This is a genomic window from Gordonia sp. NPDC003429 (genome assembly GCF_053588575.1).
The window spans coordinates 1-114,161 of record NZ_JBSFQF010000006.1; the positions used below are offsets into that span (position 1 = coordinate 1).

General features: G+C 67.6%; 108 protein-coding genes and 1 riboswitch (1 of these 109 running past the window's edge). Of the genes, 68 read left to right on the forward strand and 40 right to left on the reverse strand.

Annotated features, from left to right (window positions below):
- Positions 1–228: 228 nt before the first annotated feature.
- Positions 229–843: a DNA-3-methyladenine glycosylase I gene (locus ACWDSI_RS09160; protein WP_449756343.1), complete on the reverse strand. Its 615-nt coding sequence runs from the start codon at positions 841–843 to the stop codon at positions 229–231.
- A 94-nt stretch (positions 844–937) separates the two neighbouring features.
- Here ACWDSI_RS09160 and ACWDSI_RS09165 point away from each other — a divergent pair, with 94 nt between their 5' ends.
- Complete coding sequence (locus tag ACWDSI_RS09165) at positions 938–1,348, forward strand: PPOX class F420-dependent oxidoreductase (RefSeq protein ID WP_449756344.1); 411 nt, start codon at positions 938–940, stop codon at positions 1,346–1,348.
- Here the strand turns inward: ACWDSI_RS09165 and ACWDSI_RS09170 are convergent.
- The gene (locus tag ACWDSI_RS09170) at positions 1,345–1,869 is read right to left on the reverse strand and encodes a DUF6611 family protein (protein ID WP_449756345.1); all 525 of its coding nucleotides are present in this window, start codon (positions 1,867–1,869) and stop codon (positions 1,345–1,347) included. The genes ACWDSI_RS09165 and ACWDSI_RS09170 overlap by 4 nt on opposite strands.
- A gap of 235 nt (positions 1,870–2,104) precedes the next feature.
- On the opposite strand from ACWDSI_RS09170, the gene ACWDSI_RS09175 reads away from it, so the two are divergent.
- The 8 genes from ACWDSI_RS09175 (at position 2,105) to ACWDSI_RS09210 (ending at position 13,414) form a co-directional block, all read left to right on the forward strand.
- A complete protein-coding gene (locus ACWDSI_RS09175; RefSeq protein ID WP_449756346.1) occupies positions 2,105–3,373 on the forward strand; it encodes a DUF222 domain-containing protein in 1,269 nt (422 codons plus the stop codon).
- A 329-nt stretch (positions 3,374–3,702) separates the two neighbouring features.
- Positions 3,703–3,801: a K(+)-transporting ATPase subunit F gene (kdpF, locus tag ACWDSI_RS09180; protein WP_449746777.1), complete on the forward strand. Its 99-nt coding sequence runs from the start codon at positions 3,703–3,705 to the stop codon at positions 3,799–3,801.
- A 56-nt stretch (positions 3,802–3,857) separates the two neighbouring features.
- Complete coding sequence (gene kdpA / locus ACWDSI_RS09185; RefSeq protein WP_449756488.1) at positions 3,858–5,663, forward strand: potassium-transporting ATPase subunit KdpA; 1,806 nt, start codon at positions 3,858–3,860, stop codon at positions 5,661–5,663.
- Entirely contained in the window at positions 5,660–7,798 is a 2,139-nt protein-coding gene (gene kdpB, locus ACWDSI_RS09190; RefSeq protein ID WP_449756347.1) for a potassium-transporting ATPase subunit KdpB, read from the forward strand. Before kdpA ends, kdpB begins: the two co-directional genes overlap by 4 nt.
- 4 nt (positions 7,799–7,802) lie before the next feature.
- Positions 7,803–8,426, forward strand: a complete 624-nt coding sequence (locus ACWDSI_RS09195; RefSeq protein WP_449756348.1) for a potassium-transporting ATPase subunit C — start codon at positions 7,803–7,805, stop codon at positions 8,424–8,426.
- Positions 8,427–8,436: 10 nt separating this feature from the next.
- Entirely contained in the window at positions 8,437–11,013 is a 2,577-nt protein-coding gene (locus ACWDSI_RS09200) for a DUF4118 domain-containing protein (protein WP_449756349.1), read from the forward strand.
- Positions 11,010–11,705, forward strand: coding sequence for a response regulator (locus tag ACWDSI_RS09205; RefSeq protein ID WP_449756350.1), 696 nt, complete (start codon positions 11,010–11,012; stop codon positions 11,703–11,705). The genes ACWDSI_RS09200 and ACWDSI_RS09205 overlap by 4 nt, the downstream gene beginning before the upstream one ends.
- A gap of 371 nt (positions 11,706–12,076) precedes the next feature.
- Positions 12,077–13,414 (forward strand): MFS transporter, encoded by a 1,338-nt coding sequence (locus ACWDSI_RS09210; RefSeq protein WP_449756351.1) that lies wholly within the window; start codon positions 12,077–12,079, stop codon positions 13,412–13,414.
- A 98-nt stretch (positions 13,415–13,512) separates the two neighbouring features.
- On the opposite strand, the gene ACWDSI_RS09215 is transcribed toward ACWDSI_RS09210, so the two are convergent.
- The 3 genes from ACWDSI_RS09215 to ACWDSI_RS09225 are packed head-to-tail and all read right to left on the reverse strand — an operon-like array spanning position 13,513 to position 17,124.
- The gene (locus ACWDSI_RS09215; RefSeq protein ID WP_449756352.1) at positions 13,513–14,682 is read right to left on the reverse strand and encodes a M20 family metallopeptidase; all 1,170 of its coding nucleotides are present in this window, start codon (positions 14,680–14,682) and stop codon (positions 13,513–13,515) included.
- Positions 14,679–15,923 (reverse strand): aminotransferase-like domain-containing protein, encoded by a 1,245-nt coding sequence (locus tag ACWDSI_RS09220; RefSeq protein WP_449746783.1) that lies wholly within the window; start codon positions 15,921–15,923, stop codon positions 14,679–14,681. Before ACWDSI_RS09220 ends, ACWDSI_RS09215 begins: the two co-directional genes overlap by 4 nt.
- Positions 15,924–15,930: 7 nt before the next feature.
- Positions 15,931–17,124 (reverse strand): M24 family metallopeptidase, encoded by a 1,194-nt coding sequence (locus ACWDSI_RS09225; RefSeq protein ID WP_449756353.1) that lies wholly within the window; start codon positions 17,122–17,124, stop codon positions 15,931–15,933.
- Positions 17,125–17,364: 240 nt separating this feature from the next.
- Between ACWDSI_RS09225 and ACWDSI_RS09230 the strand changes: the two genes are divergently transcribed.
- The 5 genes from ACWDSI_RS09230 to ACWDSI_RS09250 all read left to right on the forward strand — a co-directional run bounded on the left by ACWDSI_RS09230 (position 17,365) and on the right by ACWDSI_RS09250 (position 20,935).
- Positions 17,365–18,384: a D-2-hydroxyacid dehydrogenase gene (locus ACWDSI_RS09230; protein WP_449756354.1), complete on the forward strand. Its 1,020-nt coding sequence runs from the start codon at positions 17,365–17,367 to the stop codon at positions 18,382–18,384.
- Positions 18,385–18,409: 25 nt separating this feature from the next.
- Entirely contained in the window at positions 18,410–19,276 is an 867-nt protein-coding gene (locus ACWDSI_RS09235; protein WP_449746786.1) for a hypothetical protein, read from the forward strand.
- A 39-nt stretch (positions 19,277–19,315) separates the two neighbouring features.
- A complete protein-coding gene (pyrE, locus tag ACWDSI_RS09240; protein WP_449746787.1) occupies positions 19,316–19,897 on the forward strand; it encodes an orotate phosphoribosyltransferase in 582 nt (193 codons plus the stop codon).
- Between the two features lie 3 nt (positions 19,898–19,900).
- Positions 19,901–20,581 carry a TrmH family RNA methyltransferase gene (locus ACWDSI_RS09245; protein ID WP_449756355.1) on the forward strand — a complete coding sequence of 227 codons (681 nt, stop codon included), beginning with the start codon at positions 19,901–19,903 and terminating at the stop codon, positions 20,579–20,581.
- Positions 20,582–20,707: 126 nt separating this feature from the next.
- Positions 20,708–20,935 carry a zinc ribbon domain-containing protein gene (locus ACWDSI_RS09250; RefSeq protein WP_449746789.1) on the forward strand — a complete coding sequence of 76 codons (228 nt, stop codon included), beginning with the start codon at positions 20,708–20,710 and terminating at the stop codon, positions 20,933–20,935.
- Between the two features lie 69 nt (positions 20,936–21,004).
- Here ACWDSI_RS09250 and ACWDSI_RS09255 read toward each other — a convergent pair whose 3' ends face one another.
- The 4 genes from ACWDSI_RS09255 to ACWDSI_RS09270 form a co-directional block, all read right to left on the reverse strand.
- A complete protein-coding gene (locus tag ACWDSI_RS09255; protein WP_449756356.1) occupies positions 21,005–21,724 on the reverse strand; it encodes a maleylpyruvate isomerase family mycothiol-dependent enzyme in 720 nt (239 codons plus the stop codon).
- A gap of 10 nt (positions 21,725–21,734) precedes the next feature.
- The gene (locus tag ACWDSI_RS09260) at positions 21,735–22,553 is read right to left on the reverse strand and encodes a fumarylacetoacetate hydrolase family protein (RefSeq protein ID WP_449756357.1); all 819 of its coding nucleotides are present in this window, start codon (positions 22,551–22,553) and stop codon (positions 21,735–21,737) included.
- Positions 22,554–22,556: 3 nt separating this feature from the next.
- Positions 22,557–23,594, reverse strand: a complete 1,038-nt coding sequence (locus ACWDSI_RS09265; protein ID WP_449746995.1) for a cupin domain-containing protein — start codon at positions 23,592–23,594, stop codon at positions 22,557–22,559.
- A 159-nt stretch (positions 23,595–23,753) separates the two neighbouring features.
- Positions 23,754–24,605, reverse strand: coding sequence for an IclR family transcriptional regulator (locus tag ACWDSI_RS09270; RefSeq protein ID WP_449746996.1), 852 nt, complete (start codon positions 24,603–24,605; stop codon positions 23,754–23,756).
- A 13-nt stretch (positions 24,606–24,618) separates the two neighbouring features.
- On the opposite strand from ACWDSI_RS09270, the gene ACWDSI_RS09275 reads away from it, so the two are divergent.
- Both ACWDSI_RS09275 and ACWDSI_RS09280 read left to right on the forward strand, forming a co-directional pair.
- A complete protein-coding gene (locus ACWDSI_RS09275) occupies positions 24,619–25,878 on the forward strand; it encodes an MFS transporter (RefSeq protein ID WP_449746791.1) in 1,260 nt (419 codons plus the stop codon).
- 49 nt (positions 25,879–25,927) lie between these two features.
- Positions 25,928–27,145 carry an FAD-dependent monooxygenase gene (locus ACWDSI_RS09280; protein ID WP_449746997.1) on the forward strand — a complete coding sequence of 406 codons (1,218 nt, stop codon included), beginning with the start codon at positions 25,928–25,930 and terminating at the stop codon, positions 27,143–27,145.
- Between the two features lie 22 nt (positions 27,146–27,167).
- Here ACWDSI_RS09280 and ACWDSI_RS09285 read toward each other — a convergent pair whose 3' ends face one another.
- Complete coding sequence (locus ACWDSI_RS09285; RefSeq protein WP_449746792.1) at positions 27,168–27,857, reverse strand: DedA family protein; 690 nt, start codon at positions 27,855–27,857, stop codon at positions 27,168–27,170.
- Positions 27,858–27,933: 76 nt separating this feature from the next.
- Positions 27,934–28,641, reverse strand: a complete 708-nt coding sequence (locus ACWDSI_RS09290; RefSeq protein ID WP_449746793.1) for a VTT domain-containing protein — start codon at positions 28,639–28,641, stop codon at positions 27,934–27,936.
- Positions 28,642–28,796: 155 nt separating this feature from the next.
- Between ACWDSI_RS09290 and fbaA the strand changes: the two genes are divergently transcribed.
- Complete coding sequence (gene fbaA / locus ACWDSI_RS09295) at positions 28,797–29,831, forward strand: class II fructose-bisphosphate aldolase (RefSeq protein ID WP_449746794.1); 1,035 nt, start codon at positions 28,797–28,799, stop codon at positions 29,829–29,831.
- Positions 29,832–29,886: 55 nt separating this feature from the next.
- Here the strand turns inward: fbaA and ACWDSI_RS09300 are convergent, their stop codons facing one another.
- Both ACWDSI_RS09300 and ACWDSI_RS09305 read right to left on the reverse strand, forming a co-directional pair.
- Entirely contained in the window at positions 29,887–30,294 is a 408-nt protein-coding gene (locus tag ACWDSI_RS09300; protein ID WP_449746795.1) for a hypothetical protein, read from the reverse strand.
- Positions 30,291–32,180, reverse strand: coding sequence for an Rv0361 family membrane protein (locus ACWDSI_RS09305; protein WP_449756358.1), 1,890 nt, complete (start codon positions 32,178–32,180; stop codon positions 30,291–30,293). The genes ACWDSI_RS09300 and ACWDSI_RS09305 overlap by 4 nt, the downstream gene beginning before the upstream one ends.
- Positions 32,181–32,220: 40 nt before the next feature.
- Here ACWDSI_RS09305 and ACWDSI_RS09310 point away from each other — a divergent pair, with 40 nt between their 5' ends.
- From ACWDSI_RS09310 to ACWDSI_RS09330, 5 genes are all read left to right on the forward strand, one after another.
- Positions 32,221–32,529, forward strand: coding sequence for a hypothetical protein (locus ACWDSI_RS09310; protein WP_449746797.1), 309 nt, complete (start codon positions 32,221–32,223; stop codon positions 32,527–32,529).
- 231 nt (positions 32,530–32,760) lie between these two features.
- Positions 32,761–33,210 carry a DUF3151 domain-containing protein gene (locus ACWDSI_RS09315; protein ID WP_449746798.1) on the forward strand — a complete coding sequence of 150 codons (450 nt, stop codon included), beginning with the start codon at positions 32,761–32,763 and terminating at the stop codon, positions 33,208–33,210.
- Entirely contained in the window at positions 33,207–34,322 is a 1,116-nt protein-coding gene (locus ACWDSI_RS09320; RefSeq protein WP_449746799.1) for an FUSC family protein, read from the forward strand. Before ACWDSI_RS09315 ends, ACWDSI_RS09320 begins: the two co-directional genes overlap by 4 nt.
- A gap of 182 nt (positions 34,323–34,504) precedes the next feature.
- Positions 34,505–35,419, forward strand: a complete 915-nt coding sequence (locus ACWDSI_RS09325) for a cation diffusion facilitator family transporter (protein WP_449746800.1) — start codon at positions 34,505–34,507, stop codon at positions 35,417–35,419.
- Between the two features lie 60 nt (positions 35,420–35,479).
- Positions 35,480–36,280 (forward strand): polysaccharide deacetylase family protein, encoded by an 801-nt coding sequence (locus ACWDSI_RS09330; RefSeq protein ID WP_449746801.1) that lies wholly within the window; start codon positions 35,480–35,482, stop codon positions 36,278–36,280.
- A gap of 15 nt (positions 36,281–36,295) precedes the next feature.
- On the opposite strand, the gene ACWDSI_RS09335 is transcribed toward ACWDSI_RS09330, so the two are convergent.
- Positions 36,296–37,150 (reverse strand): site-2 protease family protein, encoded by an 855-nt coding sequence (locus ACWDSI_RS09335; protein ID WP_449746802.1) that lies wholly within the window; start codon positions 37,148–37,150, stop codon positions 36,296–36,298.
- Positions 37,147–37,806 carry a hypothetical protein gene (locus ACWDSI_RS09340; RefSeq protein WP_449746803.1) on the reverse strand — a complete coding sequence of 220 codons (660 nt, stop codon included), beginning with the start codon at positions 37,804–37,806 and terminating at the stop codon, positions 37,147–37,149. Before ACWDSI_RS09340 ends, ACWDSI_RS09335 begins: the two co-directional genes overlap by 4 nt.
- A gap of 98 nt (positions 37,807–37,904) precedes the next feature.
- Here ACWDSI_RS09340 and ACWDSI_RS09345 point away from each other — a divergent pair, with 98 nt between their 5' ends.
- Together ACWDSI_RS09345 and ACWDSI_RS09350 are read left to right on the forward strand one after the other, a co-directional pair.
- Positions 37,905–39,191, forward strand: coding sequence for an adenylosuccinate synthase (locus ACWDSI_RS09345; protein ID WP_449746804.1), 1,287 nt, complete (start codon positions 37,905–37,907; stop codon positions 39,189–39,191).
- A 220-nt stretch (positions 39,192–39,411) separates the two neighbouring features.
- Complete coding sequence (locus ACWDSI_RS09350) at positions 39,412–40,755, forward strand: NAD-dependent succinate-semialdehyde dehydrogenase (protein ID WP_449746806.1); 1,344 nt, start codon at positions 39,412–39,414, stop codon at positions 40,753–40,755.
- Positions 40,756–40,786: 31 nt separating this feature from the next.
- On the opposite strand, the gene ACWDSI_RS09355 is transcribed toward ACWDSI_RS09350, so the two are convergent.
- From ACWDSI_RS09355 to ACWDSI_RS09365, 3 genes are read right to left on the reverse strand one after another with little or no spacing between them, the layout of a single operon-like run.
- Positions 40,787–41,170, reverse strand: a complete 384-nt coding sequence (locus ACWDSI_RS09355; protein ID WP_449756359.1) for a nuclear transport factor 2 family protein — start codon at positions 41,168–41,170, stop codon at positions 40,787–40,789.
- A gap of 11 nt (positions 41,171–41,181) precedes the next feature.
- Positions 41,182–42,168 (reverse strand): agmatinase, encoded by a 987-nt coding sequence (speB, locus tag ACWDSI_RS09360; protein ID WP_449756360.1) that lies wholly within the window; start codon positions 42,166–42,168, stop codon positions 41,182–41,184.
- A 1-nt stretch (position 42,169) separates the two neighbouring features.
- Entirely contained in the window at positions 42,170–43,735 is a 1,566-nt protein-coding gene (locus ACWDSI_RS09365) for a purine-cytosine permease family protein (RefSeq protein ID WP_449756361.1), read from the reverse strand.
- 111 nt (positions 43,736–43,846) lie between these two features.
- On the opposite strand from ACWDSI_RS09365, the gene ACWDSI_RS09370 reads away from it, so the two are divergent.
- Together ACWDSI_RS09370 and ACWDSI_RS09375 are read left to right on the forward strand one after the other, a co-directional pair.
- Positions 43,847–45,337, forward strand: coding sequence for a PucR family transcriptional regulator (locus ACWDSI_RS09370; RefSeq protein ID WP_449756362.1), 1,491 nt, complete (start codon positions 43,847–43,849; stop codon positions 45,335–45,337).
- A gap of 147 nt (positions 45,338–45,484) precedes the next feature.
- Complete coding sequence (locus ACWDSI_RS09375) at positions 45,485–47,029, forward strand: adenylate/guanylate cyclase domain-containing protein (RefSeq protein ID WP_449756363.1); 1,545 nt, start codon at positions 45,485–45,487, stop codon at positions 47,027–47,029.
- An 87-nt stretch (positions 47,030–47,116) separates the two neighbouring features.
- On the opposite strand, the gene ACWDSI_RS09380 is transcribed toward ACWDSI_RS09375, so the two are convergent.
- On the reverse strand, positions 47,117–48,709 hold the full coding sequence (locus ACWDSI_RS09380) for a Na+/H+ antiporter (protein ID WP_449756364.1): 1,593 nt from the start codon (positions 48,707–48,709) through the stop codon (positions 47,117–47,119).
- 117 nt (positions 48,710–48,826) lie between these two features.
- On the opposite strand from ACWDSI_RS09380, the gene ACWDSI_RS09385 reads away from it, so the two are divergent.
- From ACWDSI_RS09385 to ACWDSI_RS09395, 3 genes are all read left to right on the forward strand, one after another.
- Positions 48,827–49,195, forward strand: a complete 369-nt coding sequence (locus ACWDSI_RS09385; protein ID WP_449756365.1) for a UBP-type zinc finger domain-containing protein — start codon at positions 48,827–48,829, stop codon at positions 49,193–49,195.
- 90 nt (positions 49,196–49,285) lie between these two features.
- Entirely contained in the window at positions 49,286–50,914 is a 1,629-nt protein-coding gene (gene purT / locus ACWDSI_RS09390; RefSeq protein WP_449756366.1) for a formate-dependent phosphoribosylglycinamide formyltransferase, read from the forward strand.
- 12 nt (positions 50,915–50,926) lie between these two features.
- Positions 50,927–51,406 (forward strand): DUF456 domain-containing protein, encoded by a 480-nt coding sequence (locus ACWDSI_RS09395; RefSeq protein ID WP_449756367.1) that lies wholly within the window; start codon positions 50,927–50,929, stop codon positions 51,404–51,406.
- A gap of 9 nt (positions 51,407–51,415) precedes the next feature.
- Here the strand turns inward: ACWDSI_RS09395 and ACWDSI_RS09400 are convergent, their stop codons facing one another.
- From ACWDSI_RS09400 to ACWDSI_RS09410, 3 genes are read right to left on the reverse strand one after another with little or no spacing between them, the layout of a single operon-like run.
- On the reverse strand, positions 51,416–52,228 hold the full coding sequence (locus ACWDSI_RS09400) for an ABC transporter ATP-binding protein (protein WP_449756368.1): 813 nt from the start codon (positions 52,226–52,228) through the stop codon (positions 51,416–51,418).
- Positions 52,225–53,352: a FecCD family ABC transporter permease gene (locus ACWDSI_RS09405; protein ID WP_449756369.1), complete on the reverse strand. Its 1,128-nt coding sequence runs from the start codon at positions 53,350–53,352 to the stop codon at positions 52,225–52,227. The genes ACWDSI_RS09400 and ACWDSI_RS09405 overlap by 4 nt, the downstream gene beginning before the upstream one ends.
- On the reverse strand, positions 53,349–54,383 hold the full coding sequence (locus ACWDSI_RS09410; RefSeq protein ID WP_449756370.1) for a FecCD family ABC transporter permease: 1,035 nt from the start codon (positions 54,381–54,383) through the stop codon (positions 53,349–53,351). The genes ACWDSI_RS09405 and ACWDSI_RS09410 overlap by 4 nt, the downstream gene beginning before the upstream one ends.
- A gap of 202 nt (positions 54,384–54,585) precedes the next feature.
- On the opposite strand from ACWDSI_RS09410, the gene ACWDSI_RS09415 reads away from it, so the two are divergent.
- The gene (locus ACWDSI_RS09415) at positions 54,586–55,173 is read left to right on the forward strand and encodes a hypothetical protein (protein ID WP_449756371.1); all 588 of its coding nucleotides are present in this window, start codon (positions 54,586–54,588) and stop codon (positions 55,171–55,173) included.
- A 193-nt stretch (positions 55,174–55,366) separates the two neighbouring features.
- Here the strand turns inward: ACWDSI_RS09415 and ACWDSI_RS09420 are convergent, their stop codons facing one another.
- On the reverse strand, positions 55,367–56,758 hold the full coding sequence (locus tag ACWDSI_RS09420; RefSeq protein ID WP_449746820.1) for an FAD-dependent oxidoreductase: 1,392 nt from the start codon (positions 56,756–56,758) through the stop codon (positions 55,367–55,369).
- Positions 56,759–56,962: 204 nt separating this feature from the next.
- Here ACWDSI_RS09420 and ACWDSI_RS09425 point away from each other — a divergent pair, with 204 nt between their 5' ends.
- The 3 genes from ACWDSI_RS09425 to ACWDSI_RS09435 are packed head-to-tail and all read left to right on the forward strand — an operon-like array spanning position 56,963 to position 59,078.
- Positions 56,963–57,472: an Rv0361 family membrane protein gene (locus ACWDSI_RS09425; protein ID WP_449756372.1), complete on the forward strand. Its 510-nt coding sequence runs from the start codon at positions 56,963–56,965 to the stop codon at positions 57,470–57,472.
- Positions 57,469–57,882: a rhodanese-like domain-containing protein gene (locus ACWDSI_RS09430; RefSeq protein ID WP_449756373.1), complete on the forward strand. Its 414-nt coding sequence runs from the start codon at positions 57,469–57,471 to the stop codon at positions 57,880–57,882. Before ACWDSI_RS09425 ends, ACWDSI_RS09430 begins: the two co-directional genes overlap by 4 nt.
- Positions 57,879–59,078, forward strand: coding sequence for an O-succinylhomoserine sulfhydrylase (locus ACWDSI_RS09435; protein WP_449756489.1), 1,200 nt, complete (start codon positions 57,879–57,881; stop codon positions 59,076–59,078). Before ACWDSI_RS09430 ends, ACWDSI_RS09435 begins: the two co-directional genes overlap by 4 nt.
- Positions 59,079–59,129: 51 nt before the next feature.
- Here ACWDSI_RS09435 and ACWDSI_RS09440 read toward each other — a convergent pair whose 3' ends face one another.
- Together ACWDSI_RS09440 and ACWDSI_RS09445 are read right to left on the reverse strand one after the other, a co-directional pair.
- Complete coding sequence (locus tag ACWDSI_RS09440; RefSeq protein WP_449756374.1) at positions 59,130–61,541, reverse strand: serine/threonine-protein kinase; 2,412 nt, start codon at positions 61,539–61,541, stop codon at positions 59,130–59,132.
- A 32-nt stretch (positions 61,542–61,573) separates the two neighbouring features.
- Positions 61,574–62,722, reverse strand: coding sequence for an isochorismate synthase (locus ACWDSI_RS09445; protein WP_449756375.1), 1,149 nt, complete (start codon positions 62,720–62,722; stop codon positions 61,574–61,576).
- 91 nt (positions 62,723–62,813) lie between these two features.
- Positions 62,814–62,927, forward strand: a riboswitch (SAM riboswitch).
- Positions 62,928–62,943: 16 nt separating this feature from the next.
- Here ACWDSI_RS09445 and ACWDSI_RS09450 point away from each other — a divergent pair.
- Both ACWDSI_RS09450 and ACWDSI_RS09455 read left to right on the forward strand, forming a co-directional pair.
- The gene (locus ACWDSI_RS09450; RefSeq protein ID WP_449756376.1) at positions 62,944–64,254 is read left to right on the forward strand and encodes an aminotransferase class V-fold PLP-dependent enzyme; all 1,311 of its coding nucleotides are present in this window, start codon (positions 62,944–62,946) and stop codon (positions 64,252–64,254) included.
- Positions 64,251–64,688: a hypothetical protein gene (locus ACWDSI_RS09455; protein ID WP_449756377.1), complete on the forward strand. Its 438-nt coding sequence runs from the start codon at positions 64,251–64,253 to the stop codon at positions 64,686–64,688. Before ACWDSI_RS09450 ends, ACWDSI_RS09455 begins: the two co-directional genes overlap by 4 nt.
- A gap of 40 nt (positions 64,689–64,728) precedes the next feature.
- Here ACWDSI_RS09455 and ACWDSI_RS09460 read toward each other — a convergent pair whose 3' ends face one another.
- From ACWDSI_RS09460 to alc, 4 genes are all read right to left on the reverse strand, one after another.
- A complete protein-coding gene (locus ACWDSI_RS09460; RefSeq protein ID WP_449756378.1) occupies positions 64,729–65,940 on the reverse strand; it encodes a phosphatase PAP2 family protein in 1,212 nt (403 codons plus the stop codon).
- A 37-nt stretch (positions 65,941–65,977) separates the two neighbouring features.
- Positions 65,978–67,255, reverse strand: a complete 1,278-nt coding sequence (locus tag ACWDSI_RS09465; protein ID WP_449756379.1) for a hypothetical protein — start codon at positions 67,253–67,255, stop codon at positions 65,978–65,980.
- Between the two features lie 71 nt (positions 67,256–67,326).
- Entirely contained in the window at positions 67,327–68,949 is a 1,623-nt protein-coding gene (locus tag ACWDSI_RS09470) for an alkaline phosphatase D family protein (RefSeq protein WP_449756380.1), read from the reverse strand.
- A gap of 230 nt (positions 68,950–69,179) precedes the next feature.
- Positions 69,180–70,163: an allantoicase gene (gene alc, locus ACWDSI_RS09475; protein WP_449746829.1), complete on the reverse strand. Its 984-nt coding sequence runs from the start codon at positions 70,161–70,163 to the stop codon at positions 69,180–69,182.
- Positions 70,164–70,398: 235 nt separating this feature from the next.
- On the opposite strand from alc, the gene ACWDSI_RS09480 reads away from it, so the two are divergent.
- Together ACWDSI_RS09480 and ACWDSI_RS09485 are read left to right on the forward strand one after the other, a co-directional pair.
- Positions 70,399–70,857: a MarR family winged helix-turn-helix transcriptional regulator gene (locus ACWDSI_RS09480; RefSeq protein ID WP_449756490.1), complete on the forward strand. Its 459-nt coding sequence runs from the start codon at positions 70,399–70,401 to the stop codon at positions 70,855–70,857.
- Entirely contained in the window at positions 70,854–72,548 is a 1,695-nt protein-coding gene (locus ACWDSI_RS09485) for an MDR family MFS transporter (protein ID WP_449756381.1), read from the forward strand. Before ACWDSI_RS09480 ends, ACWDSI_RS09485 begins: the two co-directional genes overlap by 4 nt.
- Before the next feature lie 131 nt (positions 72,549–72,679).
- On the opposite strand, the gene ACWDSI_RS09490 is transcribed toward ACWDSI_RS09485, so the two are convergent.
- Positions 72,680–73,192, reverse strand: coding sequence for an inorganic diphosphatase (locus tag ACWDSI_RS09490; protein ID WP_449746831.1), 513 nt, complete (start codon positions 73,190–73,192; stop codon positions 72,680–72,682).
- A gap of 118 nt (positions 73,193–73,310) precedes the next feature.
- Here ACWDSI_RS09490 and dacB point away from each other — a divergent pair, with 118 nt between their 5' ends.
- From dacB to tilS, 3 genes are all read left to right on the forward strand, one after another.
- A complete protein-coding gene (gene dacB / locus ACWDSI_RS09495) occupies positions 73,311–74,717 on the forward strand; it encodes a D-alanyl-D-alanine carboxypeptidase/D-alanyl-D-alanine endopeptidase (protein WP_449756382.1) in 1,407 nt (468 codons plus the stop codon).
- An 89-nt stretch (positions 74,718–74,806) separates the two neighbouring features.
- A complete protein-coding gene (locus ACWDSI_RS09500) occupies positions 74,807–75,892 on the forward strand; it encodes a zinc-dependent metalloprotease (RefSeq protein WP_449756491.1) in 1,086 nt (361 codons plus the stop codon).
- A complete protein-coding gene (gene tilS / locus ACWDSI_RS09505; RefSeq protein WP_449756383.1) occupies positions 75,871–76,824 on the forward strand; it encodes a tRNA lysidine(34) synthetase TilS in 954 nt (317 codons plus the stop codon). Before ACWDSI_RS09500 ends, tilS begins: the two co-directional genes overlap by 22 nt.
- Positions 76,825–76,846: 22 nt before the next feature.
- Here tilS and ACWDSI_RS09510 read toward each other — a convergent pair whose 3' ends face one another.
- Entirely contained in the window at positions 76,847–77,473 is a 627-nt protein-coding gene (locus ACWDSI_RS09510; protein WP_449756384.1) for a glycine zipper family protein, read from the reverse strand.
- A 489-nt stretch (positions 77,474–77,962) separates the two neighbouring features.
- On the opposite strand from ACWDSI_RS09510, the gene hpt reads away from it, so the two are divergent.
- From hpt to lysS, 15 genes are all read left to right on the forward strand, one after another.
- Complete coding sequence (gene hpt, locus ACWDSI_RS09515) at positions 77,963–78,535, forward strand: hypoxanthine phosphoribosyltransferase (protein ID WP_449746835.1); 573 nt, start codon at positions 77,963–77,965, stop codon at positions 78,533–78,535.
- 184 nt (positions 78,536–78,719) lie between these two features.
- Positions 78,720–81,161, forward strand: coding sequence for an ATP-dependent zinc metalloprotease FtsH (gene ftsH, locus ACWDSI_RS09520; RefSeq protein WP_449756385.1), 2,442 nt, complete (start codon positions 78,720–78,722; stop codon positions 81,159–81,161).
- Between the two features lie 6 nt (positions 81,162–81,167).
- Positions 81,168–81,806, forward strand: coding sequence for a GTP cyclohydrolase I FolE (folE, locus tag ACWDSI_RS09525; protein WP_449746837.1), 639 nt, complete (start codon positions 81,168–81,170; stop codon positions 81,804–81,806).
- A gap of 35 nt (positions 81,807–81,841) precedes the next feature.
- Complete coding sequence (gene folP / locus ACWDSI_RS09530; protein ID WP_449756492.1) at positions 81,842–82,738, forward strand: dihydropteroate synthase; 897 nt, start codon at positions 81,842–81,844, stop codon at positions 82,736–82,738.
- Positions 82,731–83,147, forward strand: a complete 417-nt coding sequence (gene folB / locus ACWDSI_RS09535) for a dihydroneopterin aldolase (RefSeq protein WP_449746838.1) — start codon at positions 82,731–82,733, stop codon at positions 83,145–83,147. Before folP ends, folB begins: the two co-directional genes overlap by 8 nt.
- 8 nt (positions 83,148–83,155) lie before the next feature.
- The gene (gene folK / locus ACWDSI_RS09540; protein ID WP_449747001.1) at positions 83,156–83,695 is read left to right on the forward strand and encodes a 2-amino-4-hydroxy-6-hydroxymethyldihydropteridine diphosphokinase; all 540 of its coding nucleotides are present in this window, start codon (positions 83,156–83,158) and stop codon (positions 83,693–83,695) included.
- A gap of 2 nt (positions 83,696–83,697) precedes the next feature.
- Positions 83,698–84,234 (forward strand): DUF3180 domain-containing protein, encoded by a 537-nt coding sequence (locus ACWDSI_RS09545; protein ID WP_449747002.1) that lies wholly within the window; start codon positions 83,698–83,700, stop codon positions 84,232–84,234.
- A 93-nt stretch (positions 84,235–84,327) separates the two neighbouring features.
- On the forward strand, positions 84,328–85,647 hold the full coding sequence (locus tag ACWDSI_RS09550) for a DUF6779 domain-containing protein (RefSeq protein ID WP_449746839.1): 1,320 nt from the start codon (positions 84,328–84,330) through the stop codon (positions 85,645–85,647).
- Positions 85,648–85,864: 217 nt separating this feature from the next.
- Positions 85,865–86,896 carry a Rossmann-like and DUF2520 domain-containing protein gene (locus ACWDSI_RS09555; protein WP_449746840.1) on the forward strand — a complete coding sequence of 344 codons (1,032 nt, stop codon included), beginning with the start codon at positions 85,865–85,867 and terminating at the stop codon, positions 86,894–86,896.
- Entirely contained in the window at positions 86,893–87,804 is a 912-nt protein-coding gene (gene panC, locus ACWDSI_RS09560; RefSeq protein ID WP_449756386.1) for a pantoate--beta-alanine ligase, read from the forward strand. The genes ACWDSI_RS09555 and panC overlap by 4 nt, the downstream gene beginning before the upstream one ends.
- A 44-nt stretch (positions 87,805–87,848) precedes the next feature.
- Complete coding sequence (panD, locus tag ACWDSI_RS09565) at positions 87,849–88,265, forward strand: aspartate 1-decarboxylase (protein WP_449756387.1); 417 nt, start codon at positions 87,849–87,851, stop codon at positions 88,263–88,265.
- Between the two features lie 11 nt (positions 88,266–88,276).
- The gene (locus tag ACWDSI_RS09570) at positions 88,277–89,086 is read left to right on the forward strand and encodes a type III pantothenate kinase (protein ID WP_449746843.1); all 810 of its coding nucleotides are present in this window, start codon (positions 88,277–88,279) and stop codon (positions 89,084–89,086) included.
- Between the two features lie 12 nt (positions 89,087–89,098).
- A complete protein-coding gene (locus ACWDSI_RS09575; RefSeq protein ID WP_449756388.1) occupies positions 89,099–89,500 on the forward strand; it encodes a hypothetical protein in 402 nt (133 codons plus the stop codon).
- A gap of 370 nt (positions 89,501–89,870) precedes the next feature.
- Positions 89,871–90,305 carry a rhodanese-like domain-containing protein gene (locus tag ACWDSI_RS09580; protein WP_449756389.1) on the forward strand — a complete coding sequence of 145 codons (435 nt, stop codon included), beginning with the start codon at positions 89,871–89,873 and terminating at the stop codon, positions 90,303–90,305.
- A 75-nt stretch (positions 90,306–90,380) separates the two neighbouring features.
- Positions 90,381–91,925: a lysine--tRNA ligase gene (gene lysS / locus ACWDSI_RS09585; protein ID WP_449756390.1), complete on the forward strand. Its 1,545-nt coding sequence runs from the start codon at positions 90,381–90,383 to the stop codon at positions 91,923–91,925.
- Here the strand turns inward: lysS and ACWDSI_RS09590 are convergent.
- On the reverse strand, positions 91,909–93,420 hold the full coding sequence (locus ACWDSI_RS09590; protein ID WP_449756391.1) for a bifunctional aminoglycoside phosphotransferase/ATP-binding protein: 1,512 nt from the start codon (positions 93,418–93,420) through the stop codon (positions 91,909–91,911). The two genes, lysS and ACWDSI_RS09590, sit on opposite strands and share 17 nt — an antisense overlap.
- Positions 93,421–93,561: 141 nt before the next feature.
- Here ACWDSI_RS09590 and ACWDSI_RS09595 point away from each other — a divergent pair, with 141 nt between their 5' ends.
- Together ACWDSI_RS09595 and ACWDSI_RS09600 are read left to right on the forward strand one after the other, a co-directional pair.
- A complete protein-coding gene (locus ACWDSI_RS09595) occupies positions 93,562–94,191 on the forward strand; it encodes a TetR/AcrR family transcriptional regulator (protein ID WP_449756392.1) in 630 nt (209 codons plus the stop codon).
- The gene (locus ACWDSI_RS09600) at positions 94,188–95,006 is read left to right on the forward strand and encodes a mycofactocin-coupled SDR family oxidoreductase (protein ID WP_449756393.1); all 819 of its coding nucleotides are present in this window, start codon (positions 94,188–94,190) and stop codon (positions 95,004–95,006) included. Before ACWDSI_RS09595 ends, ACWDSI_RS09600 begins: the two co-directional genes overlap by 4 nt.
- Before the next feature lie 22 nt (positions 95,007–95,028).
- Here ACWDSI_RS09600 and ACWDSI_RS09605 read toward each other — a convergent pair whose 3' ends face one another.
- Positions 95,029–96,603 (reverse strand): FadD3 family acyl-CoA ligase, encoded by a 1,575-nt coding sequence (locus tag ACWDSI_RS09605; RefSeq protein ID WP_449756394.1) that lies wholly within the window; start codon positions 96,601–96,603, stop codon positions 95,029–95,031.
- Between the two features lie 42 nt (positions 96,604–96,645).
- Here ACWDSI_RS09605 and ACWDSI_RS09610 point away from each other — a divergent pair, with 42 nt between their 5' ends.
- From ACWDSI_RS09610 to ACWDSI_RS09635, 6 genes are all read left to right on the forward strand, one after another.
- Positions 96,646–97,917: an acyl-CoA dehydrogenase family protein gene (locus ACWDSI_RS09610; RefSeq protein ID WP_449756395.1), complete on the forward strand. Its 1,272-nt coding sequence runs from the start codon at positions 96,646–96,648 to the stop codon at positions 97,915–97,917.
- On the forward strand, positions 97,914–98,756 hold the full coding sequence (locus ACWDSI_RS09615; RefSeq protein WP_449756396.1) for an SDR family oxidoreductase: 843 nt from the start codon (positions 97,914–97,916) through the stop codon (positions 98,754–98,756). Before ACWDSI_RS09610 ends, ACWDSI_RS09615 begins: the two co-directional genes overlap by 4 nt.
- A gap of 60 nt (positions 98,757–98,816) precedes the next feature.
- Complete coding sequence (locus tag ACWDSI_RS09620) at positions 98,817–99,974, forward strand: acetyl-CoA C-acetyltransferase (RefSeq protein WP_449756397.1); 1,158 nt, start codon at positions 98,817–98,819, stop codon at positions 99,972–99,974.
- A gap of 96 nt (positions 99,975–100,070) precedes the next feature.
- Complete coding sequence (locus ACWDSI_RS09625; protein ID WP_449756398.1) at positions 100,071–101,576, forward strand: aldehyde dehydrogenase family protein; 1,506 nt, start codon at positions 100,071–100,073, stop codon at positions 101,574–101,576.
- A gap of 45 nt (positions 101,577–101,621) precedes the next feature.
- Positions 101,622–102,212, forward strand: a complete 591-nt coding sequence (locus ACWDSI_RS09630; protein WP_449746854.1) for a TetR/AcrR family transcriptional regulator — start codon at positions 101,622–101,624, stop codon at positions 102,210–102,212.
- 133 nt (positions 102,213–102,345) lie between these two features.
- Positions 102,346–102,876: a hypothetical protein gene (locus ACWDSI_RS09635; protein WP_449746855.1), complete on the forward strand. Its 531-nt coding sequence runs from the start codon at positions 102,346–102,348 to the stop codon at positions 102,874–102,876.
- A gap of 20 nt (positions 102,877–102,896) precedes the next feature.
- On the opposite strand, the gene ACWDSI_RS09640 is transcribed toward ACWDSI_RS09635, so the two are convergent.
- The 4 genes from ACWDSI_RS09640 to ACWDSI_RS09655 form a co-directional block, all read right to left on the reverse strand.
- Positions 102,897–103,991 carry an NAD(P)H-dependent flavin oxidoreductase gene (locus tag ACWDSI_RS09640; protein WP_449746856.1) on the reverse strand — a complete coding sequence of 365 codons (1,095 nt, stop codon included), beginning with the start codon at positions 103,989–103,991 and terminating at the stop codon, positions 102,897–102,899.
- Complete coding sequence (locus ACWDSI_RS09645; protein ID WP_449746857.1) at positions 103,988–104,782, reverse strand: CoA-transferase subunit beta; 795 nt, start codon at positions 104,780–104,782, stop codon at positions 103,988–103,990. Before ACWDSI_RS09645 ends, ACWDSI_RS09640 begins: the two co-directional genes overlap by 4 nt.
- Before the next feature lie 68 nt (positions 104,783–104,850).
- Positions 104,851–105,789, reverse strand: coding sequence for a CoA transferase subunit A (locus ACWDSI_RS09650; protein ID WP_449756399.1), 939 nt, complete (start codon positions 105,787–105,789; stop codon positions 104,851–104,853).
- A gap of 1 nt (position 105,790) precedes the next feature.
- On the reverse strand, positions 105,791–106,561 hold the full coding sequence (locus ACWDSI_RS09655) for an enoyl-CoA hydratase family protein (protein ID WP_449746859.1): 771 nt from the start codon (positions 106,559–106,561) through the stop codon (positions 105,791–105,793).
- Positions 106,562–106,648: 87 nt separating this feature from the next.
- Between ACWDSI_RS09655 and ACWDSI_RS09660 the strand changes: the two genes are divergently transcribed.
- The 3 genes from ACWDSI_RS09660 to ACWDSI_RS09670 all read left to right on the forward strand — a co-directional run bounded on the left by ACWDSI_RS09660 (position 106,649) and on the right by ACWDSI_RS09670 (position 108,859).
- On the forward strand, positions 106,649–107,440 hold the full coding sequence (locus ACWDSI_RS09660; RefSeq protein ID WP_449756400.1) for an SDR family oxidoreductase: 792 nt from the start codon (positions 106,649–106,651) through the stop codon (positions 107,438–107,440).
- Between the two features lie 93 nt (positions 107,441–107,533).
- Positions 107,534–108,439: an SDR family oxidoreductase gene (locus tag ACWDSI_RS09665; RefSeq protein ID WP_449756493.1), complete on the forward strand. Its 906-nt coding sequence runs from the start codon at positions 107,534–107,536 to the stop codon at positions 108,437–108,439.
- A gap of 42 nt (positions 108,440–108,481) precedes the next feature.
- A complete protein-coding gene (locus ACWDSI_RS09670; protein WP_449756401.1) occupies positions 108,482–108,859 on the forward strand; it encodes a hypothetical protein in 378 nt (125 codons plus the stop codon).
- 13 nt (positions 108,860–108,872) lie between these two features.
- On the opposite strand, the gene ACWDSI_RS09675 is transcribed toward ACWDSI_RS09670, so the two are convergent.
- Positions 108,873–109,529, reverse strand: a complete 657-nt coding sequence (locus ACWDSI_RS09675; protein WP_449746862.1) for a GNAT family N-acetyltransferase — start codon at positions 109,527–109,529, stop codon at positions 108,873–108,875.
- A 149-nt stretch (positions 109,530–109,678) separates the two neighbouring features.
- Between ACWDSI_RS09675 and fadD8 the strand changes: the two genes are divergently transcribed.
- Positions 109,679–111,316: a fatty-acid--CoA ligase FadD8 gene (gene fadD8 / locus ACWDSI_RS09680; RefSeq protein WP_449756402.1), complete on the forward strand. Its 1,638-nt coding sequence runs from the start codon at positions 109,679–109,681 to the stop codon at positions 111,314–111,316.
- On the opposite strand, the gene ACWDSI_RS09685 is transcribed toward fadD8, so the two are convergent.
- On the reverse strand, positions 111,272–112,483 hold the full coding sequence (locus ACWDSI_RS09685; RefSeq protein ID WP_449756403.1) for an MFS transporter: 1,212 nt from the start codon (positions 112,481–112,483) through the stop codon (positions 111,272–111,274). The genes fadD8 and ACWDSI_RS09685 overlap by 45 nt on opposite strands.
- A gap of 116 nt (positions 112,484–112,599) precedes the next feature.
- Positions 112,600–113,856, reverse strand: a complete 1,257-nt coding sequence (locus ACWDSI_RS09690) for a cytochrome P450 (protein ID WP_449756404.1) — start codon at positions 113,854–113,856, stop codon at positions 112,600–112,602.
- A 146-nt stretch (positions 113,857–114,002) separates the two neighbouring features.
- Between ACWDSI_RS09690 and ACWDSI_RS09695 the strand changes: the two genes are divergently transcribed.
- Positions 114,003–114,161, forward strand: partial view of a TetR/AcrR family transcriptional regulator gene (locus tag ACWDSI_RS09695; RefSeq protein ID WP_449756405.1) — the beginning only. Its footprint extends 456 nt past the window's final position; the window shows 159 of its 615 coding nt (coding positions 1–159); the start codon lies at positions 114,003–114,005; its stop codon lies off the right edge, out of view.

Sequence of the window (114,161 nt, forward strand, 5' to 3'; positions counted from 1 at the left end):
CCCGCTCACGGGTCTCCTGGTCGAACTTCCGTGGTGCTCCCATATCCGTATTCTCCTGGTGAGATCACGGTCTCCACCAGACCCAGGACGGTTCACAACCAGCGGGCGGTGGTTTCGACAGGCTTAACCAGCGGGGGTGGTTTCGACAAGCTCAACCAGCGGGGCGCTCAACCAGCGGGTGGGGGTTTCGACAGGCTCAACCAGCGGGGAACCGGCGGGTGGGGGCGCTCAACCGGCGGGGGTCGCTCGGGCGGCGTGGTACTCGTCGATCGCCGCGGCGACCTGTGGGCGGATCGCACAGTCGGGGGCGTGATCGTTCACCAAACCGGCCGCCTGCATCATGGCGAACATCGTCGTGGGACCGACGAAACGCCAGCCGCGCTTCTTCAGATCTTTGGACAGTGCAACCGATTCCGGTGATGTCGTCATACTTCCCGGCACATGGTCGGGTGCGGGCGCGTAACGCCAGAAGTAGTCTTCCAGCGAACCCTCGGCGTCGACGAGGTCGACGGCTCGGCGGGCGTTGTTGATGGTGGCCTCGATCTTCCCGCGATGCCGGATGATCCCGGCGTCGCCGAGCAGTCGTTCGACGTCACGCTCACTGAAGCGAGCCACCTTCTCGATGTCGAAGCCGTGGAACGCAGCGCGGAAGTTGTCGCGCTTGTTCAAAATGGTCCGCCAACTGAGTCCGGACTGAAACCCTTCCAGACACACACGTTCGAACAGAGCGATGTCGCCGGTGAGGGGGAATCCCCATTCCGTGTCGTGGTAGGTGGTTTCCGGTTCCACTGCGGCCCACCGACAACGCCTGACGCCGTCGTCGCCGACAACCACGTCCGACATTGCACCCTCCTCGATCTGTGCTTGCACGGTATCGCGCGAGTCCGACACCCGAGACCGCGGCATACCCGACGACGGTGATCGACCACTCCGTAGGATGAGTGCCGTGACCTCCGAGAAGCCGTTCGACGCCGCCACCGACGCGAAGTATGTGCAACTCACCACCTTCCGCAAAGACGGTACGCCGGTGGCATCGCCGCTGTGGGCGGCCGTCGACGGCAACCGACTGCTCATGTGGACCGTCACCGACTCGTGGAAGGTCAAACGCATCCGCCGCAACCCGCGCGTGATCGTGCAGGCGTGCGATGCACGAGGCACCAAGGTCGACGGCGCGGCAGTGGACGGCACTGCGGAGATACTCGACGCCGACGGCACCGCGCATGTGCGCGATGTGATCGCCAAGAAATACGGCGTCCTCGGTTGGGTGGCGATCAAGGGCAGCCTGCTGCGGCGCGGTAAATCCGGCACCGTGGGCATCGCCATCAGCCCCGCTGCCGATCAGGATTAGAGGCTGGCGCGTCGACGCGTCGGTATGCTCGCTGGGATCTGCGCGTAACACTGCGACCAGATCATTTCATGCTCGACGGGTGTGATCTGACCGGCGTCGAGCGCTTTGTCAGCGTCGCGAAGACGTTGGGCGAGAACACAGATGAGGCGGCGCCTGGTTATCGCAGTGGTGTCGGCGCCATGTCCGGTCCACGATTCGAGCACGTGTATTCGGGTGCGGCAGGCATGCGTTCGACGGCCCACCCCGAACACCGCGACGGCCCCCGCTATGGCCCCGACGGCCACCCCGGCGGCGGCATGGACATCGCACACACTCGTCGCGTACAGCGATGCACACACCGCTATCAGCACGACGGCCGGCAGCCATCGCCACAGTCGTAGCCACCTGCGCTGCTGCGAGTTGGTGCCGGGTGGGTAGATCGCGATGCGGTGGCACACCCAATGCCGCGCATACCCCACCTGCACATAACCCCATCGAGCCTCGCCTGACACCGCCTGTTGAGGCTGCACTGCATCATCCATGCATATCGGTCTAAGCGCGCCGGTCGTCGGCAACAAGAATGCTGACGGCTTCTGAACGCCGCGACGGTGAATCTTGACGCCTTGTTGACGTCGGAGGCCGGAGATTGGCACTCGTTGTGTGACGTCTGTTCACCACAGTTCACTTCGGTTCACCTGTGGGACGAGTTATCCACAGGAATCCTGACCTGCAAGAACACCCTTGTCATCGAACACGTGTGCGAGTACCGTGATCGGTATGACCGAGTTGAGGGACCACCTTTCACTGACCGCCGTGGCCGAGGTGCTTCGCGCACTGACCGTCGCCGACGATGCGACCGGACGCCAGGTGTACGACGCCGTTGAGGTGTTGATCGCGCTCCGTAACCTTGTCGATCACCAGCTGGCGGTACACGTGGCCTCCCTCGACCGGCTCGGCGTGGCCAAGGCGCATGGCCGCTGCACCCGCGAACTGTTGATCGTGATGGGATTGGCACCGGTGGTGGCCCAGCGACTGCTGCGCATCGCTGCTGTACAGGACTCGGCCGGTGCCCTGATGGGGCATGCCGCCGACGGCGCGATTTCGGCCGAACACGTCGACGCCATTGTGCGCGGGGTTCGTCATGTCGACCAACGCATACCGCAAACCCTCGATGCGGAGGCGCGTAAGGGCGTAGTGAATGATCTTCTCGCCCAACATTTCTCCGGTGCCACCCCCGCAGAGATCGCCGACCGCGCCCATACGCTGGGCAATGAGCTCGCCGCCGACTCCGACGACGGGCTACCTGCGGCCGAGAACAGGGCCATCAACACGCTCACCTTGACCAGGCAGGAGGGTCGGGTGCAGATCCGCGGCGACCTCGACACCGTCGTCGGCGAGAAATTGTGGACCGCGGTCGACGCCCACGCCACGCCTCGCCCGCAGCCCGACGGGTCCCGCGACCCGCGCTCGCCCGACCGGCGTCGCGCCGACGCACTGGAAACGATCCTGGATCTCGCCGCTACAGGTGGTTCGGGTGGAGTGATGGTGGCGGGCGCGCCGCGCACCCAGATCGCGTTGACGCTGCCCGCCGATACCCCCGCCCTGTCGTCGTTGCAGTTCCTCGGGTCGGTCACCGAGAGCACCGCCAAGAAACTCGGCTGCGATGCCTCGATCACCGTGATGATCGTCGACGGTGAACAAGTACCGCTGGCGGTCGGTCGGGAGAAACGCCTGTTCACCGCGTCGCAGCGGAAAGCGTTGGTGTGCCGGGACAAGGGCTGCATCAAATGTGGCGCACCGGCGTCGTGGACGCAGGCCCACCACATCGTGCATTGGGCCGACGGCGGTGACACAGACGTCGACAACGGATGCCTTTTGTGCCCGTCGTGCCACGACGACATCCACCACGGCGGCTGGGAGATCGTCATGGGATTCGACCACCACCCCTGGTTGCGCCCGCCGGCCGCCGTGGATCCCCGCCGCGACCTCATTCCCGCCTACCACCGACGCCGCATGCACATCGCCGACCTACCCGCCGCCGCCTGACCCCACACAGCTTTCGCGGAGCACCTTCGTGCACCCGACCGCTCGGGACCGCACACGTTGTTTGACAACTCCATAGTGTGAGCGCGCCCGTGCGGTCCACCGCCAAGGCGCCGTCAACAATCCGAGTGGCCACGTATGGATCTCGTTAAGAGGTCTTCTCGCGGCTCTCCGGTGGGTCGCATGATGTGGTGCGCCGATCGCGATCCCTGCTGATCGGCCTTGACGACGAGGAGTTGAGAAGTGGGCGACGTCCTGTACGTGCTCGCCGTGATCATCGGCTTCGCGGTGTGCGTCCTGGTGGTCCGGGGCGTGGACGCGAGGTGTGGTCGATGAGTGCTGACGCAGTGGTGAACGTGATCCTGCTTGTGCTCGCGGCCGGGGTCGCGGTGTACCTCATGGTTGCGCTGATCCGTCCGGAGAAGTTCTGATGTTGGAGAGGATGTCCTGAGTGACTTCATCATTGGCGGCCACCGCGCAAGTGGCGATGGTGGTGGTGGTTCTGGCGGTGGCCTACGTCCCGTTGGGGGACTACATGGCCAGGGTGTACCGCAGCGATCGTGATCTCGCTGCAGAACGGGTGCTGTACCGGTTCGCGCGGATCGATCCGCGTCGAGAACAGACGTGGCTCGGCTATGCACTGGCGGTACTTGCCTTTTCGTTCGTGTCGGTCATGGTGCTGTACCTGCTGCAGCGGATTCAGGGAGTCCTGCCGTGGTCGGACGGCAGGCCGGGTGTCAATCCGGCCACCGCGTTCAACACCGCGGTGTCGTTCGTCACCAACACCAATTGGCAGTCGTATTCGCCCGAGATGGTGATGAGCAACCTCACTCAGATGATGGGGTTGGCGGTGCAGAACTTTGTCTCGGCGGCGGTGGGCATGGCAGTGGCCGTGGCCCTCATCCGTGGAATCGTTAATCGGCGAGGCAACGGCCAGATAGGGAACTTCTGGGTCGATCTGACACGCGGCTGTGTGCGAATCCTGTTGCCGCTGAGCCTGTTGGCAGCGCTCATTCTGCTCACGCAGGGCGTTGTGCAGTCGTGGCACAGCGGGTTCGGCTTCTCGACCTTGAATGGCGATCAAGCGCGCAGCGTGGTGGGACCCTTCGCGTCCCAAGAGGCGATCAAGGAGCTCGGCACCAATGGTGGCGGCACCTTGTCGGCGAACTCCGCTCATCCCTTCTCCAATCCGACGCCGCTGAGCAACATCGTGGAGATCACTGCGCTGCTGCTGATTCCGGTGTGCCTCACCCGTACCTACGGCACCCTCGTGGGAGATCGTCGGCAAGGAGTGACACTGCTCGGTGTCATGGCCGCGATCTGGGGCTCGGTGCTCGCCATCACCTGGTGGTTCGAGGCGCACACCAACGGGATCGCAGCGCAGGCAGCGGGCGCCATGATGGAGGGCAAAGAGCAGCGATTCGGCATTCCGGCCTCGGTGCTGTTCGCGGTGTCGACCACCGGAACATCCACGGGTGCGGTTGATTCCGCCCATGACAGTTTCTCCGCCGGCGGCGGTGGAGCACTGATCTGGAACATGCTGCTCGGTGAGATCGCGCCCGGTGGTGTGGGTTCCGGACTCTACGGCATCCTCATGCTCGCCGTCGTGACCGTGTTCGTCGGCGGACTGCTGGTGGGACGCTCACCGGAGTTTCTCGGCAAGAAGATCGGGCAGCAGGAGATCACCATGGCTGCGCTGTACGTGCTGGTGATGCCTGCCCTGGTTCTCATCGGTGCCGGCATCAGCGTTGCCCTCGGTTCCACTCTCGACGCCCAGGGCAACAGTGGCGCGCCGGGGACCCCGGGATCGATCCACGGCTTTTCCGAGGTGCTCTACGCGTACACCTCGGCCGCCAACAACAACGGCAGCGCCTTCGGCGGACTCACCGTCACCTCCGACTGGTTCCAGTTGTCGCTGGGAGTGGCGATGCTGCTCGGGCGTTTGCTCCCGATCGTGTTCGTGCTGGCACTCGCCGGACTGCTCGCGCGGCAACGACCACGTGGTGCCGGCCGTGTGGCGGTCGCAGGCAACGAGCCGGAACTCGTTGCGGCTGGGGTCTCGACAAGCTCGACCGGTGGGGAGGGCTCGACCGGTGGGGAGGGCTCGACCGGCGGGGAGGGCTCGACCGGCGCGGGCACCACGACGGTCGCCGTGTCCGAGGCCGACGCATCCACACTGCCCACCCACGGCGTCCTGTTCGGCACGCTTCTTCTCGGGACGATCCTGCTCGTCGCCGGGCTCACCTTCTTCCCGGCCATGGCGCTGGGACCCATCGCGGAGGCTCTTCTGTGAGTGTCAATACCATCGACCACCAACCCACACAGTCGGTTTCGCAGCCGGAACACGACGAGGCGCATGACCTGGTATCGCGTGGCTCCTTCGACCCGCGGCAACTGCTCACCGCGGTGCCGCAGGCAGTACGGAAGCTGACACCGCGTGCGCAAGCGCGCAACCCGGTCATGTTCGTCGTGTACCTGGGTTCGGTCGTCACCACCGTGCTGGCGATCTGGCAGCCGTCATGGTTCGCGTGGCTCATCGCGGCCTGGCTGTGGTTCACCGTACTTTTCGCCAACCTCGCCGAGGCCGTCGCCGAGGGCCGTGGCCGCGCACAGGCCGACAGCCTGCGAAAAGTGAAGCGCGACACCATGGCCCGTCGTCAAACGGACGGGGGTTCGGTCGAACAGGTGCCCGGTGCCGAACTGAAGGTCGGCGACCTCATCGTGGTGGAGGCAGGCGAAGTGATCGCGGGCGACGGCGACGTCGTCGACGGCATCGCCACCGTGGACGAGTCGGCCATCACCGGTGAATCCGCCCCGGTGGTACGCGAATCCGGGGGCGACCGCTGCGCGGTGACCGGCGGAACCGTCGTGCTCTCCGACCGGATCGTCGTCAAGATCACGGCGGCACCCGGGGAAACCTTCGTCGACCGGATGATCTCCCTCGTCGAAGGTGCGGCTCGCAAGAAGACTCCCAACGAGATCGCCCTCGACATCCTGCTGGCAAGCCTCACCGTGATCTTTCTGCTCGCCGTGGTGGCGGTGGGTCCGATGCAGCAGTACGCAGGCCAGTCACCGGACCCGATCAAGCTGATCGCACTTCTGGTCTGCCTGATCCCCACCACCATCGGCGCGCTGCTCAGTTCGATCGGCATCGCGGGAATGGATCGGCTGGTGCAGCGCAACGTGCTGGCCATGTCGGGGCGGGCGGTGGAGGCCGCCGGCGACATCGACACACTGCTGCTGGACAAGACGGGCACCATCACCTTCGGCAACCGGCGCGCCACCGAGATCTATCCGGCCCCCGGCACATCGACCGCGGAGCTCGCGGAGGTGGCCTACCGCTGCAGCCTGGCCGACGACACTCCCGAAGGTCGCAGCATCGTTGACCTGTGCCTCGGCGACCACGACGTGACGCCCGTCGCGGCCGCACGCGGAAATGGGCCGCAACCCGATCACGAGGTGGTGCCGTTCACCGCCGAGACACGGATGAGTGGAGTGGACCTGTATCCGTCCGGCGGGGGAGTGGTCCGTTACCGGAAGGGCGCGGCCGATGCGGTGGCCCGATGGGTGAACGGACTCGACGGAACCATCCCGCCGCAGGTGACCGATCGGGTGGCCGACATCTCGACGGCAGGTGCCACTCCTCTGGTCGTCGCCGTGTACGACGAGAGCGAGGGCGTAGCGCCACGAATCCTCGGGGTCATCCAGCTCTCCGACGTGGTGAAACCGGGGATGGCCGACCGGTTCGCACAGCTGCGGCAGATGGGTATCCGTACCGTCATGGTGACCGGGGACAACCCGCTGACGGCACGGGCGATCGCCGACGAGGCCGGCGTGGACGACTTCGTCGCCGAGGCGACGCCCGAGGACAAACTGACCCTGATCCGGGCCGAGCAGTCCGGCGGGCGGCTGGTGGCCATGACCGGCGACGGCACCAACGACGCTCCGGCCCTCGCGCAGGCCGACGTCGGGGTGGCGATGAACTCGGGGACCTCGGCGGCCAAGGAGGCCGGCAACATGGTGGACCTCGACTCGGATCCGACGAAACTGATCGACGTGGTGGCCATCGGCAAGCAACTGCTGATCACCCGCGGTGCGCTGACCACCTTCTCGCTGGCCAACGACCTCGCGAAGTACTTCGCGATCCTGCCCGCGATGTTCGTGTCCATCTACCCGCAACTCGACGCCCTGAACATCATGCGCCTGCATTCCGCGCAGTCGGCGATCGTCTCGGCGGTGGTGTTCAACGCCCTCATCATCATCGCGTTGATCCCGTTGTCGCTGCGCGGGGTGCGATACCGGCCGAGTTCGGCGTCACGCCTGCTGGGCCGCAACCTGCTCGTCTACGGCGTCGGCGGTGTGGTGACCCCGTTCATCGGTATCTGGCTCATCGACCTCGTCGTCCGCTTCATCCCGGGAATGGGGTAATCACATGAACACGATCGTCTCCGGATTCGCGCGGCAGTGCGCCGCAGCCTTGGCGGTCCTCGTCGCACTCACCGTCGTGCTCGGTGTCGCCTACCCCGCCGTGGTGTGGGCGGCGTCCCGATTCGACAGCCACTCCGCAGAAGGGTCGCAGGTCACCGACGCGCGCGGCTGCGGCGCGGGTTCCACGTTGATCGGCCTGGACCCGCACACTGCCGCAGGTGAGCCCGACTCGTTCCTGCATGCACGCGTGCTGGGGTCGGCCGACGATCCGATGGCGCCCGGCGACCCGTCCGCCTCGGCCGCCAGCAACCAGGGACCCAACAGCGAATTGCTGGCGCACAACGTCGAGGCACGTCGGGCCATCATCGCGGCCCGCGAGAACGTGGCTCCCGCCGCGGTGCCCGTGGACGCCGTCACCGGGTCCGGGTCGGGCCTGGACCCGCAGATCAGCCCCGCGTACGCGGCCATCCAGATCCCCCGGATCGCACGCAACAGTGGACGCACCGAAGCGCAGATCCGGGCCGTGATCGACGAGCACACCGAAGGCCGGCAATGGGGATTCCTCGGTCAGCCTCGGGTGGACGTGCTCGCCGTCAACCTGGCTCTGGGCCACACCGTGTGTCGATAGACTCGGCTGCATGGGCTCGGATACGGACACCCGGGGAAGGCTGGAGGTCTTCCTCGGGTGCGCGCCCGGAGTGGGTAAGACCTACGAAATGCTTTCGCAGGCAAGGGGTCTGATCGATGAGGGCGTCGATGTGGTGATTGCCGTCGTGGAATCGCACGGGCGTTCGGCCACTGCCGCGCTGACCGACGGAATCGAGCAGGTTCCCCGTCGACCCGTCGAGTACCGGGGCGCTGTGCTCGAAGAGATGGATCTCGACGCCGTCCTGGCGCGTCGGCCACGCGTCGCCCTGGTGGACGAGCTCGCGCACACCAACGCGCCCGGGTCGCGGAATGGCAAGCGCTGGCAGGACATCGAGGATCTGCGTGATGCCGGTATCGACGTGCTGACGACGGTGAACATCCAGCACCTCGAGAGCCTCAACGACGTCGTCGCACAGATCACCGGGGTGATCCAGCGCGAGACCGTGCCGGATTCGGTGGTCCGCGCAGCAGACCAGATCGAACTCGTGGACATCGATCCGCAGGCGCTGCGCCAACGTCTCAGTGCCGGCAAGGTGTACCCGACGGGGCGCATCGACGGCGCGCTGAGCAACTACTTCCGGCAAGGCAACCTCACCGCGCTTCGTGAGCTGGCTCTGCTCTGGCTCGCCGACCGCGTCGACGACACGCTGGCCGACTACCGCGCCACACACGCGATCACCGAGACGTGGGAAGCACGTGAACGGGTGGTGGTGGCGATCACCGGTGGACCGGAGTCGGCGACCCTGATGCGACGCGCGAGCCGGATAGCGTCGCGGTCGAGTGCCGAACTCGTGGTGGTGCACGTGGTCCGCGGCGACGGGCTGGCCGGCGACCCCGCAGCCGACATGCCCCGACTACATGACCTGGCAGCAGGATTCGGCGCTCGTATCCACACCGTGGTCGGCGACGACATCCCGTCGACGCTGCTCGATTTCGCCCGCGGCGTCAACGCCACCCAACTGGTGCTCGGAACATCCCGCCGCCCGAGATGGCAGCGACTCTTCGACGAAGGGGTCGGCGCCGCGGTGGTCAGCCGCAGCGGCAAGATCGACGTCCATATGGTGACGCACGAGGAGACGCGGCGACGCAACCGCCTCGACATCCGCGACACGCGTTTTCATCGGCCGCTGAGTTGGGTGGCGGCCGTCGTGGTGCCGGTGGTGATGACCAGTGTGTTGGCCCTGTTGGACCGGTGGCTCGGGTTCGCGTCGGAGACCGCGCTCTACTTCGTCACGGTGCTGGCGGTGTCGCTACTCGGTGGCGTGGGGCCCGCCGCGCTGTCGGCATTGGTGAGCGGACTGCTGCTCAACTACTTCTTCACCGACCCACGATTCACCTTCACGATCGCCGAACCCGACAACCTCATCACCCTCCTGGTGATGTTCGTCATCGCGATAGCGGTTGCCGCGCTGGTTGATTCGGCATCCAACCGGCGACGGCAGGCGCGGCTGGCCACCCGCGACGCAGAGCTGCTGGCGCTGTTCTCCGACACCGTGCTCGGCGGCGCCGACGTCGCCGGACTCCTCGACCGCGTGTGTGAGACCTACGACCAGACGGCGGTCTCGATTGTGCAGCGCGCCAAGGGTTCTGCTCCGCAGCTGGCGGCGTCGGTGGGCGACGATCCGCCGGTGCGAGCCGATGGTGCCGACACCGTCTGCCCGATACCGGGCGGAGAGTACGAACTGCTGTTGCGCGGACCGAAACTCGGCGGGCGTGACCGTCGCGTGCTGACGTCGGTGGCGATGCAGGCCGCGGGTGCGGTGCAGCGGCAACGGCTCGAACGTGAGGCGGCAGATGCGCGGGCGCTCGCGAAGACCGATGAGATGCGGCGAGCGTTGCTCTCGGCGGTGAGTCATGACCTGCGCACCCCGCTCGCCGGCGCCAAGGCCGCGGTGTCGAGTCTGCGCAGCGACGAGGTGACGTTTGGGCCCGAAGACACCGCGGAACTGCTCGCCACCATTGAGGAGTCGATCGATCAGCTCTCCGCGCTGGTCGGCAACCTCCTGGATTCGTCGCGGCTGGCCGCCGGTGCCGTGCGGCCGCGACTGGCGCGGACCTATCTGGTGGAGGTGGCGCACCGCGCCACCGCGGCGGTGACCCGGCTGGAGGCCACCGCACCCGAGGTCACATTCGTCTTCGACGAGATGTGGGCGTTCACCGACGGGGGGCTGCTCGAACGGGTGCTGGCCAACCTCATCGACAACGCGATCCACCACGGCGGCGGCCGCGTCGAGGTGCACGTGGCACGCGATGCGTCCGATGTCGAGGATCAACGTTGCGTGATCCGGGTGATCGATCACGGCGCGGGCATTCCCGTCGAGCGCCGGGCGGAGGTGTTCGGCGCCTTTGTCCAGGGTGGTGACCGCAACGGGTCCGATGGTGGTGTGGGCCTGGGGCTTTCGGTTGCGGCGGGCTTCGTGTCCGCGCTCGGCGGGGCCCTCGGCGTCGAGGAGACCTCGGGGGGTGGCACCACGATGGTGATCTCGCTGCCCATGGAGCCATCGCCGGACTCTGTGGCGCTGCTTGACTCGAGGTCGGAGACGGTGCACGGCGAGGTGGCACCGTGAGCGACAAAACGCGGGTACTGGTCGTCGACGACGAACCACAATTGTTACGTGCGTTGCGGATCAATCTCGCCGCCCGTGGTTTTGCGGTGACGACGGCGTCGACCGGAGCGGGCGCCCTGATGGCCGCCGCCAAGGAGAATCCGCAGGTGGTGGTGCTCGACCTGGGCCTGCCGGACATCGACGGTTTCACCGTGCTGGAGGGACTGCGCGGCTGGACGAACGTGCCGGTCATCGTGCTGTCGGCGCGTGGGGAGTCGGTGGACAAGGTGGCCGCCCTCGACGCGGGCGCCGACGACTACGTGACCAAACCCTTTGGCATGGACGAGTTCATCGCGCGCCTGCGGGCGGCGGTCCGACGAGGTGTGGCCGCGCCCGACGCGCTCGAGGCGCCGATGGTGGACGCCGGGGCGTTCCGCGTCGATCTGAGCACCAAGCAGGTCACTCGCCACGGCACACCGGTGCACCTGACACCCACCGAGTGGGGAATCCTTGAATTGCTGGTACGCAATGAGGGAAAGCTGGTGGCGCAGCGCGATATTCTCGCCGCGGTGTGGGGTCCCACGTACCTCAACCAAACCAATTATCTCCGTGTGTATCTGGCGAGTTTGCGGCGCAAACTCGAAGACGACCCGGCCCATCCGGAGCATCTGCTCACCGAGGCGGGTATGGGATATCGCTTCGTGCGTACCTGACCGCGGTCGAGCGGAGTCGCTCACCAGGAAAGTTGCCTACTGCAAGCAACAGCGGTAGTTTCGACCGTTGTTGACAAGTAAACCGAGGTCGGCGTCGGTGCCGACCTCGGAGTCAGTTACGGAACTGCGGTAGGCGGTATCGCCTGTCAGGTACGACACCGGTGTGTCGCGCCGCAGTGCCAGACGTCGAGCGAACGTCGAAGATCCCAAGGGTGGTTGAACACCGCAGGCGTATCCGGGTTCACCAGATTTCCCTGAACGAGGCATGAAGCACACGACTGTCGTGACCACGGCATGCAGTGCCTTCTTATCCGACCGTTCACTGAGAGGTAGACATGGGTGAAACTCCGGATTCCGGTACGCCGGACCGAATGCAGGACGACATTTCGACCACAGATGATTCGTTGCTGCGCAAGGCGATTGCGGCGTCCGCGATCGGCAATGCGACGGAGTGGTACGACTACGGCGTCTACGCTGCCACCGCCACATATCTCACCAACGCATTCTTTCCCGGTGAACTCGGCAGTCTGGGAACAATGCTGGGATTCGCCATCTCGTTCATCCTCCGCCCCGTCGGAGGCTTCATCTGGGGTCCGATCGGTGACCGGATCGGCCGCAGATCCGTGCTGGCTCTGACGATCGTGCTGATTGCGGGTGCAACCGCACTGATCGGCGTACTCCCCACCCACGCAGTGGCAGGGGCCTGGGCTCCGGTACTCCTGATCCTGTTGCGCGTTGTCCAGGGCTTCTCGACGGGTGGGGAGTACGGCGGCGCGGCCACCTTCATGGCCGAGCACGCCCCCGACAACAAGCGCGGAAAGTACGGCAGCTTCCTCGAATTCGGCACGCTGGCCGGATTCGTCATGGGATCTGCCATTGTTTTGGGCCTCGACCTGCTGCTTTCCGACGAAGCCATGCAGACGTGGGGTTGGCGATTGCCCTTCTTCGTCGCACTGCCCCTCGGCCTTGTGGGGTTGTACCTCAGGACGCAGGTCGGCGAGTCGCCGGTATTCGAGGAACTCGAGGACGAACACAAACTCGAGAAGTCGCCGGGACAGGAGATCATCGATCTGGTCCGCGAGTACTGGCAGCCGGTGCTGATCATGTTCGGCATGGTCATCGCACTCAACGTGGTGAATTACACGCTGCTGGCCTATCAGCCGACGTATCTCGAGTCCACCATCGGCATGAGTACGGACACCTCGACTGCGGTGATCCTCATCGGCGAGTTGGTGATGATGCTGGTGATCCCGTTCTTCGGTGCGCTGTCGGATCGCACCGGGCGAAAACCACTGTGGTGGGTGTCGCTCATCGGCCTCTTCGTGCTGGCGCTGCCGATGTACTGGATGATGGGTCAGGGATTCGCCCTCGCGATCATCGGGTTCGTCGTCCTGGGCCTGTTCTACATTCCGCAGCTGGCGACGATTTCGGCGACGTTTCCCGCGATGTTCCCGACGCAGGTTCGGTATGCGGGCTTCGCGATCTCCTACAACGTGGCCACCGCCGCATTCGGCGGTACGGCTCCGCTGGTCAACGACGCGGTGGTCAAGGCCAGTGGTTGGAACCTGTTTCCCGCGTTGTACATGATGATCGCCTGCGCCATCGGCATGGTGGCGTTGGTGTTCCTGAAAGAAACCGCTGGAGTGTCGATCCGCGGGACCGGTGTGCCGAGCAAGGAGCGTGATCTCGAGATGGCGCGCGCAGCCTAGGGCACGCTCGACTCGGTTGTGGGCACGCTCGACTCGGTTGTGGGCACGCTCGACTCGGTTGTGGGCACAGTCGACCGGGTTATGGGCACGCTCGACGGTCAGCCGAGCAGGCGCAACGCCATGTGGGTGTAGGCACGGGCGGCGGTCACCAGGTCGGCGATGGCCACCGACTCGTCGGGTTGGTGCGCGTCGGCGTTGATGTCGCCCGGGCCCAGCACGATCGCGGGCACACCGAGATCGCGACTGATGAACCCACCGTCGCATGCGGCTGTCCAACCTCCCACCGAGACGGGCTGATCGAGCGCGGCCAGCGCGTCGGAGGCGGTGGTGACCAGCGAATGTGCTGCGGCGGTGGAGAATCCGGGCATCTCCATGGTGACGCGCACCTGCACTCCGATGCCGTCGGAGTCGATGTCGGCCGCCGAGATTCTCTCACGCAGGTCGTCGGCGATCCGATGAGCGCTCTCGGTCGGTAGCAAACGGCGGTCGATACCCAGTGAGCACATCGGTGCCACCACCGAGATCCCTTGTCCGCCAATGATTGTGCCCACATTCCAGGTTCCGGTACCGAGGAGGGGATCCGGGGCGAGATCGAGACGAGCCTGGTCGGCGCGGATCAGTTCGATGATCGCGGCAGCAGCCATGATCGCGCTGCGCCCGTCGGACGGTCGTCCGGAATGCGCTGCGCGGCCGGTGATGTCGATCTCCAGATACGATGCGCCACGGCAGCCGCGGACAACCTGGAGGTTGGTGGGTTCGGCGACGACGCAGCCGAGGAACTCTGTGTCGATCGGGCCGCCGATGAGATCGCGAACGCCGGAGCCGTGTTCTTCCTCGTCGACCGTGCACACCAGTTGCACAGGCCCCGACAGTCCACCCGGCGCCGACGCGAGCGCCGACATCGCGGCGACGACCGCGGCCAGCCCACCCTTCATATCGGTGGCGCCGCGACCGTAGAGTCGGCCGTCGGCGCGTCGCACCCGGTAGGGGTCGCCGGTCCAGCCCGGTCCGGCGGGCACCACGTCGGAGTGACCGAGGAACATCAGGCCGGGGCCATCGCCGCCGGGCAGTGTGGCCGTCAGGTTCGGCCGTCCGGGCGCGACCTCCCATGTGGTGACCACGAACCCGGCTTCGCGGCAGGCCTCCTCGAGCACCGACACGGCGGCGGCCTCGGTGCCGCCGGGATTCTCGCTCGGGGCCTCGATCAGCGACGTGGTGAGCGCCGTTATCTCCTCGGCCGAGATGTGCGCGAATGCCGGGGTGGTCACCCTGACATCTTTGCGCAGCTCTCCGCGAGGCGCCGAACGCCCTCGTCGATCCGGTCGGGGGTGCTCGAGGCAAAGCACAACCGCATGGCGTTGCGGAAGCGGCCGGTGGGCGAGAGCGCAGACCCGGGGATGAACGCGACACCGTCGGCGAGCGCCACGTCGAACAATTCACGGGTGTCGATGCCGGCGAGGTCGCCGTCGAGCGTCACCCAGAGGAAGAAGCCGCCCTCGGGGTCGGTGGCACGCACCTGATCGCCGAAGTGGCGGGCAAGTGCGTCGCGCATCGCTTGCTTGCGTGTGCGGTAGAGCGTCCGCAGACCGCGCAGGTGCTCATCGAGGCCGCCGCGGGAGATGTACTCGGCGACGATGTGCTGGTTGGGGACGTTGGTGCAGGTGTCCATCGCCTGTTTGCCGTTGATCAGCAGCTGTCGCAACGAGGGGTCGGCGTCGACCCAGCCGACCCGCCATCCCGGTGCCAGGATCTTGGAGAACGTGCGCACCGAGAAGACCAGCGGATCGGCCGGGCTCAGTGTCTGGAAGGTGGGGATGTCGGCGCCGGCGAATCGCAGGAGACCGTAGGGGTCGTCGTCGATGATGACCGAGCCCCACTGGTGGGCGAGCCGCAGTAGTTCGCGGCGCCGTTCCTCGCTGAGGGTGACGCCGGACGGGTTCTGGAAGGTCGGGATGGTGTAGATCGCCTTCGGGGTGCGGCGGGCGCGGGTGACGAGTTGTTCGAGGGTGTCGACCTGCATGCCGTCCTCGTCGACGGGGACCTCGAGGAGTTGCGCGCCGTAGGACAGCGCCGTGGCGCTGCCATTGGTGTAGGTGGGGGATTCGACCACGACGAGGTCGCCCGGGTCGATGAAGAGCTTGCCGGCGAGGTCGAGTCCCTGCATGCCGCCGGTGGTGATCACCAGGCGGTCGTGGGTCGAGGGGTCGGGGGTGGTGGCCAGGTAGTCCACGAGCAGTTGCAGCAGGCGCGGTTCACCCTCGGTGGCGCCGTAGGTGAACGACGAATTGTCGAGGATTTCGCCGGCGATCCGGCGGAACTCGTCGGCCGGTACCGCCTCGTCGGCAGGCGATCCCATTGCGAAACGCACGATGTCGTGTGTCTGCGACGCGAGCAGCGACGTCGATGAGTCGATCATCGAGCCGACGAGATCCTTGGCTCGCCCGGCGAGCGGCAAAGTGGGCGCGCCGCGGCGCAGGTCGTGCAGGGACTCATGGGTGTCGGCGGTCATCGTCGGCTCACTTCCGGATCAGGTCACGCGGGAAGGTGGTGAAGGTCTCCACCCCGCTGGGGCTGACGCGCACCGACTCCGAGAGTTCGAAGCCGTAGTCGTCCATCCACATACCGCAGATGATGTGAAAGGTCATGTTGGTCTCCAGGATCGTTTCGTCCTCGGTGCGGACACTGATGGTGCGTTCGCCCCAGTCGGGTGGATAACCGATTCCGATGGAATAGCCGAGCCGGGAAGGCTTTTCGAGACCGTACTTTGCCAGCGTCCAATTCCAGGTGGAGGCGAGTTCGCGGGTGGCCACACCGGGGCGGATCGCGCTGAGCACGTTGTCGAGTCCTTCGGCGGTGGCCTTCGCGACATAGTCGAGATCCTTGGTCGGGGTACCGAGCGCGACGGTGCGGGCCAGTGGTGTGTGGTACCGATTGTGTGCTCCCGCCAACTCCACCACCACCGCCTCGCCGTCGGCGAAAGTGCCCTGATGCCAGGTGAGATGCGGGGTATCGGCGGCGGCGCCGGTGGGCAGCAGCGGCACGATCGCGGGATAGTCGCCCCCGAACTCGTCGGTTCCGGTGATCTGTGCCATCGAGATCGCTGCAGCGGCATCGCATTGCCGCACACCGACATCGATGGTGTCGACGGCTGCTCGCATCGCTTCGGAGCACACCATGCCGGCCTGTCGCATGAGTTGGATCTCGGCGTCGGATTTCACCGACCGCACCCAGTTGACCAGTTCGAAGTTGTCGACGAGCTTCCACTCCGGGATGGCGTTGAACAATGCGCGATATGCCTTGGGGGAGAAGAAATGCGAGTCCATCTCCAACCCCACCGACCCGGCCCGTGAGGCGGGTGCGATGAGATGACGTTGTCGCAGGGCCCACGCCACCCAGTCGAAGGGATGTACATGCGGTCGGTGGACGTAGTTCTCCGGGTAGCCGACGATCTGCTCGGCCGGAAGCCACGAGGTGCGTTGCGCCCCATGGGCATCCATCTCACGAGCGAAGAACACCATGTGACCCTCGATGGGCACGAACAGCATCTGCGGGGTGTAGAACGACCACGCGTTGTACCCGATCAGGTAGAAGATGTTCGCCGGATCGGTGACGATGATCGCCGAAAGTCCCTGCAGGTCCATCCTTTCGCGAACACGGGTGAGCCGCTGTTGGTATTCGCTGTCGGTGAACAGTTGCGCGCCGAGATACACCTACCGTCTCCTCGCCTGGGGGTTTCGGGCGGATGTCACCATCGGCGGGAGGCGGGAAGAGGATCGGCGACGGTCACGTGTCCACCGTGGGGGCGGATGGTCGGATTGTCAATCGGGCGGGGTTGTGGGCACAGTCGACGGGAGTCTGGGCACGCTCGACGTGGATGTGGGCACGCTCGACGGAAGTCTGGGCACGCTCGACTGGGTTGTGGGCACGCTCGAGGGGTTACCGTGGGCGTCATGTTCCCCGACGACGCGGCGCCCGATCTGCCCGTGCTGGTGCTGCTCGAGTCGCCCGGGGCTCCGCCGCCGTACAACCTCGCCGAGATCGAGACGCTTGCCCGGGTGCGGCGGGCCACGGCCGCCGACCTGCCGGCGGCGTTACCGGGCGCCGACATCCTGATCCTCTGGGACTTCTTCTCCCGGGCACTGCGCGACAACTGGGGCCCGACCACGCAGACGCTTCGCTGGGTGCATGTGTGCGCCGCCGGGGTGGATGCACTGCTGTTCGACGAACTGGCCGAATCCGACGTGGTGGTCACCAACGCGCGCGGCGTCTTCGACGTCCCGATCGCCGAGTTCGTGCTGGCATCGATCCTCGCCCGGGACAAGAAGCTGGCCGACTCCCGACGTTCACAGGCGGTACGCGAGTGGCGCCACCGGGAGACCATCCGCACGCAGCACACCTCGGCCCTGGTGATCGGGACCGGGGGCATCGGGCGGGCGATCGCGCGGATACTGCGGGCGGTGGGAATCCGGGTCACCGGCGTCGGCCGTGTGGCCCGTGAACACGATCCCGACTTCGGCACCGTTCATCCGAGCGCCGATCTCGCGGCGCACGTGGGCCGGTTCGACAACATCGTCGCGGCAGCCCCCTTGACGGCGCAGACCGACGGGCTGATCGACGCGACGGTGCTGGCCGCGATGGCACCGCACGCCCACCTGATCAACGTCGGCCGCGGTCGCCTCGTCGACGAGAACGCGCTGGTCGATGCGCTCCGGAGCGGTCGCGTCGGCCACGCCTCGCTCGACGTGTTCGCCACCGAACCACTCGCCGCCGACAGCCCGCTCTGGGGCCTGGACAACGTCGCGATCTCCGCGCACATGAGCGGCGACGTGGTGGGCTGGCGCGACGAACTGGCCGACCAGCTGCTCGGCAACCTGCGCATTTACCGGCGCACTCCACCCGGGGATCTGCCCGCGGCACTGCACAACGTGGTGGACAAACGACGCGGCTATGTCGTGCAGAGCACACCGTGAGTGCCCTGAAGTAGGCTGTAGCGCGATGACCATCGTCTATTTCGTGATCGCAGCCCTCGCGCTCGCCGGCGCGGTGGCCCTCCTGTGGCTCGATCGTAAGCGTTCCTCCGAGCAACGGCACCAGCGCGCGGTGTGGGGCGACACCCACGATTTCAAGTTCCGCAGCTCGGACACCAAGCTGCGCAAGGCCTTTCACCGCGCGACGATGAATGTTCCGGAGAGCGTCGAGGCGCGCGATGTGGCATACGGGCATTTCGGCGGGGCCGAGGCGGTGGTGTTCGACCTCGCAGAGACGGGCACCGTGATCGCGGTACGGCGTTCGTCGCCGTCGAAGGTCATCGTCGATCTGCGCCACGAGGACGTCCTGGCACCCGCGGAGGATGACGTGGAGTTGCTCGGCGCGATGGGGCCGCGCGTCATGTTCTCGAACAACCTCGACGTGGCACGTCGGGTCTGCGACCGACGGATGGTGGCCCTGGCCAACAACGCGCCCGCCTACATTGAAGTGCTGTGGAACGAGGGCAACTGGGCGCTCGGCTCGATGCCGCTGACCGAGGACCCCACCGAACTCGACACCGGCCTGGAAGTGGTGCGACGGTTCGCCGACCTGCTACGGGTGTTGCCGCCGGTCCGTGACCCGCAGGATTCGCCCGACCCGCGTGACCCGCACGGCCCGATCCGCGCCGAGCTGGCCGACGAGAAGACCGAATCGATGCGCGACAAGAACCGCCGCGCCGCGCGTGCCGAGGCACCTGCACGCGACAGCAGCCCGCGTGAAACCACTTCGACCGGACGCGGGATGAGTCCGATGCCGGTGCGTCGCGGCTCGCGAACCTCGCCGCCGGACGAGACCCAGCCGCCCGAGCGACCCAACCGCCACCGCCGCGACTAGTCACGTGCGGCCGATGCACGATGTGAGAGAGAGCCGACCGTGACCTCGTCAACACCTTCCGCACCGTCCACCCCGCCTGCGGTGAACCCCGACGACCGCGCCGCCCTTGCGCGCCTGGTCGCCGAGTTGTCGGTGGTGCACGGACGGGTGACGCTGTCGTCGGGCCGCGAAGCCGATTACTACGTCGACCTGCGCCGGGCCACACTGCATCACGAGGCCTCCCCGCTGATCGGTCGCCTCATGCGTGAGCTCACGTTCGACTGGGCCTACACCTCTGTCGGCGGTCTCACCCTGGGCGCCGACCCGGTGGCCACCGCGATCATGCACGCACCCGGCCGGCCCATCGACGCCTTCGTGGTGCGCAAGGCGGCGAAGGCGCACGGCATGCAGCGCCGTGTGGAGGGTCCCGACATCGCCGGCAAGACCGTGCTCATCGTCGAGGACACCAGTACCACCGGCGGGTCACCGTCGACCGCGGTCGAGGCGGCACGCGAGGCCGGCGCCACCGTGGTGGGGGTGGCCACCGTGGTGGACCGGGCCACCGGCGCCGACGAGGTCATCGGCAAACTCGGCGTCCCCTACCGCTCGCTGCTCGGGCTCGCCGACATCGGGCTCGCCTGAGCCGTGACGATCGACGGCCCGGAGGACTCCGGTCCCGGCCCGACGGAATGGCAGGCCGGTCCGGCGGTCGGAGTGGGGCCGTGGGCCGACGACCACGACGGTCCGCCGCCGGACGATCCGCGCTACGACCCGACGCTGCTCGCCGAGGGTGACACCCGCAACGTGGTGGACGCCTACCGGTACTGGACGCGTGAGGCGATCGTCGCCGACATCGATGCCCGCCGGCATCCGTTTCACGTCGCCATCGAGAACTTCGCGCACGACGCCAACATCGGCACCGTGGTGCGCACGGCCAATGCGTTCGCGGCCGCCGCGGTACACATTGTGGGACGGCGTCGATGGAATCGCCGCGGCGCCATGGTGACCGACCGCTATCAGCATCTCGAACACCACGAGGACGTGGACGCGTTGATCGCTTGGGCGAGGGACCGGGGACTGGCGGTGGTGGCCGTCGACAACACCCCGGGCGCACAGCGCCTCGAGTCCGCCGACCTGCCGCGTGCCTGTGTGCTGCTTTTCGGTCAGGAAGGCCCCGGCGTGAGCGCCGATGCCCAGGCCCGTGCCGACCTGACCGTGTCGATCGCACAATTCGGGTCCACTCGCAGCATCAACGCCGGGGTGGCGGCGGGCATCGCCATGCATGCGTGGATTCGGCAGCATGCCGATCTCGGCGCAGCCTGGTAGGTGCGACAACGAGTCCTAGGACCCTGGCATATGCGTCACCAGCGGCGAAACGTCGAAGATGAACACGTCGGAACAGGGGAGAGGGTGATATCTGTGGTCACGCGCTGTGAGAGCTGCGGCCTACCGGTGCACTCGTACAGGTACTGCGCGTATTGCACCGACGCCAACGGCGACCTGATGGACTTCGACGACCGGCTGACATCGATGACGGAGGAATGGCAGGCCGAGCACGGCCACCTCACCGTGGAGGACGCTCGGCAGGCCGCCCGGGAGTACATGGCCTCGATGCCGGCCTGGCGCAACCATCCGCGGGTCGTGGGAGTGCGCCGTCAGCCCTCCTCGGATCAGGCCTGATCGGTCGACGTCGGTGGTTCGGTGGTCGCCGGTGAGACGGCCACGTCGCACAACCACGTCAGACGGCGGTCATAGCCAGCGCGGAGCGGCGAGATCGGTGACCGAGTTCGCTCGCCCGGCCATCCATGCCACGACGTCGGCCAATGAACCCTCGACAATGCTGCGGGTGCCTGCGACGTCGGGGTCCAGCTCAATCGTCGCGTCCGGCGTGACCAGTCGGATCTCGCCACCCGTGCCGGACCGTCGCCATGCGCTCACGATGTCGGAACGCAGATCGAGCAGGACCGGCTCACCGAAATCGGCGAAGCTGACACCGTTGTCGAGGTCGACCGAGTGAATCCAGACCTCGCGGCTGCGCATCCAGATCACCTCCGATACAGGGACTGTGCGGCCCTGGGCAGTACGCACCTGGGCATTCCACCGGTCTGCGGGCAACGACCGCCACGCCTCATCGAGCCGGGCCGCCGTGTGATCGACCAAACTGCGTAGCGCCTGCGCCGGTAACGTCGAACCGTTCTCGATCTCACTGTTGCGCTGCTCTGCAGAGGAATACATGGGTGATTCGGTGCCTGAGGCCGCCCACGACATCAGATTGCACAGTGCCGCAGCGTTGTAGCCGACGTGTGCCACCAGGTGAGCGCGCGACCACTCCGCCAGAAGGGACGGTTCGCGGAGTTCGTCGTCGGTCAGTCTGGCCAGGTTCTGCACGAATACGCCGGTGCCCTTGCGCGCCAACGACATCTGTTCGTCGCGAGAGAGCTGGTGAAATCCGGTGTCGGCGGCGCACATCGTGCCCACGCTACTTGACAACGGTCTTGTTCCGAACAGAGCCCAGACCGCCGATGGTGACTTCGACGATCTGACCGTCACCGATGTAGCGGGCGGGTGTGCGGGCATGACCGACACCACCGGTGGTACCGGTGATCACCACGTCGCCGGGATGCAGGGTGACGATGTGCGAGATGTACTCGACGAGTTGGGCCGGCGTGAACACGAGGTCGTCGGTGGACGATTCCTGCATCACCTCGCCGTCCAGCCGGGTTTCGATGCGGCTGCCGAGTTGGTAGTCGGTGTCGAGCCAGGGGCCGAATCCGCTGGTCTTCTCGAAGTTCTTGCCCTGATCCCATTGCAGCGTGCGGTACTGATAGTCGCGCATGGTGTAGTCGTTGATCACCGAATAGCCCGCTATGTGGTCGGCGGCCGTCGCGGCGTCCACCTGATAGGCCTCTGCGCCGATGACGAACGCCAGTTCGGCTTCCCAATCAAGCTGTCCGGCAGCATATTCCGGAACGATCACGTCGTCGTACGGACCGGTGAGCGCGTCGGCGACCTTCAGGAACAGGGTGGGGAATTCCGGCAGCTCGCGTCCCATTTCCTTGATGTGCGACGCGTAGTTGAGTCCGACGCAGAACATCTTGCCGGGCGCGGGGACCACCGGGGCATAGTCGAGATCGTCGACGGCGATCACGTCGCCCGCGGCTGATTCGGCGATCTCGCGCCAATCAGTCTGGGCGAGAAGAGTGCCGACGTCTGAGTAGCCGTCGATCACGGTGGCGGCGGTGTCGTCGACGCGTGCGGCTACGGTGCGGCCGGCGAGGCGGATGGTGGAAATTCTCATGTTTCAGGCTCCCTGGATTCGTTGGACGTGAGTGCGGTCGAAGTGCAGACGCTCCATGATCGGGGCGTCGGAGAAGGTGAACAGATCGATTCCGGAGTCGGACGCCACCGACCACGGCACCCACGACGGGATGACGACGAGGTCGCCGGTGGCCAAAGCCGAGGTCTCGTCGCCGAGCCGGATCTCACCGGCGCCGTCGAAGACCTGGAAGACGGTGGAACCGACGTCGCGGCGGACGGTGGTCTCGGTGCCCGCACGCAGGCGGTGGAACTCGGCTCGGACGGTGGGCATCACGTCGCCACCGGTGGTCGGGTTGGTGTAGCGCACCGCGGCGTGACCCGGCTCGACTGTCGATGCGAAGCCCTCGGACTCCAGTGAGAGTTGTTCGCGAAGTGCGGCATCGGTGTATTCCCACCGGTAGCAGGCGATCGGCGAGCTGGTCTTGGCGTCGATCCCGACCAGTGGACGAAGACCCGGGTGAGCCCAGAGACGTTCGGAGCGCGAGATGTTGGGCGTCGATAGGTCGGTGACACCGTCGGATCCGTATTCGAAGAAGCCGGTGTCGGCGTAGAAGCTGAACGGGATGTCGAGGCCGTCGATCCATGCCATCGGCTGATCGGTCTCGTTGTGATGTCCGTGGAAGTTCCAGCCGGGGGTCAGCAGGAAGTCTCCGCGGCGCATGGCCACCGGATCGCCGTTGACGACCGTCCACACGCCCTCACCCTCGACCACAAAACGAAAGGCGTTCTGGCTGTGGCGATGCTCGGGCGCGGTCTCGCGCGGACCGAGGTACTGGATGGCGGCCCACAGTGTGGGGCTGACGTAGGGCCGACCGCCGAGTCCGGGATTGGCCAGCGCGATGGCGCGACGTTCGCCGCCGCGACCCACCGGCACGAGGTCGCCGGCCTGTTGGGCGAGCGGCAGCAGGTCGGACCACCGCCACACGAAAGGCACGGCCTGCGGATTCGGCGACATGGGCATGAGGTCGCCGATCTGGGTCCACAACGGCGTGAGGTGGTTGGCCTCGAATGCTGCGTACATGGCGTCGAGTGCCGCGTCATCGTCGCCGGTGGACTCGGTCGTCGCCGGAGTGATGGTGCTCGTCATCGCTTTCTCCCTGTGCTGTGTGATGAATCACTGTCGTCGACGCTAGAACCGGGGCCGTCGATATCACGACAAGTTTCTGCACAGCGGAAAAGTTCAGGGCTCGATGTCGGCGACGTCGATCTCGATCTCGCGAACGCACCGCCGGATGTGGCCGATGATGTGACCGCGGGCGTGTTGTTCGTATCGGTTGACCGGAACCGCCACGGTCACCGCGCCCAGGTCGAGTCGCCGTCCGTTGTGGATGACCACGCCGAATGCGCACACCCCGTCCTCGGACAGTTCGACGTTGAGCCCCACGCCGGCCTCCCGGACGCGGGTCAACTCGTCGCGGAACCGGGCGAACTCGTCGGCTGTCAGGCGCGGATCGGAATCGTCTGCGACCTCGGATGCTTCATTCGGCTCCAGATCATTTGGCCTCAGATAGAGCTGAGCGAGTGTGGTCTCGTCGAGGTCGGCGAGCAGTGCGCGACCCCCCGCCGTCCGATGGGCGTCGAGAACCTGACCCTGGCGGTCGCCGACACGCAGCATGCTCGACGATTCCGACGTGTAGAGAAATCGGGCCTGGGTGCCCACGCGGATGACCAGGTTGGTGGTCTCGCCGGTGAGCGCGGCCAGCGCGTCGATATGCGGTCGCGCGCGGTCGGTGAGATCACGGGTCCATCCGTGGCGCGCCGGACCTGCGCCCATCGCGGGACCCGGGTGATAGACCCGATGCTCGTCCTGGACGGCGAAACCCCGATAGACCAGCATTGCGAGCAGTCGGTGCGCGGTGGAATTGGCGACACCGAGTTCGTGCGCGGCGTCGGAGAGGCGCAAGGTGCCGCCGTCGCGGAGCAACTCGAGCAGGCGCAGTGCGTTGTCGACCGAGGCGATGGTGTACGACGGACGCTCGATCCTTCTTTTCTGCACAGAAGAACTATATTGGTAACCCTGTGTGGTGGCCATCACTCTTGCGTTCATGACTGATTCACAACACACAATCGGCGGAGCGCAGGGCGCGCTGCACCGTCATGGGCTCACGGATCGCCGCGCGGCGATCACGGTCGTCATCTGCTGGCTCTTCGTGGTCTTCGACGGATACGACCTCATCGTCTACGGCAACGTCATCGGCAGCCTGCAGAAGGAATGGGGCATCAGCGCCTCCACCGCCGGCACCCTCGGTAGCCTTGCCTTCCTCGGAATGATGGTCGGCGCGATACTGGCCGGACGACTCTCTGATCACGTCGGTAGGCGTCGCGCCATCATCGGTTGCGCGGTCGTGCTCTCGGTCTTCACCGCGGCCTGCGCATTCGCCACGGGCCCGACGACCTTCGGTATCCTGCGATTCCTGGCGGGACTCGGCTTGGGTGGACTGGTTCCGACGTCGAATGCGCTTGCCGCCGAACTTGTTCCGGACAAATGGCGGGCACCGGTCGCGACGATGATGATGTCGGGTGTCCCGCTGGGCGGGTCGGCCGCGGCACTGATCGGCATCGGCGTGATCCCGCAGTGGGGCTGGCGGCCGATGTTCCTGTTCGCGCTGGTGCCGTTGGCTGTGCTGGTCCCGTTGGCGCTCAGGTTCTTTCCCGATGCGCGGGTGGTGGCCGCCACATCGACGTCGGCGGGATTCCGGGTGTTGCTCGGCAGCCGGTATCGGGTGGTCAGCATCTTGTTCGCGCTGGCAACCGTCTTCACACTGTTGGCCTGGTACGGGCTGGGGACGTGGTTACCCAAACTGATGCAGTCCACCGGCGCCAACCTCGGCAGCGCTTTGACCTTCGCCCTCGCACTCAACCTGGGCGCCGTCGCCGGATCGGTGATCACGGCGTTCGCCGGCGCCCGTTACGGCGCGATCCGGACCGCGATCATCGCCGCACTCATTGCCGGTGGCGCCCTTCTGTTCCTGTTGGCGTCGCCCACGGTTGGCGTCACCTACCTGATCTTCGTACTCGCCGGAGTCGGTACCCACGGCACACAATGCCTGATCATCGCAGCTGTTGCGTCGAGTTACCCGAGCCACCTGCGCGGTACCGCGCTCGGCTGGGCGCTGGGCGTCGGGCGCATCGGCGCGGTGGCCGCGCCCCAGCTGGGTGGCTGGCTGATCGCCGCCGGACTGGGCGCGTCGTCGAACTTCGTGATGTTCGCCCTGAGTGCGCTGATCGCGGCCGGTTTCCTCGTGGGGGTCGCCAAGGTGATGCGCCCGAGCACGGTCGCCGAACCCTTGCTGGCTGCGGCCTGAGCATCGAATCAACCTCATCAACAACACGTTTCACCACGATCGGAGAATCATCATGGCACTGTCGAACTCACGGATACTCGTCGCAGGTGGCGGTATCGGAGGTGCGGCCGCAGCACTGGCGCTGGCGCGAAAAGGAGCGTCGGTCACGCTCTATGAACGGGCATCGGAATTCGGAGAGGTCGGCGCCGGCCTACAGATCGGCCCGCACGGTGCCCGCATACTGGCGTCGTGGGGGATACTCGACGATGCGCTCGCCCGCGGCGTGGTGCCCGGAAACCTCGTTTTCCGCGACGCCATCACCACTGAGGAGTTGACCCGCGTCGATCTCGGCAGAGACTTTCAAGCCCGCTACGGCGGACCGTATTTCGTCATCCATCGCAGCGACCTACATGCGTTGCTGATCGAGGCGGCGCGGGCGGCGGGAGCCGAATTGCTCACCGGACAGACCGTCGAGGACGTGATCAGCACCGGCGATGGCGCCGAACTCATCACCGCTGACGGCATGGTGCACGCCTGCGACGTCGTGCTGGCCATGGACGGCATCAAATCCCGGTTGCGCACCAAGCTTTCCGACGACGAGCCGGTAGCGTCGGGTTATGTGGCCTACCGGGGCACATTCCCCATCTCCGAAGTGCCCGACGCTGCGGCGATCACCGATGTGGTCGGCTACATCGGACCGCGCTGCCACTTCATCCAGTACCCGCTGCGCGGTGGGGCGATGCTCAACCAGGTGGCCGTCTTCGAATCGCCCGGCTACCTCGCGGGTCACGAGAATTGGGGTGGCCCAGAAGAACTCGCACATGCCTACGATCACTGCCACGCAACCGTACGGACCGCTACCGACCATCTGTGGCGCGACCGCTGGTGGCCGATGTATGACCGCAATCCCATCGACAACTGGGTCGACGGTCGGATGATCCTGCTCGGCGACGCCGCCCACCCGCCGCTGCAATACCTGGCGTCGGGTGCGGTGATGGCCATCGAGGACGCAAAGTGCATCGCCGACTACGCCGAAGCCGAACTCGCCGTCGGTGGTCGGGATGCCTGGGATCGGACGTTGGCCGCGGTCAATGCCGAACGCGCACCGCGCTGCAACCGCATCCTCACCACCGGGCGGATGTGGGGTGAACTCTGGCATCTCGACGGTGCCGGACGGATCGTGCGCAACGAACTATTCAAGACGCGCGACACGTCGAGCTACAAGTACACCGATTGGCTGTGGGGCTACTCGAGTGAGCGTGCCCCGGTCGCTGCGCTGGCCGGATGACGTGACCCCCAGACGCCTGGGGTCAGGCGGCGGTGTCGGGAGCGGCGCGCTTGGCGGCGCGTCGCCGGCGATACCACTCGGCGAACATCGGGGCCACCGAGAGCACCACGATGAGGATGAAGATCGGTTCGATGAGTTTCTGCACGATCTCGAAGCCGCCCAGCCAGTATCCGAGCAGCGTGACGCCGACTCCCCAGACGATCGCGCCGGCCACGTTGTAGATGGCGAAGACCACCCAGTTCATGCGGGCGGCGCCGGCCACGATGGGTGCCAGGGTGCGCACGATGGGCACGAACCGGGCCAGGAAGATGGTGATCGGACCGTGGCGGTCGAAGAATTCGTGTGCCTCGGTGAGGTAGCGCTGTTTGAGGAAGCGGGCGTCGGGGCGGAACATCTCGGTGCCGACGAACCGGCCGATCCAGTATCCGATCTGGCCGCCGATGATCGCGGCGATCGGGATGAAGACGAGGAGTTGCCACAGCGAGGCGAACTTGTCGATACCGTCCTTGCCCCCGGCGGCCACCACCATGCCGGCCACGAACAGCAGCGAGTCGCCGGGCAACACCGGGAACAACACGCCCGACTCGATCAGGATCACCAGCAGCAGGCCCCAGAACGCCCAGGCGCCGAACCAGCTGAGGACGTTGATGGGGTCGAGGATGCCCGGCAGGGCCACGGTGGTGGTGCTTTGGGCGAGCACGGAGCTGATCACGGGTCACCAGGCTACGCGTGCAGGCGCCCCGGCAGCCATGCGGTGGCTGTGAGAACGCTGAGGCCGCGGACGGCGATCAGGCGACGGGCTCTTCGCTGACGGGTTCTTCGGTGACGGGGCGGCGCGACCGGAGGAACCGTTTGACCACCTCGGAAATGATCGGCAGCACCGAGACGAAGACGATGAGCAAGAAGATGTAGTCGACGTTGTCGCGGATGAAGTCGATCTGCCCGAGGAAGAAGCCGAGAAGGGTGACCCCGGCTCCCCACACGACGGCCCCGACCACGTTGTAGACGACGAACACCGAGTAGCGCATGTTGGCGGCACCGGCGACCAACGGCGCGTAGGTGCGCACGATGGGCACGAATCGCGCCAGGAAGATGGTGATGGGGCCGTGTTTCTCGAAGAACTCGTGGGCTTCGACGATGTAGCGCTCCTTGAGTACCTTCGCGTCCGGCCTGAACAGTGAATATCCCGCCCGTTTACCGATCCAGTACCCCACCTGGTCGCCGAGGAACGCGGCGATGGGAATGGTCACGAGCAGCACCCACAGCGGTGCGAACGGTTCGATCTCGGCCGACTTCGCCGCCACGATCAGGCCCGCGGTGAACAGCAGTGAATCACCGGGGAGCAGCGGGAACAGCAGACCGGATTCGATGAACACCACCAGCAGCAGGCCCGCCAGAATCCACGTGCCGAAGGAGTTCAGCAGGTTGACCGGGTCGAGGAATCCGGGCAGCAACGCGAGGTTTGTCGTATTTGCGGCGATCGCGAAGTCTGTCACGGGGACCCAGGATAGCGGTAGTGCCTGATTGCTTCCTGTGACGACAGGCCGAAGTGGGGACGCCGTGTGGTGGGCAGGCGTGGGCGGCACTTGCCATACTGAGGAGGAGTGAGCGGCTCGCAGAGGGCCGACCCTTTACCGGTTGGAGGACTGAAGTGCCCATAGCAACCCCTGAGAAGTACGCCGAGATGTTCGAGAAGGCGAAAGCGGGGGGCTATGCATTCCCCGCGATCAACTGCACCTCGTCGTCGACGATCAACGCCGCGATCAAAGGTTTCGCCGACGCCGGCAGTGACGGCATCATCCAGTTCTCCACCGGCGGTGCCGAATTCGGATCCGGCCTGGGCGTGAAGGACATGGTGACCGGTGCCGTCGCGTTGGCCGAGTTCGCCCATGTGGTGGCCGCCAAGTACGACGTCACCATCGCGCTGCACACCGACCACTGCCCCAAGGACAAGCTCGACACCTACGTACGCCCGCTGATCGCGGTCAGCCAGGAACGCGTCGACGCCGGCAAGGACCCGCTGTTCCAGTCGCACATGTGGGACGGCAGCGCCGTACCGATCGACGAGAACCTCGAGATCGCCAAGGACCTGCTCGCGAAGACCGCGGCCGCCAAGATCATCCTGGAGATCGAGATCGGCGTGGTCGGCGGTGAAGAGGACGGCGTCGAGGCCGAGATCGACGACAAGCTGTTCACCACCCCCGAGGATTTCGAGAAGACCCTTGATGCGCTCGGTATCGGCGACAAGGGCATCTACCTGCTGGCCGCGACGTTCGGCAACGTCCACGGCGTCTACAAGCCGGGCAACGTGAAGCTGCGCCCGGACGTGCTCAACACCGGCCAGGAGGTGGCGGTGAAGAAGCTCGGACTCCCCGAGGGTTCCAAGCCGTTCAACTTCGTCTTCCACGGCGGGTCGGGCTCGCTCAAGAGCGAGATCGAGGAGGCGCTGAGCTACGGCGTGGTGAAGATGAACGTCGACACCGACACCCAGTACGCCTACACCCGACCGGTGGCCGGGCACATGTTCTCCAACTACGACGGTGTGCTGAAGATCGACGGTGACGTGGGCAACAAGAAGGCCTACGACCCGCGTGTGTGGTCGAAGAAGGCCGAGGCGAACATGAGCGAACGCGTCGTCGAGGCGTGCACCGACCTCAAGTCGGTGGGCAAGTCGATCAGCGCCTGATTCGTTCCGGCCGGCCGGGTGGATGCCCGGCCGGCCGCGCGCGGGTTTTTGGGGCTCAGAGTGTGAGCAGACCCAGCAGCACGATGAGCGCGAGGGCGATCATCGCCGCGGCGGCGACCATGACCGCCGGGTCGATGCGGTGCCGTTGTGATTTCGACGCCGGTCGTGCGCGACGCGCGGAGTGCGCGGCCGGTGTGCTGACGTCCGCGGGCGTGGCGGCGCGAGGCGCTCGTTCGGGCACGAAGTACCCCTCGTGATGCGCTGGATTCGGCCGTGCCCGTCGGGGGTGCGCGTGAGCGATCTGAGTGGGGGGAGCCTGGGGATGGGGAATGTGGGCGTCGAGGGGTTGGGTCGGCGCCGTCGCGGCGTCGTCGCCGATCACCCAGCCGCCCGGCCGTGCTCCGGCGCGTGGCTCGTATCCGTATCCGCCCATGCTGTCGCCCGACCCCGACCCGCGCGTCACTGCGGCGTGCAGACCTTCCAGCTGTCGCCGACCTTCTGCAGGTTGATGGTCACCGTCTGCGCGTTGTCGGGTTTGCTGGTCTGATAGGCGACCACCTCGACCACCGCACGTGAGCCGTCGTCGGTCACCTTGGCCGCCTTGACGTCGCCGGTGCGGACGAGTTCGTTGCGTGCCTTCTGCGACGCGTAGATCTTCTGGAAATCGGCGTCGTTGACATTGGTGTAGAACTGGTTCTCCTGCCCGCACGTGATGGAACGCAGGGTGGACAGATCGCCTGTGTACAGGGCCGAGGAGAACTCCTGGGCGGCGCTTGCCGCCTGGTCGGCGGGTGCCTCCGGGCGAGCGTTCAGATAGGCCCATACGCCGCCGACCACAGCCGCCACCACCACGATCAGCGCGCCGACCGCGGCCAGGATCTTCTTGCCACGTCCGCCACCGGCCGTCTTCGTGGTGGTGCCCGTGGCCGACGGGATGACCTGTGGTTTGTGCGGCGTGGTGGACCAGCCCTGGGTGGCCGCGCGGCCCGGCGCTGCGGTTTCAGGTGCTCCGGTCTCTGGTGCCGCGGCAGCGATGGCCTCGGTGGGGGCCTCCGACGCGTCAGCGGATTCCGCGGTGGGCTCGTCGGTGGTGGGCTCGTCGGTGACGGCCTCGTCGGTGGTGGACTCGTCGGCGGTGGACTCGGAGGTGACGGCCTCGTCGGCGGTGACTGCCTCGTCGGCGGCAGCGACTGTCTCGGTTTCGGGCGCCTCGTCCTCGACGGTCTCGGTTTCGGGCGCCTCGCCTGGCTCGCTCTCGTCGACAGGTGCGTCCTCGTGCGTTCCCGTCTCGTCGGCCGCTGTCTCGTCGGCCGCTGTCTCGTCGGCCGCTGTCTCGTCGACGGCTGCCTCGTCGGTCGCTTGCTCCTCGGGCTCCGCCTCGGCAGATTCCGCCCCGTCGGATTCCGCCTCCGCAGGTTCCGCCCCGTCGGATTCCGCCTCGTCGGATTCCGCTACGTCACCAGGTGCTTCGGTCTCTGCCGCCTCGTCGGATTCGCTGGTGGCGGTATCGGTTTCGCCGTTGTCCGCACCCTCGTCGGACTCGGTGTCGGGTTGGGCTGTCCCAGCCGGCGCGGCCGCTACCTCTTCGTCCCTGGCTTCTTCGTCCCCAGCCTGCTCGTCCCCGGCCTGCCCATCCCCGGCCTGCTCGTCGACAACCTGCTCATCCGCGGTGTGGTCATCGTCGGCCAGTGCGGCTCCGGCGACCGCGGCCCCTGCCACCGCCGCTCCCGCCACCGCCGCTCCGGCGACCGCCGCCGACCCGCCGGTCTCGTCGTCGGTCTCCGAGTCGGTGACTTCTGTCTCGTCGACTTCTGTCTCGTCGGCCTCGGGTGCTTCCTCGCCGGTCTCGGTGGTTTCCTCGGTGGTTTCTGCCTGAGTGTCCGGTGTCTCGGCCGCCTCGGCGGGTTCTTCTTCCTCAGGGGCCTCGCCGTCGGCGCTGCCACTGTCGGTTTCGGTGCCGCCCGTGATGTCGACCTCGTCGAGATCGGGCATGTCGGAGGTGTCGGGGAGGTCCGAGCGCGGAATCACCGTGGTCTCTTCGGAACTCGGCGACGCCGTGCCCGACACCCGCGGACCGGCGGCGTGCGCGTCGTCCTGCTCGGGGGCCTCGGCTTCCTCGTCGGTCCGGGCTGCGTCCCGGGAGCCTGCGATCGGATCGATGTTGTCGAGGTCGTCCAACTCGCCGACATCGGGCAGTTCGTCGCGACGGATCACCTTTGTCGCGGAGTCGATGCCTCGGCCTCCCCGGGGCGTGGGTGCCTTCGGGGTGCCGGCGGAACCGTCGCCTGTCGGGGCTTCCACGATGGTGCCCTCGGCGCCGCGCTCATCCACCTGCGAGTCATCCTCCACGGACTGTCCGTCTCCCCCTGCGCGCACGCTGTCGGTCGTAATGGCCCCGGCTTCGGTCGAGCCGGTCCCCGTCGAACTCGTTTCCGCCGAACTGTCATCCACCGATGTGTTCGGCCCGCCGTCCGCGGCCGGGATCGGCGCCGTCGGCGGCGTGCTGAACGGCGTCGTCGGAGTGTCGCCCCCCGAGCCGGTGCTCTGCCCGTTAGGCTGCGGTGGCTTCACCGGTCGCGGCGACGGCGCTGCGGGCGCGGGACGGCGTGCGCTGCTCGTCTCCTCCCGACGTTCGGCGGCGAACTTCCGCAGACGCGAAAAGGCCTTGGTGACGGCCGACTTTCCGTCGCCGGACTGAGGCATCGCCGATCACCCGCTCTCGTAAGACGTCGTGGAATGTCGCGACGTCCCGGCAGGGCAGCGTCGCGATCGAGTGCGCCATTCACCCTAGCGAACCAAGTGTGGGGGCAGCACCCGAGCAGACTACCCGCCGCGGCGCGCGCACGGGAACCGGCCGTGACGTCATCGGCGCAGCCGCAAGCGCGGTCAACCGATGCCTGCGCGTCACGGTCGATGCTTGAATGGAGCGATGACTTCTTTCGGTGATCTCCTCGGCCCGCAACCGGTTCTGCTGACCGGCGACGACGACGCCGAGTCGGACCTGCTCAACGGTGCGGTGCCCGCGCAGGTGGCCGCCGCCCACCCGACCGCCTCGATCGCGTGGGCGTACCTCGCGGAGGGCGCCCTGGACGGGGCGGGCTCCGCCGATACCGGCGGCGTCCATGTCGGTCGGGTGATCGAGGCGTACTCGTATGCGCGGACCGGCTACCACCGGGGCCTGGACCAGTTGCGCCGACACGGCTGGAAGGGATTCGGGCCGGTCCCGTGGAGTCACGAACCCAACCGCGGATTCCTGCGCTGCGTCGGTGCACTCGCACGTGCCGCGAACGCCATCGGCGAGGAGGACGAGTACCTGCGCTGTCTCGACCTGCTGAACGACAGCGACCCGACCGCGGCGGCGGAGCTCGGGCTGGTGTGAGCAACCGGCTGCGTTCGGCGGCGAGCCGGCGGGTGAACTCGCTGCCGCCCCCGCTGCGGACGCGGGTGCGGCGGCTGTATCTCTCGCTGGTCCCCATCGTGCAGTGCTCGCTGGCCGCGGGTTCGGCGTGGTGGATCGCCACCGAGGTCTTCGGCCACAAGCAACCGTTCTTCGCGCCGATCGCTGCCGTGATCTCGCTCGGACTGTCGCTGTCCCAGCGGTGGCGGCGGGCGGTGGAACTGGTGGGTGGCGTCACCATCGGTATCGCGGTCGGCGATCTGCTGGTCTCCCAGATCGGCACCGGCACGTGGCAGATCGTGGTGGTGGTCGCGATGGCCATGGTGGTGGCGGTGTTCCTCGACGACGGCCCGCTGATCCCGATGCAGGCGGCGTCGTCGGCGGTTCTGGTGGCGACGCTGCTCCCCCCGGGCGGGGTGGCCGGCTATCACCGCGCCATCGATGCGCTGATCGGCGGGGTGATCGGACTCGTGGTGGGCGCGCTCCTTCCGGTCAACCCGGCTTCGCGGGGCCGCCGCGACGCCGCGGGTGTCCTCGCGACCATCCGGGACGCGGCCCGCGACCTGGCCGACGGTCTGCGCGAGGGCGACGAGGAGACGGTGCTGCGGGCACTGGAAACCGCCCGGGGAACCCAGGCCGCGATCAACACGATGCGCTCGGACATGCGTGGTGGTCGCGAGATCAGCAACATCTCACCGCTGTATTGGCGTCAACGGATGCGGTTGCAGCGGCTCTCGGCCACGGCCGACCCGATCGACAACGCCGTCCGTAATTTCCGGATCGTGGCGCGCCGCGCGCTGGCGATCACCCAGCGCGGAGAGCGTCTGCGCCCGGAGCTGGTGGAGATCATCGACGACCTCGCCGGGGCATTCGAGATCCTCCGCGAGATGATGCTCGCCGATCCCGGCGAGTCCCCGGACCAGGCCGACGCGGCCCGGGTGCTGCGCACTGTTGCCCGTAAGGCCCGCAAGGAACTCGCCGAGCACAGCGACCTCAGCGAGACTGCCTTGCTCGCCGAGACGCGCTCACTGCTCGTCGACCTGCTCATGGTCGCGGGGCTGCGGCGTTCGTCGGCGGTGGCGACGCTGCGCTGAGCGTCATCCTCGAGAGAACGCGTGACGAGTTGGTAGACGCGGCGGCTGTACCGACCGCGTCTACCAACACCGACCGCGTCTACCAACATCGCCCGCGTCTACCAACACTGCCCGTTTGTCGGCATATTAGGCTGACCTAACCCTTGCAATACATGCGATTTTGCGCATAGATTGGCTGTGCCATGGGTAGCTCGCATTCACACACGCACTCGCACACCACGGCGTCGGCATCCAACCGCCGGATCTGGCCGATGGCCGTGGCCGTCGGCATCATCGGCGCCTACTTCGTGGTGGAACTCGGCGTCGGAATCATGGTCAACTCGCTCGCGCTCATCGCCGACGCCGGCCACATGCTCACCGATGTGGTGGCGCTGCTGATGGGTCTGGTGGCGCTGTTGCTGGCCAAGCACGGATCGGCCACCGACGCCCGCAGCTTCGGGTGGCATCGCGCCGAGGTGTTCACCGCCGTCGCCAACGCCGTCCTGCTCATCGGCGTGGCGGCGTTCGTCCTCGTCGAAGCGGTCAAGCGGATCGGCAACGATCCCGAGGTGCCCGGTCTCACGCTCATCGTCGTCGCACTCGTCGGCCTCGCGGTGAACGTCGCCATGATGCTGCTGCTGCGCGCGGACTCCAAGGAATCGATCGCGGTGCGCGGCGCCTACATGGAGGTCCTCGCCGACGCCGTCGGCAGCATCGGGGTGCTGATCGCCGGCGTGGTGACGCTCACCACGGGGTGGGGGTATGCCGACGTGGTGGTGGCCGTGTTGATCGCCCTGTGGGTGGTGCCGCGCGCGTTGCGGCTCGCCCGCGACGCCCTGCGCATCCTCAACCAACAGGCACCCGAGGGTGTGGACATCGAGGCCCTGCGGCGCGATCTCGCCGACATCCCGCTCGTCGACGACGTGCACGACCTCCATGTGTGGACCCTGACCACCGGCATGGACGTGGCCACCGTGCACCTGGGCAGCGCGTGCCCCAACGAGCGGGTACTCCCGCTGGCACGCACGGTGCTCGAGAGTTACGGACTGCGCCACGCCACGATTCAGGTGGATCCGAGCGACGAACAGAGCCGCTGCCGCGACGACCTGACCTGGTGACATGACGCGGCCCCGGGCCGCGCTCTGCCGATCGACGTCGCATGCGTTACCTTTCCTGCTGTGAAACGTCGGGGGTTTCTCAGCGCGCTGGCCGCCGGTACCGTCGTCGCAGTCGCCGGATGCAGTGCGGCGCAGGGGGATGCGTCCGCGCCGTCGGCATTGCCGTCGAACAATCCGATGTCTCCGCGACCGGCATCAACAGCCCCCACCTCGGGCCTGCTGCCACCGGACGTGCTGCGAAAGATCCCGCGACCGGCGGGCGCGCTCACGTCGCTGCCCGGGACCGGACGCCACATCGCCCTGACCGTCGACGACGGCGCGAACTCCGAGGTGGTGGGCGCCTACATCCGGTTCGCCCGCGACACCGGTGCGCGGTTCACCTTCTTCGTCACCAGCTCGTTCTCGTCGTGGACCGACCACAAGGCGGCACTGCGCCCGCTGGTGGAATCCGGACAGATCGCACTCGGCAATCACACGTTCAGCCACCCGCAACTCACCGCGTTGAGTCCGTCGGGCGTCGCCGAAGAGCTCAACCAGTGTAAAACGTTCCTGCGCAACACCTTCGGGGTCGACGGCACGCCCTTCTACCGGCCGCCCTACGGCTACACCAACGACACCGTCGACGCGGTGGCCGCCGACCTGGGCTACACCAGCCCGACGCTCTGGTACGGATCACTCTCGGATTCGGGACTCATCACCGAGCGCTACCTGCTGACGTGCGCGCGACGCTTCTTCCACCCGCAGACCATCATCATCGGGCACGCCAACCACCCGCCGGTCACCCACGTGTACCCGCAGCTCGTCGAGATCATCAAGCAGCGCCGACTCAACATGGTGACGCTGCACGACTACTTCGTCTGAGCCGAGACCCTCAGCTCAGCTGGTACGCCAGAACATGAACACGTTCCATCCCTGGATGGCCAGCGCCGACGGCACCCCGGAGAGCTCGAACAGCCAGCGGATCAGGTCGAAGAAGGCGGCATTGAGCTGCGGGATGAACAGCAGGGCGAACACGATGAGGAAACCGTACGGCGCGATCTTCGTCGCGCTCTGCCGCACGTCGGGCGCCAGGTACGGCTCGATGGCCCCGTACCCGTCGAAGCCCGGCATGGGGATCAGATTCAGCACAGCGGCGGTGATCTGCAGGAACGCCAGCATCGCCAGCGCCGCCCACAGGTTCACGCCGTCGACGGCGAGCACCAGTCCCGACAGCGGACCCGAGCCGAGCGGAATGTACACCTGCGGGTCGATGATGCGGATGGTCATCAGGATGAGCGCCCCCAGCAGGATGTTCATCGCCGGACCGGCGAGCGAGACAAGCGTGCGTTGCCCGCGGGTCATTCCGCGTTCGTCGAGGTAGACCGCACCGCCCGGAAAACCGATGCCGCCGAGCAGGATGATGAGAATCGGCAGGCCGAGCGAGAGCCCGGGGTGCGTATAGCGCAACGGGTTGAGGGTCAGATAGCCGCGCAACTCGGCCGTGCGGTCGCCGAAACGGAACGCGGTGACGGCGTGCGCGAATTCGTGCAGGCACAGCGACACCAGCCAGCCCGCGATGACCAGCAGCAACGTCCCGGCGATCGACGTCGCGTTGCGTCCCGGGGCCGAACCGAAGCACAGCCATCCACCGAACGCCGTGAGGGCGAGCAGAATCAGGAACGGCAGACCCTGCCCGATCGTCTTGACGATGCCCGAGCCCGACGGTGCGCGTCCCGCGAACGACGCCGTCATGGGCACACCAGCTTCAGATCCACGTGATGACGATAGAACGTGGACCGCTTGACCACCCGTCGGGTCACGATGCCCTCCCGTTCGACCAGTAGGTTGCTGCCGCCGGTCTGCGCCGCGCGGCCGTGATGCCAACGTCCGGGGCGAAGGCGGCGTTCCACCCTCGCCCGCAGACCCGGTTCGGCACGAGTGGGTTCGATCAGCACGCCGCGCACCTCACCGCGGAAGAGGCGGTCGTTGTCGACATAGGTTTCGCCGTGCAGCTGCGCGCCGTCGGCGCCGAGATGGCGGGCGCTGCCCACCAGCACGGTGGCCGCGTCATCGCGGATCAGCGGGAACGATGTGGCGATGCCCTCGACGGCGAGTCGCTCGGCGGCAGCGCCGTGGGGCAGTCCGTAGACACGTGTGGCCGCCGAAGGGTTCGCCGGGGCGTAGGCCACCTCGACGTCGAGCCGCTCGGCGACCATCAACGCGGCGATCACCGCCGCGAGGAATGCGTCCGGGTGCGCCACCGCGTCGTCGACCGCCACCACCACCCGCCGCGTCGCGTCGTCGTCGAGGAGACGACCGATCCGCATGCGCACCGACTTCGGGTCGGGAACAGCGGCGCCGTCGCCGGTGGAGGCGACCGATGCCGAGGTGATGACTGCGGGAGACACGCCGACAGGGTAGCCGTGGCCGACACGCCGATGAGGAACCAGGCGGTCCAGCAAGTAGGGTAGTTGCGTCAAGGCGCGCCAACAAAGGAGTCTCTGCCATGGCCGCGATCGTGCTGATCGGTGCTCAGTGGGGCGACGAGGGCAAGGGCAAGGCGACAGATCTGCTCGGCGGGAAACTGCAGTGGGTGGTCCGCTACCAGGGCGGCAACAACGCCGGTCACACCGTCGTGCTCCCCAACGGTGAGCAGTTCGCGCTGCACCTGATCCCCTCGGGCATCCTCACCCCGGGAGTCCGCAATGTGATCGGCAACGGCGTCGTGGTCGACCCGGGCGTGCTGCTCACCGAACTCGGCGGCCTCGAGGACCGCGACGTCGACACCGCGGGGCTGCTCATCTCGGCCGACGCCCACCTGCTCATGCCGTATCACGTGGCCATCGACAAGGTGACCGAACGCTTCCTGGGTAACAAGAAGATCGGCACGACCGGACGCGGCATCGGCCCCTGCTACCAGGACAAGATCGCCCGCGTCGGGGTGCGGGTGGCCGACGTGCTCGACGAGAAGATCTTCGCGCAGAAGGTGGAGGCCGCCCTCGAACTCAAGAACCAGATCCTGGTGAAGATCTACAACCGCCGCGCGCTCGAGCCCGCGCAGGTGGTCGACGAGGTACTCGCCCAGGCCGAGGGGTTCAAGCACCGCATCGCCGACACCCGTTTGCTGCTCAACGAGGCGCTCGAACGCGGTGAGACCGTGCTGCTCGAAGGGTCGCAGGGCACCCTGCTCGACGTCGACCACGGCACGTATCCCTATGTGACGTCGTCGAATCCGACCGCGGGCGGGGCCGCGGTGGGTGCCGGCATCGGACCCAACAAGATCACCACGGTGCTCGGCATCCTCAAGGCCTACACCACGCGGGTGGGGTCCGGGCCGTTCCCCACCGAGCTGTTCGACGAATGGGGTGCCTACCTCGCCAAGACCGGCGGCGAGGTGGGGGTGACCACCGGGCGTGCGCGACGCTGCGGCTGGTTCGACGCCGTGATCGCCCGATACGCGACACGCGTCAACGGCATCACCGACTACTTCCTCACCAAGCTCGACGTGCTCTCCAGCGTGGAGCGGGTGCCGATCTGCGTGGCCTACGAGGTGGACGGGGAGCGGGTCGACGACATGCCGATGACCCAGACCGGGTTCCATCACGCCACACCGGTGTATGAGTACATGCCGGGCTGGTGGGAGGACATCTCCGGATGCCGCACCTTCGACGAACTCCCGCAGACCGCGCAGGACTACGTGCTGCGCCTCGAGGAACTGTCCGGCGCGCACATCTCGTGCATCGGCGTCGGCCCGGGGCGTGATCAGACGATTGTTCGCCGGGCCATCGTCTGAGGTTTCGACTCGGCGCCACCCATTGCGGAATCAGTTGTGCCGATCGGTCTCGATCGCCGATTAACGCAGCGATATCGCCAACACCTCGCGGAATGAGTGGTCGCCCGGGTGCGACATCGCCGATTCCGCCAGCAGCTTTCCCGCCGGGCTACTACATTCGTAGACAAGGCGGCCGATCGGCCGCGCCCTGCTGTTCTCCGCGCACCCGAGGAAAGAGTCGATGAGCATCTACGCAGTCGTCGATCCCGCCACCGGCGAGGTCATCAAGGAATACCCCACCGCCACCGACGATCAGATCGAGTCCGCCATCGCCGCGGCCCACGACACGTTCATGACCTGGTCGAAGACGTCGACCGTGGCCGATCGCGCCGCTCTCATCCGCAAGGTCGCCGAATTGCACACCGAGCGCAAGGACGAACTCGCCAAGATCATCGTCCGCGAGATGGGCAAGCCCTACGACCAGTCGGTGGGCGAGGTGGAGTTCAGCGCCGCGATCTACGAGTACTACGCCGACAACGCCGAGAAGTTCCTCGCCGATGAACACATCACCCTGCTCGACGGCGAGGGGTCGGCGATCATCCGCCGCAGCGGCGTCGGAGTGCTCATCGGCATCATGCCGTGGAACTACCCCTACTATCAGGTGGCCCGCTTCGCCGGACCGAACCTGGTGCTGGGCAACACTATTGTGCTCAAGCACGCACCGCAGTGCCCCGAGTCGGCGGCCGCGCTGCAGCAGATCTTCCTCGACGCCGGCTTCCCGCCGGGTGCCTACGTCAACGTCTACGCCACCAATGAGCAGATCGCCGACTCCATCGCCGACCCGCGGGTGCAGGGCGTCTCGCTGACCGGATCCGAGCGTGCCGGTGCCGCGGTCGCCGAGGTGGCCGGGCGCAACCTCAAGAAGGTGGTGCTCGAACTCGGCGGATCGGATCCGTTCATCCTGCTGTCCACCGACGATCTCGACGCAACCGTCGCCGCCGCCGTCGACGGCCGTTTCGAGAACACCGGTCAGGCCTGCAACGCCGCCAAGCGGTTCATCGTCGACGCCGAGATCTACGACGACTTCGTCACCAAGTTCACCGAGAAGGTCAAGGCCACCGCCGACGGCCTCGCCCCGCTCTCGTCGGTGGCTGCGGCCGAACGCCTCGAAGAGCAGGTGCAGTCGGTGGTCGAGGCAGGCGCGACACTCGAGTCGGCCGGCGAACGCAAGGGCGCCTACTTCCCGCCCGGTGTGCTCACCGGCGTCGACCCGGAATGGCCCACCGCCAAGCAGGAACTCTTCGGGCCGGTGGCCACCGTGTACAAGGCCGACAGTGAGGACGCCGCGATCGCGTTGGCCAACGACACCCCGTTCGGTCTGGGCTCCTACGTCTTCACCACCGACCCCGAGCAGGCGCTGCGCGTGGCCGACAAGATCGACGCCGGCATGGTGTTCGTCAACGCCGTCGGAGCCGAGGGAGCCGAACTGCCGTTCGGCGGGGTCAAACGGTCCGGCTTCGGGCGTGAACTGGGCCGATTCGGCATCGACGAGTTCGTCAACAAGAAGCTGATCCGGATCAGCTGACGGCCGCGAGGTGACGGCTCATCGCGCGCGGTTACGCCGAAAGATGTTCATGTAGGACAACAGGTTTCGGTTGGGCCGCGAGATCGAACACCACGGTCTCCCGCTCCGACAACGCGGTGCCGTCACCCAGCGTGGTCGAAACCCGGTGGGTGACGATCGCGACGTCGCCGCTGACGAGCACGTCGCGGTCACTGCTCCGGCAGCTGCTCACCCGCCAACCGTCTGCCCGCCACCCCCGCCACAGGGTGCGGTACTGCTCGACGGTGATCGATACCTGCGCGGTGTCGGGAAAGACCAGTTGTGCGTCGGGGGCGAAACTGCCGAAGTAGGCGTGTTCGTCGTTGGCCGCGAAGACCGCGACGAGTGCGTCGAGTGCGGCCAGCGCGCGGTCGGCGGGTGTCGGGTCGGTGCTCATCGTCATCACGGTCACCGCTTTCCCGGGAAGATGGTGAGCAGCTCGTAGGCAACGTGTGCCGCCGCGATCCCGGTGATCTCGGCGTGGTCGTAGGCGGGAGCCACCTCCACGATGTCGGCGCCGACAATGTCGAGGCCGGCGAGCCCGCGCAGCGTGTGCAGCAGCTCCCGCGACGTCAGGCCACCGGCCTCCGGGGTGCCGGTGCCGGGTGCGTGCGCCGGGTCGAGGATGTCGATGTCCACCGACACGTACACCGGACCGCCGGCGAGTCGTCGGCGCACCCGTTCGACGACGCGTGCGGTGCCGTCGGTCTCGTAGTCGTCGGCGCGCACCACCGCGAAACCCAGCGCCGCATCGTCGTCGAGATCGGTTGTGCTGTACAGCGGTCCGCGGATGCCCACATGCATCGACCGTTCCATGTCGATGAGCCCTTCTTCGCTCGCCCGCCGGAACGGGGTGCCGTGGGTGTAGGGCGCGCCGAAATAGGTGTCCCAGGTGTCGAGGTGTGCGTCGAAGTGCAGCACCGCGATGGGCTTGCCGTGTAGGGCGCGCATCGCCCGCAGCATCGGCAGGGCGATGGTGTGGTCACCGCCCAGTGCGAGCGTGGTGGCCCCGTCGGCACCCAACGCCGTCACGGCCGTGTCGATGGTCTCGATCGCCGCGGTGATGTCGAACGGATTGACGGCGAGGTCGCCGCGATCGACCACCTGCTGTGCCGCGAACGGGGAGATCCCCATCGCAGGGTTGTAGGGCCGCAACAACTTCGACGATGCGCGGATGTGACCCGGCCCGAACCGTGCGCCCGGGCGGTAGCTGACGCCGGTGTCGAAGGGGATGCCCAGGATGTTGACGTCGACGCTGCTCACCTGATCGGCGCGCGGCAGCCGCGCGAAGGTCGCGGGCTCGGTGTAGCGCGGGGTCTGTGCGGCATCGACCTGCCCGACGACGCCGTCGGTGACGATGAAGGGATGGTCGAGGCCGGCGATCTCGTCGGCCATCTCAGTTCTCCTGTCCGGGTGTGGGTGTGGCCGAATTCGTCTGGGCCGCAGCCTCTTCGGCTGCAGATTCCTCTGCGGCGATCTCGGCGCGGATCTCGCCGGTGCCCGAGGGGTCGGCCATCTCCGGGTGCTCGCTCAGCAGCCGGTGTTCCTCGCTGAGGTCGGCCGAGCGGCTGAACAGCAAATACGAGCCACCCGCCACGATGAGTCCGACGATGAAGGCGATGTCGACGCCGCCCATCGCCGCGGCGGCCGGTCCCTCGTAGAACGTGAGGTCCATGAACGGGATCTCGGCGAGGAAACCGAGGACGAAGGCGACGATGCCGCGCCACGGCCAGATCCCGTAGACACCCGCGGGGGTGAAGAGGTCGGCGATCACGTAATGCCCGCGGCGGACGAAGAAGTAGTCGGTGAGGTTGACCGCCGTCCACGGCACCAACAGGTACAGCATGATCAGCAAGGCCGTGTTGAGGGCTTCGGTGGCATCGGTCAGCGCCAATCCCAGCGCCAGCCAGATGACGGTCAGCGCGATGATCGTCACCACACGCAGATTCCGTGTGGGCCGCACGGCGCGCACCGAGTCGAGCGCGGTGACCACCGTGAGCATGCCGCTGTAGGCGTTGAGGCCCATGGTCGCAACGAGCACCAGGGTGGCGACCACGGCGAGTACGCCGCCGAGCGGGGAGAAGATCTGGTTGGCACCGTCGTTGATGCCCGAGAGTGCGTCGGTCGCACCCAGATACGTGGCCAGGAATGCGCCGAGTGGGATCAGCCACGCCGGCGACGCGACGGCCCCGGTGAACACCGAGGCGATGATCGCCGACGGTTTGGTGTCGCGGGGGAGGTAGCGACTGTAGTCCGACACGTAGGGGGCGTAGGTGATGTTGTAGGACGCGGCGACGGAGAACTGCACCAGGAACGCCACGAGGGTGAAGCCGCCGGGGCCCGACGGTCCGATCGAGCCGTGCACGCCGCCGGCGAAGATGCCGATCGTGAGGATCAGCCACAGCGGCAACGAGATCCAGAACAGCACGCGGAAACTCTTGTGCAGCAGGTCGTGTCCGAAGATCGCCAGCAGCGCCGCGATCACCGAGATGATCACCGCGACCGCGACGGCGTTCCAGCCGAAGATCGACTGCAGGCCGGACTTGATGATGACCAGATCGACGACGTTGAATCCGACGAACGTGAACAGGGTGCCGATGAGCGGGAGCAGCACGCCACGGTAGCCGAATTGGGCGCGGGACTGGACCATCTGCGGCAAGCCGAGCACCGGTCCCTGCGTCGCGTGAAACGCCATGAACAATGTGCCGAACGCGATGCCGGCGATTCCGGCGACGATCGTCCACCACAGCGACAGGCCCATCGACGGCCCGACGAAGCCGAGCGCGAGGGTGAACGGCTGGAAGTTGCCGACGAACCAGAAGGGTCCCTGCTGGGAGACCTTGCCGTGGCGTTCGTCGTCGGGGACGTAGTCGATCGAGCGGGTTTCGATGGTGGGCCGGCGGGTGGCGGCTGTCGGCGGGGCCGCGGTGGTCACCGGTGCGGCCAGGTTCTCGTTGGTCATGGTGCTCAGCGTGCGCGCTGCCTGACGTGCGAGAACAGGGATCAAATATCCAGATCGGCCATTACGATTGGGCAATATGTACAACACCGGGTGCCGTGTGGGGAGTCGTCGATGATCACCGTGGCCGACGTGGTGGCCGCCGACGAACTCGGGCTCGAGGTGATCTGGGGGGATCACCTGCTCGACGTCGAGGTCGTCGTGGCCCATGTCTCCGAACTCACGAGTCCGCAGGCGTGGCTGCGCGGCGGCGAATTGCTGATGACGGTCGGGCTGCTGCTAGAGATGACCGAGGACGGATGTCGCGACTATCTGCGCAACTGCCGCGCAGGAGGTGTCGCGGCCGTGGCGTTGGGACTCGGGCCCGGCCTGCCCTACCAGCGGTGTCCGGAGCCGTTGCGGACCGCCGCGGCCGAGGTGGGGGTCGCATTGCTCGTGGTGCCCGGCCACGTACCGTTCATCGCGGTCACCAAGTGGGTGTTCACCACGATGGCCGAGCAGGAGCGCCGCGACCTACAGCGCGCCATGGACACCAACCGGCGGCTCACCCAGGTGGCCACACTCAACGCGCCGCTGCCCGCGCTGCTCGCGGCATGGAGCGAGATCAGTGATGTCGCGTGCGTGGTGTGCGACGGTCTCGGCCGGCTCGTCGCCGCGACACCGGGCACGTCGGCCACGGAGGTCGACGCCGCGTGCCGGCTCGCAGCGACCGTCGCCGACGACCCCGCCGCACCCGCGTGGTCGGTCCACGGCGAGCACGAGATCCACGCCGTCGGTTCCCATGTGCCGATCGGATTCGTCGTCCTGGACGCACAGATGAATCCGGTCTCCCGCCACTCGTCGACCGTGCTCGTGTCGCTGCTGGCGCTCGAACTCGAACGGCGCAATCTGGCGGGCCAACCCGAACGGCAGCGCCGCAGTTCGGTGTTCGCCGGTCTCATGCGTCCCGGACTCAAACCGCCCCGTGCCCAGCAGCTGGCCGATTCAGTCGGGTGGGGATCGGCGCTGATCCAGGTGGCGGTGATCCGGCCCGAACCGGCCGAGGTGGACGCGTTGGTGTTCCGGCTGCGGGTGTCGTTGTCGGCGGCCCTTATTCGCGTCCGAGGCAGCGACATCGAACTCGCGCACCCCGAGACCGACGGTCTCGCGGCCACGCTGAGCCGGCTCGCGTCCAGCCGGCCCATCGGCCTCGGCGCCGCGGTGCCGCCGCATTCGCTGGCCGTCTCCGCGACGCAGGCACGATCGCTGGTCACCGTCAGTGAGCGACTCGGACGCCTGATGAGTGCCCACGAGGGGCAGACCGCCGAACTGCTGCTGGGCTTCGGCGACCCTCGGGTGCTGCGCGGCTTCGCCGACGCCGTCCTCGCGCCACTCGATGCTCTCGACGAACGCGAGCGTGCCGAATTGATACGCACCCTCGAGGAATGGTTGCGGGCCAACGGCGCCTGGGACCCGGCCGCTGCCCGGTTGTCGGTGCATCGCAACACGGTCCGTAACCGGATGGAACGTGTCGCCGCGCTGTCGGGGCGTCGTCTCGACGACGGCGACGACCGGATGGAACTGTGGCTGGCACTCAAGGCCAGGGCGGCCACGCCGCGAGTGTGAGACCTCACGGCAACAAGCGCCGTGGAGAGTTCCGCGACGGTTGTCCGCCGTGCTCTCGCGCCCGTTGTCCATCTGTCCGATTCCTCCGCGACACGTGGCCCATGGCAGCCGCGACGACCCGCGGGGGAGTTGTGACAAAGTGTGTGCATGATACTGGGGGAGCGCGACTACGGGTCGGTGCTTCTCGGGTCGGCGTCGGAGGGCCGCATTCGCCGGCGCATCCGGATCCAGACGGTACTGACCGGCACCATCGTGGTGGCCAATCTGATCGGCGCGGCGGCCGCGATCGCTCTGACCGCGGTCGGCATCCCCGAACCCTCGGCCTTCCTGCCGCAACTGTGGTGGGTCAACTTCATCGTCGTGCCCGTGTACGTGACGGTGGCCTTCGTGATCGGGATCGGGTGGGGCACCTTCGCGATCGTTCGTGACCTGCGCTGGGCGATCCGCCGGGAACGGCCGACGGCGGCCGATGCCCGACGCACGCAGCGAGTGCCGCGGCGGCTGCTGACACTGCAGGCATTGCTCTGGTTCGGCGCGGTGGTCTTGTTCACGATCCTCTACGGGATCGCCAACCCGATGCTGATACCGAAGATGTTCTTCGTCACCAGTCTCAGCGGGGTGGTGGTGGTCGGCGTGTCGTACCTGCTCATCGAGCTGGCGCTGCGACCGGTGGCCGCCGACCTGATCAGTGCCGGCTACCGTCGCCGCAAACGTACCGGGGTGCGGTCGCGGTCTTTCGTCGCCTGGATGGTCGGGTCGGGCACACCCATCTTCGGCATCCTGCTGGTGGTCTCGTTCGGCGCCTTCCGCGACGACACCACCAAACTCGACCTGTTCGTCGGAGTGTTCGTGCTCGCGGTGATCTCACTGGCCACCGGCATTGTGCTGACCTGGCTCACCAGCGAGAGCGTCACCGCACCCATCCGCAGCGTGCGCCGGGGCATGGACCGCGTGCAATCGGGTGATCTCGGTCCCAGCGTCGACCTCGTGGTGTACGACGGCACCGAACTCGGCGACCTGCAGGCCGGTTTCAACGCCATGGTCGGCGGGCTGCGGGAACGCGACCACATGCGCGACGTGTTCGGCCGTCACGTCGGCCGCGACGTCGCCGAGGCGGCACTGAACTCCGATCCGGAACTCGGTGGCAGTGAACGCGTGGTGGCAGTGGTGTTCGTCGACGTGATCGGGTCGACCACCCTGGCCGCCGACCGCAGCCCGACCGACGTGGTGGCCATCCTCAACCGGTTCTTCGGGGTGATCGTCGAGGAGGTGGAACGTCGGCGTGGACTGGTCAACAAGTTCGAGGGCGACGCCGTGCTCGCCATCTTCGGTGCCCCCATCGACCTCGACGACTCGGCGGGTGCCGCCCTGCGCACCGCCCGCGACATCGCGGGCCGGTTGGTCGACGAGGTGCCCGAACTCTCGGCCGGAATCGGTGTCGGATACGGCCACGTGGTGGCCGGAAACGTCGGAGCCATCGAGAGATTCGAGTACACGGTGATCGGCGACCCGGTCAACGAGAGTGCGCGTCTGTCGGAGCTGGCCAAGCGGGACCCGCGCCGGCCGCTGGCGTCGGGACGCACTCTTGACGCCGCCGGGGAGCGGGAGGCCGCGCGGTGGCAGCGGGCCGAGTCGGTCACGCTGCGGGGGCGTGCCGAGGAGACCGAGGTCTACGAGCCCCGCGGCGAATAGCGCCACAAAGGTCACCGCAGGGTGGGGTGAGGTGGCATATGCCATGTCGGGGTCCGCTGCGGTGACGCTTCTGGCGCGCGTGAGTCCTCAGGTGTCCCGGTCGTTGGTGCCCTCGGCGTAGTCGAGCCTGCGCAACGCCAGCCGCAGCACTTCGTCGTCGATGCGGCCGGCGTCGCGTTCGTCGATGAACACACCGCGTTGGATCTGTAACAGCTTGTTGCGCATACGGTTTCCGGCTGCGGTCGGGCTCTCGCCGAGGGCGTCGGCGCCGCGACCGAGTTCCTCCCACGCGGTGTTGCGTTGGGTGGTGACCCATTTGCGTAGCATCCCGATCTGCAGGCGCCGGGGGTCGTGGTCGGGGATCTGCTCGGCTACCGTGTCGAGGTATTTCTCCGACTCGCGCGACGCACGGTCTTGGGCCGAGGCCAACGCCAGGCGGTCGGCGGCCTCGTCGTTGCCGGAGACACCGAGCTTGCCGATCACCCACGGCAGCGTGGTGCCCTGGATGAGCAGGGTGCCGACCACCACCACGAACGTCAGGAACAGGATCTCGGGCCGCGCCGGAAACGGCTCCCCGGACCGGGTGACCACCGGGATCGAGAATGCCGCCGCCAACGACACCACCCCGCGCATGCCGGCCCACCCGACGATGAACACCCACGACGCCTTCGGTGCCGCCTCGCGCTCGCGGACCCGCGACGAGAAGAGCCGCGGCAGGTAGGTGGCCGGGAACACCCACACGAAGCGCACCAGGATCGTCGCGGCGAGCACCAGGGCGGCATCCCTGGCCACATGCGTCCACGATTCCCCCGACAGCCCCTTGATGAGGTCGGGCAACTGCAACCCGATCAGCAGGAACACGAACGCCTCGAGTACGGCGTCGACCGCTTTGCGGACCGATTCCTCCTGCAGTCGGGTGGCGTAACCGAGCCGCACCGACCGCTGGCCCAGGAACAGCCCGGCGGTGACCACCGCGATCACCCCGGACGTGTGGAGTTCTTCGGCGACGAAATACGTGCCGAACGGCACGGTGATCCCGATCGCGGTCTCCATCGTCGGGTCGTTGAGCCGGTCGCGCACCCATGAGACCAGATATCCGACGGCCAGGCCGATGGCGGCACCCCCGATCGCGGCGATCAGGAAGGTGGTCAAACCCATCCACACCGACGTGGTGGCCCCGATCGCCGCGGCCAGCGCCACCCGCAGGGCGGTCAGTGCGGTGGCGTCGTTGAGCAGGCTCTCCCCGCCGAGCAGCGTCATGATCCGTTTGGGCAGTCCCAGCCGACGGCCGATCGCCTGCGCGGAGACCGCGTCCGGTGGTGCCACCACCGCGCCGAGGACCAGCGCCGCGGCCAGCGGCAGATTCGGCACCGCCGCGTAGGCCACCAGCCCCACCACCACCGTGGTGAACAGCGGCAGCCCCACCGCGAGCAGTCCGATGGCGCGGCGGTTGGCGCGGATCTCCTGATAGGAGCTCTCCTGTGCGGCCGAGTAGAGCAGCGGCGGCAGGATCACGAACAGCACGAACTCCGGCTCGAGGGTTGCTTCGGGCAGCCCGGGAATCCAGCCGATGGCCAGGCCGACGACGACCAGGATCAGCGGCGAGGACAGGTTGTAGTGCCGGCACACGGCAGCGATCGCCACCGACACCACGACCACCAGCAGCAGGGAAGCGTTCACCGGTGCAAACCTAACCGGTTGCGCGCGACTCGTCGCGCCTGATTCGTCGCGCCTGATTCGTGGCGCCTGATCGGTCGGGACAGTCGGAACCATTGCGTCCGGCGGGATAATGCGTACATGAGCATCTTCGGTCGTTCCTCCCGCACCCGACGCGATCCGGATTCCACCGCCACCGCCGCGCCGTCGGGGGCGTCCGCCGCCGTCGCGGCCCGGTGCCCCGAACTCGGCAGCATCGGGCTCGATCCGGTCGCCGATCCACCACCGGCGACCGGTGACATCAGCGTCTGCGAGGACTGCCTACAGCTCGGCGAACGGCACTGGGCGCATCTGCGCATCTGTCTGGAGTGCGGCCATGTGGGGTGCTGCGATTCGAGCCCGCGCCGCCACGCCACCGCGCACTTCCAGGACATGGGCCATCCGGTGATGCGCTCGGCCGAGCCGGGCGAGGCGTGGCGGTGGTGCTACATCCACGAACTGACCGCGTGAGTTCTCAACGATCGATGCACGTGCGCGGTGTCGGTCCGACGAGCGACGAACTCGTCGCACCAGCGTGAACCGGACACGTAGGATTTGGGGATGACCTCGAGCAGCGAGAGCGGTGCACAGGCGCAACCAACCCAGATCCCGGTCCGCCAGATGCCGCCGGCGCAACCCACTGTCGGACCCCCCGATGTGTTGGGCACACCCTCGTCGCCCACCGCGACACGTGTGATGGTGCTCGGCTCCGGAGAACTCGGCAAAGAGCTCGTCATCGCGTTCCAGCGACTCGGCGTCGAGGTGATCGCCGTCGACCGCTACGAGGGGGCACCCGGTCATCAGGTGGCGCACGCCGCCGAGGTGATCGACATGACCGACGCCGATGCGCTTCTCGCCCTGGTGGAGAAGTATCAGCCCGCCTATGTGGTTCCCGAGATCGAGGCCATCGCGACCGACGCGCTGCAGACCGTCGAGCGCCGCGGCCTGGCCGAGGTGATCCCGACGGCGTCGGCGGTGGTCACCACGATGAACCGTGAGGGCATCCGGCGCCTGGCCGACGAGGACCTCGGACTGCCCACGTCGCCGTACCTGTTCGCGGGTTCACTCGACGAACTGACCGTGGCCGCCGGTCAGGTGGGTTTTCCGTGCGTGGTGAAGCCGGTGATGTCGTCGTCGGGCAAGGGACAGACCGTGTTGCGCAGCGCCGACGACGTGCCCCACGCGTGGGAGACCGCGACCACCGGCGGCCGGGTGGCCGGCGAGCGGGTGATCGTCGAGGGCTTCATCGACTTCGACTACGAGATCACCCTGCTGACCGTGCGGGCCATCGACCCGGCGACCGGCCGCCTCACCACCCACTTCTGTGCGCCGATCGGGCACCGGCAGATCGACGGCGACTACGTGGAGAGCTGGCAGCCGCACGAGATGAGCAGCTATGCGCTCGGCGCGGCCACGTCGATCGCGGCACGGGTGGCCACCGCGCTGGGCGACGGAAAGCTCGGCGGCCGAGGCATTTTCGGCGTTGAACTCTTCGTCAAGGGCGACGACGTCTACTTCTCGGAGGTGTCGCCGCGCCCGCACGACACCGGATTGGTCACCATGGCCACCCAGCGTCTCTCGGAGTTCGAGATGCATGCGCGCGCGATCCTCGGGTTACCGGTGGACGTGACGCTGGCATCGCCGGGTGCGTCGGCGGTGATCTACGGCCAACTCGACGAGGAGGCCATCGCATTCGAGAACGTCGCCCACGCGCTCGCCATCCCCGAAACCGACATCCGGCTGTTCGGCAAACCCGAGAGCTTCCACCGGCGTCGCATGGGTGTGGTGACCGCGACGGCCGACGACACGCAGACCGCGCGGGAGCGGGCGGTGCGCGCGGCGTCGACCGTGATCCCGGTGACCGGGCGTCCCGCCCGCCGCACCACGGCCGCTCCGGTGCCCCCCTCTGCACCCGCGCCCCCGGCGGGGCCTCGGCCACCCGCCGGGCGTCCGCCCGCACCACAGGCCGGCCCGCCGCAACCCGGTATGGGTCGGCCCGGAACCGGCCCCCAGCAGCCGGGACCCCAGCAGCCGGGACCCGGTGCGCCGCAGGCGGGTCCGCGACCACCGCAGGCCGGGCCGCGTCCCCCGCGGCCCGAAGCCCGGCCCGAGATGCCCCGACCCGAGGCGCCCCGCCCGGACGGAAGTCACGCGCCCGCCGTCGATCAGCCGCGGGCGAGCGTCGACTGAACCGGCCACCGGATGCCGCTGTGGGGTGAACTGCTCGTCGCCGCGGGCATTCTGATCGGCCTGCTCGGCATCGTGATCCCGGTGCTGCCCGGCAGCCTGCTGGTGGTGGCCGCGATCCTGGTGTGGGCCGCGATCATCGGCGGCAAGGCGTGGATCATCTTCGGTGTCGCGCTCGCGCTGGTGGCGTGTGGTGAGGTGATCAAATACTTCGTCGCCGGAAAAGTGTTGCGGGCCGGCGGAATCCCGAACGTCACCGTGATCGTCGGCGCGCTCACCGGTATCGTCGGGTTCTTCGTGATCCCGGTGATCGGACTGTTCGTCGGATTCATCGTCGGCGCCATGGTGTCGGAACTGGTACGCACCCGCACCATGGCGCAGGCCTGGCGCGGCACGGTGTCGGCGGCCAGGGCGTCGATGTACACCATCGGCATCGAACTGTGCGCCGCACTGCTGGCCGCCGGGGTGTGGCTCGTCGGCGTGGGTCTCTGGTGATCGAACTCTCTAGCCGCTGATCCGGGTGGGGGGCCGTGCACTGCGTGCGCCGATCGGCACGATCATCGGGTCGCCGAACACGGGGTCGGGGATCACCCGCGCGCGCAGCCCGAATGCCTCATCGAGGAGGTCTTCGGTGATCACCTCGGTGGGCGTGCCGTGCGCCACGATGCGTCCACTCGTCATCACGAAGAGTGAATCACTGTAGCGGGCAGCGAGATTCAGGTCGTGCAGCACCATCACCACGGTCTTGTCGTGCTCGGTGCGCAGCGCGTGCACCAGATCGAGGATCTCGATGGAGTGCGCGAGGTCGAGGTAGGTGGTCGGCTCGTCGAGTAGCAGCAGATCGGTGCCCTGCGCCAGCGTCATCGCGATCCACACCCGCTGCCGCTGCCCGCCCGACAGGGCGTCGAGACGACGGTCGGCGAGATCGGTGGTGTCGGTGAGTTCCAGTGCCCGGGCGACGGCGGCCTCGTCCTCCTCGGACGCCTGCTGATACCACTTCTGATGCGGGTGCCGGCCTCGGCCCACCAGGTCGGCGACGGTGAGACCCTCGGGCGCAACGGGATTCTGCGGCAGGATGCCCAGGGTGCGGGCGACCTGCTTGGGCCGGGTGCGGTTGATGTCGGTGCCGTCGAGCATCACGGTGCCGCGTTGCGGCGTGAGCAGACGCGAAAGTGCCCGCAGGAGCGTCGATTTGCCGCACCCATTGGGTCCGATGATGGTGGTGACCGCGGCGTCGGGGATCGCGATGTCCAGCCCGTCGATGACGGTGGTGTCGTCGTATCCGACGGTGAGTTCGTGTGCGAGAAGTCTGCTCATGCGGTCGACTTTCGGGACAGGGAGATCATCAGGTAGATCAGGAACGGGCCACCCACCGCGGCGGTGACGATGCCGACCGGCAGACCGCCGGGAAGCACGGTGCGGCACAGCAGGTCCCCGGCCAGCACCAGGACCGACCCGACGATGCCACCGAGCAGCGGCGTCGGTACCGGGGTGCGGGCCAGGCGCATCGCGATCTGCGGGGCGAGCAGGGCGACGAAGGCGATCGGTCCGGCCGCCGACACGGCCAGCGCGGTCAGCCCGACCGCCACCAGCAGAATGGCCGCCGACACCGCGCCGGTGCGGACCCCGAGTCCGCGAGCGATGTCGGGGCCCAGCGACAGCACGCCGATCGGCCGCGACAGCACCGCGATCGCGACGATCCCGACCAGCACCGCGACCAGCACCGGCCACACCTGCGCCCAGCCGGTGTTGGCCACCGAACCGACCAGCCACACCTGGGCGCGCGCCACGTCGGTGATGTCGGCGCGGGTCAGCAGGAACGAGGTGAGCGCCTGCAGCATCCAGGTGATGCCGACCCCGATGAGCACCAACCGCAGCGGGTTGATCCCACTGTTGGCGGCACGTCCGGGCCACGCCAGCAGGTACATGATCGCGGCGGTGCCGAGCCCGCCGACGAGCGCGGCCGCGGGCACTCCGATGTCGGCGAGCCAGGCGCCCCACGTGTTGCCGAATGCGATGGCGGCCACCGCGGCCGCTCCGGCGCCCGCGGTGATGCCGAGGATGTCGGGGGTGGCCAACGGGTTGCGCGCGATGAGTTGGGTGAGTGCGCCTGCCGCCCCGAGCGCGAAGCCGACGAGCACCGACACCAGTGCCCGCGGCAGCGTGTCGGAGAGCACCACGACGTTCTCGATGCGGGTGCCGCCGCCGAGCAGAATGCGTGCCACGTCGGCGGGCGACAGTGGATAGTCGCTGATGCCGACACTGAGCAGGAACAGCAGCACGGTCAGCACCGTCGCCGCACCCCCGACCAGCACCGCGCGTGGCCGCACGATCCACGACAACCTGCCGACCCGGACGACGACGGACCCGGGTGAGCGCGATCCGGACCCGCGCGGTGTGCGGTGGTCGGTGCCCTGACGATCGGTGGTCTCCGCGGTCATACGCTGGTCAGTTTCTGTTTGCGGACCATGACGATCAGGAACGGTGCGCCCACCAGCGCGAGCACCACACCCACCTGCACCTCGCCCGGGCGGGCCACCACGCGGCCGATGACGTCGCAGACCAGCATCAGTGTTGCGCCCAGCAGCGCCGAGTACGGGATGATCCACCGGTAATCCGGTCCGGTGACCGCACGCGCGATGTGCGGTACCACCAGACCCAGGAACACGATGGGCCCGCAGGCGGCGGTGGCCGCACCGATGAGCAGAGTGATGGCGGCGATGCCCACCGCGCGGATCACCAGCACGCGTGATCCCAGAGCCTTGGTCATGTCGTCGCCAAGGCTCAACACGTTGAGGAAGAATCCGCTGGCCACCGCGAGCACGAGTCCGATCACGATGAACGGCAGACTGGCCCAGAACACATCCATGCCACGCCCCGACGTCGCGCCGACGCTCCAGAAGCGCCACGCGTCGAGCGATGCGGTATCGGTGAGCACGATCGCCGACGTGATCGCGATCAGCATCGCCGACAGGCCGGTGCCGGCCAGTACCAGCGTCACCGGGGACGCTCCGGTGAGGGCGGCGACGCCGAACACGGCGCACGAGGCGACGATCGCGCCGACGAGTCCGCACACCATGTAGGCGATGGGTGAGGTGATGCCGAGCAGATACACACCGCAGACCACCGCCAGCGCGGCGCCCGCGTTGACGCCCAGCATCCCCGGGTCGGCGATGGGGTTTCGGGTATGGCCCTGGGTGATCGCTCCTGCGGCCCCGATCGCGAGTCCCACGATCAGTCCTAGGACGGTGCGCGGCACCCGCAGGTCCCAGACGATGCCGGCGGTGTCGTCGGGTTTGTCGATATGGGGCAGTTGCAGGTGCAGGGCGGCCTGCCAGATCTCACGGGCTCCCGCGGCGAATGCGTCCCAGGACTGTGCCGGAGGGATGGTGCGGGCGCCGATCACCACCGAGGCAAGCATCGCGGCGAGCAGCACCGCAGCGATCACCACGAGCCCGCCGAACCGTCGCACAAAGGGAAACCTTACCTCACTTGGCCATTGGCCTCCCGCGCCGACCGCGATCACGGGGAGGTTGCAACGGGCTCACATTTTCGTGAGGGTGGGTAAGGACCGCACCGATACGTAACAAGTTGCTGTGAGTATCCGATAATCCTGGACACAGTCATCCGAGGGTGCGGACCCGACGCGGGTCACCGACGAAGGAGGAGTTCTCATGAACAAGACGCTGAAGCGCACGGTGGCCGGACTGGCCGTCGCCGCCGGTATCGCGGGTGGATCATTCGTTGCAGGAGCGCCCGCGCATGCCGATACCCCGCCTCCGCCCGCGGATCTTGCCCTGTACGGCGGTGTGAACTGCTACTGGAAGGGCTGGGGTCCGACGTGGGATCAGCTTCCCGGCTGGCGTATGCACCGGTTCATGGGAGCGGTGAACATCGGTGGCTACACGATGACCAACGTCACCGTCACCGAGCTCGGTGGGGCCACCAAGAAGGTCCCCGCCCTCACCAAGGAGCAGGCGCAGAAGGCGGGCGCCAAGGATCCGCGCGCAACCAAGGCCGGCGAACTCCTTCCGGGCCAGGCCTACACGGCGTTCGAGACCACGTGGCGCGGTTGCTGGCCCTCGTCGATCTCCGGATACACCATCGGTGCGCAGGTCGAGCCGAACATCTTCAACAACGCGGGATTCTGGTGGAACATCGACCAGCAGGGCGGCGATCAGAAGGCGGTCCCGAACACGCAGAAGGCGACCCCGACGAGCCTGGGTACCCAGGCACCCCCCGCGGGCGTGACGCCGAACTGACAGCAGGACCACAAAGGGCCGACCGGGGAGATCCGGTCGGCCCTTTTGTGATCTCGACAAGCTCGATCAGCGGGGGGTCGCTCGATCAGCGGGGGGTCGCTCGATCGGCGGGGGGTCGCTCGATCGGCGGGGGGTCGCTCGATCAGCGGGGTACGCTCGATCAGCGGGGGACGCTCGATCAGCGATCGGCTGATCAGGCCTTCTGCACCTTGTGGGGCTCGGAGGCGGCGAGCATGTCCTCGCGTTCGACCACCTTGACGCGTTCGCGGCCCTCCGCGGCGCCGAGCGCGCGCTCGTGCTCGTCGAGGCGGTACCAGCCGTCCCAGGTGGTGTACGGGATGTTCTTCGACTCGAGGAGCTCGATCACGGCGTCCTCACCCGGGTTCTTCGGGTCGAGCAGCGCGTCGTTGCGCATGTCGTCGAGGATGCACTCCACGGTCTCGTTGGCGTCGCCCTTGGTGTGGCCGATGAGGCCGACAGGTCCGCGCTTGACCCACCCGGTGGTGTAGAGCCCGACGAGGTGGGTGCCCTCGTCGAAGATGCGGCCGGCTTCGTTGGGGATCACACCGGCCTGGCTGTCGAACGGGATCTGCGGGAGGTTGTCGGACAGGTAGCCCACGGCCCGGTAGACGGCGGTCACGTCCCAGTCGGTGTAGCGGCCGGTGGGCTTCACGTTGCCGGTGCCGTCGAGCTGGGTGCGTTCGGTGCGCAGGCCCACCACCTCGCCGTTCTCGCCGAGGATCTCCACCGGCGATTCGAAGAAGTGCAGGAACAGCTTGTGGATCGCACCTTCCTTGGGTTCACGCATCGCGTAGTTCTCGATGATCGTGGCCACCTGGTCGGTGATCTTCGAGCCACGCCGCGCCACGGCCGACCCCTCGTCGTATTCGATGTCCTCCGGGTCGACGACGACCTCGATGGTGGGCGAGTGGTCGAGTTCCTTGAGTTCGAGCGGCGTGAACTTGGCCTGCGCGGGTCCGCGACGGCCGAACACATGCACCTCGAGTGCCTTGTTCTGTTTGAGGCCTTCGTAGACGTTGGCCGGGATCTCCGTCGGCAACAGTTCGTCACCGGTCTTGGCCAGCACGCGCGCCACGTCGAGGGCCACGTTGCCGACGCCGATGACCGCGACCTTCTCCTCTTCCAGCGGCCACTCGCGCGGGAAGTCGGGGTGTCCGTCGTACCAGGCGACGAACTGCGCTGCGCCGTAGCTGCGCTCGAGGTCGATGCCCGGGATGCCCAGCGCCCGGTCGTCGGTGGCGCCGGTGGAGAAGATCACCGCGTCGTAGAGGGTTTTGAGCTCGTCGAGGGTGATGTCGGTGCCGTAGTCGATGTTGCCGAGCAGGCGCACCTGCGGCTTGTCGAGGACCTTGTGCAGCGCGGTGATGATGCCCTTGATGCGCGGATGGTCGGGGGCCACGCCGTAACGGATCAGGCCGAACGGGGCGGGCATCCGCTCGTAGAGATCGATGCTGACACCCTGCTCTTTGGCGGTGTCGGACTTCATCAACGCGTCGGCGGCGTAGATGCCGGCGGGGCCGGCGCCGACGATGGCTACCCGCAGCGGGCGGCTGGTGTCGCTCATGTAGGGGGTTCCTCGAACTGTTCGGAATACGTCGTATCCCCTCTACGGTAGGCGCTCGGGCCCGCCGCGCCCAAAATTGTGTGAGGGTTACCTCAGTCATGGTGCGGCGCGCAGTCGCTTCGGGGGCCGTCCATTGCGTCGTCGGTGGCGCACCGGGACCACCGCGAACCGGTCACCGGGTGATCGCTCGTTACACTGCGGGCCATGCCCAAAGGTGGACGTGACCCTCGCAAAGACCAGGTCGGCGACAATTCTCCCCCCGCCGACGACGAGGGGTCGAAGTCGTGGAAGGACGCCTGGCCGTTCTGGGTGGCGCTGATCGTGGTGGTGGCCGCCATCCTCGGGGTGGTGCTGTCGAACGTGCTGCGACCGGCCGAAGACCGGGCGAGCGATTCGGCCCAGGTGCAGTTCGCGATCAACGACGTCTACACCGCGCGCAACAACGTCGACTACGGCAAGTACAAGGCCGCGACGTGCGCGACCGATGTGACGTCGGGGGCGATCCTGCCCGAAGCCGAGTTCGTCGCACAGAACCGGAAGTCGGTGGAGACCAACGGGCGCATCGTGATTCCGGAGATCACCGACGTGACCGTCACCGGTGACCGGGCCACCGCGCGAGTACATTGGCATTTCGACAAGTCCCCCGATCAGACGCAGGTGACCAGCGTCGTCGTGGTGAAGGACAACGGAGACTGGAAGGTGTGCAAGGCATGACCTATGCCGGCGATCTGACCCCGCTGCAGGCGTGGGAGAAGCTCGAGAACGATCCCAACACGGTGCTGGTGGACTGTCGCACCCGAGCGGAATGGTCGTTTGTCGGCGTCCCGGACCTGGAGATCATCGAGAAGCAGACGGTCTTCGTCGAGTGGACCACCTTTCCCGAGGGCACCCCCAACGAGGCGTTCGTGGCCGAGTTGCGCGACGCCGGCATCACCGACGACAACGAGGTGATCTTTCTGTGCCGGTCAGGTCACCGGTCGATCGGCGCCGCCGAGGCGGCCACCGCCGCGGGCATCGCCAAGGCCTATAACGTGCTCGACGGATTCGAAGGCGCGCTCGACGAGAACGATCACCGCGGCGCGGTGGGGTGGCGTGCCCTCGATCTGCCGTGGCGGCAGTCGTGAGCGGCGAACTACCCGAGGGCGTATCCGCGGACACACTGGCCGTGCGCGGCGGCCTGGCGCGGTCGGGCTTCTTCGAGACGTCGGAGGCCCTGTACCTCACCTCCGGCTACGTCTACGACTCCGCCCAGGCCGCCGAGCGTGCCTTCACCGGTGAGGACGAGCGGTTCGTCTACTCCCGCTACGGCAATCCGACGGTCGAGATGTTCCAGGAACGGCTGCGCCTGATCGACGGCGGCGAGGCCTGCTTCGCCACCGCGAGCGGGATGGCCGCGGTGTTCGTCGCGCTCGGTGCGCTCCTCAAGGCCGGAGACCGACTCGTCGCGGCGCGCAGCCTGTTCGGCTCCTGTTTCGTGGTGGCCAACGAGATCCTGCCCCGATGGGGTGTGCACACCGACTTCGTCGACGGTGAAGATCTCGATCAGTGGGAGCAGGCGCTCGCCACCCCGGCCGACGCGGTGTTCTTCGAGACGCCGTCGAATCCGATGCAAACCCTCGTCGACGTGGCCAGAGTGTCCGAACTCGCGCATGCCGCAGGTGCGAAAGTGGTGCTGGACAACGTGTTCGCCACCCCACTGCTGCAGCGCGGCTTCGACCTGGGGGCCGACGTGGTGGTGTATTCGGGCACCAAACACATCGACGGGCAGGGCCGCGTGATGGGCGGTGCGGTGCTGGGCACCAAGGAGTTCATCGACGGCCCGGTGCAGACCCTGATGCGCCACACCGGCCCGGCCATGAGCCCGTTCAACGCCTGGACGCTGCTCAAGGGTCTGGAGACGCTGCGCCTGCGAGTGGACGCATCGGTGTCCTCGGCGCTGCGCATCGCGACCTTCCTGGAATCCGATCCGCGCGTGCGATGGACGAAATACCCGTTCCTGCAGTCACATCCGCAGTACGCGCTGGCCCGTGAGCAGATGTCGGGCGGCGGCACCGTGGTGACCTTCGAACTCAACGACCACGACGGCGTCGACGGCAAGAAGCGCGCCTTCGAGGTGCTCAACGCGCTGCGCGTCATCGACATCTCCAACAACCTCGGCGATTCGAAGTCGCTCATCACCCACCCCGCCACCACCACGCACCGTGCGATGGGACCCGACGGCCGTGCCGCCATCGGACTCACCGACGCGGTGGTGCGCCTGTCGGTGGGACTCGAAGGGGTTGACGACCTGCTGGCCGATCTGGACCAGGCCCTGGGATGACGCCCCGTTGATGCCCGATTCGGTGCGCACACAACGGAATTGGGTGGTGCATCAGATGATGCGGTGCAGACCCACGTAGACCTTACCGCCGTAGGACTCGACGGTGCCGTTGGTCTGCCACCGCCAGAGGATGTCGCCGTTTCCGGGAGCCAGTGCCAGCAGATCACCGTCCTCGCCGAAGGTGGAACCGATCAGTGCACGCGTCCCGTCGCTCGCGAACACCCTCGGCTCGCTGGGGACCGACCCGTGCGGCGACACCGACCCGGCGTAGGAGTCACCGAACGCTTGCGCATGGGACTCCGTGGCGAACGTGTTGCTGACCATGAACGCCGTTCCGGTGCCGGTGACCGACGGCGGTAGTCCGCCGTTCACCAGACCCTGCCACAGAATGTGGCCGGTGGCGGGATTGACGACGCCGAAGTCGGCCGTTCCCACGCCCAGCGCGTCGAACGAACCCTTGCGTACCACCACGGGAAGACTGGTCAACCACGGCGTATCCGTTCCCCGCAGGATGCCGCCCCCGGCGACGCCGACCTGCGACGATGTCCAGCCGTTGGGGCTGACCGCCGTGCGGGTGCCGTTGAGGTCGTAGAACTCGGCGTGCCCGGCGCCGGGGACCATGAAGCCCCCCACATACGGCGCCCATGGGGGCACGGCGTCGGGTCCGGCGTCGATGGTGTGCAGCACCTTCCCGTCGGAGACGCGGCGCCAGTCGGTGCGGTCCTTGGAGAACGGGTCGGACTCGTCGCGCGAGGTGGTGATGGTCACCACGCCGCCGCCCGATACGGGTGTGGGGGTGGCACTGGTGCTGGCGCGCCACCGCTGGCGACCGGCGGCGTCGACGCTGACGATGTCTTCGAGTGTCGACGACGGCGGGGCCGGGTTGGTGGTGGCGGTGAGCACGAAACCGTTGTCGGCAGGTACGGGATCATGGGCGTCGGTGAGCCGACCGGTCACCGCGCCCCGGTCGAGGTCGACGAACACGACCGCCGACGTGCCCGGGCAGGCGGCGTGGGTTCCCGGGACATCGATCGCGCATTCGGGGGCGCCGTAGCCGCCGGTGCCGGTGAGATCGACCGATCGTGCGAGCTTGCCCGAGTCGGCGTCGACGATGTCGAGGAGTTCGGCTTGCTGCGGGGCGGGCGACAAGCGCCAATTCAGCACATATTTCGCGCTGCCCCCGGCGAACCCGCTGCTCGGCGAGCCCGGCGGCGGGGTGTACGTCCACAGTGATTTGTCCGGTTTATGCTCCAGCGATGCGCTCAGCGGAGTCGCCGCGGTGCGCTCGAGCGTGGTGGCCTCGGCGACGGGTATGGCGGGGTCGGGTGGGGCCTTGTGCGGCCTGACAACGAAGTACACCCCGGTGGCGGCGGCGATGATGACCACCAATGCTGCCGCACCGCCGACGAGCCACCACTTCTTGTGACTCTTCTGAACAGGTGGCTGCGGCCCGGCGAAAGGTGGTCGCGGCGCGGACCCTGGCGGGGGCTGGTGTGCCGGGGGTGGGGTGGCGCGGCCTGCGACGGTCGGCGCGTAGTGCGGGTTCGGCGGCACGGGGTGGGGTGGTGGTTGCGGCTGATGTCGCGGTTGCGCGGCGGTGGTGCGGGCGACGGTGGCTGATGTGTCGGCTGCGGGTGCCGGTGTGGTGAGTGCTGTCCTGAGGGCCTGGGCGAATGCGGTGGCGGTGGGGTAGCGGTCGGCGGGGTTCTTGTCGGTGGCGGTGGCCAGGACGTCGTCGACGATGGGGGATAGGTCGGGGCGGTCGGTGCGGAGGCTGGGGAGTGGTGTTTCGAGGTGTTTGGCGATGACGGTGGCGGCGTTGGTGTCGGTGTGGGGTGGGTGTCCGGTGAGGAGGTGGTAGGCGGTGCAGGCCAGGGAGTATTGGTCGGATCGGCCGTCGAGGGCGAGGCCGCGGAGTTGTTCGGGGGAGGCGTAGTCGAGGGTGCCGATGGTGGTGCCGGTGGCGGTGAGTTGGGTGTTGTCGGTGCCGGTGCGGGCGATGCCGAAGTCGGTGAGTAGGACGTGGTCGGTGCGGCTGATGAGGATGTTGGCGGGTTTGACGTCGCGGTGGACGAGGCCGTTGTCGGCGGCGTGGTCGAGGGCGGCGGCGACGTCGGCGGTGATGCGGGCGGTTTCGTGGGCCGGGAGGGGGCCGTGGGTGCGCAGGATGTGGTCGACGTCGGTGCCGTCGATGAGTTGTAGGGCGATCCAGAGGTGGCCGTCGGTGTCGCCGCGGTCGTGGACGGCGACGATGTTGGGGTGGTTGAGGGTGGCGACGGTGTCGGCTTCGCGTTCGAAGCGGCGGCGGAAGGCGGGGTCGGCGGCGTATCGGGGGTTGAGGACCTTGAGTGCGTCGGATCGGGGTAGCCGGGGGTGGCGGGCCACGTAGACCTCGCCCATGCCGCCGGCGCCGAGGAGTCGATCGATGGTGTATCCGGCGAACACAGCGCCCGGTTGCAGCACTACAGAATCCTCCTCGGGTGGTCCCGGACAATCTAGCGGGCGGGAGGGAGGCCGCCGACGCCGAGGGCATTGAGCACGGTCGACAGTTTCACCGAGGTCTCGTCGAGTTCGTTCTGCGGGTCGGACCCCGCGACGATGCCGCCACCCGCCCAGGTCCGTACGTGCCGGAGGTCCTCGGACAGTTCGAGGCATCTGATGGTGACCATCCACTCGCCGTCGCCGGCCGCGCCGCACCAGCCGACGGCGCCCGCGTACAGTCCGCGGGGCTCTTCGTGCGTCGAGATAAATTGTGCCGCAGCGGCTTCCGGCGTGCCGCAGACGGCGGGGGTCGGGCTGAGCAGCAGGGCCAGATCGAGTGCGGTGATCGTCGGGTCGGCTAGCGTGCCGCGGATCGGGGTGCTCAGATGCCACACCTCGCCGGTCGCGGTGAGCACCGGCTCGTCGGGTACCACGAGGTCGCGGCAGACGGACTCGAGGACGTCGCGGACATGGTCGACGACGAAGGCGTGCTCGGCGCGGTCCTTCTCCGAGCCCAGCAGTGCGTGTCCGGCGGCGCGATCGGCCGCCGGGTCCGCCGACCGCGACGCCGAGCCCGCGTAGGGGCGGCAGGTGACCTCGAGTCCCTGCTTGCGCAGCAACACTTCCGGGCTGGCGCCCAGAAGCCAGCGTGCGGTGCGGTCGGCCTCGGCATTGACGCCGACGTCCACGGCGAACGCGTTGTGGTCGGCGTTGCCGTGCGCGAATGCGGCGAGCAGGTCGGCGACGACGACCGGCGGTTCCACCGTCATCTCCATCGACCGTGCCAACACCACCTTGTCGAGTTCGCCGATGTCGATGGCGTCGATGGCACCGGCGACCCGGGCGCGATGGGTGTCGGGGTCGGGGACGAGCAGCGAGCGCACCACCCGATGCGGCGTCGCCGGCCGGCCGCGCAGCGGGGTGGAGGTGTGCCGAATGGTCTCGGGCACCAGCAGCGCCGCCGTGTCGGCGGCATCGAACGGGATGGCACCGGTGATCGCGCCCACCCGGCCGCCGCGCAGTGCGTCGGCGGCCTCTGCGGCATCGGTGAATCCCTCCGACGCCCCGGCCGCACGCACCGTGCCATGCGGCCGCGACAGCACGAAGACCTCGGAGGGATGCGGGGCCTCGGGGAGGACGTCGTCGTCGGCGGGGTCGGACATGGATCTCACGCTACCGAGGCGGCGACCTCGAATTGCGCGCACGCTGGGTGAAAATTGACACCCCGACGCCGCATCGGCGATTCTTGGTGCAGGTCATGAGCGCCAGCGACAAGCCCCGGCTTGCTGGCCGGCAACCCTCCTCCGCGGTGGGGTGCTCCGGGTGACGACCCGGCCGTATCCGAAGTGGATACGGCAAGCGTGGATTCCAAGGAGATCTCTCGATGACTGCTGTGCTCACCAGCCCCACCGTTACGCACCCGGCCCCGGCCTGCGCCGGAACGACGATCGCGCCGCTGGCCGAGGTGACCGGTGCCGGACACACCGCACCCCTCGCCGACGGCACAGAAGTGCGCTACGCCAACCTCGATTACGCCGCCAGCGCCCCCGCCCTGCGGGCCGTCGCCGACGCGGTGACCGAGGCGCTGCACGGCTACGCCAGCGTGCACCGCGGCGCCGGTCACCTCTCACAGGTCACCACCCGGCGCTACGAGGAGGCCCGCGAGGTGGTGCGCCGCTTCGTGCGGGGCCGGGTGGACGACACCGTGGTGTTCACCCGCAACACCACCGACGCCATCAACCTCGCGGCGCACGTCACTCCCGGCGACGTGGTGGTCCTCGACATCGAACATCACGCGAACCTGCTGCCCTGGGTGTCGCGCGAACGGGGCACCACCCGCATCGTGTCGTCGCGGCCCACGATCGAGGCCACCCTGACGGCGATCGACTGCGAACTCGCCGCCCAACCGGCTGCGCTGCTGGCGGTGACCGCGGCGTCCAACGTGACCGGTGAGGTGCTGCCGATCGGGCGGCTGGCCGCGATCGCGCACCGCCACGGTGCACGCATCCTGGTCGATGGGGCGCAACTCGTGGCGCACCGTGCGGTGTCGTTGGTCAGCCACGGCATCGACTATCTGGTGTTCTCCGGCCACAAGCTGTACGCGCCCTTCGGTGCCGGCGTGCTGATCGGCCGCCACGACTGGCTCGACGCCGCCGACCCCTACCTCGCCGGGGGTGGGGCCACCGCCGACGTGGGCATCGTCGACGCCGCCGGCACCGACAACTGCACCTCCACGGTGTGGCACACCGGCGCGGCACGGCATGAGGCCGGTTCGCCGAATGTGTTGGGCGCCATCGCGATCGCGGCTGCCTGCACCGCCATCACCGAACTCGGCCACGAACTGATCGGGCTGCACGAACACGAGCTGTGTGCACGGCTCGACGAAGGCCTGGCCGGCATCGACGGCGTCACTCCGCTGCGCGTGTTCTCCGACGCGGCCGAGCGGGTCGGCATCGCCGGGTTCTCGGTGCGCGGTCACTCGCCGCGTGCGGTGGCCGAATACCTCAGCGATCACCACGGCATCGGGGTTCGCGACGGAAAGTTCTGCGCGCATCCACTGCTCGATCGGCTCGGACACCCCGACGGCGCCGTGCGCGCCAGCTTCGGGCTGGGCACCGGGTCGGCCGACATCGACCGCCTGCTCGACGCCCTGCGAACCCTGTGCGATCCCGACAGCCGCGAGGTGCAGCCGTGACCATCGAATCGACCGTGACCGGGCCGATCAGCATCGGCCGTCCGGCGCTGGCCGTGGCACTCGCCGGTGACGCTGGTGCGGCGTCGTTGCCGATCGTGGTGCGGCGTGCGACGCTGCGCGAGGCGCAACGCACCCGATCGTTGCTGCGTGCGGGCACCCGCGACACCGCGAGCTTCGCGGTGGCGTTGGAGGTGGAGGTGGCGATCGCACCGCACCCGTTGTCGGCGCGGGCGTCGGTGGTGGCGAGCGGGGTGGGCGACCCGCGTACGGTGCGCTACGTGGGCACCCCGCATGGCTTGTCGACCCTGATCCGCGACATCTACGCCGCGGAGGTGGCCGACGCCGTGATCATCGTGCCGATCGACGGCTCGGCCACCGAGCGCCGGGTGCGCGCCGAGGTGTTGCCGCAGTTCACACTCGGGCGAGCCGCCTGAACGGCATCAGGAACCGCTCAGGCGACGCGGATCGCACCCCTCAGGCGACGCGAATTGCCCCGCCGGGCAGCACGGTGACTTTCGCCGTATATGCGCGGGCCAGATCGAGTCGCTGCCACGACGAACCGCCGGGGCGCTGGTCGTCGAGGGGATGACCAGCCGGCGCGGCGGTCAGCCGCAGCAGTTCGCCGCGTTGCGCGCGGCTCAACCTTGGGTGAGTGCGACCGACGAGGTCGATCGCGGTCTGCGGCACGACGAAAGGCGCTTTAGGAGAACCGATTCGGGTGAATCCGTAGCCCATCCGATCGCGGTAGACCTGCAGCGCCGCGGGGGTGGTCAGGTACGGAGTGTCGTGCGCGATGCAGACGGAGAGCTTTGCACCGCAGCGCCATTCGAGTTCGGCGCGCAGTTCGTTGCCCGCGGCGATGATCAGCGGTCGGAACCGCGGATCGGCCCAGCGGTCGCCGACGGCGGCGTCGGCGACCATGCGGCCGGCGATCACGTCCAGCGGGTAATGGACGCCCAGTACCACTCGATCGAGCCCGGCCTCGCTGCCCCGGGCCAGCAATTGCGGTGCGAACTCGGGCACCATCAGCGCCAGTAGCCCGGTTCGGATCATCGCCGAGGCGGTGTGCCCCGAAGGATACGACGAGCCGTCGGAAAGTACGTCGTCGCGCGAGCGGCCCGGACGGTTGTAGATCTGGATGCGGTCCGGCTCGGCCACGTACGGACGATCATTGTCCGACAGCGCCTTCTCGATCAGAGTTGAGGAGGCGATGCCCTGGCCGCGCGCGAACAGCGTGTCCACCAGTGCGGTGACCTTCGGCAGACGATCGTCGGCGACAGCTTGCCGGAAGTCGCGCCCCAGGTTGACGCCGAAGGCATCCGACATTGTGTACATCTGGATTTGCGTGGTGCCGTCGATGGCGTAGCCGTCGTCGAGGGCGCGCTTTTGCAACTCGGGATTGTTCTTCGCCGACTGGTTGATCTGCGCGGCCTTGTCCATGTTTTCCGCGATCGTGTCCGGGTGATTCTTCCGGACGTCGACGAAGCTGGAGATCACCGGCCAGTAGATGATGTCCGATCCGTGCACATCGGATTGGTACACGGTGGCGATGGCGCCGGTGGGGAAGGGTGCCGGATTCGGTTTGGGCGGTGCGGCATTCGCGCGTGGCAATGCCGTCCCGATGAGTGCTGAGACAACAAGCAGCGCCATGGCGAGGCTGCGGGTGACTGCCCGTGTGGATGTCATGGGTGAGAATTCCAATCAGGTGTCTGGCGGGTGCGGGTCAGTGCGTCGCGACCGGGTTGGGATTGTAGATCGTCTTGTCGGCCCCAGGGTAGGGCTTACCCTGATCCACTGTGCGGCACAGAGCCTTTGCCGTACCCTGCGTGCTCGCGTAGCCGTACTCGGCTGCCGACTTGAGAGGCAGTAGCTCATTGGCGGCGCGGGCGCCGTTGAAGACCGCGTTCACCGAGATGGAGGACAGAGGGATCAGGTGGGAGACCTCACCGCCTGCGGCGAGGTTTTGCAGGACTCCTGCGGTGTAGACGAGGCCGGGGCCGCCGATGAGCGGGAGTGTTGCCACGGTCTCGAATACACCGGTGAGTTCGGTGGCGTCCTTCGGTACGAACGCGTTGCTCACGTAGGTCTTACGGAGGTTGCCCCGGATGGTGTTGACCTGTGCGGTGAATGATGCGCGCTGCGATGTGGGCAGCGTGTTCGACCGGAACTCGGCGAAGTACTCGATCGCCTCGTCGAGACTGAGGTCCGCCAGCGGCCGGCAGTCGACGGTCGAGAGGGTGACCGACTGTGCGAAGGCGGTGAGTGCCGGGCTGACGTTGACGTCGAAGGCGTTCTTGACCACCTGGCGCTTGATCGGCTTGGTACCGTCGCCGGGAGCCAGGCAGGAGCCGTCGGCCTTTTCGCTGCCCGTTTTGCCGCCGTACTCGGCGGCGATGCCGGGGATCTCGACGATGTACTTGACGATGTCGCCGGCGATGGTGCCGACGATCGGGACTCCGACCGCGGATGAGACCACTTCACCGAGCGCTTCGGCTGCGGTGTTGATTCCCACCTGGTCGGTGATCTCGAGTCCGAGCAGTACCGTCTCGATCGCGTCGTTCACCGAGATCGACGACATCTTGTTGCCGTCCCGGTAGGTGCCGTTCTTGATGGACAACACCCGCTGGACGAGTGCGTTGGCGCCGTGGGTTGCCTGAACACCCTGGGCGGGGCTGACCTCGGAACCGCGCTGGGTCACCACGAGCGTGCTGATCGTGGCGTTGTTCATCTGCCTCGACAGAGAGGCCGCGGCGCTGTCGATCGTGCGTGAGTTGCCGGGGGCGCGCTTCTTGAGGGCATCGGCCACGATCGGGACCGTCTCGCCGAGCGTCAGGGTTGCGCCCGATCGGCAGTCGTGGGGGAAAGGCTTGGCGGGCTGTCCAATCGGTGCGGCAGTGGCGGCCGGTGCGGTACCCAACGCCACGGTGGCGCACACCGCCAGCGCGAGAGTGGCTGTGCGCCGGGCCGACGGCCGTGCGGTAGCGCGATTCTGTGAAGTCATCAGTGGTCCGTTTTCGGTACGTAGGTGTGTGAAAGTGTTTGATTGCCAACGTGTGTGGCGGAATCGGTGGTTCATGCGCGAAACAGCTTGGGCCGGCCGGACATCGTGTACCAGCCGAAGGCGCGCCGAGCCGAGGACCGAGAATTCTGGATGTTGTCGATGTAGTACCAGTCCATCTGGGCTCGCGACTTGGTAACGGTCATCACGCCGAATCCGTGGGTGGTGAGCTCGACGTCCTTGATCCACGGGTTCAGTGCCTTGATGGCTTCTTGTCCGGTGCTCATCAGCGCTGCGGTGGGTGCGGCGAGTTCACGCGTCAGCGCAATCGTGTCGTACCCGCTGGCGGCGGTGATACTCGGGGGCGTGAACTCGCATGCCACAACCCGCCCGCTGCTGTCTTTGCCGTAGTGGGATACGTTGAGCGGCAACTCACTTGCCCACGAGCTGTGGATGTCGCCGGTGACGAGGACGACGCTGCGCTTGTTCGCCCTCTCGATCGCGGTGAGCAGGGAGCGACGCTCCGCGGCATAGCCGTCCCACTGATCGTCGTTGAGTGGGATTCCGTCCTTGGGCAGCCCGATCTGATCGTGGAGCCAGTCGGCCAACCTCGGGTCGGTGGATTCGGGGATCACCAACGGCACCATCAAGACCTCGTTGCCGATCACCTGCCATGCCGCGGTGGACGACGTGATCGAGTTCTCGAGCCACTTGTACTGCGTCTTGCCCGTGATGCTCTGATTGGGGTCGTCTTCGGCGAAGTACGACTGCTTGTCCCGGTAGGACCGCAGGTCGGGGATGATCAGTTCGGCGAGGGTGCCGAACCGGAACTTTCGATAGAGGTGTTCGCCGTTGTCCAGTGAGTTGGGCCGCACGGGCATCCACTCGAAGTAGGCCTTGGTTGAGGCGCGTTTGCGGGCGCTCCAGCTGCCCTGGGTGAGTTCCTTGTGGTTCTCGGCGCCGTCCTTGTAGGAGTTGTTCGCGGACTCGTGGTCGTCCCACATGCAGATGAACGGATGAGTGGCGTGCGCGAGGGCCAGATCGGGATCCTGATGGTGTTTGCCCTGACGCGCCCGGTAATCGTCGACGGTGACGGTGGCGTGCACCGGTTCGACGGCGCGGACGGTCTTGCTGTACGCGCCCGGATATCCGCCGGTCTCGTATTCGTAGGTGTAATCCCCAAGGTGGAGAACGAAATCCAGGTCTTTGCGGGCCGCCATCGCCCGATAGGCGATGAAGAATCCCGACTCGTAGTTCGAGCACGAGCACACCGCGAAACGGAGGTCGCCGAGATCTGCGGACTCCGGTGGTGCGGTCTTTGTTCGGCCCACGGGCGATGTTCGACCCTTGAGCGGGCCATCGGCGACGACGAATCGGTAGAAGTACCTGGTAGAGGGTGCCAGCCCGGTGGCGTCGACCTTCACCGTGTGGTCACGGTCGACCGAGGTGGTCAACCGACCCGAGTTGACGATCGATCCGAACTGCGGATCGAGGGCGATCTCCCACCGCACGGTGGTGGGAGATCCGTATCCCGAACCGGGGGTTGCCCGTGGTTCCGGGGTGACCCTGGTCCACAGAATCACCCTGTCGGGTAACGGATCCCCGGATGCCACCGAATGCAGGAACACGGCGTTCCCGGGGGTGGCGGTCGCAGTGGGCAGATTCGCAGTCGCTACCGTCGCGGCCCCGACGGCCACCGCTGCTGATCTGATGAAGGTTCGGCGCGAAGGCCGAAAAATATTCGATTGGTTGGGTTCTTGGGCCACGAGGTGTCAGTACAGTCACGAACGGTTAGGCCAAGGTGTTCGTTGCGTTAACGAACGATGTCGTCGGCCATGTTTATCAACACACGCGCGACGAAACTGTGACCCACGCGCGGCACTCTCGGCGGTGTGGTGCGACACGTGGCGGTGGTGGAGTGTGTGGCCTACGCCTCGCCGCGCTCCCACTGCTCGATGAGTCCCGCCTTGGACTCGTCGGTCAGCACGCCGTAGAGCTTGAACCGCGCCATCCCGCCGTCGGGATAGATGTCCATGCGGGCCTCGGTCATCGGCCGGTCCAGGTCGAGGACGAAGCGGTGGCGCGTGTCGGGCTGTAGCTCGGTGCGCCCCAGCACCTCGAACCATTCGCCGTCCTCGCCGTCGCGACCGCGCACCATCGCGGCCCCGGGCGCGTTGCCGAGGAAGTAGCTGGTGTCGAGTTCGACGAGGCTCACCAGTCCCTGCCCGGCCAGGCGCACCTGCACCCAGTCGTTGCCGGAGTCGCGGCGCCGGGAGGTCTCCCAGCCCTCACCCATGTGCCGGGCGCGGCCGGGCATCAGCAGGTTGTTCGGCGAACTGTAGAACATGTTGGAGCACGCCGTGATCAGGCCGCCGTTCTCCAGCGCGGCCAGGTCGAAGTGGCCGTAGCGGAAGAAGTGGGGGTTGGGCACGCCGCGTCCGTGCACCCGGAACCGGGCCACACCGCCGTCGGGATACATGGTGAGCCGCACGTGGGTGAACCGGTTCTTGGCGTCCACGCGGAACGGGTTGCGGGTGTCGCCGTCGACGGCTGTCTTCTCCACGATGGTCACCCATTCGGTGTCGTCGACGAGTTCCTGCGCGGACACCACACCCTCGACCGCGGCGGCCTCCACCGAGACGAACGGCGGATAGTTGCCCTTGAACCACGAGGTGTCGACCACCACGCCGTAGACCACGCCCGGAGCACCGAGGCGCACGATCGCCTGATCGACACCATCCCGCCGGCGTCGCCGTGTCTCCCAGCCGTCGTAGATCTGGCCCTTGTGCCCGAACGTCGCCGGCCGGTACTCGGCCGAACCCGTCTTGATGATGTTCTGCACCTCGGCGAACAGGTCGTCGTTGGTCCAGACAACCGCGCCACCCAGGTCGCGTAAGGCCAGGTCAGGCATCGATGTGAAGTGCGGGCGGCTACCTGAGGCAGGTGGTGGAGGCTGAGGGGTCACAGACGCCGATCCTAATGGGGGTTTGCCAGAGGGCAGAACTCGAGCGCATACTTGCGGACATCAACTACTTGCATGAGACAACTAGTTGCGTTGGGAACAATGACCGGACCGGTGTGTCCACACGGTCGATGATTCTGTGCAAACAGCTCGGAGAGGTGGTTCAGTGCTCGATTCTGCCGCCATGGACGAACTCTTCGACATCCTCGCCCGCTATTCACGAATGCGGGATCGTGCGGTGCATTCGACCTTCCGGACGCCCGACGGGGAGTTCGAGATGGCTGCGCACAAGGGGCTGTTCCACCTGATGCGCCACCCCATGCGGTCGCGTGAACTCGCCGAAAGCCTCAACGCGGATCCGTCGACCGTCAGCCGCTACGTCGCACAACTGGTGGACATGGGAATGGTGCGCCGCGAAGCCGACCCGGACGACGGGCGGGCGACGGTGCTGGTGATCACCGACGCCGGCCGCAGGCGGGTGGACGCGATGCGTGAGATACGCCGCACGGCGATGAACGACGCGATGACCGACTTCACCGATGACGAACTCCGCGACCTGGTGAGCCTGCTGGGTCGCTTCGTGGACGCGGCCGAGAAGCTCGTCGCGCCGGCGTGCACAGACGTTGCGAAAGGATCGAGATGACCGACAAGTCGGCGGCAACCGCCGCACAGGAGAGCGCGGGTGCGGGTCTGACCCACCGGCAGATCCTCACCATCCTGGCCGGCCTGATGCTGGGAATGTTCCTGGCTGCCCTCGACCAGACGATCGTGTCCACCGCGATCCGGACGATCGCCGACGACCTGCAGGGCTACGACCTGCAGGCGTGGGTGACCACGGCCTACCTGGTGACCTCGACCATCGTCACCCCGCTGTACGGCAAGCTGTCGGATCTGTATGGCCGCAAACCGTTCTTCCTGCTGGCCATCTCGATCTTCATCGTCGGATCGCTCGCGTGCAGCATGGCGACGTCGATGTACCAGCTCGCCGCCTTCCGTGCCCTGCAGGGACTCGGCGCGGGTGGTCTGTTCACCCTGGCCCTGACCACCATCGGCGACATCGTGCCGCCGCGGGAACGCGCCAAGTATCAGGGCTACTTCCTCGCGGTGTTCGGCACGTCGAGTGTCCTCGGTCCCGTGCTGGGTGGCTTCTTCGCCGGACAGTCGTCGATCCTGGGCATCTCCGGATGGCGTTGGGTGTTCCTGGTGAACGTGCCGATCGGCATCGTCGCGCTCGCCGTGGTGGCCAAGGTGCTCAATTACGACCAGCAGAAGGGCAAGGGCGGTCGTACCGACTACTGGGGCGCCGCCGCACTGGCGATCGGTATCGCGCCGCTGCTGATCGTCGCCGAGCAGGGACGGGAGTGGGGCTGGTTCTCCGGCTGGGCGTGGCTCTGTTACGGCGTCGGGGCGGCGGGCATCGCGCTGTTCGTGTGGATCGAACACATGATGGGCGACGACGCGCTGATCCCGTTGCGTGTCTTCAAGAATCGGGTGTTCGCCCAGGGCATCGTGATCTCGATGATCGTGGGTGCGGTGATGTTCGGCGGGATCTCGATGCTGCCGCAGTACTTCCAGGTGCTGCGCGGGTCGAGTCCGATGGTGGCCGGATTGCAGATGCTGCCCATGGTGATCGGCCTTATGGCCGGATCGATCGCCTCGGGTCAGCTCATCTCACGGACCGGGCGCTACAAGGTGTTCACCATCCTCGGTTCGGTGTTGATGGCCGTGGCGACGTTCCTGCTGCACCTGGTGAGTACCACCACGCCGGTGTGGCTGGTGATGGCGATGGCGTTGCTGCTGGGCTTCGGGTTGGGCAACCTGATGCAGCCGATCACCCTGGCGATGCAGAACATCCTGCCGCCCAAGGACATGGGGCTGTCCACCGGCACCGCCACCTTCTTCCGGCAGATCGGTGCCACCCTGGGTGTCGCGATCTTCTTCTCGCTGCTGTTCTCGCTGATGGGCCCCAACATCAAGGACCAGATGACCGCGGCCTCGGGCACCCCGGAGTTCCAGAAGGCGGTGATGTACGCCGCCACGCAGAGCACCGATCCGCAGGTGAAGGAGTTCGGTCAGTCGATGGTCGCCGCATCGCAGAACCCGGCGGCCGGTTCGTCGTCGGACAGCGTGATGAGCGACACCTCGGTGATCGAGAAGCTCCCGCCCGCCTTGCAGACCCCGATCAAAGAGGGCTTCGCCGATTCGATGGACCGGGTCTTCCTGGCGGTCTCCATCGTGTCGCTGCTCGCGATCATCGGTACCGCCACCTGGAAGGAACTGCCGCTGCGGACGGGTAAGCCGGTCGGCGACCCCGAGTCGGTGCTGACCGAGTAACGCCCCGACCGTCGAGCGTGCCCAAAAACCCGTCGAGCGTGCCCAAAAACCCGTCGAGCGTGCCCGCTTGATCAGGAAGTGGACACGCTCGATCGGAAAGTGGGCACGCTCGACGTCGGGTGAGACGCGCGTCAGCCGCGCGAGGGCTCGTTGGCCTCCTCGGGTTCCTGGGCGAGCCGGTCGATGGCGGCCTGCGCCACCTTCTCCGCCTCGGCCTTGCCCACCCAGCCACCAGGCTGAACCTCTTTGCCGGGCTCGAGGTCCTTGTAGTGCTCGAAGAAGTGGGAGATCGGCCCGAGTTCGAATTCGCTGACGTCGCCGATGTCCTGGATGTGGTTCCAGCGGACGTCGTCGGCCGGGACACAGAGCAGCTTGTCGTCGCCACCGGCCTCGTCGGTCATGGTGTACATGCCCACCACGCGGGATTTCACGATGACGCCGGGGTACACCGACTCGGGCAGCAGGACGAGAGCGTCGAGCGGGTCGCCGTCCTCGCCGAGGGTGCCGTCGATGTAGCCATAGTCTGCGGGGTAGCCGAAGGCGGTGTAGAGGTAGCGGTCGAGATAGATCTTGCCCGTCTCGTGATCGACCTCGTACTTGTTGCGACTGCCCTTCGGGATCTCGATGGTCACATCGAATTCCACGGTTCCTCCTTGATCGTGGCTGCTATCGCCGGTGATGGCAGCCGTCGGCCCGGCTGCGCGAATCGTCTCAACGATACTGTGAGGGCAATTGAGCCGACGTTCGAGACCCGGAGGTGTTGTGGGCGCCAAGCATGGAGACCGTCGACCACGCGGTCGACGACGGGCGGTGGTGTGGACCCTGGTCTCGGTGGTGGTGCTGGCCATGATCGCCACCGGCGTACTGGTGGTGGCACGACAACTCGACCACAGCGACGAACTGCCACCCGGAATCGGGCCGCGTCCCGCACCCATCGCCGCCAATCCGCAGATCGAACCGGTGGCGGCGAACGCGCCCGAACCGACCCCGGCCGGGGTGACCCGACAGATCGCGCAGGCGGTCCGCGCCCCCGCGCTCGGGGATTTCACCGGGCAGATCAGCGACTCGCTGACCGGCGCCACGCTGTGGTCGAAATCCCCCGACACCCCGCGCATCCCCGCCTCGAACACGAAGATCCTCACCGCCGCCGCGGCCCTGATCGGTCTGCCGCACGACCAACGGCTGACCACCACGGTGGTGGGGGGACCCGACGGACAGGTGATCATCAAGGGCGCCGGCGACCCGACGCTCTCGGCGCAGCCGACCGGCGCCGCGACCTTCTACACCACCCCCGGGCGCATCGCGGATCTCGCCGCGCAGATCAGACGGTCGGGCGTGACCCCGACGTCGGTCGCCGTCGACCTCTCCGGCATCAGCGGGCCGACGATGGACAGCACCTGGAGCCGTCAGGACATCGCCGGCGGCGACATCGCGCCGATCGAGGCGCTGATGACCGACGGGGCGCGCATCGAACCGCTCGACGAGTACTCGCCGCGGGTCGACAATCCGGCCATCACCGCCGGTGAGCAGCTCGCGACGGCGCTCGGCGTCTCCACCGACGTCACCGAGGTGACCGCACCGCCTGGGGCCCGGCAACTCGCGTCGGTGCAGTCGGCACCGCTGGTGACCAGGGTCAACGACATGCTCCGCTACTCCGACAACGTGCTCGCCGAAACACTCGGCATCGAGTTGTCGAAGGCGAAGGGCGGTCCGGCGACGCTGGCCGGCGGTGCGGACGCCGTGGTCGCCACGCTGCGAAACAACGGGTTCAGCATGACCGGGGTGACGTTGCGGGACACCTCGGGGATCTCCTACGCCAACCGCGTGCCCGCGTCGGTGCTCGACAAGGTGATGGCGGCCTCCAGCGGCCCGACCGGAGGTGACGCCGTGGTTCAGACCAAGCTTCGCCCGATGCTCGACGGGCTGCCGGTGGCCGGCGGTACCGGAACCCTCGCCGACCGGTTCACCGCAGGCGACAACCCCGGCGCGGGATGGGTGCGCGCGAAGACCGGAACACTGACGGGAGTCAGTTCGTTGACGGGCATAGTCCAGACGGTCGACGGCCGGGTTCTGTCGTTCGCGCTGATGTCCGGCGGTACCTCGCCGGCCGATGCGCGGCCCGCACTCGACGCCGTCCCCGGCGATCTGAGGGAGTGCGGATGTCGATGAGCGAGACGTCGATGAGTGAGACCACCGGCGACACCACAACGGCGGACGGTGTGCAGCCCGATGGCGGCGGCCATCATCTGCTGGACCCGATGGGTGCGCGTATCGACTGGTCGCTGGCCGCGGCCACCGGGCGCAAGCTGGTGCGGTCCGGTCCCAAGACCACCGCTTACACCCTCGAGGCCGCCCGCGCCGAACTCGCCGACGCGGCCGTCCGCGCCGAGGGTCCCGTCCGGGAGGTCACCGGCCTCGCCGACGGTCTCCCCGTCCCGGCGGCCCGCGTCCTCGATCGTCCCGGGTGGATCGACGCCGCGGCGGTGTCGATGCGGTCGATGCTCGACGGGTCCACGTCCGGCGTCGACGCCGACGACGAACATGCCGGTGGGATACAGGGATTCGTCGAGGGCATCTCGGGGAAGGTCGGGGGAGTGCAGGCCGGGGGACTCCTCGCGTTTCTGGCCACCGCCATCCTCGGCCAGTACGATCCGTTCACCCCGAACCCCGGCGCCGGGAGCGTAGCGAGCGGGCCGAATAAAGATCCCGGCGTGTTGATGTTGGTGACTCCCAACATCATTGCGGTGGAACGCTCGCTGCACGTGGTGCCGTCGGACTTCCGGCTGTGGGTGTGCCTGCACGAGGTGACCCACCGCGTGCAGTTCTCGGCCAACCCGTGGCTGCGGCAGTACATGAGCGACAACATCGCGGTGCTGACGTCGGAGACCGGCGAATCGGCCGGTGAGATCGCCGCACGGATCACCGCCTCGCTGCGGGGCGGCAAACCCCGCGAGAAGGGTGTCATCGGGGTCATGCAACTGGTGCAGAGCCCGGAGCAGTACGACGCCTTCAACCGCATGATGATGCTGGGCACCCTGCTCGAGGGCCACGCCGACCACGTGATGGATGCCGTTGGCCCCGAACAGGTTCCGACGGTGGAGAGCATCCGGGCGGCGTTCGACCGGCGTCGCGCCACCCCGCGCAATCCGGTGCAGCGCATCATCCGCGCGCTGATCGGTATGGATGCGAAGCTGGCGCAGTACACCCGGGGTAAGGCCTTCGTCGACGAGGTGGTGTCGACCGTCGGGATGGAGCGGTTCAACACGATCTGGACGTCGCCGGAGACCATGCCGCGCACCGACGAGATCGACGAGCCGTCGCGATGGATTCAACGGGTGCTGTGACCCGTGCGGTGGCCGCCTTCGCTGCCACCGAGCTCGGCGGCCGCACCGACGTATGTGTGGCGCTGTCGGGCGGCCCCGATTCGCTCGCGCTCACCGCGTGCGCACTGCGGGCCGGGCTGTCGGTGCGCGCACTGGTCGTCGATCACGGCTTGCAGGACGGCTCCGCCGACGTCGCCGACACCGCGGCCCGTACCGCCACCGATCTGGGTGCCTGCGCGGAGGTGCTGCGGGTGTCGGTCGGCTCCGACGGCGGGCTGGAGGCCGCGGCACGCCGGGCGCGCTACGAAGCCCTCGACGCCGCGCGGGCAGACGCACCGGTGTTGTTGGCGCACACCATGGACGATCAGGCCGAAACGGTACTCCTCGGTCTGGCCCGCGGGTCGGGGTCGCGGTCGCTCGCCGGGATGCGGCCCTGGCGTGACCCATGGGGCCGCCCGCTGCTGGGTGTGCGGCAAGCAGAAACGGTGGGTGTGTGCACGGAACTCGGACTGCACGCGTACGCCGACCCGCACAACGTCGACCCTCGTTTCACCCGGGTGCGAATGCGCGCGGAGGTGTTACCGCTGCTCGACGATGTGGTGCACGGCGGGGTGGTGGCCGCACTCGCCCGCACCGCCGCGTCACTACAGGACGACAATGACGCCCTCGATGCTCTCGCCGAGAGCGCTTATGACGCCGCCGTGCGCGCCGGGGGCGCCGAACTCGAAGTGGCCGCGCTCGTCGCACTGTTGCCCGCGATCCGGACCCGGGTGCTACGGCGCTGGCTGATGGGGGTGGGGGCCACCGAGCCGACGACGCGGACGATCGGCGCGACGGACGCCCTGTTGGTCGTCGCTACCGGCGCCCAGGTCGCCATCGGCGGCACGCCGGACCATCGACTCGTCGTCGAGCACATGGACGGGCGGCTGCGCTTACGCGCAGCCGCCCGCTGACCGACCTCCGACCGCACGAACGCTAGTTCTTGGGCGGTACGAACGGGGAATTGATGGTGTTGAAGTAGTTGATACCGCCGACGATCGCGGACCCGCCACCGCCGAGGATAATGCCGACGATCGATCCCAGCGACGCTCCCAGCGGAATGCCGGGAAGGCAGCCGACGCCGAGTAGCGGCAGACCCAGCAGGCATCCGATCACACCGCCCGCGATGGCCCCGATCGCCAAGCCCACCAGCGAGGAGATCGTCAGTCCCGCGCCGAGTTCCTGGTTGAACCGCGCCAGTGCCTGGTCGTCACGCTCCTGTTTGGTCCTCGGCGCGTCGACCTTCTGCTGTGCCGCCACCTGCCGGATCGGGTCCACCTCGACCGGGCTCAGCGCACGCGAACGCGCGAGATTCTTCGACGGTGTCAGCGTCACGGTGTTACCCGCCACGGCGGAATCGATGGGGAACTCCCGGTATTCCAGGCGATACGAGAGCGGCATCCGGAAGACCGTGGCACCGGTCGAGTTCTGGATTTCCACCGAGTCCGCGGTTCGCAGAATTTTCGCATTGGTGAAATCGAGCACGACGCTCGTCGGCGTCTGGGTCAGACGGTACTGCACCGGCGTAGCCGTCGGGGGTGCCGCGTTGGCAGTGCCGTTCACCAATGGGACGGCGAGCAAAATCGCGAAGAAAAAGATGTTTAGCCGCAACAACTTTCGACGGCGATTCATCGGTGGCGGTAAAAGTTGACGGCAACCGGGGCGTCGTTGGTCGGTCATCCTTGTTCCATTCTCTTGAAATGTGCGGCTGCGAACCTGATTTCGAGCCACCGTGCGGGATGTGGCACGCTCCGGAGGAGATCCTCCCGGAGCATTTCCGGAACGCATACGCGGAAATCTCCGAAATTCATTCGAAATCCGAATGAATTGCATTTCCGCGTGCGCAAGAGTGTGCAGCGGGGCGTCACGGCTTTGGCCGACTTTGGTGCGCGTGTGAACAGTGGGCAGCGTTGTGACCTAGCTGTGACACGAGCGTCCCTTGTTCGAACCACACCCGTCCACATCGTTCGGCTTGCGTACAACACGCAATCGCCGGTGGTTCGGTGGCAACTCGCCGCCCACCGGTGCCGGGGGACGTGACAAGCTGTTGACGTGCATTCCGCGACCGACATCGCCCACCACTACGGCGACGACATCGAAGCGATCCTGATCACCGAGGACCAGATCAAACAGCGCACCACGGAGCTGGCGGAATCGGTGGCCACCCGCTACGCAGGCATCGACGACGATCTGGTCCTCGTCGGGGTCCTCAAGGGCGCCATCATGTTCATGACCGACTTCGCGCGGGCGCTGCCGATACCCGCCCAGATGGAGTTCATGGCGGTCTCGAGCTACGGATCGTCCACGTCGTCGTCGGGCGTGGTGCGCATCCTCAAGGACCTCGACCGCGACATCGCCGGGCGCGATGTGCTGATCGTCGAGGACATCATCGATTCGGGTCTCACACTGTCGTGGCTGATGAAGAACCTCGCCACCCGGCAGCCGCGCTCGCTGGAGGTGTGCACCCTGCTGCGCAAGCCGGAGGCGGTGCGTTCACCCGTGACGGTGGCCGACGTGGGTTTCGACATCCCCAACGAGTTCGTGGTGGGGTACGGCCTCGACTACGCCGAACGCTATCGTGACCTGCCCTTCATCGGGCGGCTGCGGTCCACCGTGTACCAGTAGCCCGGCCTCGTCGCCCTTCTCGGGCCGCACATCCGGGAACGGTTTCACCTGCAGGATCGTTGACCGGTAGCCTCTATGTGGACGAACGCAGTCTTGGGTCCGTTCACTTCGTCCGCAAACCGATGGAAGGACAGTGGTCACGGCACCGGGTGATCCCGCCCCCGGTCCGCCTCCACCAACTCGCATGAACCGAAAGACAGTCTTCCGCAACCTCGCGATCCTGGCGGTCGTCGTGCTCGCCCTCTGGGGCTGGAGCGTGATGCGCAACGGAGACCGCGACTACACCGGGGTGGACACCTCGGTGGCGTTGACCCAGCTCAACACGAAGAACACCAAGTTCATCCAGATCGACGACCGCGAACAACAGCTCCGCATCGAGACCAAGGAGCCGGTCAAGGTCGACGGCAAGGACACCACCAAGATCTCGGCCAAGTATCCGGCGTCGGCCGGTGAGCAGGTCTTCGACTCCGTCAAGTCCACCGGTGCCGGCTACCAGACCAACGTCAACGAGCAGTCCGTGTTCTGGCAGATCCTGGTGTTCCTGCTCCCGATGTTGCTGCTGTTCGGTCTGTTCTTCTTCGTCATGAACCGCATGCAGGGCGGCGGGCGCGGCGGCGTGATGGGCTTTGGCAAGTCCAAGGCCAAACAGCTGTCGAAGGACATGCCCAAGACCACCTTCGCCGACGTCGCGGGCGCCGATGAAGCCGTCGAAGAGCTCTACGAGATCAAGGATTTCCTGCAGAACCCGGCGCGTTATCAGGCCCTCGGCGCCAAGATTCCCCGTGGCGTCCTGCTCTACGGTCCGCCCGGCACCGGCAAGACGCTGCTCGCGCGTGCCGTGGCAGGTGAGGCCGGGGTGCCGTTCTTCACCATCTCCGGCTCCGACTTCGTCGAGATGTTCGTCGGTGTCGGCGCGTCCCGCGTGCGCGACCTGTTCGAGCAGGCCAAGAACAACAGTCCGTGCATCATCTTCGTCGACGAGATCGACGCCGTGGGCCGCCAGCGTGGTGCGGGTCTGGGCGGCGGCCACGACGAACGCGAGCAGACGCTCAATCAGCTGCTCGTGGAGATGGACGGTTTCGGTGACCGCTCCGGCGTCATCCTGATCGCGGCCACCAACCGGCCCGACATCCTCGACCCGGCGTTGCTGCGTCCCGGCCGTTTCGACCGTCAGATCCCGGTGGGCAACCCCGACATCGCCGGTCGCCGGGCGATCCTGAAGGTGCACGCCAAGGGCAAGCCCATCGCCCCCGACGCCGACCTCGACGGACTGGCCAAGCGCACCCCCGGCATGTCGGGTGCCGACCTGGCCAACGTCGTGAACGAGGCCGCGCTGCTCGCCGCGCGTGAGAACCAGTCCATGATCACCGCGGAGATGCTCGAGGAGGCCGTGGACCGCGTGATCGGTGGGCCGCGTCGCAAGAGCCGCATCATCAGCGAACACGAGAAGAAGATCGTGGCCTATCACGAGGGCGGGCACACCCTCGCGGCATGGGCGATGCCCGATCTCGACCCGATCTACAAGGTCACCATCCTGGCCCGCGGCCGGACCGGCGGTCACGCACTGGCCGTGCCGGAGCAGGACAAGGACCTGATGACCCGCTCGGAGATGATCGCGCGGCTGGTGATGGCGATGGGTGGACGCGCCGCCGAGGAGCTGGTGTTCCACGAGCCCACCACCGGAGCGTCGTCGGACATCGATCAGGCCACCAAGATCGCGCGCGCCATGGTCACCGAATACGGCATGAGCGCCAAGCTCGGTGCGGTGCGATACGGCCAGGAGCAGGGCGATCCGTTCCTGGGCCGTTCGATGGGCACACAGAGCGACTACTCGGCCGGCGTCGCCAGCGAGATCGACGACGAGGTGCGCAGGCTGATCGAGGCCGCGCACACCGAGGCGTGGGCGATCCTGTCGGAGTACCGCGACACACTCGACGTGCTGGCCAGTGAACTCCTGGAGAAGGAGACCCTGACCCGCAAGGATCTCGAACAGATCTTCACCGATGTGCACAAGCGTCCGCGGATCACCACGTTCAACGAGTTCGGGGAGCGCACCCCGAGTGACAAGCCGCCGGTCAAGACCCCCGGCGAGTTGGCGATCGAACGGGGCGAGCCGTGGCCACCCGAGCCCGAACCCGTCCCCGAACCCGTGGGCGCGGGTGCGGCGTCGTACCCGAGTGGTGACTCGGGTGGCGCGGGTCCCGCCGGCGGCCCATATCCCGGCCCGCCGTCGTATCCGTATCCGCCGGCCGGGCAGCATTCCGGGCCGTATCCGCAACCCCCGACCCCGTACCCGCCGTCGCAGTATCCGCCGGCGCCGTACCCCACGCCCCCGCAGCAGGGTCCCGGCCAGCATGCTCCGGGCCAGTACGGGGGCCAGGGCGGCACGCGGCCCGATTACGGTGCCCCGCGCGACTGGTCGGCGCCCGGGTGGCCGCCGGCCAACGGTGAGCAGGACGGATCGAACCGCCGTGGCGGCCACTACAACGGCAACGGCAGTGGCAATGCCAATGGCAGTGGGAATGCCAACGGCAGTGGGAATGCCAATGGCAATGGCTATGGCAACGGCAGGAATGGCAGCGGGCCGGGCGACACCAACGGTTCCGGTGGCCACGGAAGCAACTGAGGGCCGATGACGATCAGCGACAGGCAGGATGTCGCCGCGCCGGACGGATTGTCGGCGGGCAACACCACACCCGACGGTCGGTATTTCGATCAGGCACGCGCCGAGGCAGCGGTGCGCGAGCTGCTCCTCGCGGTGGGGGAGGACCCCGACCGGGAAGGCCTGCGGCGCACACCCACGCGGGTGGCCAACGCGTACCGGGAGATGTTCGCCGGGCTCTACACGGAGCCCGACGAGGTGCTGGCCACCACCTTCGACGAGGATCACGACGAACTCGTGCTGGTCAAGGACATCCCGATGTACTCGACCTGCGAGCATCACCTGGTCTCCTTCCACGGTGTCGCGCACGTCGGGTACATCCCCGGGGACACCGGTCAGGTGACCGGCCTGTCCAAACTCGCCCGGGTCGTCGACCTCTACGCCAAACGACCGCAGGTGCAGGAACGGCTCACCAGCCAGATCGCCGACGCGATCGTGCGCCGGCTGAATCCGCGCGGGGTGATCGTGGTGATCGAGGCCGAGCATCTGTGCATGGCGATGCGCGGGATCCGCAAACCGGGTGCCCGCACCACCACGTCGGCGGTGCGCGGCATCTTCAAGTCGAGTGCCGTTTCCCGCGGCGAGGCGCTCGACCTGATCACGCGGTGACCTCGACGGCCGTGACCTCGCAACGGACCCGGGTGATGGGCGTGCTCAACGTCACCGCCGATTCGTTCTCCGACGGCGGCCGCTTCCTCGACACCGATGCGGCCGTGGCCCACGGCGAACAGTTGCTGGCCGAGGGCGCCGACATCATCGACGTCGGCGGTGAATCCACCCGACCGGGCGCGATCCGGGTGGACGCGCAGATCGAGACCGCCCGCGTGGTCCCGGTGATCTCCGCGCTCACCTCACGTGGCGCGCGGGTGTCGGTGGACACCATGCGGGCCGCCGTCGCAGCCGCCGCCATCGAGGCCGGCGCCACGATCGTCAACGACGTGTCGGGGGGCCGCGCCGACGCCGACATGGCACCGCTGCTCGCCGACGCCGGCCTGCCGTGGATCCTGATGCACTGGCGCCCGGCCGCCGATCAGGCCGACGACGGTCGTCGCTTCACCCACCGCGTCGACGACACCGGCGGCTACCGTGACGTGGTGGCCGAGGTGAGCGGGGAGTTGCTCGGCCAGGTCGACGCGGCGGTGAGCGCCGGCGTCGACCCCGACCGCATCATCCTCGACCCGGGCCTGGGATTCGCGAAGACCGCCGCGCACAACTGGACGCTGCTCAACGCGCTGCCGACGCTGGTCGGACTGGGGTTCCCGGTGCTGGTGGGGGCCTCGCGCAAACGCTTCCTGGGCACGTTGCTGGCCCGCGACGGCGTCGACCGGCCGCCGGCGGGCCGGGAAACCGCCACCGCCGCGATCACCGCGCTGGCCGCCGCAGGTGGCGCATGGGGTGTGCGCGTGCACGACGTGCAGGCCAGCCACGATGCGGCGCTCGTCGCCGCGGCGTGGAGTTCGGGCGGCCGGGGCCGGGCGCCGCTGCCCGGTCGGTCAGGCCTGAGCGAGTGGTCGGGTGTGAGCGGTCGGTCCGATGGCTGATCGCATCGAACTGCGCGGCCTACGCGTCCGCGGACATCACGGCGTGTTCGAGCACGAACGACGCGACGGACAGGATTTCATCATCGACGTGACGCTGTGGGCAGACCTGCGGGTGGCCGCGGCCAGCGACGACCTCGCCGACACCGTCGACTACGGCGGGCTGGCGCAGCAGGTCCACGCCATCGTCTCCGGCGAGCCCCGCAACCTCATCGAGGCGGTCGGCGGCGACATCGCGGATGCGGTCATGGACGACGAACGCGTCGCCGCCTGCGAGGTGGTGGTGCACAAACCGTCGGCACCGATCCCACTGGACTTCGCCGACGTCGCGGTGGTGACGCGCCGATCCCGCAAATCGTCGGGCTTACGGGGATCGTCGGGGTCCCCCACCACGATGGGTGATGCCAGGTGACGTCGACCATCACCCGCGCGGTGTTGTCGGCGGGCACCAACGTGGGCGACCGCGACGCACACCTGCGGTCGGTGCTCGACCGGTTCGCCGGCGAGACAGTCGCTGTGTCCAGCGTGTACGCCACCGCGCCGTGGGGCGGCGTCGAGCAGCCCGACTTCCACAACATCACCCTCATCGTCGAGGGGGAACGCACCGCCCGGCAGTGGCTCGAGGCCGGTGCCGACCTGGAACGACACGCCGAGCGGGTGCGCGAGGTGCGTTGGGGTCCGCGCACGCTCGACGTCGACGTGATCTCCGTGCGCGATGCGGACGGCGAGATCGTCAGCGACGACCCGGTGCTCACCCTGCCGCATCCGCGGGCCGCCCAGCGCGCATTCGTGCTGATGCCGTGGCTCGAAGCCGACCCGGACGCGACGTTGTGGACATCGCACGGGCAGCGTCGAGTCGCCGATCTGGTGGCCGGTCTGCCCGACGAGGAACGCGCCGGGGTCAGCGTGGTCGGTACCGCCGCCGACCTGGGCGCCGCAACAGGGAGCAGCGGGCGATGAGCATGCGTCCCACCGGCAAGACCCCGGACGACGACGAGCCCGGTCTGGGTCCCACCCGCGTCCGCGATCTGGCGCTCATCGCCGTGGTGGTGGCCCTGATCTCCTGGATTCTGGTGCGCTACAACTACTCCGACCTGCCGCCGCTGCCCCTGCTGGCCGGGATTGTGCTCTACATCCTGGCGGCGCTGGAGACGGTGATCGCGTTCGTGGTGCGCGCCCGGGTGGCCGACCGCCAGGTCGGTCGGGCCCGCGGACAGTTGCATCCGCTGACCGCGGCACGCGTGCTGGCGCTGGCCAAGGCGTCGGCGATTCTGGGCGCCGTCGCGGTGGGGGTGTGGACCGGCATGCTGGTGTTCCTGCTCAATCAGCACGACCTCACCGCCGCCGACCACGATCGGCCCGGCGCCATCATCGGGCTGATCGGCGGCGCGGTGCTGATGGTCGCGGCGCTCTGGCTCGAATACTGCTGCCGGGCCCCCGACGACCCCACCGACGACGCCGCGGAGCCACATCCGGACGGGCATCCCGGAGCCGTGTGAGGACGATCGCGAACACCCATTTCGGGTCACTAATCGTGACTCTCCGTTGACGCCTGTCCGTCGCGGGGCAACTCAAAGTGTAAGTTCACGGACATGACGACCTCGAACGGCCGTTCCGCCGAGACCCGACGCTCTGGTCGCGTGGCGCAATGGCTGCTCGGTCTGCTGATCGTGCTCGCCGTGGCGGCCAGCATCCTGATGGTCTTCACGGACACCGTGAGCATCGTCGGCTCCCTGGCTGTCATCGCCGCGCTGTGGGCGGCGGTGATCGGGGCCATCCTGGTGACCAAGTTCCGTCGGCAGGCGGAGTCGGCGGAGAGCAAGAGTCGCGATCTGCGCCTGGTCTACGAGTTGCAGCTCGAACGCGAGATCGCGGCCAGGCGTCAGTACGAACTCGACGTCGAGGCGACGATCCGCAAGGAGATCGGCCAGGAGACCGGCGCCGAACTCACCGAACTCAAGGCGCAGGTGTTGGCGTTGCGGGCCAGCCTGGAGCAGTTGCTGGGACAAGCGCTGCCCGATCAGCGCACGGCACTGCCGAACGAGAAACTGCGGGAGCTGGCCTCCGGGCTCGGTGGTGTGGGGTCCGACACCGGTTACGGCCGCCCCTCCTATCCCGGCTCCGGCTTCTCCGGCTCGCAGTTCGCGCACGACGACAGCGTGCGGGCGGCGCAGGACTTCGCCGCGACGGTACCGGCGGCGGACGCACCCAGCAGGCACGAGTCCTCGGCATTCGATGCGTCCATCGATCCCAATGAGATGACCGAGATCATTCCGGTGGTCACCGAGGAGGAGCCGTTCGCGGGCGCCGGGTTCGGCCTGCCCGCCGACGAGGTCGAGCCGAACCCCAACGCAGAGACCCCGGCCGCCGAGGTCCCCGTCGACGAGGTCACCGTCGACGAGGTCACCGTGACCGAGGTTCCCGTCGACGTCGTCCCCGACGAGGTCGAGGTCGCTGAAGCGGAGGTCGCCGAGGCCGAGGTCGCCGAGGTGACTCCCGACGTCCCGGTGGAGCAACCGCGGCCCACCGAGGCACCGGCACCCTCGGCACCCCTGTCGACCCCGTTCTCCGGCGGGTTCTACGTGGGACCCCAGCCACAGATGTCTCAGCCGCCGCAGACCCCCGCACCGACCTTCGTCGACGACACCCCCACCGACGAGTGGGCCGCACAGCACGCGCCCGCTGCCGCACCCGCGCCTGCTGCCGAGTCCGAGAGCACTGCCGGTCGTCACGAAAGCGGTGGTGCCGGCGAGTCGTCGCGGACCGTCGCCGACCTCGGTGGTGGCCGTCGCCGTCGCGAGACCGACCACGATGCGGCCCATTCGGCGGGCCTTCCCGCCGCCGAACTCCTCAATCAACTGCGCCAGGCGTCGTCGGAGTCTCGCGGCGGACGCCGTCGCCGCGGGGACTGACGCGGCGCGTACAGAAAGGTCACCGCTGAGGCAGGCGACCTGCACCGGTGCACCTCACGATCTCGACAGGTGACGGTTCTGTACCGACCAGCCACCGTCGGCGCCGTGACCCCGATCACACGTATTGGCCATTGCCGTCGCCCACCGCCTAACCTTGCGGTGCAACGTCTGGTACCCGTTGACGATCGCGGGACTGGAACGACCCTGGAGGACACCGGTGACCTCACCGAACGGCGACAATGCCGTGCCCCCGATGCGCCGCGACGGCGCCGGGCACGGGGCCGATCCGTCGGCCGCCGCATCCGTGCTCCCCGGGGTCAGTAACCTTCCCACCCCCGCTCGGCTGACCGTCGGAATCGTCTCCGCGGGCCGTGTGGGCACCGCGCTGGGCGAGGCGCTCGAACGCGCCGGCCACCTGGTCGTCGGGGTGGTGGCGCGATCACCCGAATCGCGGCGTCGCGCCGCAGCCCGGCTCCCAGAGTCGCAGGTGCTGGACCTGCCCGACGTGGTGTCGCGTTCCGAACTCCTCGTCATCGCCGTCCCCGACGCCGCGTTGCCCTCGGTGATCGCCGAGATCGCGGCCACTCGCCGACTGCGCCCCCGCACGTTGGTGCTGCACACCGCGGGTGCACACGGTGTCGCGATACTCGACCCACTGACCCGGCTCGGTGCGCTGCCGCTCGCGGTGCACCCCGCGATGACGTTCATCGGCACCGACGACGACACCGCACGCCTGGCGCAGGCGTGTTTCGGCATCACCGCGGCCGACGAGGTGGGCGTTGCGATCGCGTCCGCACTGGTCCTGGAGATGGGCGGTGAACCCGTTCGCATCGCGGAGGAGAACCGCACGCTCTATCACGCGGCGCTGGCCCACGGGGCCAACCACCTCGTGGCGCTGATCTGCGACGCGGTGAGCGCGATGAACGCTGCGATCGAGGGCGACGCCGGGGCGCCCGGGCGCGACGCGGCGACCGTCGACGGCAACTCGGTGCTGCTCGCCGAACGGATTCTCGGACCTTTGGTGACCGCGGCCCTGCAGAATGTCCTCGAACTCGGACGGGGCGCGTTCACCGGGCCGGTGGCGCGTGGCGACGCGGCCGCCGTCGCCGATCATCTCGCGGCCTTGCGGGCGCTGCCCGGCGGCCGGTCACCCGGTTCGATCGCCGACGCCTACCGGGTGCTGGCCCTTCGTGCCGCTGATTACACCGACGCCCCCGACGACCTGCGCGACATTTTGGAGGCCCCGTGACCGCTCCGCTCGACGCCGCTTCCTACGTCGCGGGAACCCTGACCGTGCACCGTGATCCGGCAACCCTGCACCGCGTCAGCACCGCGCTGCGCCGCGCGGGCAAGCGTGTGGTGCTGGTGCCCACCATGGGCGCGTTGCACGCGGGACACGCGCAACTGGTGCGCGCGGCGCGATCCAAGGGCGACGCGGTGGTGATCGTGTCGATCTTCGTCAACCCGCTGCAATTCGGTGCGGGCGAGGATCTCGACGCCTATCCCCGCACCTTCGACGCCGACCTCGACCTACTGCGTTCCCTCGGTGTCGAGTTGGTGTTCGCGCCGACGGTCGCCGACATGTATCCGTATGGTCCGCGCACCACCATCTCACCCGGCCCGGCCGGCGACATCCTCGACGGTGCTTCGCGCCCAGGACATTTCGCGGGGATGCTCACCGTCGTCGCCAAGCTACTCAACATCGCCGCCCCGCACGCGGCGTACTTCGGTGAGAAGGACTACCAGCAGCTCGTCCTGATCACCCAGATGGCCGACGACCTGAATCTCGACGTCGAGATCGTGGGCGTGCCGACGGTGCGCGAGGCCGACGGGCTGGCCAAGTCGTCGCGCAACAGGTATCTCACCCCCGAACAGCGTGAGGTGGCCGTGACGTTGTCGGCGGCACTCGCCGCCGGATCGCATGCCGCACCGGGCGGCCGCGACGCGATTCTGGCTGCGGCACAAGCCGTTCTCGCCAGCCGGCCGGAGATCGACGTCGACTACCTGGCCCTACGGGGACGGTCGCTGGAGGAGCCGCCGGAGAAGGGCGACGGCAGGCTTCTCGTCGCGGCCCGGCTCGGAGCGGCGCGACTCATCGACAACGTCGGCGTGGCCATCGGCATCGACCTGTCCAACCCCGACGAGAACCCCACCTGACCGCCCGGCCCGGCGATCGACCATCGAACACGAGGTAGCACAGCATGTTCCGCACCATGATGACTTCCAAGATCCACCGCGCCACGGTGACGCAGGCCGATCTGCACTACGTCGGTTCGGTCACCATCGACGCCGATCTGCTCGACGCCGCCGATCTGCTCGAGGGAGAGCAGGTGTGCATCGTCGACATCACCAACGGAGCGCGCCTGGAGACCTACGCGATCGCCGGCGAACGGGGCTCGGGGGTGATCGGGATCAACGGTGCGGCAGCACATCTCGTGCATCCCGGTGATCTGGTGATCATCATCGCCTACGGCATGCTCGATCGTGATGAGCTGCGGGACTACTCGCCGCATGTGGTCTTCGTCGACGACGCCAACCGGGTCATCGACGCCGGCACCGATCCCGCACATGCGCCGCACGGATCGGGGCTGCTCGATCCGCGCAGCCTTGCGGTCTGAGGTCACACACCATGCTTCTCGCCGTCGACGTCGGCAACACCAACATCCACCTCGGCCTGTTCACCGGCACCGGTGACCATTCGAAGCTGTTCCGGGACTGGAGGATTCACACCGACCCGCACCTCACGGCCGATGAGCTGGCGCTGATTGTCCGAGGCCTGCTCGGCGCCGATGTCGAGCAGGTCACCGGGGTGGCCGCGCTCTCCACGGTGCCGTCGCTGCTGCGTGAACTGCGCACCATGGTGGGCCGCTACTACAGCCACGCCCACAACGTGCTGCTCGAACCCGGCGTGCGCACCGGTGTGCCGCTGCTGGTGGACAACCCGAAGGAAGTGGGCACCGACAGGGTGGCGAACTGTCTTGCCGCGCACCAGATCTACGGTGGACCCTGCATCGTGGCGGCGTTCGGCACGGCGACGGTGGTCGACGCGGTGTCGGCGAAAGGGGAGTTTCTCGGGGGTGCGATCGCTCCCGGGGTGAACCTGGGGGTCGATGCGCTCAGCGAGCACACCGTGACGGTGCGGCGGGTGGAGTTGATGCCCCCGCGCAGTGTGCTCGGCAAGAACACGATCGAGGCGCTGCAATCGGGGATTCTGTACGGGTTCGCCGGCCAGGTGGACGGCCTGGTGGAGCGCATCCGTGCCACCGTGGACGGGTTCGACGGCCGTGACATCACCGTGGTGGCCACCGGCTTCCTGGCTCCGCTGATCTTCCCCGAAAGCCGCTCCCTGACCACCCACCACACCCACCTCACCCTCGAGGGCCTGCGGCTGGTGCACGAGCGGAGCAAACAGCAGACCCGCACCCGCGGGGGGCGCTGACCCCCGTCGAGCGTGCCCACATCCGCGTCGAGCGTGCCCACATCCGCGTCGAGCGTGCCCACATCCGCGTCGAGCGTGCCCACATCCGCGTCGAGCGTGCCCGGATCCGCGTCGAGCGTGCCCAGTTTCGGGTCGAGCGTGCCCGGCCCCGAGTCGGGCGTGCCCAGTTCCGCGTCGAGCGTGCCCGGATCGGCGTCGAGCGTGCCCGGATCGGCGTCGATCGTGCCCGGTTCCGCGTCGAGCGTGCCCAGTTTCGGGTCGAGCGTGCCCGGCCCCGAGTCGGGCGCATCTGGTTGCGGGTGGGGCTTGTTCTTTGCTGATCGAGCTCGTTCTTTGCTGATCGAGCTCGTCGAGATCACCCTGGCCCTGCCCTCGCGCACACAACAGTGGCCGCTGCGGGGTAGCGACCAGTAGGCGTTGCGCGAACGTACAGAATGGGTCACGTATTCGTGCCGGGGTCTCGACACGCTCGACCAGCGGTTGGGGGCTCGACGAGCGGTTGGGGGCTCGACGAGCGGTTGGGGGCTCGACGAGCGGTTGGGGGCTCGACGAGCGGTTGGGGGCTCGACGAGCGGTTGGGGGCTCAACCAGTGATTGGGTGTGCGACCTTTTGCGCAGCCGAAGCGCGAAACCCTCACAGATCTGGTCGCCGGCCGGTCGATGTGGCACACTCGTCTGCGTGATCATGAGCTGTCTGGAGTGTTGTCAGGGCTGAGTCCGCGTTCTCGCGGCCGCCCTCCTCGACGACCCCCGCTCGTTTCGATCACTTTCGAGGTTTTCCCCCATGACCGCATCGGTCCGCCAACCCGCTGTTCTCGATCCCGCTCCCGTGCAGGCGCCCGTCTCCGACACTCCGCTCTCGTTGCAGGCCGCCGACTACCGCTCGGCGCTGTCGGCGGGCGCCGTCGCCGTCGACATCCGAAGCCACCGCAAGCGCCAATCCGACGGCGCGCTCTTCGGAGCCCTCGCGATCGCTCCCACCGACATCCTCGAACTCTTGACCCCCGGCACCCCCGGCGCGCTGCGCAGCGCAGTTCCCGGCAGCCGATGGGTCCTCATCAGCGACGACGGTCATGAGGCCGAATGGCTCGCCTGGCACCTGCAGGCCCGTGGGGTGACCGGCGCGGTGTTCGTCGTCGGCGGATTCCGGCGGCTACGGGCCGCGGGCATCAACGGCGAGATCAGCCGCAGCGAGTTGGCGATCTACTCCGCACACTGAATCGACCCGGACGCCCGCACCCGGGCGCCGACCACGATTTTCGCCCGCCACGCACCGGCCGATAGGGTTTGGGAGGTGAGCACCACCCCCACCAGCGGCGACCCGTCCGCGACCGACGACCAGACGCCGGAACAGCTCCGCATCCGCCGGGACAAGCGCGAACGCATCCTCGACGAGGGGCGTCAGGCGTATCCGGTGTCGATTCCGCGCACGAACAGCCTCGCCGAGATCCGCGCCGCCCACCCCGATCTCGAGGCCGGTACCGAGACCGGGCAACTGGTCGGTGTCGCCGGCCGTGTCATCTTTCTGCGCAACAAGGGCAAGCTGTGCTTCGCCACCCTGCAGGAGGGTGACGGTACCCAGCTCCAGGCGATGATCAGCTTCAACGGTGTCGGCGAGGAATCGCTGGTCCGGTGGAAGGCCGACGTCGACCTCGGCGACATCGTCTACGTCCACGGCCAGGTGATCAGCTCGCGCACCGGTGAACTCTCGGTGATGGCCGACGCCTGGGAGATGGCGTCCAAGGCGTTGCGTCCGCTGCCGGTGGCGCACAAGGAGATGAACGAGGAGACCCGCGTCCGGCAGCGCTACGTCGACCTCATCATGCGGCCCGAGGCCCGCGACATCGCCCGTACCCGCATCAAGGTGATCGCCGAGCTCCGCAAGGCGCTCGACACGCGCGGCTTCCTCGAAGTCGAGACGCCGATGTTGCAGACCCTGCACGGTGGCGCCGCGGCGCGGCCCTTCAGCACCCATTCCAACGCCTTCGACATCGACCTCTTTCTGCGCATCGCGCCCGAGCTGTTCCTCAAGCGATGCATCGTCGGCGGCATCGAGCGGGTCTTCGAGATCAACCGCAACTTCCGCAACGAGGGCGCCGACTCGACGCACTCACCCGAGTTCGCGATGCTCGAGACCTACCAGGCCTACGGCACCTACGACGACGCCGCGCTCATGACGCGCGACCTGGTGCAGGAGGTTGCGCTGGGGGCGCTCGGCACGCTCACCCCCGCCATGCCCGACGGTTCGGTCTACGACCTGTCGGGGGAGTGGACGTCGCTGGAGATGTACCCGTCGCTGTCGGCGGCACTCGGGCAGGAGATCGTGCCCGACGGTGGCCCCGAGCATCCGGGCACCACCGTCGACGAGCTGCTCGCGATCGCCGGGCGGGTGGGTCTGGAGGTCCCGAAGGACAAGGGGTACGGCCACGGCAAGCTGGTCGAGGAACTCTGGGAACACATGGTGGGGGAAAAACTCGCACAGCCGGTGTTCGTCCGGGACTTTCCGGTGGAAACCTCCCCGCTGGTCCGCGCACATCGCTCGGTGCCCGGTGTGGTGGAGAAGTGGGACCTCTACGTTCGCGGCTTCGAACTCGCCACCGGTTACTCCGAGCTCGTCGACCCGGTGATCCAGCGCGAACGCTTCGTCGACCAGGCACGCCTGGCCGCGGCCGGCGACGACGAGGCCATGCGGCTGGACGAAGAGTTCCTCACCGCCATGGAGTACGGCATGCCGCCGACCGCGGGAACCGGGATGGGCATCGACCGTCTGCTGATGGCACTCACCGGCCTCGGCATCCGCGAGACGATCCTGTTCCCGCTGGTCAAGCCGAGGGTCTGACCCCGCTTGACGCGGCGCCCGCCAGCACTGTCGACGCCGCGCGATCGTCGGCCGGAACGTGCATCCAGCCGACCGGCACATTCAGTGTCTGCGTCTGCCGGCGGGCCACCGCCGCGTCGGCGTCGGACGCGTCGGGACCGCGTGCCTCAATGCGTGAAATCCGTTCGGACTCCGACAGTTCCAGCCACACGCCAAGCATCGGGCAGCCGGTGTCACGGGCTGCGCGGGAAACCCCGTCGCGCTGATCGGCCGAACCGAACACCGCGTCGGCGATCACGCTCACCCCCGACACCAGGTCGACCGCGGCCAGCCGGTCCAGCTCCCGGTACACCCTGCCACGATTCTCGGCGGTGTAGGCCGACCGTGGCAGCGGTTCGTTCATGCCGACCCCGGCCATCCGTTTGCGCAGCACGTCGCTGCGCAGGATTCGCGCACCCGGCGCCGCACCCACCGCGTGGCCGATTGCCCGCGCCAGCGTCGACTTCCCGGTTCCCGACCCACCGCCGATCGCGACGAGCTGCGCGGGGACCGGCTCGGTGAACTTCAGCGCGAGGTCAAGATAGTGATGGGCGCCCTCTCTGTCGCGTGCCGCAGCCGCGACATGTGCACGGACCGTTGCCCGCACCGCAAGGAGCACCGGCATCAGGCAGAAGGCGTCCTCGTCCTTCGCCGCACGGTCGAAATAGGCGTTGGCCACAACGTTGGCCTCATGGCGCAGGTCGCGCGCCACGAGATCCATGACCAGGAACGCGAGGTCGTAGAGGACGTCGGTGGTGGCCATCTCGTCGTCGAACTCGAGACAGTCGAACGGGGTCGGCTCACCGTCGATGATCGCGATGTTGCCCAGGTGGAGGTCGCCGTGGCAGCGGCGTACCCGACCATTGCGCGCCCGGGCGTCGAGAAGATCGGCGTGTCTACTGACGAGTGCGCTGATCCGATCGGTGAGCCGTTGCGCCGCAGCGGGTTCGATGATGTCCGGAAACGCCGACATGCTCGCCAGGTTTCCGTCGACCACGTCCTGGAGCCGTGCCGCGCCGTTCGGATCGGCACTGGCGGGCGCGCTGCCGTGGGATTCGACGATTCGGGTGGTGAGCCGTTCGAGCAGGCGATCGTCGAGACCTCCCGGGTGTGCGCGTCCCACGAGCAACGCGTCGTCGGCGAAGCGCTTCATCTCCAGTACGTGTTCGATCACCTCGCCGGGCCCGTCGAAGGACAGCGAACCGTCTTGTGCCCGTCGGATCGTGTGCACCCCCAGGTACAGGCCGGGTGCGAAGTCGCGGTTGAGTCGAAACTCGGCGTCGAGGGCGGCGCGACGCCGCTGCGGTGTACTGAAGTCGAAGTAGCGCAATCGAACCGGACGTTTGAACTTCCATGCGCGGTCGCCGTTGAGGATGATCACGGCGCCGTGGGTGGTGATCCGTCGCGACGGGGCGCTTGCATCGAGCACGCCGACCCGCGCGAGCAACTCCTCGGTCGGCTCGTCCTGGCTTGTCATGAGTCGCCTGTCGGATCGCGGTGTCGGTGACGTGTCGACGGGGACGATGGTGGCGCCGTCGCTGTCGAGGATACGGTCCCATTGGCGTCAGTTTCTGTCAAAACGGCATAGTGTGACGCCATCAGGCGTAGCGTCTGCGCCATGACCGGACCGGCACCTCTGCGGATGCGGCGTATGGCGCAGACACGACGAGAGATCTCCGACGTGGCCCTCGACCTGTTCATCAGCGAAGGCCTGTCCGAAACCTCGGTCGCGCGTATCGCGTCGTCGTCCGGCGTGTCGCCACGCACTTTCCACCGGCTGTTCGTCTCGAAGGAGGAGGCGATCGCGCCGATCCTCGACGAGGGGTGGCAGATCTACGTCGACGCCGTCGCCGCACAGTCGAGCACGACACCGATAGTGGACGCACTGATCAACGCTCTGGTGACGGCCTTCGACGGACCGCAGGGTCGGCGGCATCGGGATCTGCTCCGTGCACTGCCGCGCTCGCCCACGTTGGCCCCGGTCTGGGAGTCGGTGCATGCCCGTAGCGCCAACGCATTGCGCCCCGTCTTGGCCGAACGGCTGGGGATCGAATCAGAGTGTTCCCGTGCCTATTTCGCTGCGGCGTGTGTCGTCGCCGCCAATCGGATCGCGGTGGAGGAGTGGGTGGGCGACGAGGCCACGTCGGTGGCGGATCTCGCTCGCGACTGTCTGGACAGGGTGAGCATGGACCTGCTGGCGCAGCCTCAGGTGGAACGATCGACAACAACTCCGAGGAGGACACGGTGAGTACTGGAAGACTCGAAGGAAAGGTGGCGTTCGTCACCGGTGCCGCACGCGGACAGGGCCGCGCCGAGGCGGTTCGGTTCGCCGAGGAGGGCGCCGACGTCATCATCACCGACATCTGTGCCCCACCGACCGAAACAGACTATCCCGCAGCGACTCCGGAAGATCTCGACGAGACCATGTCCCTGATCGAGAAGACTGGGCAGCGTGTCGTGCACGAGATCGCCGACGTCCGTGACCTGAGCGCTCTCGAGAATCTTGTGAGACGCGGCGTCGACGAACTCGGACGGCTCGACATCGTGGTCGCCAACGCGGGCATCGTCTCGTGGGGACGGTTCTGGGAGATGACCGTGGAGCGATGGAAGGACATGATCGATATCAATCTCACCGGTGTGTTCAACACACTCCGTGCAGCCGCCCCGTCGATGATCGAGAGCGGCAACGGAGGCGCGATTGTGGCGACGAGTTCGGTTGCGGGAATCAAATCCCTTCCGGGCCAGTCGCATTACAGCGCGGCGAAACATGGGGTTGTCGGTCTCGTGAAGTCCGCCGCGATCGAGTTGGCGCCGTATGGGATCCGGGTCAACTCCGTGCATCCCTGGGGGGTGGATACGCCGATGGGCGGCATGGGTGCCGAGGGGGAGAAGGTCTTCGCCGACAATCCCTCCTACGCCGCTGCGATGGGGCAGTACTGGTTTGATCCGCCGATCTCGACGGCGGATGACATCGCCAACTCCGTGCTGTTCCTCGTCAGTGACGACTCGCGCACCATCACCGGGACACAGTTGACCGTCGACCACGGGGCGACCAAGGTCTGACCCGCCATCGCAAGAGTTGCGGTCAGCGCAATTCGCGCTTGAGGATCTTGCCCGACGGGTTACGGGGAAACGAGTCGACGAAGATCACCGAGCGCGGCACCTTGAAGTTCGCGAGATGCTGCTTTGCATGGGCGATCACCGCGTCCTCGGTCAGTCCCGATCCGTCGCGCGTGGTGACGTAGGCGCGGCCCACCTCGCCGAGCCGCGCGTCGGGTACCCCGATCACCGCGGATTCGGTGATCCCGTCGAGCCGGGCAAGGGTCTGCTCCACCTCGGCCGGGTACACGTTGAAGCCGCCGCAGATGTACATGTCCTTGAGGCGGTCGGTGATCCGGAGGTTGCCGCGCTCGTCGATGGTGCCGATGTCGCCGGTGTGCAACCAGCCCTGAGCGTCGATGGTCGCCGCGGTGGCCGCCGGGTCGTCGAGGTAGCCGCGCATCACCATCGCACCGCGCGCGAGCACCTCACCCTGACCCGACACCGCGATCTCCATTCCGTCGAACGCCCGTCCACAGGTGGTCGCCACGGTCACGTCGTCGTCGTCGGGGGTGCAGGTGGAGACGAATCCGCTGGCCTCGGTGAGCCCGTAGGCGGTGATCACGGTGTCCACGCCCAGATCGCACTGCAGACGCTCGACGAGCACCACCGGCACGATCGCGGCGCCGGTCACCACCAGCCGCAGCGACGAGAGGTCCACATCGCCGCGCGCGGGATCGTCGAGAATGGTCTGGAAGATGGTCGGCGCACCGGGGAACACCGTGGCACGCTGTTGCCCGACGAGCCGCATCGCCGCGGACGGCGAGTACACCGCGAGCGGAATCATGGTGACCCCGAACAACACCGACGGCAGGATGCCCGCCTTGTAGCCGAACGTGTGGAAGTACGGATTGACCATCAGGTAGCGGTCGGCCGTGCCGAGCCCGCCGTTGGCACCCCAGGCGTGGGCCCCCGCCATCGTCTGGCGGTGCTCGGCCACCACACCCTTGGATTTCCCGGTGGTGCCGGAGGTGAACATGATGTCACTGACGTCGTCGGGTGCCACGGCTCGGGCCCGCCGGTCTGCCTCGGCGCGGGTGTCGTCGGTGGCGCGGCGCAGAAAGTCGGTCCAGTCGACGGCACCGGTCGGCGCGGCCGCCACGTCCTCCGATCCCTGCGGCAGCGGGACCCGCACCACCACGTCGGGCATCGCGGCACCGTAATCGGTGAGCAGTTCGGCGCAGTGATCGGCGCCGAGGAACTCGCCGGACACCACCACCACACACGCGTGCGACCGGGCGATCACGTCGATCGCCTCGCCGCCGGTGTACCTCGTGTTCAGCGGAACCAGCACCGCACCGGCGTAGTGCACGCCCAGCGCGGCCACCGGCCAGTGGTGACTGTTGGGCGACCAGACGGCCACCCGATCGCCCACCCCGACTCCCGACCCGACCAGTGCCGCCGCGAAATCCCGTACTGCGACCAGCAATTCGGCATAGGTCAGCTCGACGGGTTCGTCGGCCCACTGGGTGTCGACGACGGCGGTGTGCCGTGGCCACTCGTGTGCCGCGCGGATGAGGGCGGCCGGGGTGGTCTGGACCGACGTCACCGTGGACTCCATGCCGCTAACCTAGCAAACGCTTGGTAGGTTATGCTAGCGGGCATGACCTCGACGAATCTCGCCGACAGGGCGGTCGACCTGGGCGAATGGGCCCGGTCGACGCCCGAGGCCACCGGCGAGTTCGTCACCGCCGTGCGCGCGTGGCTCGCCGAGAACCTGGCCGGCGAGTTCGCGCACCTGAGGGGGCGCGGTGGGCCGGGCAGCGAACACGAGTTCTTCGCCGACCGGCTCGCATGGGACCGGCATCTCGCCGCCGCGGGCTGGACATGCCTGGGCTGGCCCACCGAATACGGGGGCCGCGGCGCGACGCTCGAGCAACGGATCATCTTCCATCAGGAGTATGCGCGTGCCGACGCGCCCGCGCGGGTGAATCACCTCGGCGAGGAACTCCTGGGCCCCACCCTCATCCACTTCGGCACCGAGGAACAGAAGCGGCGGTTCCTGCCCGGCATCGTCGACGTCACCGAACTGTGGGCGCAGGGCTACTCCGAGCCCGGTGCCGGTTCGGACCTCGCCAACGTCGCCACCAGCGCACGCCTCGGCGACGACGGCCGCTGGCATCTGCACGGACAGAAGATCTGGACCTCGCTGGCGCACGTCGCGCAGTGGGTGTTCGTGCTGTGCCGCACCGAACCCGGCTCCTCGCGGCACCGGGGACTGAGTTTTCTGCTGGTGCCGCTCGATCAGCCCGGCGTCACCGTGCGTCCCATCCAGCAGCTCACCGGCACGTCGGAGTTCAACGAGGTGTTCTTCGACGACGCGGTGACCGACGCCGAGGAGATCGTCGGCGCCCCCGGCGACGGGTGGTCGGTGGCCATGGGTCTGCTGCAGTTCGAACGTGGCGTCTCCACGCTGGGACAGCAGGTCGGATTCGCCCGTGAACTCGACGCCGTCACCGACATGGCGCGACGCACCGGCGCCATCGACAACCCGGAGATCACGTCCCGGCTCGTGCGCGCCGGCATCGGGCTGACGGTGCTGCGCTCCAATGCCGCGCGCACACTCGGCAGCACCGGCGACGCGGCGAGCGCCACCGCCGCGGCGTCGGTGACGAAACTGTTGTGGGCCAACTGGCATCGCGACCTGGGCGAGCTTGCGATGGCGGTGGCCGGGGCGTCGTCGCTCGTCGCCCCCGACACCACCGTCGAGGGCCGGACCAACGACATCGCCGATCCCGCACACGTCGAACTCGACGACTGGCAACGGCTTTTCCTGTTCACTCGCGCCGACACCATCTACGGCGGGTCGAACGAGGTGCAACGCAACATCATCGCCGAGCGGGTGCTCGGACTTCCCCGGGAGGTTCGCGGATGACGCAGACAACACCGACCGCCGCAGCGTCGATCTCGCCGCTGGCCACCCCACCGCGCGAAACCCCGGGGCATGGACTCCTGTTGGGCCGCAAGGTGGTTGTCACCGCCGCCGCCGGCACCGGCATCGGGTTCGCCACCGCGCGCCGTGCCCTGCTCGAGGGCGCCGACGTCGTCCTCAGCGACTGGCATGAGCGGCGGCTGGGGGAGGCCGCCGACACACTGCACGCCGAATTCCCCGACCGCGCCGTGGAATCGGTGGTGTGCAATGTGGCGTCCACCGCCGAGGTGGACGCGCTGATCGCCTCTGCGGCGGACAAACTCGGCCGCATCGACGTGCTGGTCAACAACGCCGGACTCGGCGGTGAGACCCCGGTGGCCGACATGACCGACGAGGAATGGGATCGCGTCCTCGACATCACGCTCACCGGGACCTTCCGCGCCACCCGCGCCGCACTGCGGTACTTCCGCGCGGTCGAACACGGTGATTCGGGACGTCGGGGCGTGATCGTCAACAACGCGTCCGTGCTGGGGTGGCGGGCGCAGCGCGGGCAAGCCCACTACGCCGCCGCCAAGGCCGGTGTGATGGCGCTGACCCGTTGTGCTGCAGTGGAATCCGCCGACATCGGGGTGCGCATCAACGCGGTGGCCCCGTCCATCGCCAAACATCCGTTCCTCGCCAAGGTCACCAGCGACGACCTGCTCGACGAACTCGCCGCACGCGAGGCCTACGGTCGCGCCGCAGAGGTCTGGGAGGTGGCCGCCACCATCGCGATGCTCGCCAGCGATTACACCACCTACCTGACCGGCGAGGTCGTGTCGATCTCCAGTCAACGCGCCTGACACCACATCCGTTCACCGACAACACCTTCCGTGCCCGACCGCCAACGAATCGGAGAAACCGTGAGCACACCGCAGGCCTACATCGTCGACGCCATCCGCACCCCGACCGGCAAACGCAACGGTTCGCTGGCCAAGACCCACCCCGCCGACATGGGTGCGCACGTGATCCGCGCGCTCGTCGAACGCACCGGACTCGATCCGGAAGTGGTCGACGACGTGGTGTTCGGTTGCGTGGACGCGATCGGACCGCAGGCGGGCAACATCGCCCGCACCGCGTGGCTGGCGGCCGGCATGCCGTTGGGTGTGCCGGGCACCACCGTCGACCGGCAGTGCGGATCGAGCCAGCAGGCCATTCATTTCGCCGCGCAGGGCGTGATGAGCGGAACCCAGGACGTGGTGGTGGTCGGCGGGGTGCAGAACATGAGCGCCATTCCCATCTCCCAGGCCATGATCGCCGGACAGGAGTTCGGCTTCTCCACCCCCACCGCCGAATCGGTGGGCTGGCAGGAGCGCTTCGGCGACACCGAGATCTCCCAGTTCGTCGGGGCCGACATGATGGCGCAGCGCTGGGACATCAGTCGCGAGGACATGGAACGGTGGGCGCTGCAATCGCATCAGCGCGCGAAATCGGCCATCGCAGAAGGACGTTTCGACGACGAGACGGTGCCGCTGGCCGACTGTGTCGTCGACGAATGCCCACGCGACACCTCGCTGGAGAAGATGGCCGGACTCGCGCCGCTGGCCGACGGATCGCGGCTCACCGCCGCGGTCGCCTCCCAGATCTCCGACGGGGCATCGGCTGCGCTCGTCGTGAGCCAACGCGCCCTCGACACCTACGGGCTCACCCCACGCGCCCGCATCCACCATCTCTCGGTGCGCGGTGACGACCCGGTGATGATGCTCTCGGCCCCGATCCCGGCCACCGAGTACGCGCTGGAGAAGTCGGGTCTGGGCATCGACGACATCGACGTGGTGGAGATCAACGAGGCGTTCGCGTCGGTGGTGCTGGCCTGGCTCAAGGAGACCGGCGCCGATCCGGCGCGGGTCAACCCCAACGGCGGCTCGATCGCGCTCGGTCATCCGCTCGGTGCCACCGGGGCCAAGCTCTTCGCCACCCTGCTCAACGAGCTCGAGCGCACCGGCGGGCGCTACGGCCTGCAGACCATGTGCGAGGGCGGCGGCACCGCCAACGTCACCATCATCGAACGGCTCGGCTGAGCGCGTCGCCACGCGAACAGGGTCGCGAAAGATGTGACCTGCGACATAGCATGAGCAGATGAGCGTGCGGGACCGATCCCAACCCGGAGGACGACGATGACCAAGCCGGCCGATGCAGACCGAATCGAGCGAGGGGTCTCGTCGGAGACCCATTCGCTGACCGAACTCCTCGAGATCCAGCAGGCCGCATTCCTCCGTGACGGCATACCCGACGCAAGCACCAGAATTGACCGGATCACCCGGTTGTCGTCGCTGCTCCTCGACCACGGGGACGAGATCAGTGAGGCGCTGACTCTCGATTTCGGCTCGCGGCCAAAGGAAGTCAGCGTGTTCGCCGACGTGGCCGGCTGCCTCATCGACCTGACGCATCAGCGCCGGGGGTTGCGCGAGTGGATGGGGGAGACGCGATCGGCGCGCGTACAGGGCGCGCTCGGATTCTCCCAGCGGGTGCGCCACGACCCGCTCGGCGTCGTCGGGATCATGGGCCCGTGGAACTTTCCGCTGCAACTCACCTTCGTGCCCGCGGGTTCGGCGTTCGCCGCAGGCAACCGGGTGCTGATGCGGCCGTCGTCGATTACCGCGCGCACCACCGAGGTGATCGCCCGCCACGCCCCCGACTACTTCTCCATCGAGGAACTCGCGGTGCTCACCCCGGCGCACGGCTCGGGGGCGGACTTCGCGAAACTCAAGGTGGATCACATGTTCTTCACCGGATCCCCCGAGGTCGGGTCGTCGGTGGCGCAGGAGGCCGCCAAGAACCTGGTGCCGGTGACCCTCGAACTCGGCGGCAAGAACCCGGCCGTCGTCGATGTGGGCGCCGACATCGACAAGGCGGCACGAATGCTGGCCGATGCCCGGATGGTCAACGGCGGCCAGGTGTGTCTGTGTTCCGATTACGTCTTCGTTCCCGAGGCCAAGCTCGGTGAGTTCAGCGACAAGGTGATCGCGCGGTGGACCGAGAAGTTCCCCACGATCGTCGACAACCCGGAGTACACCTCGACGATCAATCAGAAGAACTACGACCGCATCCTCGGGCTGGTCGACGACGCCGTCGAACTCGGTGCCACCGCGCGCCAGGTGATCCCCGGCGGGGAACCGCTGCCCTCGGCCGAGCAGCGCAAGATCCCGCCGACCCTGCTCGCCGGCGTCAAGGCGGGTATGAAGATCACCGAGGACGAGGTGTTCGGCCCGGTGCTCACCGTCTACCCCTATCGTGACCTCACCGAGGCGATCACCTACATCTCCTCGCACCCGCACCCGCTCACGATGTACTGGTGCGGCGACGACAACGCGAACTTCGCGCGTCTGGCCGACAGCACGCGCAGCGGCTCGATCAACGGAAACGACTTCGCGCTGAACATGTTCGGCGCCGACTTGCCGTTCGGCGGTGTCGGCCGCAGCGGAATGGGTTCATACCACGGCAAAGCGGGCTTCGACACGTTCAGTCACGCCCGGGCGGTGGCCTTCTCGTCGTTGCCGATGTCGGTCGCCGACCTCATGACGCCGCCCTTCGGCAAGAAGGACAGGCGCATGATCGACGGCCAGATGACCATGTGGACCAAGCTCAACCGGCGTGCGGCCAAGAAGCTGCACCGACGCTGAGCCACCATCCCGCCGACCCTGCCAAGCAGTTGCTAGGGTGATCAGATGGCGGCACGTAACGGCACCTCGCGGCGCGACGAACTCCTCGCGACCGCAGGAAAGATGTTCGCCGAACACGGACTCCGGTCGACCACCGTGCGTGACATCGCCGACGGCGCGGGGATCCTGTCGGGCAGCCTCTATCACCACTTCGACTCCAAAGAGTCGATGGTGGACGAGATCCTGCGCCGGTTTCTCGATTCGCTGTTCGCGCGGTACCGCGAGATCGCAGCCGCAGATCTGTCGGCCACCGAGACACTGCGCGAACTCGTGGTGGCCTCCTTCGAATCGATCGAAGCCGAACACAATGCGGTGGCGATCTACCAGGACGAGGCCAAACGTCTTGCCACACAGGAACGTTTCTCCTACATCGACGAACGCAACGTGGAGTTTCGCGAGCTGTGGCATTCGGTACTCGCGCGCGGTGTGGCCGACGGCGAGTTCCGCGCCGACCTCAACATCGAACTCGTCTACCGATTTCTGCGCGACACGGTGTGGGTCGCGGTGCGCTGGTACCGCCCCGGTGGGGCACTGTCCATCGACGACATCGCCACGCAGTACCTCGCCGTCGTTCTCGACGGCATACTGCCCCGCTAGCGGCGGCGCGGCGCGCGAAGTGTGTCACAGATCCGACGTCTTCGTGACATCAACGCGTCGTTCCGGCGATCGCGTCCGCGCCAACGGCTACCGTCGGTATCGACGGACTCGGTGTGTCGCGAGGAGCTGACGAATGTCTGACGATCTTGGCCCGGTTCCCAATGCGCCGGGTATCGAATACCGGTGGCGGCCCGGGAAGGACGATCCGCGGCGCATGGCGGTCACGGTCACCCTCGCCGAGTTGCGTGCCCCCGTCGTCGCCATCGTCCTACTGCTCCTGCTCGCCGCGTGCATCGCCGGTGCCGTGATGAGCGACGACGTCTGGTACGCCGTTGTGGGAGTGCTCTTCCTGATCTTCATCGTCTTCCTCGTGTACCGAAGCACCTACCAACAGCTCAGTGCGACGGTGGTGCCCGGCGCCACGGTCGGTACGGGATTCAACGACTCGGCCATGCTCATCGAAACCCCGCACACGCGGGCGGTGATCCCGTATTCGAAGGTCCACTCGATCAGCAAGGTGGGCAAGGTGGTGATCGTGAAAGCGCCGAGCGCCCAGACCCCGACCGTGGCACTTCCCGTCGACGTCGCACCGACGGAGGCGATCGCCAAGGTCAAGCGTGCCGGCGCTGGTGGCGCCCCGCCGCGTTCCCACCCGGGTGCCTGAGGCCGTCCGCGTCCGGCCGCTCAGCCCAGTGCGGCGAGCGTCTTGAGCCGTTCGTGCGCCTGCGTCATGATCGACTGGATCAGTTCGTCACAACTCGGCAGGTCGTCGATCATGCCGACCACCTGTCCCGACGCCAGCACCCCGGCGCGGGTGTCGCCCTCGACCAGTCCGGCGCGCAGCAGCATCGGCGTGTTACCCGCCATGATGATCTGCTGCCAGGTGCGGTCGCCGGAGCGTCGCATCGACCGTCCGTCGCGCAACATCGTGGTCCAGCGCATCCCGGTCAACTGCTTGAACTCGTTGGCGTTGCGTGCCGCGGCCACCAGAGCGCGACCCCGCGAACCGCTTTCCAGCGCCTCGACGAGCGGGGTCCGCAACACCCGGTGCGGCATCCCGTCCACCTTCACCGACACCACGGTGTCGGTCAGACCGCGCTGTAGGTACTCCTGCTTCACCGCGTCGGGCACCGCCGAGTCCGAGGTGAGCAGAAACCGCGTCCCCATCGCCACGCCTTCGGCGCCGTAGGCCAGTGCGGCGGTCAGTCCGCGGCCGTCGAAGAAGCCGCCCGCGGCCACCACCGGCATGTCGGAGCCGTTGGCGCGCAACGCGTCCAGCACCGACGGCAACAGCAGGGTGGTGGCCACCGGACCGGTGTGACCGCCGCCCTCGCCGCCCTGCACGATCACCGCGTCGGCACCCCAGGACGCCACCTTCACGGCGTGTTTGGCAGCGCCGATCGACGGGATCACCACCACACCGTGGTCCTTGAGCTCGGCGATGAGATCCTGTTTGGGGGCGAGTGCGAACGACGCGACCCTGACCTCCTCACGGATGAGGAGCTCGATCCGCGCCGCCGCATCGGTGGCGTCGGCGCGGATGTTGACACCGAATGGCTTGTCGGTCAACGACTTCGTCTTGGTGATCGCCGCCGCGAGCTCCTCGTAGGTCATCGTCGCCGACGCCAGGATGCCCAACCCGCCCGCGTTGGACGTGGCCGCCGTCAGCGAGGGTCCCGACACCCAGCCCATCCCGGTCTGCACGATCGGGTACTCGACGCCGACCAGCTCGGTGAACCGGGTGGGCAGCGCCGCGGCCCGCGCCGTGGAGGCGGTCATCGGATCTCCTTGTCGCGTATGCCTTTGGGGTCCAGGACGTCGCGGATCAGGGTCAGCTCCTCCTCGGTGGGCACCCGGGTAAGCGGCGCCTCGGCCAGCCCGGCCACCTCGAAGGCGGTGTTCTCGGCCACCTCGTCGGCGTCGACACCCGGATGCAGCGACCGCGCCCGCATGGTGTGGCCAGGTCCGCCGAAGTCGAAGACGCCCAGGTTGGTCACCACGCGGTGGATGTGGAGGTCGTCGAAGGCGGGGTTGGCCGGGTCCACCGCGCTGTAACCGACCCCGCAGACGATGTCGACGCGCTCGCAGAACACCCGGGCCGAGTGCCGCGGTACCCAGTAGCTGGTGGGATGGTTGATCGTGTTGCCCGGTGCGCCGCGCACCCCGAACATCTGCCTGCTGGGGTGTTGCAGCGGTCCGAAGGCCGACAGATTCTGATTGCCGAACCGGTCGATCTGGTTGGCGCCCATCACCACATGCCTGCGACCCGAGGCCACCACGTCGAACACCTTGGAGAACGGCATCCACCCCTCGATGGGACCGCTGCGGCCGATCGCGGGGGTATCGGCGAGGATCAGTGCCTCGCCGTCGGTGATGAGCAGATCGGGTTCGGTGGTCAGCCGGGCCAACCGTGCCCCGAGCAGCGGAACCGGCGCCATCGGCGACGCCATGATCTCGCCCGCCCCGGCGAAGATGTCGGCGCATGCCGCCACACAGATCTCCGCCCGGGTGGTTTCGACAGGCTCAACCAGCGGAGATGCCGAAACCCCTCCGCGCGCCGATTCAGTCATGCTGGCTCCTCCCGTTCGATGCGACAGGCTCAACCAGCGGAGATGCCGAAACCCCTGCGCGCGCCGATTCAGTCATGCTGCTCCTCCCGTTCGGTGCGCCAGGCGAGCACCTCGCGCTGGTAGGTGGTTTCGTCGACCTCCAGGAACCGTTTCGCGAACGCGGACCACGAGTCCGGATCCTTCGCCGACTCCACGTAGAAGCGTTGGAAAGCCTCGTCGCGGCCGTAGTCGCCGGCAAAGGTGAAGTGCGCACCGTTGGGGGCGTGCACCACACGGTCGACGTTCATCCGGTTCAGCAGCAGACGTTGGGCGGGAACGGTTTTGACGAGCACCTCGGTGGACACCAGCTGATCGGTCTGCACGTAGCGGCGTTCCGCGGCGGCGCAGAACAGGTCGTCCATGTACGGGTCCACCCCGGTGTATGCGGCGTTGCCGCGCGCATCGGCGAGGTCGAGGTGCACGAACGCTGCGTCGAGACGCAGCGCGGGCATCGCGATCAGCGTCTGGGTGCGTCCGTCGGGGCCGGGGTAGGGCGAGTCGACGGTCTTGAGCTCGCCCTCCCAGAACGCCGGGACGTCGGAGCCGAGTCCGGCACGAATGGGCAGGAACGGCAGTCGGGCGGCTGCGGCCTGCAGGCCGCAGCGCACCATTCCCTCGTCCATCTCGCGGGCCTCGATCCGTCCGCCGGTGCGTGCCGCGGCGAACCACGGATCGTAGAACGGGGCGGAGTCCAACGACACGAATCCGTAGTAGGCGCGCCGCACCTTGCCTGCGGCGCAGAGCAATCCGAGGTCGGGGCCGCCGTAGGTCACCACTGTCAGATCCGTGATGTCCGAGCGTGCCAGGGCGCGGACCAGGGCCATCGGTTTGCGTCGCGATCCCCACCCCCCGATGCCGATGGTCATCCCGTCGCGCAGTTCGGCGACCACCTCGTCGAGGGTCGAGGTCTTGTCCTTCGGTTGCGCCGTCGCGGGTTTCGTGGTGGTTGTCGTGGCGGGGGTGGTCATGTCAGCGCTGACTCCCGTTCGTCAGGGGTTTGCCGGTGGAGACGAATGCGTCGCGATGCTCGTCGGCGACGCCGGCGAGATTGAGCTCGAAGGTGTATCCCTGCTCGAGGCGATAGCTGGCCTTCACGTCCACCGGATCGATGTGATTGATGGCCGCCTTGGCAGCCCGGATCACCCGGGTGTCCTTGGCGGCGATCTGTTCGGCCACCTCGAGGGCGGCTGCGTCGAGTGCGTCGGGGGCCACCACCCGGTACACCGAACCGAAGTGCAGCAGCTGCTCGGCGGTGACGTTCTGGGCGGTGTAGTAGAGGGTGCGCATCATGTGCTGCGGGACCAGTCGTGCGAGGTGGGTCGCGGCGCCGAGTGCGCCACGGTCCACCTCGGGCAGCCCGAACACCGCCCCCTCGGCGGCGACGATCACGTCGGCGTTGCCGACGAGCCCCACCCCGCCGCCCACGCAGAAGCCGTTGACGGCCACCACAACCGGGACCGCGCAGTCGTAGACCGCCGAAAAGGCCGCGGCGCACCCGTGATTGGCGTCGATCAGCGCACCGAACCCGTCGGTGGCCTGCATCTCCTTGATGTCGACACCCGCGTTGAAGCCGCGGCCGTGTGCCCGCAGGATCACGACATGCGACGCAGGGTCGTTTCCGGCGGCGAGGATCGTGTCGGCCAGCTCGAACCACGCCGCCGAGGGAAGCGCGTTGACCGGCGGGAAGTCGACGGTGACCGTCGTGACCCCGCTGTCGCTGCGCGTGCTGGTGATCGGCACGCCGTGTCCTCTCCCGGGAAGTCCCGTGACGTCGAAGTGACCAAGTTCTACCAAGCAAATGCTTGGTTGTTTGGTAGGGTAGCACCCATGAGTCTTCGTTCACAGGTCACCGGCCTCGACCTCGGAATGGAGAAGAGTGTTGTCCTGGTCACCGGCGGGGTGCGGGGTGTCGGGCTCGGGATCGCCTCGGTGCTCGCCGATCTCGGAGCCGTTCCCATCGTGTGCGCCCGGCGACCCGGCCCCACCGCCGACGCCGTCGCCCAATACATCCCGTGCGACGTGCGTGACGAGTCGGCGGTGACCACGATGGTCGAGCGGATCGTCGAAGAGCACGGCCGCCTCGACGCGGTGGTCAACAATGCGGGTGGGTCGCCGTTCGCACTCGCCGCCGGTGCGTCGTCGTCCTTCTCGAGCAAGATCGTCGAACTCAACCTGCTCGCACCGCTTGTGGTCGCACGGACAGCCAACCGCGTGATGCAGCAGCAGTCGACCGGCGGTGCGATCGTCAACGTCTCCAGTGTCAGCGGGCACCGGCCGTCGCCGGGCACGTCGGCCTACGGCGCGGCCAAGGCAGGCCTCGACAGCCTCACCGCCTCGCTCGCGGTGGAATGGGCACCGAGGGTGCGGGTCAACTCCGTGGTGGTGGGGCCGGTGGAGACGGAGTCGGCGGATCTGCACTACGGCGACGCAGCGGGGATCGCCGCGGTGGCCCGCACCATCCCGATGGGACGGATGGCGCGCCCGGCCGATGTCGGCAACGCGGTGGCCTTCCTGCTCTCTCCGCTGGCGGCCTACATCACCGGATCGACACTGACCGTGCACGGCGGCGGCGAGAAGCCCGCGTTCCTTGACGCGGCCAACGCGGGGAACGACCTGTGAGCCGCGACACAAGCCCGCTTTCTTGGACGCGGCGAATGCGGGGAACGACCTGTGAGCCGCGCGCAGCGCGATGACATCGAGAAGGGAATCAGGGTGCCCGACAACAGCACACCACTCAACGAGGGCCGCGTGGCCATCGTCACCGGGGCCGGACAGGGTATCGGTCGCGCGCACGCGCTCGCGTTGGCCGCCGACGGTGCCGCCGTGGTGGTCAACGACTATGCAGACGATGCGGCGGCCGAAGTGGTCGACGAGATCTGTGCCGCCGGTGGGCGCGCCGTCGCGTCGATCGGTGATGTTGCCGACTGGGAGTCGGGCGAGCAGATGGTGCGCACGGCGATCGACGAGTTCGGCGGTCTCGACATCCTGGTCAACAACGCCGGATTCGTCCGCGACCGGATGCTGGTGTCGATGTCCGAGGCGGAGTTCGACGCCGTGGTGCGGGTGCACCTCAAGGGGCACTTCGTCGGACTGTGCCACGCCGGTGCGTATTGGCGCGCACAGGCCAAGGCGGGTGCACCCCGCGCTGCCCGGGTGATCAACACCACCTCCGGTGCCGGACTCTACGGCTCTGTGGGACAAGGTAATTACGTTGCCGCCAAGGCGGGGATCGCAGCCCTGACCATCCAGGCCGCCGCCGAGATGGGTGCCTACGGCATCACCGTGAACGCCATCGCACCGGCCGCGCGCACCCAGATGACGTTGGGGGCCGGTGAGGCCATGGCAGCGCAGATGGCCGCACCCGACGACGGTTCGTTCGACGTCATGGCCCCGGCCAACATCTCGCCGCTCGTCGTCTGGCTCGCTTCCCCGGAGGCCGGGGCGGTCAGCGGACGGGTCTTCGAGGTGGAAGGCGGCAAGGTCTCGGTGGCCGACGGCTGGCAGCGTAGCGTGGAGCGCGACAAGGGATCTCGATGGGAGCCCGCCGAACTCGGTCCGGTGATCGAGGAGATCCTCGCCAAGGCGCCGGTGCCGATGCCGGTGTACGGCGCGCGCTGACATCGCGCCCACCGTGCCCCGGAGAGAGGACGTGGACAGTTGGTGAAGACTCCGGACGACGTTGCTGCACAACGCATTCAGGCTGCACGCGCGTACGTCGACGCGCTGGTCGACCATGACCCGTCGAAGGTGTCATTGCATCCGGACTGCACACGGGTGGAACTCGGCGTACGGACCGGGCGTAACGGTCGGCATATCGCGCGCAGCCTGGCGCGCGGACCGCAGTTCCGGCTCATTCACCGGGTCAGCGACTTCGAGGCGACCGTCGACGGGCACAGTGTCTCCACGCGCTACCTCGTGCATGTGCGACCCAAGATCGCCCGGCTGGCGGCGCCGGTCTCCGAGAAGTTCGTCGTCGACGACGAGAACCGAATCCGCACCATCGCGGCGCGATTCGGTTTCCCGCGTCGTCAATCCTGATCGGGGCCCGGATTCAGGAGCTCGGTGCGCGCACCACCATCGGTACGCCGGGGAAGAAGGCGGCCATCTCCGAGCGTGACTTGCGCAGCGTGGCAGTGCCGTAGCCCTGCTTGCGATGGTCGGGGTGAATCCAGATGCGCACATCCACTTCGCCGTTGGTGAGCTCACCGAAGACGAACCCCACCTTCGCCGAACCGTCCTCGGCCACCAGCCACACCGCCTCCTCCTGGTCGACGCGTTCGGCGGCCTGGGCGATCTCCTCGTCGATCTCGCGCGCGGGGTGTCCCGATCCGTCGCCGGCCACACCGAGTTCGGCGGTGCGAAGCGAGAACAGGTCGGCGTCGTCGACCGGCGAGAACACGCGCAGGATCACCGTGTCGCCACTGCTGGCCGGCCGTTCGGCGAGGGTGAAGGTCAGGCGCGAGTTCAGGTCGTCGAGTTCGGCCTGGTTCTTGCGGCGCTCTTCCTTGGTCAGCTGATCGAGCTTCATGTCGAGGATTGCCGAGGCGCCGAGCCGGGACTTGTCGAGCAGTCCGGCGAGAGCGGTGACCGCGGCGTCGTGATCATCGGCGTCGACGATGGCGTCGAGCACCTCGTGGCGACGCTCGAGCGCGGTGAGTAGGGCGTCGGTGATGTCGCGACGTTCGGTCTCCAGGTCAAGATCAGTCATACCTCCGATCGTAGAGAGCTACCGACGGGTAGGTAGTAGAACGTGTTCTAAGCGTTCTCGGGAGGGCCGTGCGGATCATTTACGCATTTCACAGAGCTGATCGTGCCGACACGCTTCCCTGATTGTGAAACACGTCCTAATCTCGTGCCATGGCTGCTGACTCCTCCGACACCCACTTCGACCACCTGCGTGGCGGTACGCACATGGGTGACTATCTGGTGGCGGCGCTACGTCGTCATGCCGATCGCAACGTGCTCGAACTCGGCGGCACCACCCTGACCGGCGGACAGATGGCCGCCGCGATCAGCCGCTACGTGCAGGCCTTCGAATCGCTGGGGGCCGGTTCGGGTACCGCGGTGGGTCTGCTGGCACTCAACCGTCCCGAGGTGCTGCTGGTGATCGGTGCCGGACAGACGCAGGGCTGGCGACGCACCGCGTTGCATCCGCTCGGCTCGCTCGACGATCACGCCTACGTTCTGGCCGACGCCGGGGTGACCACGCTGGTGGTGGATCCGGTGCCCATGTTCGTCGAACGCGCGGTGGCGCTCGTCGAGCGCGTGGCCGGCCTCAAACAGGTACTCACCCTCGGCCCGGTGCCCGAAGCGCTCGCTGCGGTGGGTCGCGACGTGATCGCCGAGGCCGACACGTTTGCGCCCCGACCGCTCGTCGCGGCGCAACTGGCCCCGGATCACGCCTTGTCGATCACCTACACCGGCGGCACCACCGGAAAACCCAAGGGAGTCATCGGAACCGCTCGCGCGATGGCCACCATGACCCAGATCCAACTCGCCGAGTGGGAATGGCCCGACCGGCCGCGCTTCCTGATGTGCACCCCGCTCTCGCACGCGGGGGCGGCGTTCTTCATGCCCACCCTGCTCAAGGGCGGGTCGATGGTGGTGCTGGCGCGTTTCGATCCGGCGGAGGTGTTGCGGGTGATCGAGGAGGAGAAAATCAGCGCCACCATGCTGGTGCCGTCGATGCTGTATGCCCTGCTCGACCATCCCGACTCGCACACCCGTGACCTGTCGTCGTTGGAGACGGTGTATTACGGTGCGTCGCCGATCAATCCGGTGCGTCTGGCCGAGGCGATCGAACGATTCGGACCGATCTTCGCGCAGTATTACGGGCAGTCCGAGGCGCCGATGGTGATCACCTATCTGTCCCGTGACGATCATCCGCGGCCCGGTGAGGACCCGCGCAGACTCGCCAGTTGTGGCCGGCCGTCGGCGTTTTTGCGGACCGCGTTGCTCGGGCCCGACGACAAGCCGGTGCCGCGCGGCGAACCCGGTGAGATCTGTGTCGCCGGGCCGTTGTTGGCCGGCGGCTATCTCGGGCTGCCCGAACAGACCGCGGAGACGTTCCGCGACGGCTGGCTGCGCACCGGTGACGTGGCACGTGAGGACGACGACGGATTCTTCTACATCGTCGACCGCACCAAGGACATGATCGTCACCGGCGGTTTCAACGTGTTTCCGCGCGAGGTGGAAGACGTTGTGGCCGAACATCCCGCGGTGAGCCAGGTCGGTGTGATCGGGATTCCCGACGAGAAGTGGGGAGAGGCGGTCACCGCGGTGGTGGTGTTGCGTGGCGACGCCGACACGTCCGAGGCGGCCAGAGACCGGATCGGGGCCGAGATCCGGGCGGCGGTCCGGGAACGCAAGGGAGCGGTGCAGGCTCCCAAGGAGGTCATCTTCGTCGACTCGTTGCCGCTGACGGCGCTGGGCAAGCCGGACAAGAAGGCGTTACGCGCCCGGTACTGGGCTTCCGCCGGGCGTGGGGTTGGCTGACCGAGTGACCCAGTTCGACCGTCGATACAGCGGAATGCCGACCAGCAGGGCGACGAGCACAATGCCCGCGGCCAGCGCGGGAAGCGCCGGATAACCGAGGGCGTCGGCGACGAACGAGGGTGCGATCGCGCCGATCACCGCGCCCGCGGCGATGATCCCGTTGAGCAATCCCATCGCCGACCCCTCACTTCCGGGTGTCACCTCGACGATGATCATCGTGGCGCCCACCACGTTGAAGGCGTACGCGACGGCCGCGATCACCAGCGCCACCGATCCGATGACCGACTCCCCGGGCAGGTGGGCCAGGTGTGCCGTCGTCATCGCGACGAACGAGGCCAGGGTCAGGATCAGCCCGGCGGCCAGCACCACACCCGGTCCCCACTTGCCGGCGGCCGCTCCGCAGAACGGGTAGACGAGGGTGCCGATGGCCGCACCGATGAGGAACAGGATCGACGACGTCGAGGCCGCGACGGAGAACATGTCCCGCATGATGAGCGGTACGACGTTGAAGAATGTCTGGACGCCGGTCATCGTGAGCAGCCATGTCAGCAGGAAGATGCCGAAGCGGCCCCGTAGCGCGCGAATCATCGTCAAGCGCGAACTGTCGTCGCTGTGGGTGGCGACCGCGTGCAGGTGTGGCAGCCGGATGAGCGCGGCCAGCAACCCGGCGGCGAGCAGTCCGGCGGTGATCAGCCATCCGAGTCGCAGATGCGACACGGTCACCGCGGCGAGAAGCAAACCCGCCACCTGCCCCGCCCCGTAGGCCATGCGGAACCAGCTCAGCCGATGGTCCCATTCGGCTTTCGGATGGGATTCGACGATGAACAGTCCGGCCACGGTACCGGCCAGCGATCCCGCCCCGCCGAAGATCAGGGCCAGTAGTGCCCACTGCCAGGTGTGCTCGGCAAAGGCGAAGGCGGCCACCGTCGCCGCCATCACCGGGAAGCACCAGAGGAACACCGCGCGCTGCTTGCCGGTGCGGTCGGCGAGTGCGCCGAACACGGGTACGAACAACGCGGCGACATAGAAGGCGGCGACGACGATGCCGACCGCCGTCGCGGTGCCGCCGTGGGCGTCGACGGTGACCGGGATGAGGATCGGCGCGACGCCGAGCACCATCACTCCGACGATCGCGTAGGCGAGGTACCACGGTTCCGTCCAGCGCATGGGTCAGACTCTAGGGTCGCCGCCGCTGCACGGAGCCCCGTCCAGGTCTGTACGTCGCAGATTGTGACCCGCGGTGCCACCACCGCGCGCACGACTCCGGGCCAGGTGCCCGGGGATCAGCCGACCGGGCACCGCCCGTAGCGCACCGGGAGGTCCTTGACGCCGTTGAGCCATCCCGATCGCACCCGCTTCATCTCACCGATGGCCTCGATGTCGGGCAGGGTGTCGGCGATCGCGTTGAACACCAGGTTCAGTTCCAGCCGTGCGAGATTCGCGCCGATGCAGAAGTGTGCACCGTTGCCGCCGAATGCCAGGTGGGGGTTGGGATCACGCATGATGTCGAAGGTGAAGGGATCGTCGAAGACGTCCTCGTCGTAGTTGGCCGAACTGTAGAACAGTCCGACGCGTTCTCCCCGGGAGATGGTCACGTCGTCCACGGTGGTGTCGACCAGTGCGGTGCGCTGGAAGGCGTGCACCGGACTCGACCACCGCAGGATCTCGTCGACAGCGGTCGGTGGCCGTTCACTCTTGTAGCGCTGCCACTGATCGGGATTGTCCATGAAGGCCCGCATCCCGTGACTGGTGGCATTGCGGGTGGTCTCGTTGCCCGCGGTCATGAGGAGGATCACGAAGAATCCGAACTCGATCTCGGTGAGCGACTCGCCATCGATATCGGCCTGCACGAGCGTGGTGACAATGTCGTCGGTGGGGTTGCGCCTGCGTTCCTCGGCCATCGTGTAGGCGTATCCGAGGAGTTCGGCGTTGGCCGTTGCGGGGTCGATCGCCTGATCGGGATCGTCGGTGTTGACGATCGAATCCACCAGCTCGTGGATCCGGCCCCGGTCGGCTTCGGGCACCCCGAGGAGATCCAGAATCGCCTGCAGCGGAAGGTGGATCGAGACATCGTCGACGAAGTTGCCGGTGTCCTTGTGCGCGGCCCGCGTCACGATGTCACGGGCGTACGACGAGAGATCCTCGCTGAGCGCACCCACCGCTTTCGGTGTGAACAGCCGCGAGACGATCTTGCGCAGGCGAGTGTGCTCCGGCGGATCGTGGTTGATCAGAAGGGCTTTGGTGAACTCCAGCTGATCCGGGGTGATGTAGTCGGGCAGCCGGATGACGGCGCCCTTGGCGTTGGTCGACCACACCTGGCTGTTGCGGGAGATCTCACGGACGTGTGCGTGCTTGGAGATCACCCAGTACCCGCCGTCGCTGAATCCCGACGTTCCCGGCGGCTGTTCGTTCCACCAGACGGGGGCGGTCTTGCGCAGATAGGCGAATTCGTCGATCGGCAGGCCTGCGGCCACGACGTCGGGGTCGGTGAAGTCGAATCCCTTTCCGAACGGGCAGGTCTGACCGGTGGTGGCTGTCATGCTCCCTCGTTTTCTCCCGCACGCTCGCGGCGCGCGGAGCAGGTGAGTGTCAGATGTCACTACACCATACAACGAGCGACCATGTGTATGGTGGCGGAGTCCCGGATTTCTGCCGCCGACACCGAGACGGTCGGTAGGGTGAGGGCGTGCGTACCCACGGATGGGGTGGTCGGGTCCCACGAAACGACGACGAGGCCCGAGCCCGAATCCTGGCCGCGGCGCGCGAGGCGATTGACGAACACGGCGTGGCCGCCAGCATCAGCGACGTCGCGCGGAGCCTCGGGGTGACCCGCCAGACGGTGTAC

Coding starts and splice junctions, on each gene's coding strand:
- ACWDSI_RS09160 (WP_449756343.1), bottom strand. CDS start 843: ATGTCGGACGTGGTTGTCGGCGACGACGGCGTCAGGCGTTGTCGGTGG.
- ACWDSI_RS09165 (WP_449756344.1), top strand. CDS start 938: ATGAGTGCCGTGACCTCCGAGAAGCCGTTCGACGCCGCCACCGACGCG.
- ACWDSI_RS09170 (WP_449756345.1), bottom strand. CDS start 1,869: ATGGATGATGCAGTGCAGCCTCAACAGGCGGTGTCAGGCGAGGCTCGA.
- ACWDSI_RS09175 (WP_449756346.1), top strand. CDS start 2,105: ATGACCGAGTTGAGGGACCACCTTTCACTGACCGCCGTGGCCGAGGTG.
- kdpF (WP_449746777.1), top strand. CDS start 3,703: ATGAGTGCTGACGCAGTGGTGAACGTGATCCTGCTTGTGCTCGCGGCC.
- kdpA (WP_449756488.1), top strand. CDS start 3,858: ATGGTGGTGGTGGTTCTGGCGGTGGCCTACGTCCCGTTGGGGGACTAC.
- ACWDSI_RS09195 (WP_449756348.1), top strand. CDS start 7,803: ATGAACACGATCGTCTCCGGATTCGCGCGGCAGTGCGCCGCAGCCTTG.
- ACWDSI_RS09200 (WP_449756349.1), top strand. CDS start 8,437: ATGGGCTCGGATACGGACACCCGGGGAAGGCTGGAGGTCTTCCTCGGG.
- ACWDSI_RS09210 (WP_449756351.1), top strand. CDS start 12,077: ATGCAGGACGACATTTCGACCACAGATGATTCGTTGCTGCGCAAGGCG.
- ACWDSI_RS09220 (WP_449746783.1), bottom strand. CDS start 15,923: ATGACCGCCGACACCCATGAGTCCCTGCACGACCTGCGCCGCGGCGCG.
- ACWDSI_RS09230 (WP_449756354.1), top strand. CDS start 17,365: ATGTTCCCCGACGACGCGGCGCCCGATCTGCCCGTGCTGGTGCTGCTC.
- ACWDSI_RS09235 (WP_449746786.1), top strand. CDS start 18,410: ATGACCATCGTCTATTTCGTGATCGCAGCCCTCGCGCTCGCCGGCGCG.
- ACWDSI_RS09255 (WP_449756356.1), bottom strand. CDS start 21,724: ATGTGCGCCGCCGACACCGGATTTCACCAGCTCTCTCGCGACGAACAG.
- ACWDSI_RS09260 (WP_449756357.1), bottom strand. CDS start 22,553: ATGAGAATTTCCACCATCCGCCTCGCCGGCCGCACCGTAGCCGCACGC.
- ACWDSI_RS09265 (WP_449746995.1), bottom strand. CDS start 23,594: ATGTACGCAGCATTCGAGGCCAACCACCTCACGCCGTTGTGGACCCAG.
- ACWDSI_RS09270 (WP_449746996.1), bottom strand. CDS start 24,605: ATGGCCACCACACAGGGTTACCAATATAGTTCTTCTGTGCAGAAAAGA.
- ACWDSI_RS09275 (WP_449746791.1), top strand. CDS start 24,619: ATGACTGATTCACAACACACAATCGGCGGAGCGCAGGGCGCGCTGCAC.
- ACWDSI_RS09310 (WP_449746797.1), top strand. CDS start 32,221: ATGGCCCCGGCTTCGGTCGAGCCGGTCCCCGTCGAACTCGTTTCCGCC.
- ACWDSI_RS09315 (WP_449746798.1), top strand. CDS start 32,761: ATGACTTCTTTCGGTGATCTCCTCGGCCCGCAACCGGTTCTGCTGACC.
- ACWDSI_RS09325 (WP_449746800.1), top strand. CDS start 34,505: ATGGGTAGCTCGCATTCACACACGCACTCGCACACCACGGCGTCGGCA.
- ACWDSI_RS09335 (WP_449746802.1), bottom strand. CDS start 37,150: ATGACGGCGTCGTTCGCGGGACGCGCACCGTCGGGCTCGGGCATCGTC.
- ACWDSI_RS09345 (WP_449746804.1), top strand. CDS start 37,905: ATGGCCGCGATCGTGCTGATCGGTGCTCAGTGGGGCGACGAGGGCAAG.
- ACWDSI_RS09350 (WP_449746806.1), top strand. CDS start 39,412: ATGAGCATCTACGCAGTCGTCGATCCCGCCACCGGCGAGGTCATCAAG.
- ACWDSI_RS09355 (WP_449756359.1), bottom strand. CDS start 41,170: ATGAGCACCGACCCGACACCCGCCGACCGCGCGCTGGCCGCACTCGAC.
- speB (WP_449756360.1), bottom strand. CDS start 42,168: ATGGCCGACGAGATCGCCGGCCTCGACCATCCCTTCATCGTCACCGAC.
- ACWDSI_RS09365 (WP_449756361.1), bottom strand. CDS start 43,735: ATGACCAACGAGAACCTGGCCGCACCGGTGACCACCGCGGCCCCGCCG.
- ACWDSI_RS09370 (WP_449756362.1), top strand. CDS start 43,847: ATGATCACCGTGGCCGACGTGGTGGCCGCCGACGAACTCGGGCTCGAG.
- ACWDSI_RS09375 (WP_449756363.1), top strand. CDS start 45,485: ATGATACTGGGGGAGCGCGACTACGGGTCGGTGCTTCTCGGGTCGGCG.
- ACWDSI_RS09385 (WP_449756365.1), top strand. CDS start 48,827: ATGAGCATCTTCGGTCGTTCCTCCCGCACCCGACGCGATCCGGATTCC.
- purT (WP_449756366.1), top strand. CDS start 49,286: ATGACCTCGAGCAGCGAGAGCGGTGCACAGGCGCAACCAACCCAGATC.
- ACWDSI_RS09395 (WP_449756367.1), top strand. CDS start 50,927: ATGCCGCTGTGGGGTGAACTGCTCGTCGCCGCGGGCATTCTGATCGGC.
- ACWDSI_RS09400 (WP_449756368.1), bottom strand. CDS start 52,228: ATGAGCAGACTTCTCGCACACGAACTCACCGTCGGATACGACGACACC.
- ACWDSI_RS09405 (WP_449756369.1), bottom strand. CDS start 53,352: ATGACCGCGGAGACCACCGATCGTCAGGGCACCGACCACCGCACACCG.
- ACWDSI_RS09415 (WP_449756371.1), top strand. CDS start 54,586: ATGAACAAGACGCTGAAGCGCACGGTGGCCGGACTGGCCGTCGCCGCC.
- ACWDSI_RS09420 (WP_449746820.1), bottom strand. CDS start 56,758: ATGAGCGACACCAGCCGCCCGCTGCGGGTAGCCATCGTCGGCGCCGGC.
- ACWDSI_RS09425 (WP_449756372.1), top strand. CDS start 56,963: ATGCCCAAAGGTGGACGTGACCCTCGCAAAGACCAGGTCGGCGACAAT.
- ACWDSI_RS09430 (WP_449756373.1), top strand. CDS start 57,469: ATGACCTATGCCGGCGATCTGACCCCGCTGCAGGCGTGGGAGAAGCTC.
- ACWDSI_RS09445 (WP_449756375.1), bottom strand. CDS start 62,722: ATGTCCGACCCCGCCGACGACGACGTCCTCCCCGAGGCCCCGCATCCC.
- ACWDSI_RS09450 (WP_449756376.1), top strand. CDS start 62,944: ATGACTGCTGTGCTCACCAGCCCCACCGTTACGCACCCGGCCCCGGCC.
- ACWDSI_RS09460 (WP_449756378.1), bottom strand. CDS start 65,940: ATGACATCCACACGGGCAGTCACCCGCAGCCTCGCCATGGCGCTGCTT.
- ACWDSI_RS09465 (WP_449756379.1), bottom strand. CDS start 67,255: ATGACTTCACAGAATCGCGCTACCGCACGGCCGTCGGCCCGGCGCACA.
- alc (WP_449746829.1), bottom strand. CDS start 70,163: ATGCCTGACCTGGCCTTACGCGACCTGGGTGGCGCGGTTGTCTGGACC.
- ACWDSI_RS09480 (WP_449756490.1), top strand. CDS start 70,399: ATGGACGAACTCTTCGACATCCTCGCCCGCTATTCACGAATGCGGGAT.
- ACWDSI_RS09485 (WP_449756381.1), top strand. CDS start 70,854: ATGACCGACAAGTCGGCGGCAACCGCCGCACAGGAGAGCGCGGGTGCG.
- ACWDSI_RS09500 (WP_449756491.1), top strand. CDS start 74,807: ATGGGTGCGCGTATCGACTGGTCGCTGGCCGCGGCCACCGGGCGCAAG.
- tilS (WP_449756383.1), top strand. CDS start 75,871: ATGGATTCAACGGGTGCTGTGACCCGTGCGGTGGCCGCCTTCGCTGCC.
- ftsH (WP_449756385.1), top strand. CDS start 78,720: ATGAACCGAAAGACAGTCTTCCGCAACCTCGCGATCCTGGCGGTCGTC.
- folE (WP_449746837.1), top strand. CDS start 81,168: ATGACGATCAGCGACAGGCAGGATGTCGCCGCGCCGGACGGATTGTCG.
- folP (WP_449756492.1), top strand. CDS start 81,842: ATGGGCGTGCTCAACGTCACCGCCGATTCGTTCTCCGACGGCGGCCGC.
- folB (WP_449746838.1), top strand. CDS start 82,731: ATGGCTGATCGCATCGAACTGCGCGGCCTACGCGTCCGCGGACATCAC.
- ACWDSI_RS09545 (WP_449747002.1), top strand. CDS start 83,698: ATGCGTCCCACCGGCAAGACCCCGGACGACGACGAGCCCGGTCTGGGT.
- ACWDSI_RS09550 (WP_449746839.1), top strand. CDS start 84,328: ATGACGACCTCGAACGGCCGTTCCGCCGAGACCCGACGCTCTGGTCGC.
- panD (WP_449756387.1), top strand. CDS start 87,849: ATGTTCCGCACCATGATGACTTCCAAGATCCACCGCGCCACGGTGACG.
- ACWDSI_RS09570 (WP_449746843.1), top strand. CDS start 88,277: ATGCTTCTCGCCGTCGACGTCGGCAACACCAACATCCACCTCGGCCTG.
- ACWDSI_RS09580 (WP_449756389.1), top strand. CDS start 89,871: ATGACCGCATCGGTCCGCCAACCCGCTGTTCTCGATCCCGCTCCCGTG.
- ACWDSI_RS09590 (WP_449756391.1), bottom strand. CDS start 93,420: ATGACAAGCCAGGACGAGCCGACCGAGGAGTTGCTCGCGCGGGTCGGC.
- ACWDSI_RS09595 (WP_449756392.1), top strand. CDS start 93,562: ATGACCGGACCGGCACCTCTGCGGATGCGGCGTATGGCGCAGACACGA.
- ACWDSI_RS09605 (WP_449756394.1), bottom strand. CDS start 96,603: ATGGAGTCCACGGTGACGTCGGTCCAGACCACCCCGGCCGCCCTCATC.
- ACWDSI_RS09610 (WP_449756395.1), top strand. CDS start 96,646: ATGACCTCGACGAATCTCGCCGACAGGGCGGTCGACCTGGGCGAATGG.
- ACWDSI_RS09615 (WP_449756396.1), top strand. CDS start 97,914: ATGACGCAGACAACACCGACCGCCGCAGCGTCGATCTCGCCGCTGGCC.
- ACWDSI_RS09625 (WP_449756398.1), top strand. CDS start 100,071: ATGACCAAGCCGGCCGATGCAGACCGAATCGAGCGAGGGGTCTCGTCG.
- ACWDSI_RS09630 (WP_449746854.1), top strand. CDS start 101,622: ATGGCGGCACGTAACGGCACCTCGCGGCGCGACGAACTCCTCGCGACC.
- ACWDSI_RS09635 (WP_449746855.1), top strand. CDS start 102,346: ATGTCTGACGATCTTGGCCCGGTTCCCAATGCGCCGGGTATCGAATAC.
- ACWDSI_RS09640 (WP_449746856.1), bottom strand. CDS start 103,991: ATGACCGCCTCCACGGCGCGGGCCGCGGCGCTGCCCACCCGGTTCACC.
- ACWDSI_RS09645 (WP_449746857.1), bottom strand. CDS start 104,782: ATGACTGAATCGGCGCGCGGAGGGGTTTCGGCATCTCCGCTGGTTGAG.
- ACWDSI_RS09650 (WP_449756399.1), bottom strand. CDS start 105,789: ATGACCACCCCCGCCACGACAACCACCACGAAACCCGCGACGGCGCAA.
- ACWDSI_RS09660 (WP_449756400.1), top strand. CDS start 106,649: ATGAGTCTTCGTTCACAGGTCACCGGCCTCGACCTCGGAATGGAGAAG.
- ACWDSI_RS09675 (WP_449746862.1), bottom strand. CDS start 109,529: ATGACTGATCTTGACCTGGAGACCGAACGTCGCGACATCACCGACGCC.
- fadD8 (WP_449756402.1), top strand. CDS start 109,679: ATGGCTGCTGACTCCTCCGACACCCACTTCGACCACCTGCGTGGCGGT.
- ACWDSI_RS09685 (WP_449756403.1), bottom strand. CDS start 112,483: ATGCGCTGGACGGAACCGTGGTACCTCGCCTACGCGATCGTCGGAGTG.
- ACWDSI_RS09690 (WP_449756404.1), bottom strand. CDS start 113,856: ATGACAGCCACCACCGGTCAGACCTGCCCGTTCGGAAAGGGATTCGAC.